Origin of the sequence: Pseudomonas sp. SK2, from assembly GCF_016772395.1 — a bacterium.
Taxonomy (GTDB): domain Bacteria; phylum Pseudomonadota; class Gammaproteobacteria; order Pseudomonadales; family Pseudomonadaceae; genus Aquipseudomonas; species Aquipseudomonas taiwanensis.
Genome location: NZ_CP061944.1, coordinates 2,699,185 through 2,814,527, shown reverse-complemented (window position 1 = coordinate 2,814,527; position 115,343 = coordinate 2,699,185). Strand labels below are relative to the sequence as shown.

Below are 115,343 nucleotides of genomic sequence, written 5' to 3'. Positions count from 1 at the left end.
GACTTCGAGGCTAAGGCGAAACTGCGCGAAATATTCGATTCATGCCTTAGCCGGAAAGCAAATAAAAGTCTTGCTTCCAGTCGCTTGGATCTTCTAAATACAGGGCGGCCGCCAGAATTTGCTCAGGTCATAATCCCTGATTCCTGTACGGAGTCAGGGGGGGGAATTGTTTATAGAAACAATTAACGCTAAGGCGCTAGCTCCGTTTCGGCGATACACAGTTATAGTCGAGGACGAAAATTTTAAAATAGATGCACTTCATGGGCGAGCTAATGAAGTGTCCAAGTGGAGCTCCCGAGAGTCAATCTAGAGGTTTTAGTTCTGGGCGGCATCAGCCTCGATTGATCTGGTGTCGCTCACTGAAATCGGATGATTTAATTCTGCGATATATAGAAAAACGAATCGTTGTGGTTATTAGTCCGGAGTGATGGATGTTTGAAGTAATATGCTATCGGGCAGAGTTTGAGCTGTTCAGTAAGGTCAGTAGCCATTGGATAAGGGGCTGCCGGTTGATTGCGATGATGACTTTGCTTTGATCTGTGCGATTAATCAGGGCGGAGCTCTGGGTTTTGATTGCGCGCGATCAGCAAAAAATGTAGTAAGTAATTTAGTTGCAAGTTGTTATTGCATTGATATCTCGGGTGCACTTGTTGCACCTGGGGGGTTAATGTTTTTAATATGCCAAGCAGCTAAACAACTGCTCAATTGCTTGGACAAACACGACCCCGCCGGCACCTGTTGGACCAGGAACGCGGCAACCTGGTGCACCGCTTACAAAACGGCGCGCACGCCCACTTCACCTGGGACCTGTTCGACCGGTTGGCCAGCTACAGCGACGACAAGCTCAAGGTCGACTTCGCCTACGACGCCCTGGGTCGACGTCTGTACAAGAACGCGGTCGCGCATTACTGGGATAGGCCGGAAGCGGGTACCGGCTGGAACCAGATGCAACGGGCCAAGCGCCAACGTGAACTGGGTTGCGGATTCACCCTGTTCGGCTGGGACGGCGACACCCTGGCCTGGGAAAGCTCACCGCCAAGGGACGATGGCGATACCGGGCGTACGGTGCATTACCTGTATGAACCGGGCAGCTTCGTGCCGGTGGCCCAGGCCCTGCGCAAGCGCCCGATCGTGCTGCACAGGCAGCCGGATTGGCGTCAGCGGGAGTACGACTTCGATCAGGATCCGTTGTGGCAAACGACGATGCCGCCGCAGGCGTTCGATGCGATTGCCTGGTACCACTGCGATCACCTCGGCACGCCGATGGAGCTGACCGATCCGCACGGCAACGTTGCGTGGGCGGGGCAGTACAAGGCGTGGGGCGAGGTGCGGGAGGAGCGTTCGGAGTGGGCCAAGCAGGTCGGGATGAGTAACCCGATTCGCTTTCAGGGGCAGTATCACGATCACGAGACTGGGCTGCATTACAATCGACATCGGTACTATGAACCTAGGATTGGGCGCTTCATCGGGCAGGATCCGATACGCTACGTAGGAGGGCTGAATCTTTTTGCGTATGTGGCTAACCCCGTTCAATGGATCGACCCGCTCGGACTGGCTAAAAAGCCTCCATCAGCATTTGCTAGGATAGATGGTCAAGGGGTTAGTCAAGATATAATGGCACAAAGTGTATTGAATGGCGGCAGCCGTAGAGGGCAGCAGAAAGTGCGCAATGAGCTTATCGATGATGCCAACAAAAATAATAATGGTGTTTATACATGCTGGAGGTGCGGTCAAAACTCTACAAATGCTGACGATATGCATCTCGGTCACACCAACGCCCCTACTTCTAAAGGGGGAATCTAGCTCCGTGCAATACCGCGTTGGAAGGGGCATCTTGCAACTTGAGTGCTGGGAATAGCGGTTATGTTAAGGAAGGAATGTCTTGTATTGAACGAGGAGGCTGTGGAGCGCCCTATGGACGATAAAGGAAATGTATGTTTGATCAAGGTTTTCGTGTCAGATAGAGGGCCCGTGTACGAGGAGCTTCCGGCGATACATAAAGGCGAATTCACTTATGAGCTTTTATCATCTCCTGGACTGGCGCTTAATTTGGCGAAAGGGGATTTGATTGACATTAAGGATACAAATTCGCCTGCTGTGGTTGTCAAAAGGGGGGGGATTTCTGTATAAATATATATGCAGGGGGGGTGGCTAGAGGAAAAATCGAAAAGCTTGAGGCTGAAGTCGGTGAGTTGTTGGGGGGGACGCTAGATGGTGTTTACAAGGGTAATTTGGCTTTTAGTGTACCCTCGAAAAACGACATAAATAAAATAGAGTCTGTATTCAATGGTTTCAAGGAGGAGACTGGGATTGACTGGTACTATTCCAATATCTATAAAAACTTTAACGACCTTGATGATGATACGCTGTTGGACTGGTGGATTGATGACTGAGTAGTTAATTTAATTGACCCATTTTTTCGATTTTTTTAGGTTGAGAGACTTTGGGGCGCCGTTTGGATTAGGCTAATAATGCAATAGTGGTGGAGCTTTTCGCGAGTTTTTTTTGCAGGGCGGTTTCAGAGGCTGAGTGCAACACCCGACTATTGAGTTAAGGATGGGCTCTCATGGTGCTTGGCTATCATTGCCGTCATCATTTCGATAGGGCATTTGTAATCAAAGCGCTGGCGTGGTCGGATGTTCAGTTCGTACGCAATAGCATCCAGTTGCTCTTGGCTATAGCCCGAAAGGTCAGTGCCTTTAGGCAGATACTGGCGAATCAGGCCGTTGATGTTCTCATTGCTACCGCGCTGCCACGGGCTATGAGGGTCGCAAAAATAGATCGCCACTCCAGTTCGCTGGGTGATTTCGGCATGGCGCGCCATCTCTTTACCTTGATCGTAGGTCAGCGTTTTGCGGGCCACTACTGGCATACGGTTCAAGGCAGCACTGAAGCCTTCGACTGCCGAGGTTGCCGTCGCGTCGCTCATTTTCACAAGCATCAAGTAACCTGTGCTGCGTTCGACCAGCGTACCCACCGCAGAAGCATTGGCTTTGCCTTTGATGAGGTCGCCCTCCCAATGGCCTGGCATTTGGCGATCTTCCACCTCGGGCGGGCGAACGTGAATGCTGACCAAGTCGGGTATTTGACCACGGCGATCCACCCCGCCAGAACGTGGGCGGCGGTTGGTTTTGCCCTGTCGCAGACAGATGATCAACTCCTTGCGAAGCTCGCCCACCGGCAGCGCATGAATGGCGTTGTAGATCGTCTCGCGACAGACGTATGCATCTTCAATATTCGGAAATTCCATGGCGTTAAGCTTGCCGGCAATTTGCTGGGGAGAAAAGCATTTACGCAGCAGATAAACCACCAGGTCAAACGGTTGGCTTCCGGGCAGCAGCTTACGCTTGGGGCGGCAAGCCAGGCGCCGGTGTCGCATATGCTGATGAGCCTGACTCGCCGAGTACCGGCCCGCCTCAGGGGCGTTGCGACGAAGCGCTCGGCTAATGGTCGAGGGGCTGCGATCAAGCAGCCTGGCAATAGCCCTCTGGCTCATGCCTTGGAGTTGGCCAAATTGAATCGTGATGCGCTCTTCGATGCTGAGTTCTTGATAGGACATAGGCACACTGTACCGGGTTGGTCAGGTGTTGCACTCAGTTTTTGCCGCCGCCCTTGATTTTAAATCTCTTGCGTGCAGTGGTTATTATGATTAACACAGCGGAAGATTTTATTGCGTTACGCGGCAGCGAAGAGAAGGCAGAGTGTGATGGGTCCGCTTTCGAAGAGGCATCAATAAATGTTTGGAATGACGTTCTTGATAGATACCCTGACTACGCAAAATGCCACATGAACGAATAGGAAAGGACACGAATCCAGCGCGGGCTGGAACGCCAGGCAACGCACCAAGCGCCACATTACATACCGCGGGGGTGATGTGAAGGAGTGTGGGTGCAAGTGGAAGAGTCAGTGGCAACTCGACACCCTGCACCCGAACGCATGGCTCGCCATGCAAACTGTCACGGGTATCTGCTGTATGATTTCCGCCCGATTACGGAGCAACCCATGGCCAAAGACATCGACAACCCTTGCGTCTCGCTCTGCCAGCTCAACAGCGAATTGTGCGTGAGTTGTGGCCGCACGCGCGAAGAGATCCGCAAGTGGCGCGGCATGAAACGACCGGAGAAGATGGCCACCGTGCAGCGGGCCGCCACCCGTATGAAGGCCATCAACAAGAAAAATGCCAAGTCCAAGTGAAAGACCACAGGCATGCGGAAAGTCGGGCTTTGCCCCTGTTCGCGGGTAAGCCCACTTCCATAGTGGCTTGCAGCATCAGCCAGTGATGTGTCGTTGCGCCGTCCATTGGCGATAACGGCCAGCGTGCACTAACGTTCTGTCATCGTCCTGCGGTTTTCACGCAAGGCACGTCCCGATCTCTCGGAGCAGACACCCACCATGCAGGACTCGCGTCCGGACCCGACACTGTTCCTGGAATACCGTGCCGAGCGGCCGATCTTCCTGGACTTCCTGCATCAGGCCAGGCAAACGCCCGATGCCACCGCGATCATCGCCCACGATACCCACTGTAGTTACCACGAACTTGAAGCGATCAGCCAAGCCATGGCGGTCTTGTTGCTGGCCAAAGGTGCCCAGGGCAGCGATCGGGTGGTGATCGTCGCCAGCCGTTGTGCCGGCATGGTCTACGCCATGCTCGGCGCCCTGCGGGCGGGGTTGACGTTCACCATTGCCGACGCCGCCTATCCGACGGCGCGAGTGAACCAGATCATCCGCACCCTTGAACCTGTGCAGGTCCTGCTGTGCGGTGATGCCCAGCTCGACCTCGACCCCTCAGGCCCGCAGCCAGGCCTGATCGAAGTGCCCGAGGCGCCCGGCGAGGCCCTGCGGCGATTCGCCGGCCACTACCTGCCGTTACCCGAGGTCGACCCTGGCCAGCCAGCGTACATCACCTTCACCTCCGGCAGCACCGGGGTACCCAAGGGAGTCGTGACCCACCATGCACCGCTGGTGCACTTCATCGACTGGCATGTCCGTCATCATGGTTTCAGCCGCGACGACTGCTTTTCGATGCTGTCGGGCCTGGGCCACGACCCGGTATATCGGGACGTCTTCACGCCCTTGTCGATCGGGGCGAAAGTCATTTGCCCAGCCCAGGCTACCTTGACCAACCCGGCGGCGCTGGCCGCCTGGATCGAGCAACAGGGTATCTCGGTCATGCACCTGACGCCGCCCTTGGGCAAGCTGATCGAAACCGGCGCCAGAATGAACGGACTGGTGTTCGAGCGGTTGCGCTACTTGTTCTGGGGCGGCGACGCCTTGAGTCCGGCGTTGTACCAGCAGATCCGGGCCATCGCTCCGCTCACGGTCAGTGTCAACTTCTACGGGACCACCGAAACACCACAGGCCATGGCGTTCCACCAGGTCGATCCTAGAGCCGAAAGCGGCAAGATCCCGCTTGGCAAGGGGATCGATGGCGCGCAGTTGCTGTTGGTGAACGAGGCCCGGCAACAGGTCAGCGAGGGTGAAACGGGGGAGATCTACATCCGCAGCCCGTACCTGTCGCTGGGCTACTGGCACGATGCCGAGTTGACCGCTGACAAGTTCGTGGTGAACCCCTTCACAGGGGCCGCGAACGACATCTGTTACCGCACCGGCGACCTGGGGACCTATCTGCCAGACGGCAGCGTCAGTTTCCTCGGGCGTGCTGACAGTCAAGTGAAGATTCGCGGGCATCGTATCGAGTTGGCAGAGATCGAAAACGCCATCGCCCGCCACCCGAAGGTCAAACAGTGCGTCGTACTGGCCAATCACGACGGTCCGATGGTCAGGCTGGTGGCCTATTGTGTCCCTGCGCAGCCCGTAACGGCCGCTGCACTGCGTGATGCTTTGGGCGGTGAATTGCCAGACTATATGGTGCCTGCGCTGTTCGTGTTTCTCGATGCCATCCCCCTGACGCCCAACGGCAAGATAGACAGGCGGGCCTTGCCCCCGGCCTTCGACAAGGCACCTACGGCAGCGCTCGGCAGCCATGAGCTATCCCCGCTGGCGGCCCAGCTCAGCGAGGCCTGGGCGCGGATCCTCCAGGTGCCGAACGTCGATGCCAACCTGACCTTCGTCGAGTTGGGCGGCGATTCGCTGTCCTTCGTCCAGGCCTCCATGGCGCTGGAGTCACTGCTTGGCCATCTACCGGATCGGTGGGAGACCACTGCGGTGCGCGAGCTCGCGGAAATGGCCGGGCAGGCCAAGGCATCCGGGCTGGCAACCCGGGCCATGGAAATACCGGTGTTGCTCCGGGTGCTGTGCATCCTGCTCATCGTCATCGGCCATTTCCATGTGTTCGAGAACTGGCGCGTGGTGGGAGAGACCTCGGTTCTGTTCCTCATCTCTGGCCTTAGCCTGGCCAGGTTTCAACTCCGGGCCATCGATGAACGTGGCGACGCCCGAACCCTGGTGAAGTCCGTTGCTACCATCGCGGTGCCGACTATCGGCTACAACGTACTGACTCAGCTGGTGTTCGATACCTTCCATTGGCAATCGCTGTTGTTGATCAACAACTGGTTCCCGACGTCCGAGGTCGGCGTGTTCAACTCCTGGTACATCGAGGTGCTGCTGCAGATGATCGTGATCATCGGACTGCTGCTGTCGGTCGACCGGATTCGTAGGCGAGTCATGGCCAACCCGTTCCGCAACCTGGTGCTGGCATCCTGTGCGCTGGTGGTGCTCGATGTGCTGCTGAGGTCCTTCGTCTTCGACGCCACGGTGCTATTGAACCGAGTACCACAGCATTTCCTCGCGATCATGGTGTTGGGCATGGCCGTGCACTTTGCCGATTCGACGGTACGCAAATGGGTCGTCAGCGCGGTGGCGGTCTTGGTGATCGGTGAGCTGGACTTGGTCGCACTGGCGGGCCATGGTGGGGAGGAGGTCGCGAAACTTGGGTTTATCGACATTGCACTGCCAGCGATTCTCGCGTTGATCTGGCTGCGGCCGGTCGCAGTGCCGGCGATCATCGCTCGAGCGGCGGCGGCGATTGCTTCGTCGACCCTGTACATCTACCTGACGCACTTCCAATTCCAGTCCGTGGCGCGGCGTCTTTTCGATCACCAGGCGTTTGCCGTGGTACTGGCCATTGTCGGCGGGGTGCTGGTGGGGTATTGCTGGAACTGGGCGGTACGTGTGGTCGTGATGCGTTGGAATGGCTCCGGGCAGAAACGCCGTGTGGACACCGCGGAACCGGTGGCCTGACTCAGCGATCAGGCCTGCGCCACCGGCCGAGCTGGCTCGACAGGTGGCGCGAAAGGGTTACTGCACGTTGTTGAGCTTGATCACATCACCGGAGATGGTGGTGGTGTAGCCACTGAGGACCCAAGCCCAGAACCAGTTTTCCTGCACTTGTGTATTGATCATGGCATCGCCACCCTTGGCCTTGATGGCCGCGTTCTGTGCGCGAACGAAGCGGTTGTTCTGGCGGATCGGAATGATGCCGAACAGCATGATACCCGTGGCGCTTGCCTGGCTGTGGCCGAGCACGGTGTATTCGTTGCTGTCATAGTGCCGAGATTGGATCGGTGCTCCGGTGCAACCGGCCAGAACCAAGCCAAGAACGGTTGCTGCTGCACATTTGCTGAGGTACTTCACTGACTTCTCCATGACACGAGGACCGGGATCCAATTCCCGGCGGCGACACTCTAGCGGCAGGGTTCAGGGATTGAAAGTCAGAGTAGTGGCATTTTGCCTAAAAAATTCAGCCCGTGGTGGAGCGTTGTCGTTTGACCCGGTACATATCGCCATCGGCACGGCTGAGCAGGGTATCGGCGTCTTCCCCATCTTCGGGGTAGTAGGCCACGCCAACGCTGCAGGACGGCATGTTCAGCCCATTGAATTCGGTCCCCAACGGCTCGGACATCACCGCCAGTATCTGCGCGACCTTCTCTGACACGGCGGTCTGCGATTGGACATCGGTCATCAGCACCGTGAATTCATCCCCACCGATGCGCGCCACCGTATCGGTCTCGCGCACGCAGCCTTCCAGACGCCTGGCGATCATGCACAGCACGCGGTCGCCCATCGCATGCCCATGGACATCGTTGATGTGCTTGAAATCATTTATGTCCAGGAACAGCAACGCCAGACTGCGGCCGTGACGTTGAGCAGCCCGCAGTGCCGATTCGAGCCGGTCGTTGAAAATCGACCGGTTGGTCAGCTTGGTCAATGGGTCGTGGTGGGCGAGAAAGCGCAGATCCTCCTCAGCCTTGGTCAGAGCCGACACGTTCCGCGCGACGCCGATGCGAGCACCGATCTCTTCGGACCAGAAGGCCGACCACAGGATGTGCACGACTTCGCCATCCTTGCGCAGGTAGCGGTTACGAAAATCGAAATGGGGTTGACCGTTCATCACCCTGATGATCGACGCACGGGTCGCCGACAGGTCATCTGGATGCATGTAGTCGGTGATCAGGGTGCCCATCAGCTCTTCAGCGCGGTAACCCAGCAGGGCCTCGCACGCATCGCTGACGAAAACGATCTGGTTGTCCCGGTCGACTACGAACACAGTGTCCAGCATCAGGTGGATCAGTCTTGGGTAGAGTGTTTGCAGGTCGACGGGCATCGGCAACGGTGTCCTGTGCGGCACTTGATCATTGCCCGTTCTTGAAGAAGGGCGGCGTGTAATCCTGCAGATTTCCGGGGGGCTTGCGCAAGGGCCGACGCAAGATTTGCCAGCGGCGATATGTACTGAATAGGAAGCGAAAGCACCTTGAGTCCAACTGGCGCTTGCCAGCGGTTCCCCCCAATTGGGGGAACAGGGGTGGGGAATCCTCCCCAATACCGTTCGGTAGATTGTTCAAGTAATTGAAAATACTGCCATTTTACCAAATGGCATACACCTTGCTCCGTCTCCTCGCAGTTTACCTGTGTCCCGGAGGTGCAGCATGTCGACCCCGATCAAAGGCTCTGTCCTGACCTCACTCGTGCTGGCCGTCTTCGGTTGGCAGGCTACCAGCGAAGCGGCGGTGCAGTGCCAGCGCACCTTGGTCGCCAACGTGGTGGCATTGGACCAGCCCCTGATGTTCAACCGCCTCGGCGCACAAAACGCCAACGGCATGATGTTCGCACTCCGCCAGGATGTGGTGGATGAAAACCTCGTACCGCTCAGCAATGGCGGTGCGGCCGTACCGGGTAAGGTCACCCTGCGCCCGGACAAGCGCCCGCGGCCGATCGTGCTGCGGGTGGCTGCCGGTGATTGCCTGACCGTCAACCTGACCAACCTGCTCGATTACAAGGCCAACCCCAACAAACATGGCTTCGATGTGGAAGCACCTGAAGGCGAGGGGGAGGCGGAAGTCGAGAACCAGGTCGAGAATGAAGGCGGCGAAGGTTTCGTTGCCGATGAGCAGGTCGCCGAGCGACTGGTCGGCTTCCAGGTCAATGGCATGCAGGCGGTCAACAGCATTGCCGACATCTCTGCCAACACCGGTCGTAACGGCAATTTCCTGGTTGCGCCCGGCAGTACTCGCAGTTACACCCTGTATGCCGAGCGTGAAGGCGCATTTGCAGCCACCAGCAAGGCCGCGACCTTTGGCGGCGAAGGTGCCGCTGGCAATGTTGCCAACGGCTTGTTCGGGCAGGTGGTGGTGGTACCCAAACTGGGTCGTACTTACCGAAACACGTTGACTGAAGAGGAAATGCGCCTGGCCACGACGGGGCGTACTGCCACCGGCCAGCCGGTAATCGACTACGAAGCGCGATACCCGCAGGTCGAACCCTGGATCGCCGAAGGCAAGGCCGGCAAGCCGATCATCGCCATGGTCGACGGCAACGAGATTCTCAGCAGCGACACCGATGCGATCGTCATGGGGCCCAACCCGGACGGCAGTTTCCCGCGCTCGACCTACCCGCTGGAAAGCATCAATAAACGCAACCCGGCATTGCCCAACCGGCTGGAAGCCTTCCGCGACTTCGCCTCGCAGTTTGCCGATGAAGTCGCAGGCACCCAGGCGTTTCCTGGCTATTGGGCCGACCCGGTGATGGGGCATGTGCTGGAGCCGGCCCGCGACTCGTTCATGATCAACTATGGCTCTGGCGGCATGGGCGCGGAGGTGGTGGCCAATCGCCTGGGCGTTGGGCCGATGCACGACTGCCTGTCGTGCGCGTATGAAGAGTTCTTCCTGAGCGCCCATACCGTAGGAGACATCGGTACCCTGGTGGATGTCCCGGCCAACGTTGGCCTGGAGCACATCCGCCCAGGCGAAGTACCACCGGCCAGTGCCATCGGCGTCAAGGCCAGCATGGCGCTGTACCCGGCGGAGCCGGCCAACGTGCACCACAGCTACATCGGTGATTTCACCAAATTCCGCAACACTCATAACGGTCATGAACAGCACATTTTCCACTTGCACGGGCACCAGTGGCTGTTCAACCCCAATGACGACAACTCCGACTACATCGATGCCCAAGGTATCGGGCCGGGTATCGGCTACACCTACGAAATCGCCAACGGTGGCTCGGGCAACCGTAACCGTGTGGCAGGCGATGCCATCTACCACTGCCATTTCTACCCACACTTCGCGCAAGGCATGTGGGCAATGTGGCGGGTGCACGATGTGTTCGAGGAAGGCACGCGCCTGGAGGTCAGCGGGCAGGGCGAGAGCGGCTACCACAGCACGCCATTCGCCTTGCGCAGCGGCAAACCCGCTGCGGGCGCCCGTGCTTTGCCTGACGGCGAGATTGTCGCCGGTACGCCAATTCCGGCCATCGTGCCGCTCCCGGGCAAGGCCATGGCGCCGATGCCAGGCAAGGTCGTGGTGGTGCCAAAGCTGTCCGAGTCCCTGGTGGCTGGGCAGGAAGAAAACGAGGGTCAAGAGGAGGGTGATGACGATCATGGTCATGAGCCTGCAGTAGCCAAGGCGGTGGGCTCACTGGCACTGGTGGACCGTACCGAGGCCAACCGCAACGCCGATGGCACACTGAAGAACCCCGGCTATCCGTTCTGGATCGGCGGCATGGAAAGCAGTGTGGGCCAACGGCCACCGACCCCACCGCTGGACATGCTCGACCCGGCGTTGGCCCGACAACTGAAGGACAGCGGCAAGGCCCTGTGGGCCAACCTCGACCCGAACCAGGTCGATGGCTGGGACGGGGGGCTGGGCCGCCATGCACTCGACGGCGTATCCGCAGGTGGCGAGGCTGTCACCACCATGACCAAGCTGGACTTCTCCAAGGTGGTTGAAAAGGCCAAGCCCATCTACTTGCCGGAAGAAGGTACCGACGTCGAGCAGGCGGCCATGCAGTTCCACGCCAAGGCCGAACACCCAAGCTATGCGCTCATCCCCGGTAGCCAGCCGGTTGCCAAGGCGTTTCGCACCAACGGTGCACTGCCAACCGCGGGTGCACCCTTCTATGAGCCGTGCATGGATGACCGAGGCAAACGCCTGACCCAAACCTCGGGCCCCGGTGATTTCTTCAGTGGTGAAAGCCTGATGGGCATGAGCTTCCGCGGCTCGTCCACCTTCACCGCCGACCGTCCACGTATCTACAAAGCTGCCAACATCCAGTTCGACGCGGTGTACAACAAGGTCGGCTACCACTTCCCGCAGGCGCGTATTCTCTCACTCTGGGAGGACGCCTGGCCGGTCATCACCAAGCAGCGTCCACCCGAGCCGCTGGTGATGCGCATGAACACCTTCGACTGCACGATGTACACGCACACCAACCTGATCCCGTCGTTCTATGAAATGGACGACTACCAGGTACGTACCCCGACCGATGTGATCGGGCAGCACATTCACTTACCGAAATGGGATCTCACGGCGGCCGATGGTTCGGCCAACGGCTGGAACTATGAAGACGGCATTCTCTCGCCTGGCAGCGTCGTCGAGCGCATAGCTGCCATCCGTTCCTTCAACAACTGCAGTGAAGGCGACGCGCGGGACGGCACCGCTGCCTGCCCGAAAGCCAAGCAACATCCGTATTTCGGTCGCTTCGGCAGGGCCGACTGGCTCGGCGCGCGCTCGGCAATGCAGCGTTGGTTCGCCGACCCACTGGTCAACGTGTACAACGTCGACCGTGGCTTGGGCACCATCTTCACCCACGACCACCTCGGCCCATCGACCCACCAGCAACTGGGCTTGTACGCCACCGTGCTGGCCGAACCCGCAGGGTCCACCTGGTACCACGCCGAAACCGGCGAGCAATTGTACAACCCGGCCCTGCGCCAGGACGGCGGCCCAACCTCGTGGCAGGCAGTAATCCAGACGGGGGATAACGATGGGGACGGCAAGAACGACAGCTATCGCGAGTTCTTCCTGGAGTACAGCGACTTCCAGCATGCCTATGAAGCCGGCGTGTATGTAGGTGCCGGTCCCGACGGCATCCCCAATGGTCAGGCCTATCCGGCTACCGGCGATAGTTTCCGCTACGCCATCAACCCGCCAGTGCGGGGTAAGGCGTCGAACCTGCTGGAAGCGATCGTCGAAGAACGCGGCGGCATCAACCCTGGCTGCCCGACCCGCCCATGCCCGCAGGCGATCTCCGTGGACGACCCCGGCATGTTCGTCGTCAACTATCGCAACGAGCCGCTTGCCCTGCGTGTGTTCGACCCGAACAAGGTCGGTCCGGACGGCAAGCGTGGCATGCAGGCCGACGGCCTCGGCGGCGACCTGAGCTATGCCCTGCAAAGCCGGACCGACCGCGCGATTCCGGCAATGAACCTGGCGCCTTCGGCGATCACCTCGGCAGTCGGGCCTACCGGTGGCACCACGCTGTTCCCGCCGCACATCAACAAGGCTGGCAGCGAGCCAGGCGACCCGTTCACCCCAATGCTGCGCACCTACTCGGGCGACAACGTCCGCCTGCGCATGCACGCTGGTGGGCATGAAGAGGAGCACAACGTCACTCTGCACGGTGTCAAGTGGCTGCAGAACGGCAGCGGCTTCGGCAACAGCTCCAACTCGGGTTGGAAGTCCTCGCAGATGATCGGTATTTCCGAGCAGCTGGGCTTCATGGCGCCGGTGTCGATGATCTCCAGTTCTGCCGCGACCAATGGCGATTATCTGTACTCCCTCGATGCGGCACTCGAGGGTTACTGGAACGGCATCTGGGGCATCATGCGCAACTATACCGCCCAACGCGCCGACCTCTACCCGCTGCCTAACAACCCACAGCCGGTGGCGATGCGTAACACGGTGAACTTTGACGGTATCTGCCCGAAAACCACCGCCAACCCCAATGGCATCGGCACCCGTACGACGGTCAAGCGCAACTACGAGATCGTTGCGGCGCTGGCCAACGACATTCTGGAAAACCGCAACGGGGTCAGCATCAACGACCCTGCCGGTATTGGCCAGCATGTCGGCGGACCGCTCAAGGCCAATGGCGGCACGCTGGTGTTCAACAGCCGCAGGACCAGCATCGCGCAAGTCTCGGGTGTCGATCCGGAGGACGGAGGGACCTTCACCATCGGTGGCCACAGCGCACCGCTGCATGACCCCACCGCCGTGCTGTACGTGCGCAAGGCCGACCTGGACGCCACCACCGGTAAGCTCAAGGCGGGGGTGCCGGTGGAGCCGCTGATTCTGCGCGCCAACGCAGGCGATTGCATCAGCATCACCCTGGAAAACCGTCTGCCCTTGGTGATGCCAGACCTGCCAAGTACCGCCGTGATGCACAACGTGGTCAAGCGCGACCGCTTCGACAGCGAAGGTTCCACAGCCTTCGCCAACAACCTGATGCGTCCGTCCAGCCATGTGGGCCTGCACGCGCAACTGCTGGCCTATGACATCACCAAGTCCGATGGCGTGAACGTGGGCCTGAACCCGGTGCAGACCGTTCCACCACGCACTGGTACCAGTGGTGCCTACCCGACCAAGGTGTACCAGTACTACGCCGGGCATCTGGAACGGGAGGGCAAGCCGGCGCTGCAACTGGGGCGCACGGTGGACAACATCAACACCACCCCCATCGAGTTCGGTGGCCTCAACCTGACCCCTTCGGACGTCATCAAACAGCCGCAGAAAGGACTGGTGGGCGCCATGAGCATCCTGCCGCAGACCGCGACCTGGACCGAGGACACTGCCAGCCGCGCCCAGGCCACGGTGAAGGTCTCTGGCCAGCCGGACTACCGCGACTTCGTCACGGTCTGGCAACGAGCGCTGAACATGCGTTGGGCTGATGGCCGTCCAGTGGAAGGCATCAACACCGAGGGCAATGGGGCGGCGGGCGATCCCCAGGACAACGGCAACATGGCCGTCAACTACAAGACCGAACCGCTGTGGCTGCGCTTCGGCATGGCCCCGGACTCACCGTTCGGCCGCGCCGATGGCCTGGGCTTTGGTGACGTGCCCAATGCCCACATGGCCTACAGCAACGCCCTGGTCGGTGGCGACCCGCTGACCCCGGTGCTGTATGCCAAGCCTGGCCAGGCGGTGCGCAACCACATCGTCATGCCCAGTGGGGGCAGCCGAGGCATGACCTACCAGCTGGACGGGCATCTGTGGCCACTGCACGCGTACCAGGCAGAGAAGAACGATGTCGATGGCTACCCGAGCAGCTTGCCGGGGATCGGATCGGTCCGCTTCGGCTACAACCCGATGTCGATGTACATAGGTGCCCAGGAGAGTGTGCTGCCAGCCGCGCACTTCAGCTTCATGCTGCCAAGTGCCGGGGGCGCCAATGCCATACCAGGCGACTACCTGTTCCGCGACTATGCCGCTTACGGCAACCTTTCCGGGCTGTGGGGCATCCTGCGGGTAACCAACGAAGCACCGCCGACGACGGCGCCAGCGCAGTGACGAGGGGAACGCGAGCATGAACAAGAAGACTCGCCCTGCTTTGATGGGGGTAATGCTGGGGGTTGCGCTGATCGGCCTGGGCGTTGCGTATGAGAAGCTCTGGTGCGACCCTCGCGAGTTGTTGCAAGAGGCTGCCGACGAGCAGGCCCTGCACCGGATGAGCCGGGACGGCGTGACCGTGGAGTTCGAGGCGCGGCCACTGGCCGGTGGCGAGTTGCGCGAGGGCGATTTCGCCAACATCCGCTTCAAGGTGAGCGACCAGACCAGCGGTCAGCCGCTGTCGGGCATGGCGCCGGGTGCCTGGATCGACCCGGCCCAGTCGGCACCCAGCGGCGAGCGTGACAACAGCTGCAAGGCGAGGGTGGCGCTGTTCCTCAAAAGCAGCATCGGTGCCAGGCCCTTGCTCGACCTCAACAGCTACTTCCTCCTCGTGCTGAACAAGGACGCCAGCCTGACCGTGATCGACCCTACCGTATCGGTCGGCGGCGTGACCAGTACCTTGGCGCGCATCGAACTGCCAGGGCGGCCGATGGACTGGACTGCCACGGGTGACGACAAACAGGTGTTCGTGTCGATCCCAGAGCGCGGCAAGGTGGCGGTGATCGACACTGAAACCTTCACCCGCGTGGCAACGCTCGACGCCGGCGATCAGCCTGTGCGCGTTGCGCTGCAGCCAGACCAGCATCGGCTATGGGTCGGCAACAACAGCGACGACCCGGCCAAAGGCGGGGTGACCGTGATCGACATACCCGCACGCACGACGCTGAAATCGTTCGCCACCGGTTCCGGCCACCACGAAATCGCGTTTAGCGGCGACTCGCGCTACGCCTTCATCACCAACCGCGATGGCGGCACGCTCAGCATCATCGATATCCCCGAAATGCGCCTGCTCAAGACCCTGCAGGTAGGCCCGCACCCGCTTTCGGTGGCCTATTCGCAGCTGTCCCAGGCGATCTATGTGGTCGATGGCAAGGAGGGCTCGGTGCGGGTGTTCGATGCCCGCAGTCATCAATTGCGCCACATCATCAAGGCAGAGCAGGGCCTGGGACCGATGCGCTTTAGCAGCGACGGTCGTTACGGCATCGTGCTGAACACGCTGGAGAGCCAGGCCCTGGTCATCGATGCCAGTACCGATGTTTTGGTCCACCGCATCCCAGTCGCAGCCGAACCGTACCAGATGACCTTCACCAAAGGTTATGCCTATGTGCGCGGCCTGGCCTCGCCCAAAGTCAGCATGATCAACCTCAGCAGCCTGGGCGAGGGACGTGAGCCAATCACCCAGGGGTTCGAAGCCGGCCCCGCCGCGCCGCGCCAGGCGGGTGACTTGCCGCTCGCACAAGGCCTGTCGGTGTCACGCGATGACAACTCGGTGTTCGTGGTCAACCCGGTAGACAACACCACCTACTTCTATGCCGAGGGCATGAATGCCCCTATGTCCGGCTACAACAACCGGGGCCACCAGGCCCGCGCCGCCATCGTCATCGACCGCAGCCTGCGCGAACTGGCGCCGGGTGTGTATGGTTCGACGGTCAAACTGCCGGCGGCCGGCAAGTTCGATGTCGCCTTCCTGCTCAACCAACCGCAGATCATCCACTGCTTCAGTACCGATGTGACGAGCGCTCCCAATGCGCTCAGACGCAAGGGTGCCCATGCCGAATTCATCGGCACCGACCAACCTCTGGCGCAACAGGGCGCGTTCACCGCTCGGGTACGCATTCTCGGCGATGACGGCAAGCCACGCGAAGGGTTGAGCGACCTGAGCCTGCGCTACTTCCTGGCACCTTCTTCAATGCCGCGCACCGAGGCGTTGAAGGAAGTGGGCGAGGGGGTCTACCAGGCTGCGCTGAACCTGCCCGAGGCGGGCGCCTGGTACCTGCATGTCCAGTCGCCTTCGCTGGGTCGCAAGTTCGCCGAGGAAAACTACACCAGCCTGCGTGTCCTGCCGGCCACCGTGTCAAAAGCCCCTGAAGCTGAAACTAGGAGTGTGCGATGAACAGCCTGCATGCTTGCAAAGTGCTTGCCCTGAGCCTGGTCCTGGCCAGCAACCTCGCGCAGGCCCACGCCGGCCACGACCACAGCGGTGCCGCCGAGCAACCTCCGGCTGCGCGTCAGGAGAAGGCCAGCGTTCGTTTTGCCGATGTGGCACTGCTGGACCAGAACGGCATGCCGGTGCGCCTGGAGACAGACCTGGTGGGCGAGCGTCTGGTGGTCATGGGCTTCATCTACACCCGTTGCACCACGGTGTGCCCCGTGGTGTCTTCGATCATGGGCAAGGTGCAGCAGCAACTGGGCGGCCGCGTAGGTGAGGAGATCCAACTGGTGTCGATCAGCGTCGACCCCCAGCGCGATGACGCCAAGCGCCTGCGCGACTATGCCAAGGCCTTCCAGCATGGGCCTGGCTGGAGCTGGCTGACCGGCTCGCCCTATGCCATCAGCGAAACCCTCAAGGGCCTGGGGAGCTTCAGCGCCGACCTGCGCCAGCATCCGCCCCTGATTCTGGTAGGCGACGGTCGCAGCGGCCACTGGACGCGCTATTACGGCTTTACCGACCCGGCCGTGCTGATCGAGGAAATCAACCGCCTCAGCGCCCGCCGGGTGCACGCCAAGAGCACGGCGATCGCCGCCAACCCTGAGCAGTCCGAGGTGCAACCATGAGCAGCCTGACCTCTCGCCGTTGCGGCATGCGTAGTTTCGACTGGCTGATGCTTGTCGGTTGCCTGTGGATCCTCACCTCGGTGGCGTTGGCTCACGACGGCCATGCGCCGGATGCCCCGGCGCCACAACCGGCACCGCACGCGTACAGCAGTGGCGGCGGCACCCGCGACGCCCACACCTGGTTCACCGACACCCTGCTGGTGGACCAGAACGGTCGCGCGCTGCGCTTCTACAGTGATGTGCTCAAGGACAAGGTGGTGATGCTGAACGTAATCTTCACCCACTGTAACGACGCCTGTCCGCTGATCACTCGCAAGTTGCAGGAGGTACGAACCGCCATGGGGCCGGAACTGGCCAACCAGGTGACTTTCATCTCCATCAGCAGCGACCCGCTAAACGACACGCCTGCTGCGCTAAAGGCCTATGCCCGTAAGCAAGGTGTCGATGGCCCCAACTGGCTGTTCCTGACCGGTGACAAGGCCAGTGTCGACCTGGTGCTGGGGCGTATCGGCCAGTTCCTGCCTAGCCCCGAACAGCATTCGACCCAGTTGATTGCCGGGGATGTGGCAGGCAAACGCTGGAGCAAGATCCGTCCGGACGCACCGCCAGTGGCCATCGCCCAGCGTATGCAGCTGTTGGCCCAACCCCTTGCAGGTCGGTGAACACCATGTGCGGCCCCGTGTTCTTGGCCATGCGCCGACTGTTCATGGTCGCCACGCCTGCGCATTCCCTATGGGAGCGGCGTTGTGCCGCGAAGGGGCCGCAGTGCGCGCTCTCGTTCCGACTGACTCCCACATCCGCGCTCAGCGCGATGCGAGGAGGCGTTCTGTGCCTGAGCCTGCTATCGAGTTTCTGCGCCCAGGCCCTGGATCTGACCGAGCACGAGCAGGCCGGCAAGCGCCTTTACCGCGAAGGCATTTCCAGCAGCGAAGCCCAGCTGTTGGCGCGGGTCGGTGCCAGTGGCCTGACCGTGCCGGCCCACGTGCTGCCCTGCGCCAGTTGCCACGGTGCCGATGGGCGTGGCCGCGCCGAAGGCGGAGTTCGTCCACCAAGCCTGGACTGGTCGCGTCTGGGGCTTGGCCAAGGCGAGCGCCAAACCAATGGCCGTAGCTACCCTGCCTACACCGACAGCACCCTGGCGCGCGCGATCCAGCAGGGTATCGACCCTGCTGGCAACCGCCTGGACGCGGCAATGCCACGCTTCGAACTGACCTTGGCCGACCAGCGCAACCTGACCGCCTACCTGAAGCGGCTGAGCGACGATCGCGACCCTGGTGTCGAGGAGGACGTGCTGCGTTTGGGCACGCTGTTGCCCGGCAGCGGGCCGTTGGCCGACGCTGGCCATGTGGTGCGCGCCGTCATTGAGGATGGCCTGGCACAGCTCAACCAGCAGGGTGGCATCCACGGCCGGCGTCTAGAGCTGGTGGTGCGGGACCCAGGCAATGATCCCTCCAGCGCCAGCCAGGCACTCGAACGCCTGCTGGACGAGCAGCAGGTGTTCGCGTTGATTTCACCCTTGGCACCGATGCTCGATGAACAGCTGGTGGCTGCGCTCGAGCAGCGTGGTGTGCCGTTGGTGGGCAGCACACCACGCAGCGGCGGCAGCGCGCAGATATTCGACCCTCTACCAGGGTTGCCCGCGCAGTTATTGAGCCTGGCCGAGCACGCACGGACGGCCCTGGGTGTGCCTGCCGATGGCTTGCAGGTGGTCTACGCCGGCGCCGAACAGGCATCCTTGGCCGAGCAGGTACGTGAACGCTTGCACAAGCAGGGCTGGGCTACCAGGCCTGCGCAGTTGTTCGCCGGCCAGGCGCTGGAGGCGCAGGGCATTGTGTTCGTCGGTCGTGCGCAGGCCTTCACCGAACTGGCCAGTGCACTGCAGGCAGCCGGTCGCGATCCTTATTTGCTGGCGGCCTCCAGTCAGGTGGCGGGCGCTGTGGCGCAGTTGCCAGCGCAATGGTCGCAGCGTGTATTCCTGGCCTATCCGTTCGTGCCCGATGACTGGACCGAGAACGGCCTGGCGACCTTGGCCGGCGTACAACGCCGCCAGGGACTGGACCCGCGCCAGGCTTCGCTGCAGGTCAACACCTTGTGCGCCTTGCGCCTGTTGACCGACGCCTTGAAGCAAATCGGTCGCGACGCTAGTCGCGAACGACTGGTGGTGGCGCTGGAAGGTTTGCATGACGTCAACACGGGCCTCACTCCGGCCCTCAACTTCGGCCCCGGTCGTCGCCAAGGCATGGCGGGCGCTCATGTGGTGGCCGTGTCATTGCCTGGGCCGCGCTTCACCGCCGTTGCCCCGTACCGGCCGTTGCCGGAAATGCCTTGAGTGGAGGTGGCCATGCGTATGCTGATGCTGGCGCTGTTATGGTTGCTTTCCAGCACCGGTTGGGCAGAGCAACCAGCGGCGCGGGTCAATGGTGTGGAAATCGGTGTAATGCGCTTGGAGCGCTACTTCAGCGAATACCTGGATGCCCAGGGCAGGGCTGTGACCAGTATCCGCAATCCGGGCCTGTACAAGCGCCTTCGCGACCAGGCGCTGGATGAATTGATCGACAAGGAACTGCTCTGGCAGGAAGCCCAACGACGCGGCATCGTCATCAGCGACGAGGAGGTATCGGCTCAGGTCAGCCAGCTGGAAGCGGCGTTCGGCAGCCCGGCGGTGTTCGAACGAAAGCTGGCAGAGGCGGGGTTCGATAGGGCAAATTACGCTGATTACGTGCGTCACGAACTGGCCGCGCAGCAGGTCTATGCCCAGCTAAGCGTCGTCGATGAGCCTGGCAAGCCCGAAGTAGAGGCGTTCTACCGAGCCAATCGACAAAGACTGCAAGGAACGCAGAACCAAAGTGATAACCCTTCTGTCATACCGGAACAAGGGCTGGAACTGGCCAGGGCCGCGCTCATCGAGCAATTGCAAGCTCAGGCGCGGCAAGCCGTGCGCCAACGTTTGCGAGATTCCGCTACAGTGGAGGTCGCCGACTGAGCCCGGCAGTAGCGTTTCCCCAATGCTGGGGAAACCCGGCTTGGCAATGTGCCATCACCTCCCCCGGAAGTGGGGAACCGAGCACATCCTTGGCGTGAAGCGTTCGAAACACGCCTGCCAAATCAATGACTTACAGTGGTGCAACATGACCCTTCACGCCTGGCACGAAGCCTGCTCAAGCCTTATCGAGGCCGCACTTCGCAGACTGGGTAACCGGGTAGTTCTTGGGAGTCGACCTTGGTGAACAGAGTATTGGTAGTCGATGACGAACAGACCCTTGCGCAGAACCTGCAGTCGTATTTGCAGGCGCAAGGCCTGGAAGTCCATGTTGCCCACGACGGTGCCAGCGGTATTGGCCTGGCTGAGAGCCTGGCGCCGGATGTGATCGTGCTGGATTACCGCTTGCCCGATATGGAGGGTTTTCAGGTTCTGCAGAGCGCGCGTGAGAAGAACAGGCAATGCCACTTCGTGCTGATCACCGCCCACCCGACCGTTGAGGTCCGTGAGCGAGCCGCCGAACTGGGAGTGACCCATGTCCTGTTCAAGCCGTTCCCATTGGCGGAACTGGCCCGCGTGATCTTCGACCTGATGGGCATGCAACGCCAGCGCAGGGCTACGGACCACCCAGCCGAAGGGTTCGTCGAACGACGCCAGAACAGGAACGAATCGTTCCCCTTGCAGTTGTACGATGGCAGCTGGGTACTGGCCGATCGCCGCCGTCATGGCGCCAAGCCTCCAGAACCTGACGACGATCAACTGCTCACCGGGGAATAGCGGCGCCCGCGGCCCTGACTGAAGCAGCCAGCGACGCGCCCCTGAGCGGAGTCGCAGGCCATGACCGATGTCGTCGATACAGCCAAGGAAGCCTCTGAGCCTGCACCGGCCCTTTCGCGGGTAAACCCCCTCCCACAGGACGGCTTTGCACGCCGAGACGGCGCCGAATCGGCGGACACCTCGGCATGGGTTGCATACCCCCGTGAGCTCCTGGCCCAGGCCCGCCAGCAAGCTTGCGGTGAACGCCTGCTTACCTGCCTCGAACGCCTGGCCAACGATGCCCCCGATACCTTCACCCGTCGCCTTGGCGCCACCCTGCATTACCCAGTGCTGGGCAGCCAGGCGCTGCTGGCCAGCACCGCCTGCTTCGACACGGTCAGCCTGGCCCAGTGCCTGAAACGCGAGTTCGTACTGATTGAGCAGGGCGGGGAGCGCCTGGGTGTGTTCGCCGACCCCTTCGAACCGGCCCGGCTGGCCTGGATCGACGACATTCTGCAAGGTGCGCCACTGTACCTGACCCACGCTGCCGACCTGGCCACTTTCCTGGCCCGCCATGAAGAAAGCTTCCACGCGGTCGATGCCCTGGGCCACGAAAACGAGGCCAGCAACGAGAGCGACCCGCTGCAACGCCTGTCGCTGGCCAGCATCAGCGAAGACCAGAGTCGCGTGGTCAAGCTGGTCAACTCGACGCTGTACGATGCCCTCAAGCAGCATGCCAGTGACATCCACCTGGGCATGACCGGTCAGGGCCTGACGATCAAGTACCGCATCGACGGCGTGCTAAACGGCGCCGGCAAAGCCAGCGGCAGTGCGTTCGCCGACCAGGTCATCTCACGGATCAAGGTCATGGCCGAGCTGGATATCGGCGAGAAGCGCGTCCCCCAGGACGGCCGCTTCAAGGTCGCCGTGGGCGAGCGGCAGATCGACTTCCGGGTCTCGATCATGCCCAGCATCTTTGGCGAAGACGCGGTGCTGCGGGTACTCGACAAGCAAGACTTGTCCGACCACGTCAGCGGCGTGCAGTTGCAGGCCCTGGGTTTTGCCGACGAAACCCTGCGCGCCCTGCGCCGGCTGGCCGCCGAACCCTACGGCATGATTCTGGTCACCGGCCCCACCGGCAGCGGCAAGACCACCACCCTGTACGCAATGATCAGCGAGATCAACCACGGGGTGGACAAGATCATCACCATCGAGGACCCGGTCGAGTACCAGCTGCCGGGTGTGCTGCAAATACCGGTCAACGAGAAAAAGGGCCTGACCTTCGCCCGCGGGCTGCGTTCGATCCTGCGTCATGACCCGGACAAGATCCTCGTCGGAGAGATTCGCGACCCGGATACCGCACAGATCGCCGTGCAATCGGCGCTTACCGGGCACCTGGTGTTCACCACCATCCACGCCAACAACGTCTTCGATGTGATCGGCCGCTTCAGCCAGATGCAGGTCGACCCGTACAGCTTCGTTTCGGCACTCAATGCCGTGCTCGCGCAGCGCCTGATCCGGCTGGCCTGTCCCCACTGCGCCACGGCCCATCAACCAGATGACGAAACACTGGCCGCCTCGGGGTTGACCAGGGAAGCGGTCGTCGGTTGGTCGTTCGTGCGCGCCCAGGGCTGCGGCCAGTGCCGTGGAAGTGGCTATCGCGGGCGTAGCGCCATCGCCGAGTTACTGCACCTGGACGACGACCTGCGGCAGATGATCGTCGAACGCCGCCCCGTGTCGCAGATCAAGTCGCTGGCCTGCCAGCGCGGCCTGCGCCTGCTGCGGGCGTCGGCCCTGGACCTGGTCCGCGAGGGCCGTACCACCCTTGAGGAGATCAACCGTGTCACATTCATCTGATCGTTTCTGCGCCGTGCTTGGCGCCGAAGGTGTCGGCCTGGGTCGCTGGCACGCCAACCACCACCAATGGCTCGGCAGCCGCGAGTTTAGCTGCGACGCCGCCCAACCGAACTGGGTGCCTGCCCTGGAGGCGCTGGCCGGGCTGGTGGCCGAGCATGCGGTGCGTGGAGCACCGTTACGGGTACTGCTGTCGGCCCGCTACAGCCGCTTCTGCTTGGTGCCCTGGAGCGATGCCATCCACCATCCGCGTGAGCTCGATGCCTACGCCCGGGCGTGCTTCGAGAACCTCTACGGGCAGTCGCTAGAGGATTGGCGCATTGTGCTGTCGCCAGAGCCAGCCGGCAGCGCCCGTATCGCCACCGCGCTGCCGGAGGCCTTGCTGCAAGGACTGCAGGCCCTCGGTCGGGAAAGCCGCCTGAACCTGCGCTCGGTACAACCTTACTTGATGGCCGCCTACAACCGCTGCTCGGCGCGGCTGGAACAGGGGGACTTTCTGTTCGTGCTGGCCGAACCGCGCCGCAGCGTGCTGCTGTTGGCCGCAGGTGGCGCCTGGCAGCAGGTGCTCGCGCAAGGCTGCGCCGACACTGACCAGGCCTTGCAAGCGCTGATCGAGCGCACTTGCGAGCTGTACGGCGAGCATCCGCCACGGGTCTACCTGCACGCGCCGGGGCGGGGCGACGTGCCGCAACTGGAGGCGGTCCAGCTGTGCCAGCCGGCCAGCGAGGCCGACCCGCTGTGCGCCATGTGGCGGGCGGTGGCCTGACATGCGCCGCCTCGACCTGGAGTTCCAGCCCCGGCGCAGCGGGCCCTTGGCGTGGTCGCTACTGGCCGTGGGCGGTGTGCTGCTGAGCGCACTGCTGCTGGTTTTGCAACAGCTTCAGGCCGAGCAGATCGCCCTGGAGGCCCAGGTGCACAACCTGGAGCTGCAGTTGGGCCGCCGTCCGGCCACCGCCGCCCCGCAGAACAGCGCCGCCAGCCGCGAGCAGGCTGAACGCCTGGCGCAGATGCGCAGCGTCTCACAGCAACTGCAACGCCCCTGGCAGCAGCTATTCAGCATGCTCGAAGCGCAGCCGCAGGAAGACGTGGCGCTGCTGACCCTGACCCCCGACGCCCGCAAAGGCCAGGTGCGCATCGCCGCCGAGGCACGCAACCTGGAGGCGATGCTGCAGTACCACCAGCGCCTGGAAGCCAGCGCCGAGCTCAGCGACGTGTCGCTGCTCAACCACGAAGTGGTATCCGGCCAGCCGGAGCACCCCGTGCGTTTCACCCTGACCGCCACCTGGGAGACCGGCCATGCGCGTCCCTAGTCTGATACTTCACGAACAGCTGCGCCGATTCGGTCCTGTGGGACTTGCTGCGATGACCCTTGGCACACTGGCCCTGGCGATGGCGATTGGCGCTCTGTTGCCGCAATGGCAAACCGTGCGCGAGCTGCGCGCCGACGAGGCCGATGCCAGTGCGCAGGTGGAACGGGTCAAGCGTGGCGAACTGAAAATCGCCGTGAAGCCTGAGCAACAGGCGCTCGACAGCCTGCGCCAGCAATTGCCAGGGCAGCCCCAGGCCAGCGCATTGATCGAGCGCATGTACCACCTGGCTAGCGCAGAGCACATCAGCTTGGCGCGAGGCGAATATGCGCTGGGCATCGACCCCAAGACCCAGTTGGCACGCTACCAGATCGTGCTGCCGGTACGTGGCAGCTACCTGCAGATCCGCGGCTTCCTCAAAGGCTTGCTCAACCAACTGCCGACCCTGGTGCTGGAAGACCTTGAATTGCAACGCAAACGCATTGGCGACCGCGAGCTCAATGGCCGCCTGCGCATGACCCTTTATCTGTCGAGGTCGTGATGAACACTCAGCGCGCAGTGATGTGGATCGGCTTTCTCGGGGTGTCGGCGGCCCTGGCCTGGGCGCCTGGGCACTGGTTCGGCGAAGACCAGGCGTCAGACTCCATCGCTGGCAAGCCGGCGCCAACGACGGGCACGAAACAGGTCGCAACCGAAAGGGTGGCGATCACACCAGAACACGCTTCCAAAGATCTGTTCCCCAGCCAGCAATGGACCCGACCCCAGGCCCTGGCCATTGTCACCGAACAGCCTGTCCAGGCAGCGCCTGTCGTGGCCGTTGCCCCGACCGCACCCGAGCTGCCGTTCCAGTTCGTTGGACGCCTTGGCGACCGCGACGACCTGCAGATCTTCCTGCAGCGCGGCGAAAAACTCTACGTCGTGCGCCAGGGCGACGTGATTGACGATACCTACCGCCTCGATCGGGTCTCGGCCAACGAGCTGGACCTGGTCTACCTGCCCTTGCATCAGTCGCAGACCTTGTCTGTCGGGAGCGCACCATGAAGCCATCGAAGTCGTGCAAGCCTGCTCCGTTCTTGCTGTTGGCCCTGTGCGTGGCCATCGCAGGGTGTGGCTCCAGTGCGGTACGCAAGGACAGCGCCGAGCTGATGAAGGAAGGCCAGTACGAGGCGGGTATCGCCCGCCTGGAAGAGGCGCTGCGCGAAGACCCGCGCGACACCGAGCTGAACATCGCCCTGGCCCATGGGCGCCAGGCCGCGGTCGAGGCGCTGCTGGGCCAGGCCGATTCCGACCGCATCCGCCACGATTTCGCTGGCGCCCGGTTGGGGTATGGCCGGGTGCTCACCATCGAGCCGAACAACCGCCGCGCCCAGGAAGGCATCCGCCAGCTGGAGTTGATGCGTACCCTCGATGACCGCGTGGCCCTGGGCCAGGCCGCGTTGCGCCAGGGCGATCTGTTCGGCGCCGAGCGCTACATGCGTGAAGTGCTGCGCCTCGACCCACAGAACCAGAAGGGCATCATGCTGCGTAGCGACATCGAGAACGTCCAGGCCCGCACCGCCCAGCCGTTCCCGCAGCTGCGCAGCAAGCTCGAACGCCCGGTGACCCTTGAGTTTCGCGATGCCAACCTCAAGACCATCTTCGAGGTGCTGTCGCAGGTAGCGGGCATCAACTTCATCTTCGACAAAGACCTGCGCCCGGACATCAAAGCCACCATTTTCGTTCGTGAGGTGCGCATCGAGGATGCCGTGGCCCTGCTGCTGGAGCAGAACCAGCTGCGCCAGAAGATCGTCAACGACAACACGCTGCTGGTCTATCCCGACTCGCCACAAAAGACCAAGGACTATCAGGAACTGGTCATGCGCACCTTCTACCTGACCAGCATCGACGCCAACACCGCGTTGAACATGGTCAAGACCATGCTCAAGACCCGCGACGTGTTCGTCGACGAGCGCCTGAACACCCTGACCATGCGTGACACCCCGGACGCCATCCGCATGGCCGAGAAGCTGCTGCAGTCCCAGGACCAGTCCAACCCAGAGGTGGTGCTGGAAGTGGAGGTGATGGAAGTGGCCCGGTCACGCATCCTCGATCTCGGCCTGCAATGGCCGAACACGTTCGGCGTGCTGACCGATGACGGCAAGTCGGTCAGCGTGCTGGACCAGTTGCGAGGCATCGACTCCAGCCGCATCAGTATCTCGCCGGCGCCCCAGGCCAAGATCAATGCCCAGGACAAGGACATCAACACCTTGGCCAGCCCGGTGATCCGCGTGAGCAACCGCGAGCAGGCGCGTATCCACATCGGCCAGCGGGTACCGATCATCAGCGCCACCTCGGTGCCGTCCACCCAAGGCCCGGTCATCACCGAAAGCGTTACCTACCTGGATGTGGGCCTGAAGCTCGAAGTCCAGCCGACAGTGCACCTGAACAACGAAGTGGCGATCAAGGTGGCGCTCGAGGTCAGCAACGCCACGCCGCTGGAGGCCACCCGTCAGGGCACCATTCCGGTCCAGGTCGATACCCGTAACGCCCAGACCAGCTTACGCCTGCACGACGGTGAAACCCAGGTGCTGGCCGGTCTGGTGCGCAACGACCACAACGCCAGCGGTAACAAGATCCCGGGCCTTGGCGACATTCCGGGGCTGGGCCGCTTGTTCGGCAGCAACAAAGATGACATGAGCAAGTCCGAGCTGGTGCTGGCGATCACCCCGCGCATCGTACGCAACCTGCCGTACCAGAGCCCCTCGGACATGGAATTCGGCACCGGCACCGAGTCGGCGATGCAGGTTCGCCAGATGCGCCAACCACTGCCGTCCAGCGAAGCGCCGAGCGAGACCCCGGCCGAGGATGACGATGCACCAGTGGTCGACAGCCAAATGGCAGGCATGCCAACCAAGGCGAGCCCACGGCCATGAAACGCCATCAGCAAGGTTTCAGCCTGATCGAAGTGGTGCTGACCCTGGCACTGCTCGGGCTGCTCGCCAGCATGGCGGCGCCCTTGACCGAAACCGTGGTGCGCCGTGGCAAGGAGCAGCAACTGCGCGAAGCGCTGTACCAGATCCGCGACGGCATCGACGCCTACAAGCGCGCCTTCGATGCCGGCTATATCGAGAAGCGATTGAATGCCAGCGGCTATCCGCCGAGCCTGCAGGTGCTGGTGGACGGCGTGCGCGATGTGCGCAGCGCCAAAGGGGCCAAGTTCTACTTCCTGCGTCGCATCCCCCACGACCCGATGCTCGCGGCAAAGGATCAGGACCAAGGTGGCTGGGGCCTGCGAGCCTACGACAGCGACCCGGACAACCCCCGCCCAGGCGAGGACGTGTTCGATGTGTACTCCAAGGCCCGTGGCAAAGGCCTCAACGACATCCCCTACGGGCAATGGTGAACGCCATGAAACGCAGCCGCGGCTTCACCCTGATCGAACTGCTGGTGGTGATGGCGATCATCGCCACGTTGATGACCATCGCCATGCCGCGTTACTTCAACAGCCTGGAGAGCTCCCGCGAGGCAACATTGCGCCAGAGCCTGGCGGTGCTCCGCGAGGCGCTGGATCACTACTACGGCGATACAGGGCACTACCCAGAATCCCTGGAGCAACTGGTGGAGCAACGCTACCTGCGCAACACCCCGGTCGACCCGATCACCGAACGCAGCGATGCCTGGCAGCTAGTGCCCCCTCCGGAGGGCGTCGCGGGCGGCGTGGCGGATATCAAGAGTGGTGCCACAGGGAGGGCGCGTGATGGCAGCCTCTATGCCGAATGGTAAAGCCTGCGCAGGCTTCACCTACCTGGGCGTACTGTTGCTGATTGCCGTTAGCAGCATGGCCCTGGCCGCTACCGGCACGGTGTGGTCCAGCGCCGCCCAGCGTGAGCGCGAACGGCAGTTGCTGTGGGTCGGTGGCCAATACGCCCAGGCCCTGCGCAGCTACTACCGGGCGTCTCCTGGCCTGGCCCAGTACCCACAGGAATTGGCCGACCTGCTGCAGGACAACCGCTTCCCCGAAGCCAAGCGGCACATCCGCAAGCTGTACCCCGACCCAGTGACCGGCACCGCCGACTGGGGCCTGCTGCGCTCGATCGATGGGCGCATCACCGGTGTGTTCAGTCGTTCGGATGCGACCCCCTTCAAGCGCTCGGGCTTCGACAGCCAATGGTCAGCCTTCGAAGGGCTGGAACATTACAGCGACTGGCAGTTCGTCGCCGAACAGTCCTTCGGTGAAAGCGCTGGCGGCAGCCGTACCCACGCCGGTGGGGGAGAAGCGCCATGACCCGCCTGGCAGCCGTGTACCTGAGTCTGCTGCTGGCAGGCCCGCTGGCTCAGGCCGGTGGTGAGGACGAGATGATGGGGTTCATCGTCGATAACACCATCTCGCACATCGGCCACAACTTCTACAACGACTTCACCGACCGGCTGCGCGCTACCAGCCGCCTGGATTTCAACCTGGTGGTGCGCGAACGCCCGGATGCCCGGTGGGGCAGCCTGGTCACGGTGGAGTACGAACGGGAGGTGCTGTACCGGCGTTTTCTGCCACCCAATACCACCCAACTCAAAGAAGAGGCCGTCGCGGCCGCCGACCTGGTCAAGCAGCAGATCATCCAACGCAAGTTGCAACGCCTGCTGCAGGACACCACTGATCTGGAGAGGGATGAGCTATGAACACCCATGTTCCCCGTTGCGTCGCCATGTGCCTGGCGGCCTGTGCCTTGGCCAGCCAGGCCACGGAGCTGGTGTACACCCCGGTCAACCCCGCGTTCGGCGGCAACCCGCTCAACGGCACCTGGCTGTTGAACAATGCCCAGGCCCAGAACGACTACGAAGACCCGGACCTCAAGGACCGTAGCAAAGCCTTCGGCGGTACCTCGGCCCTGGAACGCTTCAGCAACCAGTTGGAGTCGCGGATGTTGTCGCAACTGCTGGACAACATCAGCAACGGCAAGACCGGGAGCATGTCCACCGATTCCTTCCTGATCGACGTGATCGACGACTCGGGTGCCCTGAGCATCAAGGTCACCGACCGCGCCACGGGAGAGACGTCGATCATCGAGGTCAGCGGCCTGAACCCCTGAGAGGGACAGGTTTTCGATTTTGGGGAGAGCGCATCATGAAACGATTTCTGAGCACACTGCTGATTCTCGCCGCCCTGCAAGGCTTGCAAGGTTGCAGCCTGCGCGAGCCGATGCCGGCCGAACAGGACTCCGAGACCCCGACCCTGACGCCCAGGGCCTCGACCTACTACGATCTGATCAACATGCCGCGCCCCAAAGGACGGCTGATGGCTGTGGTATACGGCTTCCGTGACCAGACGGGCCAGTACAAGCCAACCCCGGCCAGTTCGTTCTCCACCAGCGTGACCCAGGGAGCCGCCAGCATGCTGATGGATGCCCTGAATGCCAGTGGTTGGTTCGTGGTGCTGGAGCGTGAAGGCCTGCAGAACTTGCTGACCGAGCGCAAGATCATTCGCGCCTCGCAGAAAAAGGCGGACGTGCCCGAGAACATCCAGGGTGAGCTGCCACCGCTGCAGGCTGCCAACCTGATGCTCGAAGGCGGCATCATCGCCTACGACACCAACGTGCGCAGCGGCGGCGAGGGCGCGCGCTACCTGGGCATCGACATCTCCCGCGAGTACCGGGTCGACCAGGTGACCGTCAACCTGCGGGCGGTGGATGTGCGTACCGGGCAAGTGTTGGCCAATGTGATGACCAGCAAGACGATCTATTCGGTCGGGCGCAATGCTGGAGTGTTCAAGTTCATCGAATTCAAGAAGCTGCTCGAGGCAGAGGTGGGGTACACCACCAACGAACCGGCGCAGTTGTGCGTGTTGTCGGCGATCGAAGCGGCGGTGGGGCACCTGCTGGCGCAAGGGATCGAGCGGCGCTTGTGGCAGGTGGCGGGGGAGGCCGGCAATGGCAAGGCTGAGGTGGACAAGTACCTGAGCCAGTATCAGCAGCAGTGAGCCGGCATGCAGGCGAGTGCCGTGCACTGCAGCTGTGGAGCGGCCCAAGGCCGCACCCACAGGGATGACGCTGACCCTGGCACCGAGCCGGGTGTGTGCCGCTTCAGCCAGCAGTGCCAATCCTTCCACAGGTCTGCCAAAGCGGGGTTCGACCAGCGGCGTCAACCCGCCTTGCGCAACGTCAAGTTGATCCGCCGCTCGCCCATTCGCGGATGAACCCCGGGCTTGACCGGCATCACCCCGTGAAACCGCAGCCGGTCCTCCCCACCCCAGACCATCACATCGCCATGGCTCAGTGGTACCCGTTGGGTCCGATCCGAGCGCAGCAAGCCGCCCAACAGAAACACCGCGGGCAATCCCAGTGAAATAGACACGATCGGTTGGCTGAAATCCCGTTCATTCTTGTCCTGGTGCAAGCTCAGCCGGGTGCCGGGCAAATAGTGGTTGACCAGGCACGCATCCGGTACGAAACCTTCGAACCCCGCGACCTCGGCTGCGCGCCGGGCGAGGCCTAGTAACACCTGGGGCAGGTCCGGCCAGGGTTCGCCACTTTGCGGATCGGTCGGGGTATAACGATACCCCTTCGCATCACTGACCCAACCCAGCGCCCCGCAATTGGTCAGGGCCACCGCCATGTGCTGGCCACCTGGGGTCTGCATGTGCCTGAAGGGTGCGGCACGCAGCACTGGGCGCAAGGCGTCGAGCAGAGGCTCCATCTCGGCCAAGGCGAAGCCGGGCAGCAGCACGGTGTGGGCGGCCAGGCGTTGCGGCTGGGGACCGAACAGGTCGAGATCGGACTGGATCATTACGCTGGTATCGGCGGTTGGGAGTGGTCATTCTAACGCTGCTGGTGCGGCTGGACCATTCGCGGGTAAACGCGCTCCCACATTTGGGGGGGCGCTGTGTGGGTGGCTTGCAAAAAAGGAACCGCGGCACCAGGGAGAGGAAGCACCGCGGTTCAAAGGGGGAAGGGGTCAGTGTTGGTTCACGGTAGCCGTGTTGCCGCTGCCCAACTGGCTGATGGTGGCGTTCTGGTTAGCGCCACTCTGGTCGACGAAGGCCTTGTTGTTCTGGCCACCCTGGGTCACGTAGGCCACGTTGTAGGTGTCGGTCTGTTTGATGGTGGCTTCGTTGCCGCTCCCATACAGTTGATAGGTGTAGCTCTGGTTGCCGGTACCCGACTGGTCGAGGGTGATGGTGTTGGTGTTGCCCTTGGTCTCGCCGTAGGCATAGTTGTCGGTGCCGCGTTGGGACGCGATCAATACGTTGTCAGTACCGTTTTGCTCGAAGTACAACTCGTTGTACGTGTCGGCCTGGTCGGTCGTCATCGAGTTGTTGGTGCCTTTCTGGTTCAGGCGGGCCAGGTTGTCCGAGTCGTTCTGGGTGAGATTGACGGTGTTGCCATTGCCGTTCTGGTTGATCTCGGCGCGTTGGCGGGCACCGAACTGGCCGCCGAGCTTGTCGCCTTTCCAGTTGCTCGCCTGGATCTTGTTGCCGTTACCGTTGGTGGTCACGCTCAGGCTGTGGCTGTCGCCTTCCTGGTAGGTGAAGTGCAGGTTGTTGTTACCTGTCTGGGAAATGGTGGCGACGGTGTTGGTGGTCTCGAACTGATCCGACCAACTGGCGTTGCCCTTGCCGTTCTGATACAGGTTGGCCACGTTGCCCTCGCCGAAACTCTGGTCGATATAGCCTTCGTTGAGCTGGCCGCTCTGACTGACGTTGGCCTGGCTGCCGATCTGGTTGTCTTGCCAGACTTCCACGGAGTTGCCAGTGCCATACTGGTTGATGCCAATGGCACCACCGGTGCCGTCGCGCTGGTCGCCGTAGGCCCAGTTCTCCTTGCCTTCCTGATAGATCTGGACGTTGCCGTCGAGGTAGTTCAGGTGCTCGGCGGCCGCATAGTTGTCGGCACCGTCCTGGGTTATCACGCTCTTGTTGTTGGTGCCACCGAACATTTGCTCGACGAACGCTTCGTTGCGCTGGCCGGTCTGTCCGGTGATGGCCTGGCTGCCCATCTGCATGTCCTGCCAGATGGTCGAGCGGTTCTCGCTGCCTTGTTGCACCTGCAGCGTCTGATTGCCTTCGCCGTAGGACTGGCTGGCAAAGGCATCGTTGTAGTTGCCGCCTGCCTGTTGCTGGATCTGGCTGCCGTTCTCGCCGTATTGCTCACCGTATCCGGCGTTGTACGAGCCGGTGGCGCTCTGTTGAATGTCACTGGTGCTGCCGTCCTGCAGGGCCATGTGATTGTGACCCTTGCCGCTCTGGTTCTGTGTCGCCGAGGCGAAGGGAGCCAGGGTTTGGCTCACCTCGGCGATGTTCTGGTTACCGTTCTGGGACTGGTTCGAGTTGCTGTCGTCGGCCATGGCCTGGCCGGCCAGGGCCAGGACGATAGCGGCACTTAAAGGGGCGAGCTTGTACATGGTGGTGCCTCCAGGTCTATCGATATTGAGTGATCTGAACATGCTGGCCATTGCCGGCCTGGGTCACGGCGCTGCTGAGTCCCGAGCCGGACTGCTCGATGCTGGCGCTGTTGTTGTTGCCGATCTGCTCGATGGTCGCGCTGTTGCTGCTGCCGCTCTGGCGGATCGAGGCGCTGTTGCCATATCCCTGTTGGCTAATGCTGGCCATCAGGTCACTGCCTTCCTGCAGGATGAACGCCTCCTGCGCACCCCCGCCCTGGACGATGCGGCCCAGCAGGGCCTGGCCGTTCTGGTCGAGGGCGGCGCGGTTGCCCGCGCCTTGCTGCTCGATCACCGCTACCTGGCCGGCGCCAGCCGGCAGCAGGCGGATGATCACCGGGTCACCCAGGTCGTTGCCGGCCGCCAGGTCAGCGTTGTCCATCAGGTCCTCGGCGCCGTTGGCCTGGCCGCCAAGGGCCAGGCACAGCAGCAGTAGGTACAGGCGTTTCATGGCGTTCTCCCTGCCTTACTGCACCACCACGTTGACGGTGCGCGTGGTGCCGGGGCTGGTGGTTATCGTCGCCGTCGGGCTGGCCGTCGGCACCGCCGTGGTGCTGTTGCTGACCGACAGACGCCAGCGACCGTTGGCCGGTACTGTGGCGGTGCCTAGGGTCTGCACGCCGGTGGTGGTGGTCGCCCGGACAGTAACGACATTGCCGGTGGTCACCGATGAGGTACCGCTGAAGTCCCAGTTGTAACGGTTGTTCGAGCGGGCCGTGACCGTTGCGGTGGTGACCGTGAAAGTCTCCGCAGCCGGCCGTGGCGACACGTTGACCGTGACCGTGCCAGGGGTGGATGTAGCGCCGATGGAGTCACGTACCACATAGGTGAAGGTGGCCGGGAAGGCTGTGGTGACGGTGGCGGGTGGGGTATAGGTGACCGTGGCGCCGTCGGTGGTCACTGTGCCTCTGCCAGCAGCGGGTTGGCTGACACTGGCGACAGTGAGCGGCAAGTTGCCTTCAGGGTCGGTGTCGTTGGCCAATACGTTGATGGTGATGGGTACGCCCAGGGTGTTGACGGTGTCGGCCACGGCGGTCGGGGCCTGATTGGGCGCAACGTTGATGGTGACAGTGGCAGGCTCGGACTTCAGGCCCTTGGCGTCCATGGCCCGGTAGGTGAAGGTGGCCACCACCGGCTGAGTGGCCCCGGCTGGCGGGGTGTAGGTCACCGAGGTCGTGCCGTTGAGGACTACGCCGCCCAGGCCCGTACCGGGTTGGGTAAGGTCGCTGAGGGTCAGCGGCACGTTGCCGTCTGGGTCACTGTCGTTGAGCAGCAGGTTGAGGGTGATCGGTACGCCGACGCTGGTGGCGCCGGTGTCGGCCTGGGCCAGCGGCGGCTGGTTGGCGGCTTCGACCGGGGCATTGCCGACCACCAGCACGGGCTCGACATCACTTCCGCCGTGGGCGGATTTCACCGTGACGGTGGCTGGTGGCTGCTTGAGGTCGTTGACCGTCAACGTCTGCAGGGTTCCGGACTTGGACATGCGCCCGTAGCCCTGGGCAACCAGATCGGGAATCACCACTTCGTCGCTGGAACGCGCCTCGATCACCAGGCGTTTGTTGGCCCAGTCATAGCGTGCAGTACTGACGTTGACCATATCGGACAGCTTGCTGGACAGGGCCGTGGGTTGGGTCGCCGCTGTGCTGCTGCTGGCGGTGACCACCACTACCGGAGGCGGTGCTGCTTGACTCAGTTGCTGGGCGAAGAAGAGTCCGTTGTTGTCCGCCAACAGGTTGAACTCGCAGGGCGAGGGTGGCGTACCGACCAGTGCCAGGCCATTTCGCATGCACAGGTTGGCATCGCCTGGCGCTTTGGCGAACACTGCGACGCGCGTGCCGGAGCCGTCGCGCGAGTAGGTGGCGCGTTCCAGGCTCACTGGGGTCTGTGCGCGTTGGTCCAGCACTTTACCGGAGACGGTGAACTGATTGGTCGTGATGCTGAGGCCGTTCGGTCCTTCGATGAGTATGAAGTTGGTATTGAACGGGCTGCCGAGCACAGTCTCGGTCCGGTTCGGATCACCGACGAAGGTTTCGCTGACTCCGGTGTCCGGGTTGACCTCGACGTACGGCCCGGCTGCCCCGCGCAGGAACGGCCCGATTGCGCCGTTCAGCGCACCGGTGAAGTTGCCTGGCGCGCCGATGCCGATATCGCGGGTGATGTTGATCGCCCGGCGTCCGGGTGCGGTCACGTTGACCGTCTCGACGCCATAGGGGTGGGTGATCTTGTAGGTGCCTGCAGTGGGAACCGATACGCGGATGCGGATGCGGGCGAAGCTCTGCTGATCGCCATCGACCGGGTTTTCGGCGGCGAAGGCCGCCTCGACGCCGGCGACGTAAGCCTCAAGCTCGAAGCCGCTGTTGCCGACTGCCGGGATGGTGGCCTCGGCCAGGAACCAGAACATCTCTGGCGGCCAGTTATCGGGGAACACCAACGGCAGTGCGTCATCGTAGACACCCGGTTCCGGGAGCAGGGTGCACATATACGAAGGCGCGCCCGGTGCGCTGGGTACCCGCGAACTGGTGGCCCGCGACTGGCACAACTCCAGGGACAGGCCGTCCGCGTCCTTGTACCACATGGGGTAACCGCCGGTGGCGAAGGTATAGGGGCCGGGGTCGACTTCGGACAGCGCGGCCCAGGCCGCGCTGCTGATGGTCAGGGTGAAACCAGCGGCGCACAGCGCCCGGCGAGACCAAGTGTTCATGGTGCCTCCTTGAAGGCGAAACCTTTGTCTGTTCATGGCACCAGCACCACGTCTTCGCTGTCGCTGCCGCCATGGGCGCTGGTGACCTGCACCTTGGCTGGCGGAATGGGCGAGAGGTTGGTGGTCAGCGACTTCAGCGATCCATCGCCACTGAGGTTGCCGATCAATGCACCGTTGCCGGTGTGGGCGGTGAGCACGGGTGGCGATGTTTCGTCGCTGCTGCTGGCGACCAGGGTCAAGAGACCATTGGACAGGCTGTACTCGGCGCGGGCGATGGTCACCAGGTCGATCAGCGGCAGGGTGGCGGTGGTTACGGTGCTGGTGGGGATGGCCACACTGTTGTCGGCGTGGATGAGCAGGTTGGTACCAGGCGCCGGGTTGACCACCGACTGGGCGTACCAGGTGCCGGTGCCATTGGCCTCGGTCAGCGGCAGGTTAGGGTCCTGGCTGGTGAGTGTGACGGTGGCCGGTGGCGGGGGAGCGAGCACGAACATGTCCTGCTGGGCATGCAGGTCGCCATTCTCGGTACGCCGCGAATATGTGCTGCGCTGGGGCATCAAGGGCGTGGGCAGGCTGACGTCGGAGAGCTTGCCCGACACGGCGAACAGTTCGGTGCGTAAGTCGATGCCGTTGGGGCCTTCGATGCGTACGAAGTTGGTGTTGAACGGGCTGCCGGTGACTCGTTCCTCGATATTGGGGTCGCCGATGAAACGCTCGCTGCCCTCGGTGTAGGGGCCGTTGACGCTGCGCAGGAACGGGCCGACATCGCCCTTGAGCGCACCGGTGAAGTCGCCTGGGCTGCCGATACCGATATCGCGGGTCATGTTGATTGCCCGGCGCCCGGCGGCAGGTACATCGAACACCTCGACGCCATAGGGATGGGTGATCACATAGGTACCTGCCGCGGGTACGTCGACGCGGATACGCACCCGGGCGAAGCTGACTTGGTCGCCATCGAGCGGATCTCCAGCACCGAAGGCCGCTTCGATCGCTGTGCCATAGCTCAGGTCGATGCCACGGGCAGCATCGACGATAGCCGCGTCGGCGGTGAACCAGAAGGCTTCATCCGGGAAGTTGGTCGGGAAGGCGATGGGTTGTGTGTCGTCGAACACACCGGGTGTCGGCAACAGCGTGCACATGTACGAAGGCGCGCCGGGTGCACCGGCAACCCGCGAACTCACTGCCTTGGTCAGGCACAGGTCGAGGGTGCGACCATGGCTGTCCTGGTACCAGGCGGGGAATTTGCCGTTGTTTTCGGTGTAGGTGCCGGTATCGACAGCGTTGAGCGCAGCCTGTGCGGGAAGCTGGAGCATGCCGGCGAAGATCGCCACAGCCAGCGGGTGGGGTATCGGTCGGAGCATGAGTCAATTCCTCCTGCGAACGAGCCCATGGACTTGGGGCGTCTGTGCAGGAGTCGGCAACAGCCGTGCCAAGTCTCCTAAATCGGGCTGGAGGGCCCGTGGGGCCTGGGTTCTGCTGAATCGCGGCAGGGTGGGGGGTGATGGCGTGGTGGGGTGGGTTCCCCAAGGTTGGGGTTAGGGGTGGGGTCGGGAGGTGGATGGCTATGGGGTGGGGTATGGATCGAGCGCCGCCCGCGCGGCGCATCGCGAGCAAGGCTCGCTCCTACATCGGTTTCGGGCCAGTAACGCCAGTGTACGACTAGATAGTGCGCCATGCGCAAATCCCGCAGAACTCATTGGACCGAAACAGACGTAGGAGCGAGCCTTGCTCGCGATGCGCCGCGCGGGCGGCGCTCGATCCATACCGCACCGCCCTCCTAAAGACAATCACCTCGACGCCCAGAAATTTCTCCCGCACACTGCGGAAAAAATACCAAGCATGCGACCCCCGGCAGGGGGAACAGCTGGAGCAAAAGATGGCGCGACACATACCCATAACAAACGCTCAGGACACGCTTCACGAATCCCGCCAGGCCCGTTTGAAGCTGGCCAGCGAAGGCGAGTTGCCACTGGGGATGCTGCGCGACGAAATCGACGCTTCCTGGCGGCGCAGCCTTGGCCATGGCCTCGATTGCCTACAGGGCGAACAAGTCGGCCTGGGCCTTGAACACGGCCACGACCTGCAGGCACTGCTCGAACGCAATCGCTTGTTGCTGGACGCGGTCACCCCTGAACTGGATTACCTGGTATCCCGCCAGGGCAAAGCTGGCATCATCATCCTCGGCGATGCCCAGGCCAATGTGCTGGCCATCGAAGGCCAGAAGCATGTGCTCCAGCGCGAAGGACTGCGCGACCTGCACCCAGGCAGCTGCTGGAGCGAGTCATTGCGCGGCACCAACGCCATCGGCACCGCCGTGGTGGAGGGCCGTCCGACCTTGATCAATTGCGGCGAACACTACCTGGACCGACTCAGCCCGTTTTCCTGCACCTCGGTGCCGCTGCGTGACCCGCGTGGCGAGGTGATCGGTGTGCTCGACATCACCCGCGAGGGGGTCATGGCCCAGCCACAGGACAGCTTGTCGACCCTGATGCTGGCGGCAGGCAACATCGAAAGCCGAATGTTCGGCCTGTGCTACCCCGAACACCTTGTCCTGGCCTTCCACAGCCGTCCGCAATACCTCAACAGCGCCTGGCATGGCTTGTTGGCGCTGAGTCTGGACGGCGAAGTACTGGCGGCCAACGACAACGCCTGCCAGCTGCTGCAGTTGCCGCGCCAGGGACTGATCGGCCGGCGCAGTAGCGACCTGCTGGGGGAGCGTTCGCCAGCCTTCATCGCGCGCCTGTGGCAGGGTGGGGTGAGCAGCGTACAGACCGCCAAGGGTGAGTTCTTTTTCCGTGCCTTGCAGTTGCCGCGACATGGGCACCTCAATGGCAGCGTGGCGACGAACAAACCTGCACCGGCCGCCCGCTCGCAGGCGCTGGAGTCATTGGCCGGTGGCGACCCGCGCCTGGCGCGCAACCTGCGCATGGCGCGCCAGGGTTTGGGCAATGGTCTGCCGGTGCTGCTGTTGGGCGAAACCGGCACCGGCAAGGAGGTGGTGGCCCGCGCACTGCACCAGGCGAGCCCCCGGGCCGACAAGCCATTCGTGGCGGTAAACTGCGCCGCCATTCCCGAGGGTTTGATCGAGTCGGAGCTGTTCGGCTACCGCGAGGGCGCTTTTACCGGCTCGCGCCGAGGCGGCATGGTCGGACGGTTGATGCAGGCCCACGGCGGCACGTTGTTCCTCGACGAAATCGGTGATATGCCGGTGGCCTTGCAGGCTCGTCTGCTGCGCGTCTTGCAAGAGCGCCGGGTGGCGCCGCTGGGTGCGGGCGATGAGCAAGAGATCGACGTCGCGCTGATCTGTGCGACCCACCGCGACCTCAAGCGCTTGGTGCAGGAGCAGCATTTTCGCGAAGACCTTTACTACCGGGTCAATGGCGTGTCACTGCGCTTGCCAGCGCTACGCGAGCGCGATGACCTGGCCAGGATCATCGAAGCCCTGCTGCACAAGGCCGGCGCCAAGGGCGTCAGCCTCGACCCGGCGCTGGCTGCGCTGCTTGAAGGTTTCGACTGGCCAGGCAACATCCGCCAATTGGAAATGGTCGTGCGCACCGCACTGGCCATGCGCGAGGAGGGTGAACAGGTGCTGACCCTCGATCACCTCACCGACTGCCTGCTCGATGAGCTCGCAACGGGCGGCGCACCGTCGGGCAGCCTGAAGGACAACGAGCTGGAATTGATCCGCGGCGCCTTGGCCCGGCACCACGGCAACGTTTCGGCTGCCGCTGAAGCGCTGGGCATCAGCCGGGCGACGTTGTACCGCAAGCTCAAGCAGTTGCGCGGCTGAATCATGGGGCGATTGTTCGCAAGGCTGGTGGAGTCCAGCGACCCGGTGCTCATGCGCCAGGCGTTAGCCTGGCTGTATGGTTTCGTGCGGCCACACGGACGTGCCATCGCGGTGTTGCTGGGGCTGTCCCTAGGGGCATCGCTGCTGGCCCTGGCGCAGCCCTGGCTGGTCAAGACCCTGATCGACGAAGGCCTGTTGGCCAAGGATTACCAGACCCTCTGGCACATGGCGGCGATCATGATCGCTGCGGGGCTGCTGGGCACCGTGCTGGCCGGGGTCAACCGCTACCTGCATACGCGCTTGTCGGGGCGCATCCTGTTTGCCCTGCGCGATGACCTTTACCGCCACCTGCAGCAGCTGTCGCCGACGTTCTACGGACGGCGGCGCATAGGTGACATCCTTTCGCGGCTGGATGGCGATGTGGCGGAAATCCAGCGCTTTGCCGTGGATTCGCTGTTTTCGGCGGTATCGGCGGTGATCGGCCTGGTAGGCGCGGTGGCGTTGATGCTGATGCTGTCGTGGCAACTGTCGCTGCTGCTGGCGTTGCTGGTGCCCATCGAAGTGCTCTGGCTGCGCTGGATGCGGCGCAAGGTGGAGCGCGAAGTACGCAACCTGCGCGAACGCTCGGCGGATGTGTCGTCGTTTCTGGTCGAGACCCTGCCGGCGATGAAGTTCATCCAGGCAGCCGGCCAGCAAGGCCGCGAGGCGGGGCGCCTGGACCAGCTGGGCCAGGGCTACATGCGCCAGCTACTCAAGGTGCAGGTGACCGAATTCTTCACCCAGGCCATTCCCGGCACGCTGACCTCCTGGTGCCGCGCTTGTGCGTTCCTGGTCGGCGGCTGGTGGGTGATCCAGGGTACCTGGCAGTTGGGTGCACTGATCGCCTTTTCCACCTACATGGGCATGGCGGTAGGGCCGGTGCAGAGCCTGCTGGGCCTGTACGTGGCGGTGCAGCGCATGGCGGTGAGCCTGGGGCGGGTCATGGAGTTGAAGCAGGAGTCCGTGGCCGTGCGACCGGTGGCCGACCCGCGGCCGATGCCTGACGGCCCGGGCGACTTGCGCCTCGAGGGGGTGAGTTTTGCCCATGAAGGGCGCCAGGGCGCGGTGCTGAACAACGTGCAGGTGTACCTGCCGGGTGGGCTGAAAGTGGCCATCAGCGGCGCCTCAGGGGTCGGCAAGTCGACCCTGATCGACCTGTTGCAGCGCTTCTACGATCCGGACACCGGGCGCATCCTGCTGGACGGCACCGACCTGCGCGATCTGGACTTGGCCGCGCTACGCCGACGCATTGCTGTGGTCAGCCAGGATATCGTGTTGTTCCGCGGCACCCTGGCACAGAACCTGGCCTACGGCGTGCCCGAGGCCAGCCGCGAGGAACTGGAGCGGGTGGTGCGCCTGGCGCGGCTGGACAGCCTGGTCGACAGCCTGCCGCTGGGCCTGGACGGCCTGCTGGGGGAGCGTGGCCAGCAGCTGTCCGGCGGGCAGAAACAACGCATTGCCATCGCCCGCGCGGTGCTGCAGGCGCCGGCGATCCTGGTGCTGGACGAGGCCACATCGGCGGTGGATGAAGCCACCGAGCGCGAAGTGATCGCGGCCATCGACCAGCTGTTCGCCGGCCGCACACGCATCCTGATCAGTCACCGTGCTTCGACCCTGGCCGATGCTGACCTGCACCTGTACCTGGATGACGGCCAGTTGCAGGTGCTGCCTCAGGAGGTGATCAAGCATGGCCACTGACGTGTGGGTTGGCGTGATTGACAGCGGTTGCTCGCCTCATCAGGCCAGCTACTTGCTGCAAGGGCGGCGGTTCTGGCTGGAGGACGGCCAGTTGCGTGAAGGTGAGATGTTGCCGGACCAGCTAGGGCACGGTAGTGAGGTGGTTGCCGCTTTGCAGGGCGAGGGCGGGCCGGTGCCCCTGTTGCTGGCCCAGGTATTCGCTAGCCAGGCCAGCACCAGTGCCTTGCAGGTGGCTGCTGCGTTGCTGTGGCTGGTGGAGGCAGGCGTGACGCTGGTCAACCTCAGCCTGGGCCTGCAACAAGACCGCCCGGTGCTACACCAGGCCTGCGCTGAAGCGTTGGCGGCGGGGGTGCTGTTATGCGCATCCAGCCCGGCGCAGGGCGGGGCGGTGTACCCGGCCAGCTACAGCGGGGTGATTCGGGTAACCGGCGATGCCCGCTGCGCTCCGGGTCAGTGGTCGTGGCTGGGTACGCGGCAGGCGGACTTTGGCGGTTACGTGGGCGCGGGCGGCAGGGCGGGCGCGAGCCTGGGCTGCGCGGCCTTGAGCGGTAGGATTGCAGCTTTGTTGCGCGACGAACCGAGCATGGATCGCCAGCAGATTTACGACTGGCTGCGCAGCAATGCAGCGTATGCCGGCCCCGAGCGACGAGGTCTGGGCCATGCCTGAACCGCGCATTGTGGTGCTGGGTGCCGGCCCTGCGGGTGCCGCCACGGCCATAGGCCTGCGGCGGCTGGGCTATGCCGTGATGGTGGTGTCAGATTGGCGCCGTTTCGCAGCAGTTGAAGGGGTTTCGCAGCGGGTGCTGGACGGCTTGCGACATGCAGGTTTGGGCGGGGCCTTGCGCCAGGCCGCCATGCCCGCAGCCCGACAGGTGCTCTGGAACGGCCAGCACCTGCAAACGAACCAGGAGTTCTTGCTGGATCGACAGCGTTTTGACCGGGCGCTGCGCGACGACCTTCAGCGTGCTGGCGTGCGTGTGGTCGAGGGGCGGGTGCGCGAAGTCGCGCATGAGGGCGGTCACCAGGTGCGTCTGGACGATGGGCAGGTACTGATGGCTGATTTCCTCGTCGAAGCGCGAGGCCGTCAGGCTCCACTGGCCCCGGACCGGCTGCGCGGACCGGAGACGGTCAGCCTGCTCAATGTCTGGCAAGGCAGCCCAGGGGCGCCTGCGTCGGCGGTGGAAAGCCTGGAGGATGGCTGGGCGTGGATGGCGCGGTTAGAGGATGGCCGCTGTTACTGGCAAGTCACCCTTGACGCGGCCGGCCTGCCAGGCAAGGCCGGATTGGCGGAATACTGCGTGGCGCGGCGGTCCCACAGCGCGCTGGTGGCCGAACTGTTCGATGTCCAGGCGCTGGTTCCGGCACCGGTGCATGCACGTAGCAGTACCGCGATTCTGGCTGGCGCATGTGTTGGTCAAGACTGGGTGCGGGTGGGCGATGCAGCGATGGCCGTTGACCCACTGTCGGGTAACGGGATTTTCCAGTCACTGTCCTCGGCGTTTCAGGCACCGGTGGTCATCAATACATTGTTGCGCAAGCCCGAGCGCGCAGGATTGGCGCGGCAGTTTCACCAGCAGCGGGTCGAGCAGCTGTTCTTGCGCTTTGCCCGGATCGGACGGGATTTCTACAGGCAAGAGCAGGGGCGCGCAGGGCAACCGTTCTGGCTTCAGCGGCAAGATTGGCCGGATGCGCAGCCTTTGCACATGGCGGCAGACTGGCATGCAGTGCGGGTCGAACGGCGGCCAGTGCTGCGTGATGGGCTGGTGGACGAAACCGAGGTGGTGGTAACGGCGGATCAGCCATTGGGGGTGTGGCATTTGCAGGGGATTGAGTTAGCGCCGGTGGTGAGTGCGTTGCAGGCTGGCCAACCACTTGAGAGCGTGTTGCAAGGCCTCCCTGATCAGCAGCAGACCAGGGTGAGGCGCTGGCTATGGGAGCAGGGGTTCATTTGACCTTTTTGGGGAATACCGCGGAAAACTATCAGAACTACCAGTTGTGGACAGCGGTCTCGCAATGCTCAGATATGACTCCGATCTTTCGAGAACCGTTATGAAAAAGCACTGTTTTTACCAAGGTGGCCGGCTCTCGGCTATCGGTTCCATTGGCCAGATTAGCGTAATCTTTCGAAGTGATTCTTCCCCCCTTGCTGAGCAGCGGGCGGGTGCGCTTGACAAGACCCTGTTACTTTCTACCAGCGCCACAAACTCGATCATGCATGCAGCACGCGCAGTCGTGTACGCCCCTTATGGCCATTTTGATGTGTTAAAGCATGGGGCCATACTGGCATTCAATGGCCAGGTCCGTGACTCAATGACGGCGTGTGATCTTTTAGGGAACGGAAAAAGATTATACAGCTCGACGCTTATGCGCTTCTTGTCTCCTGACACCTACAGCCCCTTCGGCTTGGGTGGCATAAATACATATGCGTACTGTGGTGATGATCCGATCAACTTTACGGATCCGAGCGGGAATATTAAGTCTAAAATTATGGTAGACAGGATACTTGCACGGGAGAGCAGGGAACGCCCGCAGAGGCAAAATTCACCGCCTCCCCGGCAAATCGCGTTTGTCAATCCTATGCGCAACGGCGAACCTGTACAGCGACAGGTGCAAGCTAGAGCCGTTCAGCAATCGGCCGCATCCACAATAGGCAATCTCAATCGCCTGGTGGAACGCTTTGCACCTGAAGAGCGGCAAATGACAGGTGATATTATGGCCTTTCTTCGAGAGAATGGTGCAGTGAGACCGGATTCCACAGAGCGAGCTCAGGCTATCGTTTCCATCTTCATTGCTCGCCAGTTGAGGCTGGAAAGTTTCGTAGTACCTGTCCGCAGAGCTGAATTGCTACAACTCGCCGCTGCAGCAACGCCTGAGGGGCGTGAGCGTAGTGTAAGAGTTTTTGAGCAGTGGGCCCGGGTATCAATTGCTGCTTATCGCGCAAGAGACAATCGATGAAGCGCGTTAATTGTTCCGCGCAGGTCATGGCCCTTTACGGCAGCCTCGCATTTCAAGTTAGAAGCAATAAGCGGTGAATAACTTCATGTAGGCGCCGCTATCTCCCCGCCCTGTTTTCGCGCAGCATCACCGGCTTTCAAGGCTTTTCGTACAGAGCCTAACCAAACGCCCGTCAGTTTTGCCCTGGGTCACGTATTCGACGGCCTGACGGCGTGCCGTTTTGGTTGTACAGCTCGTTGGCCTGGGTGGGTGCGGTGACCACCAGGGCGAGGACGCAGGCGAGAGTGTGCCCAAGGGTGTGCTCCCTGTTTTTGTCGTTATTTTTGGGGGTGGTTGTGCCGGCCCTTTCGAGGAGCACCGCGAAAGGGCCGGCACAGGAACGGTCAGAGCTTGATCAACACAGACTTCAGCTCTGTGTAATGCTCGATCGCTGCCGCGCCCATCTCTCGGCCGACGCCGGACATCTTGTAGCCGCCAAACGGCAGCGCCGGGTCCAGCGCGCTGTGGCAGTTGACCCACACCGAGCCAGACTTGATCCGCGGAATCATCCGGTGCACCGCGCCCAGGTCGTTGGACCAGATGCTCGCCCCCAGGCCGTAAGGGTTGTCGTTGGCCATGGCGATCACCTCATCCAGGTCATCGAACGGCATGGCGACCAGCACCGGGCCGAATATTTCTTCCTGCACCAGGCGGTGGCGCTGGTCCACATCGACGATCACGGTCGGCTTGACGAAGTAGCCCGGCCCGAAACCTTCACCGCCGCAGGCGATGGTCGCACCCAGTTCACGGCCCAGTTCGATATAGCCGGTGACCCGGTCCTGTTGCTTGGCGGAGATCAGCGGGCCCATCTGTACCGCCGGGTCCAGACCATTGCCAAGTTTCATGCCGTTGGCTATTCCGGCGATGTCGGCCACCACGTTGTCGAAGTGCTTGCGGTGCACGTACAGCCGCGAACCGGCGCAGCACACCTGGCCTTGGTTGAAGAAGATCGCGGTGGCAGCGCCAGCGGCGGCTTCCTGCAGGTCGGCATCGGGCATGACGATGGTGGGTGACTTGCCGCCGAGCTCTAGGGTGACGCGGGTCATGTTGTCCATGGCCGCCTTGCCGATCAGCTTGCCCACCTCGGTCGAGCCGGTGAAGGTCAGCTTGTCCACGCCAGGGTGTCGGCTAAGGGCGGCGCCGGCATTCAGGCCGGTGCCGGTTACGACGTTGAACACACCAGCAGGATAGCCAGCTTCATCCACCAACTCTGCGAGTTTCAGGGCAGTCAGCGGCGTTTCGTCGGCAGGCTTGAGCACCACGGTGCAGCCGGTAGCCAAGGCTGGGCCGAGCTTCCAGCAGGCCAGCAAAAGCGGGAAGTTCCAGGCAACGATGGCACCGACCACGCCCACTGCTTCGCGGCGGATGAAGCCATGAAACTGATCGTTGGGCATCAGCGGCATGGACGCCTCGACGGTACTACCCTCTATCTTGGTAGCCCAGCCAGCCATGTAGCGCAGGAAGTCGATGGCCAATTGCACGTCCATCACCTTGGCAACCACCGCGCTCTTGCCGTTGTTCAGGCATTCAAGCTCGGCCAGTTGCTGCGCGTCGCGCTCCATCAGGTCGGCCAGGCGCCACAGCAGGTTCTGACGCTCGCGCGGGCGCATGCGGCTCCATGGCGAATCATCGAAGGCCTGGCGGGCGGCCTGCACGGCACGGTCGACGTCGGTAGCATCGGCGGCTGGCACTTCGCCTAGGATTTCCCCGGTGGCCGGGTTGCGAAAGGAAAGCGTCTGGCCACTGGCGGCGTCCTGCCAGTCGGCGCCGATGCGCATCTTCAGCTTGCGTTCGAGGAAGGCGCGGGTAGCAGGCAGGATGGGCAGTTCGCAAAGCATGGGGCTGAGCCTCTTGTCATTGGATGTGACGGGCACTGGCGCAATGGCCGTGCCAAGCTCGCCCCGTGTGCGCAAGGGCCTGAAATGCCTAGGGTTTGTCGCGCTGCACGCGAGGGGGTGCGCCGTTGCGCTGTTGCACATTGAGACGCTGTGAGACGGTTGTGAAACAGTGACTGTCGAGCGCTTGCCCGAGCAAGTGCGCGCTCGCAGGTACCTGACTGGCCCTTGGACTCGTGGCCGCGGGCTGGGATCGCGCGCGCCCCGCCCGCCAGGCCCTGTCTCAGGATGAAACACCGTGTCGCGAAATGGCACGCTGCGCTTCAGGCGGCAATCCCTCGAGTTGGCCGTGCAAACTGTCCAACTGCCTGAAATTCAACGTTTTTGCGTGACCTGGCATAGTTTCTGTATCGCAACCGATACATGCACACCTGTTGTACCAAAGCGTGCGAAAACCATAAGAAAAACACCGTGGAGGTCTGACCTTGAAGACGACTCGACTCCGGCGGCATGCGGGTAAGCTGGCACTGGTTGCCGCCGCACTGCTGAGCACCCAGGCCATGGCGGCCGAGCAGGGCCCGAGCCTGTTACAGAACAAGTGCATGGGGTGCCATATCCCCGAAGGCAACGACACCTACAGTCGCATCAGCCACCAGCGCAAGACTCCGGAAGGCTGGCTGATGAGTATCGCCCGCATGCAAGTCATGCACGGCCTGCAGATCAGCGATGACGATCGCCGCACCCTGGTCAAGTACCTGGCCGACAAGCAGGGCCTCGCCCCGAGTGAAACCGACGGCGTGCGCTATGCCATGGAACGCCGGCTCAACACCGTCGAGCACTTCGACGAACAACTGAGCCAGACCTGCGGTCGCTGCCACTCCGGTGCCCGGGTGGCCTTGCAACGTCGTCCCGCCCAGGAATGGGAGCACTTGGTCAACTTCCACCTCGGACAATGGCCGTCCTTGGAATACCAGGCCCAGGCCCGTGACCGCGAGTGGCTGGAAATCGCCCTCAAGCAAGTGGTGCCAGACCTGGCCAAGCGCTTCCCGCTTGAGAGCCCCGCTTATGCGGCATGGGAAAAGGCCAAGCCCAAAGCCGATACGCTTCAGGGACAATGGGCGTTTAGCGGCCATATGTTGGCCAAAGGTGATGTACGCGGCGTGATGACGGTCACCCCCGACCAAGGTGACACCTTCAAGGTCGACGTCAAAGGCGCCTACGCCGATGGCACGCCGTTCAATGGCAGCGGCTCGGCGATCCTCTACAACGGCTACGAATGGCGCGGCAACGTAAAGGTCGGTGACAGCCACCTGCGTCAGGTGTTCGCGGCGCTGGATGGCGAAATGAAAGGCCGCATGTTCGAGGCCGAACACGACGAGCGCGGCCTGGACTTCAGTGCCGCCCAGGCGGGCAAGGCGCGTCTGCTGGCCGTGCAGCCGGCCTTCATCAAGGCCGGTACCGAACAGGAAGTCACCCTGGTAGGCAGTGACCTTGCTGGCAAGCCGGACCTTGGCGCAGGTGTACAGGTGACCGAGGTGCTGGAGTCGACTCCAACGTGGGTTCGAGTCAAGGCGCGAGCCGCGGCCGATGCCACGCCTGGCCAGCGCGAAGTGACCGTGGGTGCGCTCAAGGGCGCAAGCCTGGCGGTTTACGACAAGGTCGACGAAGTGAAGGTCGTGCCGGCGTTTTCCATTGCCCGTATCGGCGAGAACGGCGCTTCGGTGCCCAAGGTTCAGGGGCGCTTCGAGGCCGAGGCCTGGGGCAAGGACGCCAGTGGCCAGCCGCTGCGCATCGGCTACCTGCCGGCGAAGTGGAAGGTCGAGCCGTTCAACGAACGCGCGATCGAGGACGAAGACGTGAAGTTCGCCGGCACCATGCAGGCTGACGGTGTGTTCGTGCCGGGAGGCGCAGGCCCCAACCCTGCGCGCAAGATGATGACCAATAACGCCGGCAACCTGAAGGTCATCGCCCAACTCGAAGATGGCGGCCAGCAGGGCGAAGGCCACCTGATCGTCACCGTACAACGCTGGAACAACCCGCCGTTGCCTTAAGGGCTGTGGCGGACGCGTATTCCAACGGATCGATTATCGGGAGGTTGCCATGGGCGCACTACTGAACCTGGTCGAACGCAACCTGCACGAAGTGCAGGTCGATGCCGACCGTATGTTGTTTCACATTCCCAGCAGCTCTTTGTTCACCGCGGATGCGGTGACTGGCGGCATCATCGATGCCTTGCGCCAACGAGGCTGCTCGGCCGAAGAGCTGATGCAGCGGCTTGGCCAGCAGTTCGCCGGGCAGGATATCGAAGAGACCCTACGGGAGTTGATCGCCCTGGAATTGGTCAGCGACGGCTCGCCGCTGACCCCGGAGATCGCCCTCAAGCAGGTCGAGCGCACGGCGCTGAACACTGTGGTACTGAATGTCAACACCGGTTGCAATCTAAGTTGCACCTACTGCTACAAGGAAGACTTGGACAAACCCTCGGCTGGGAAGAAGATGAGCACGGCCACCGCCGAGGCCTCGGTGGAAATGCTGCTCACGGAATCGCCCAACGAAGAGCGCTACAGCGTGGTGTTCTTTGGCGGTGAGCCGCTGTCCAACAGGCCATTGATCGAGCACATGGTGGGCTACTGCGAGCGGCGCTTCGCCGAGGCCGGCAAGCAGGTGGAGTTCATCATGACCACCAACGCCACCTTGCTGACCGAAGAGATCGTCGACTGGCTCAACGCCCACCGCTTTGGTCTGTCGGTGAGCATCGACGGGCCAAAGACCGTGCACGACCGTAACCGCATCACCGTGGGCGGGCAGGGTACCTACGACGTGGTGCGACGCAAGGTCGACATGCTGCTGTCGCGTTACCACAGCCGCCCGGTGGGTGCGCGGGTGACCTTGACCCGTGGCATCACCGACGTCGAGACGATCTGGAACCACCTGTTCAACGAGCTGGGTTTCGCCGAAGTCGGTTTTGCGCCGGTCACCTCCGGAGACATGGCAAGCTTCAACCTGACCAGTGACGAACTGGTGGAGGTCTTCGCCAACATGAAGGCACTGGGTCGACGCTACCTGGAGGCGGCACTGGCGCATCGCAACATCGGCTTCTCCAACCTGCACCAGCTGATTACGGACATCCACGAAGGCCACAAGAAGGCACTGCCGTGCGGCGCCGGGTTGAAGATGCTGGCCGTCGACCACGAAGGCGAGCTGAACCTGTGCCATCGCTTCACCGGCTCCAGCCTGCCGACCTTTGGCAATGTGCACCAGGGGGTGAAGCAGGCGCAGCTCAACGACTTCCTCTCCCAACGTCTGGACCGCAGCAACACGGGCTGCGACAGCTGCCGTATCCGCAACCTGTGCTCCGGCGGTTGCTACCACGAAAGCTATGCCCGCTACGGCGACCCGCAGCACCCGACCTATCACTACTGCGAGCTGATGCGTGACTGGGTCGACTTCGGCATCGAGGTCTACAGCCGCATCATGGCCGTCAACCCGGCCTTCATCGACCGCTACATCACTCCGCGGAAGGCGCACTGACATGAAGCATTTGAAGCCCCTGAACAACAAGGCACGGATTCTCGAACAGGCTGCCGCCGAAGACCGCGTCGAAGAAGTCATGGCCATGAGCGCGGTGGCCGGCTGCACCGCCACCACCGACCCGGGCTGGGAAGTGGACGCCTTTGGCGGCGTGAGCTCGCTGTGCCAGCCCATGGAAGCCGACCTGTATGGCTGTTCCGACCCTTGCTGGTGGCCCGCCCAGGTGCCGGACATGATGAGCACCTACCAGGACTGGAACGCCCAGGCGAGCAACTCCCAGGAAGACTGGCGGAACCTCGGCACCGTGTTCCCGAAAGACAAGTGACGGTCCAACAAGAATGACAAGGGGAAACCGCATGAAAGCTGGACGCTGCGCGCAACTCGCGCTCACCATCGCCGCTATGACCTGCGCCTGGGCAGCCCAGGCCGAGGACACCGGCCCCGCCTTGAAGGCTGGCCATGAATACCTGATCGCCACCAACTACCCGAACAACCTGCATGTGGTGGATGTCGCCAGCGACGCACTCTACAAGAGCTGCCGCATGCCTGACGCCTTCGGCCCAGGCACCGCGATGATGGCACCGGACAACCGCACCGCCTACGTGCTGAACAACCATTTTGCCGACATCTACGGCATCGACCTGGACACCTGCAAGACCACCTTCCACGCCAACCTATCCAGCGTGCCGGGCGAAGTCGGCAAATCGATGTACTCGTTCGCCATCAGCCCTGACGGCAAAGAGGTGTATGCCACGGTCAACCCGACGCAGCGCCTGAACGACCACTACGTGGTCAAGCCGCCGCGCCTTGAGGTATTCCGTACAGCTGATGGCCTGGAGGCCAAGCCCGTGCGCACCTTCCCGATGCCACGCCAGGTCTACCTGATGCGCACCGCCGACGATGGCAGCCTGTTCGTGGCCGGGCCGGACCTCTACAAGATGGATGTCAACACGGGCAAGTACGAAGTGGCGTTGCCGCTGCGCAATTGGAACCGCAAGGGCTACAGCGCTCCGGACGTGCTGTATTTCTGGCCGCACCAAAGCGCCCGGCATGAGTTCTCGATGCTGTACACCATCGCCAAGTTCAAGGATGAGAAGCAGGACCCCAACACCGCGGAGTTGCTGTATGGCTACCTGAGCGTGGACTTGAAGACGGGCAAGCGTCATACCGCTGAGTTCGCCGACCTGACGGAGCTGTACTTCACCGGCTTACGCTCGCCGAAAGACCCGAACCAGATGTACGGCGTGCTCAACCGCCTGGCCAAGTACGACATCAAGCAGCGCAAGCTGATCAAGGCGGCGAATCTGGACCACACTTACTACTGCGTGACCTTCGACAAAAAGGGCGACAAGTTGTACCTGGGCGGCACCTTCAACGACCTGGCGGTGTTCAACCCGCAAACCCTGGAAAAGGTGAAGAACATCAAGTTGCCCGGTGGCGACATGTCCACCACCACGCCTCAGGTGTTCGTCCGTTAAACCGGCGTCGCCACGCCGGCTCCTGCATCGCTCTCCTGCACGAGCCGGCTTGCCTGCGAAAGCGCCGGTCCAGTCATTACAAGAACAACAAGAGAACTGCCCATGCCCCAGCCAAGCTACTCACAGGGCAACCCGGACAAGGCCCTGCTCGACCAATGCATCGGCGACGCCTTCGACGCCACCGTCGCCCGCTTCCCCGATCGCGAGGCACTCGTGGTCCGCCACCAGGCCCTGCGCTACACCTGGCAACAGCTGGCTGACGCGGTCGATCAGCATGCCCGCGCGCTCATGGCCCTTGGTGTGCAACCTGGCGATCGCTTGGGCATCTGGGCGCCCAATTGCGCCGAATGGTGCATCACTCAGTTCGCCAGCGCCAAGGTCGGTGCCATTCTGGTCAATATCAATCCGGCCTATCGCTCCAATGAACTGGACTACGCCCTGGGCCAGTCTGGCTGCCGTTGGGTAATCTGCGCGGACGCCTTCAAGACATCCGATTACCACGCCATGCTGCAGGGCCTGATCCCGGGCCTTTCCCATGGGCAGCCGGGTGCGCTGATCTGCGAGCGCTTTCCCGACCTGCGCGGTGTCGTGAGCCTGGCGCTGTCGCCGCCTCCAGGTTTCCTGGCCTGGCATGACCTGCAAGCCCGCGCCGAAGCCATCAGCCGCGAAGCCTTGGCCGAGCGGCAGGCGCAATTGCAGTGCAACGACCCGATCAATATCCAGTACACCTCTGGCACCACAGGCTTCCCCAAAGGCGCCACGCTCAGCCATCGCAACATTCTCAACAATGGCTACATGGTCGGTGAAAGCCTGGGCCTGACCGAACACGATCGCCTGGTGGTGCCGGTGCCTTTGTATCACTGTTTTGGCATGGTCATGGCCAACCTCGGCTGCATGACCCATGGCAGTGCCCTGATCTACCCCAACGACGCCTTCGACCCCCTGGCTACGCTGAGGGCAGTGGCGGAAGAAAAGGCCACCGCACTGTACGGTGTACCCACCATGTTCATCGCCGAACTCGACCACCCACAGCGCGGCGAATTCGATCTGTCGAGCCTGCGTACCGGCATCATGGCTGGGGCCACTTGCCCGATCGAGGTAATGCGTCGGGTAATCGACCAGATGCACATGGCCGAAGTGCAGATCGCCTACGGCATGACCGAGACCAGCCCGGTGTCGCTGCAGACTGGCGCCGATGACGATCTGGAACGGCGGGTGACCAGTGTCGGGCGCACCCAGCCGAGGCTGGAGAACAAGATCATCGATGCCGAGGGCAGCACCTTGCCCCGTGGTGAGATCGGCGAGCTATGCACCCGTGGCTACAGTGTGATGCTGGGTTACTGGAACAACCCCAAGGCCACTGCCGAGAGCATCGACGCCGAGGGCTGGATGCACACGGGTGACCTGGCGGTGATGGACGAGCAGGGCTACGTGCGGATCGTCGGGCGCAGCAAGGACATGATCATTCGCGGGGGAGAGAACATCTACCCGCGTGAGCTGGAGGAGTTTTTCTTCACCCACCCAGCGGTTGCCGATGTGCAGGTGATCGGGGTCCCGTGCAAGAAGTATGGTGAAGAGATCGTTGCCTGGGTGCGGTTGCATCCAGGGCATACGGCCACCGAAGACGAGTTACGCGAATGGGCGAGGGCGCGGATTGCCCACTTCAAGGTGCCCCGGTACTTCCGCTTCGTCGATGAGTTTCCGATGACGGTCACCGGTAAGGTGCAGAAGTTCAGGATGCGTGAGATCAGTGTCGAGGAATTGGCGCTGGAGTGAGTCCGTGCAGTTTGCGCTCTGGCGTGGGGCTTGTGGAAACCGGGGTTGCCGTGTGGCACCGGCTTGGCCGGTGATCGCTGGCGAGCCCGCTCCTACAAAGTCCGCTTCAGCAGATTCGGGCTGTTGAAGTTGCTCAACCTTGGATCCTCTTCCGCGCAGTCCAGCCCTTCAATCGACTGGCGCATCAGCGCTCTCTGCAAACTCCGCTCACCTGCTGCCCAGGCTTGTTCGAGCAAGGGTAATACCCGGCGCGGCAGGACGCTGAACATTGGCTGCCAGAACCCACCCTGGCGAACCATCGCGCAGCGGTCATGCTGCACGGCCAATTTGCGCAGGTCGTCGATCAGTGCCTGGTCGACCAGCGGCGCGTCGCAGGCCAGCACCACCACCCACTCATGACGTGCCTTTGCAAGCCCAGCGATCACCCCGGCCAGGGGGCCGGGGAAATCCGGGTCTGCATCGCCAACCAGTTGGTTGGCATAGGCCCGGTAGGTGTCCTGATTGCGATTGCAGGAAATCACCAGGTCATCGCTGAGAGGCCGTACCACGCGCTGCACATGCGCTACCAGCGGTTCACCCTGCCAGTCGACCAGGCCCTTGTCGCGGCCGCCCATGCGTTGGCCACGGCCGCCGGCGAGGATGAGGATGGAGCAGGGGGGCAGTGCGTCTGGCATGAAAAAGGGTTCCGGGCAGTCGATGCCGGGAACCCTCTCATTCAACGGGCTGCTTGTCCAGTCAGGTTTCGTCGGTCAACAGCTTGCCCTGGATGGCGCTGCCGCGCACGGCCAGACGCATCACCACCACGAAGAACACCGGCACGAACACCACCGCCAGGGTGGCACTGAGCATGCCGCCGATCACTCCGGTGCCGATCGCCTGCTGACTGGCCGAGCTGGCGCCGGTGGCGATGGCCAGGGGTACCACGCCGAGGATGAACGCCAGGGAGGTCATGACGATGGGGCGCAAGCGCAGACGGGCAGCCTGAACCGCAGCGTCGACGGCATCATGCCCCTGGTCGACCAGGCTCTTGGCGAACTCGATGATCAGGATGGCATTTTTGGCCGACAAACCGATCAGGGTGATCAAGCCGACCTTGAAGAACACGTCGTTGGGCATGCCGCGCAGGGTCACCGCCAGCACCGCCCCTAGCACACCCAGCGGCACCACCAGCAACACCGCGGTGGGGATCGACCAGCTTTCGTACAGTGCGGCCAGGCACAGGAACACCACCAGCAACGATAACCCCATCAGCAAGGGGGCCTGGCTGCCGGATAGACGCTCCTGCAGCGACAGGCCGGTCCATTCCAGACCCGTACCCACGGGCAACTGGGCTACCAGGCGCTCGATTTCAGCCATCGCTTCACCCGAGCTGTAACCGGCCGCCGGTTCGCCTGAGATCGACACCGCCGGGTAACCGTTGTAGCGGGTCAGTTGCACGGGTCCGCTGACCCACCTGGCCTGGACGAAGGCAGCCAGAGGTACCATCTTGCCGCTGCTGTTGCGCACATGGATGTTCAGCAGGTCTTGCACCTGACTGCGCCGGTCGCCTTCGGCCTGTACCACCACGCGTTGCATGCGCCCCTGGTTGGGGAAGTCGTTGACGTAGTTGGAACCCACCGCGGTATCCAATACCGAGCCAATGTCGGCAAACGACACACCCAGGGCATTGGCCTGGCGGCGGTCGATTTCCAGTTGCACTTGTGGGCTTTCAGCCAGCGATGACTCGCGGACATTGGTCAGCACCTTGCTCTTGGCTGCGCCGGCCAGCAACTGGTCACGGGCTGCCATCAGCTCGCCATGACCGATGCCACCTCGGTCCTGCAGGCGGAACTCGAAACCCGTCGACTCGCCCAGGCCATCGATGGGCGGTGGCAGCACCGAGAAAGCGATCGCGTCCTTGATCTGGCTGAAGGCCACGGTTGCACGGTCGGCAATCGACTGGGCGCTGTCGTCACTCCCTCGCTCGGACCAGTCCTTGAGCGTGGTGAAGGCTAGCGCGGCATTCTGCCCGCTACCTGAGAAGCTGAAGCCGAGGATCACCGTGGTGTTGCCCACCCCTGGCTCCTGAGCGTTGTGCGCTTCGATCTGCGCTGCCACCTGCTCGGTGCGCATGCGGCTGGCACCGGGTGGCAACTGAATGTCGGTAATGGTGTAGCCCTGGTCTTCGGTGGGCAGGAATGCGGTGGGCAACTGGCTGAAACCATAACCCAGAACCGCCAGCAGCGCGCCATAGACCAGCAGATAACGGCCGCTGCGTTTGAGCGCCGCCATTACCCAGCGTTGGTAGCCTTCGCTTGTCGCTTCGAAGCGACGATTGAACCATCCGAAGAACCCCTTGCGCTCATGATGCCCGCCCTTGGCCACCGGTTTGAGCAGTGTCGCGCACAGGGCCGGTGTGAGGCTCAGTGCCAGGAATGCCGAGAACAGGATCGACACCGCCATGGACACCGAGAACTGCTGGTAGATCACCCCGACCGAGCCTTTCATGAAGGCCATCGGCAGGAACACCGCCACCAGCACCAGGGTGATACCGATGATAGCGCCGCTGATCTGGCCCATGGCCTTGCGCGTCGCCGCCCTGGGCTCAAGACCTTCTTCAGCCATGATGCGCTCGACGTTCTCCACCACCACGATGGCATCGTCCACCAGGATACCGATGGCCAATACCATTCCGAACAAAGTCAGCACATTGACCGAGAAGCCCATCGCCAGCATCACGGCAAAGGTACCCATCAGCGCCACTGGCACCACCAAGGTTGGGATTAGGGTGTAGCGCAGGTTCTGCAGGAACAGGAACATGACTGCGAACACCAGCAGCATGGCCTCGAACAGGGTGTTGATCACTTGCTTGATCGACACTTTGACGAACGGCGAGGTGTCATAGGGGATGTCGTACCGGACCCCTTCGGGGAAGTAGCGTGACAGCTCCTGCATTTTTGCCCGCACCAGATCGGCAGTCTCCATGGCGTTGGCGCCGGGGGCGAGCTGTACGCTGAAGGCCGTAGCTGGCTTGCCGTTCAGGCGAGTGCCGTACTGGTATTCTTGAGCACCGATCTCAACCCGGGCGACGTCGCCGATGGTCACGCTGGAGCCGTCAGTATTGGCACGCAGCACGATGCCGGCGAATTCTTCCGGCGTGCTCAGCTGGCCCTTGACCACCACATTGGCGGTGATCTCCTGTGTGCCACGGGCGGGCAGGTCGCCGATGCTGCCAGGCGCGACCTGGGCGTTCTGCGCGGCGATGGCGGCGGCGACGTCATTGGGCGTGAGTTGGTAGCCGATCAGCTTGGCCGGGTCGATCCAGATGCGCATGGCCCGTTCGGAGCCATACAACTGCGCCTTGCCGACACCCTTGAGGCGACGGATCTCGTTCATCACGTTGCGCGCCAGGATGTCGGACAGAGCGGTCTCATCCAGGCTGCCGTCCTCGGAGGTGAGGGTCGCGAGCAACAGGAAGCCGGTGGAGACCTTCTCCACTTGCAGGCCCTGTTGGGTGACGGGGCGGGGCAGGCGCGACTCGACGACCTTGAGCCGATTCTGCACGTCGACCTGGGCCATGTCCGGATGGGTGCCGGGCTCGAAGGTGGCGGTGATGGTGGCACTGCCCAGGCTGCTTTGCGACTCGAAGTAAAGCAGGTTGTCGGCACCGTTGAGCTCTTGCTCGATCAGGCTGACCACGCTCTCGTCCATGGTCGCCGCGGAAGCGCCGGGATAGACGGCGTAGATCTCGACCTGCGGTGGCGCCACGTTGGGGTACTGGGCCACCGGCAACTGCACAATCGACAGCGCTCCGGCCAAAAGAATGAACAGCGCCACCACCCAGGCGAAGATGGGGCGGTCAATGAAGAACTGCGGCATGGATCAGGCCCTCACTGGCCGAGGTGTTGGGCAATGGGCTGGGCACCCTGGGGGGCGTCGACTTGCACCTGGTCGCCGGCCTTGATGTGTTGCAGCCCTTCGATGACCACGCGCTCACCAGGGGCCAGGCCTTCGCTGACCACCCAGCGGTCACCTTGGGCGTTGCCCAGCGCGACTTGGCGCTCGCTGACCTGGGACCGTTGGTCGACCACCAGCACCTTCGGTACCCCGGCACTGTCACGCAGGATGGCCCGTTGCGGGACACTGATACCCTTGGGTTGCAGCGCCTGTTCGAGGCGAACGCGCACGTAGCTGCCCGGCAGCAGGTCGAGATCCGGGTTGGGGAACTCGCTGCGTAGGGTGATCTGGTTGGTGCTCGGGTCGACACTGATATCGGAGAACAGCAACTTCCCCGGCAGCGGGTAGGCGCTGCCGTCGTCCTGGATCAACGTGGCACGGGCCTGGCCATCACCTGCCTGTTGCAGCTCGCCTGCCCGCAAGGCGCGGCGCAGGGCGTTGAGTTCGCGGGTCGACTGGGTGACGTCGGCATGGATCGGGTCCAATTGCTGGATGGTCGCCAGGGGCGTGGTCTCGTTCTGCCCGACCAGTGCGCCCTCGGTGACGAGCGCTCGGCCAATGCGCCCCGAGATAGGGGCGGTGACCGTGGCGTAACCCAGGTTCAGGCGTGCCCGCTCGAGCGCCGCCTTGGCTTCGGCGACCGCCGCATCGGCTTGCAGGAACGCCGCGCGCGCATTGTCGTACTCCTGGCGACTGACGGCCTTGTCGTCGACCAGCTCGCGGTAGCGTTGCTCCTGCAGCCGGGCCTGGTACAAGGTAGCCTGGGCCTTGGCCAGGGTAGCGCGGGCGCTGTCATGGTCAGCCTTGAACGGTGCCGGGTCGATCAGGAACAGCACATCGCCTTGCTTGACGTCGCTGCCTTCGCGGTACACACGCTTGAGCACCACGCCCGCCACCCGGGCGCGAACTTCGGCGGTGCGCGGGGCGAGCAGCCGGCCGCTCAGCTCGGTGCTGACTGCCAGAGGCTGCAGCTGCACGGTTTCCACGCGCACCTGGGGCTTGGGTGTTTGTTCATTGGGTTGCGAGCTGTCGTCGCATCCGGCCAGAGTCAGGGTGACAAGCGCCAGAAGCGCCATGGGGCGCAGGCGCGAAGGGAAAGAAATAGGCATACCGATCTTCCGATGATGAGCGTGCGTATCCTAAGGCAGCCGAGGGCTGGCTGCCTGTTACCAGCTGTAGGGCGAGTGTGAAAAAGTGTGAAGAATGGCCCTGACGAAGCGTAGGATTCTATATCCTGCCTGCCTCTTTTTATGTATCAAAGTGCGTATGCCAAACCTTCTTCTGGTCGAAGACGACAGCGCGTTGTCCGAGCTGATTGCCAGCTACCTCCAACGAAACGACTACCATGTGCAGGTGATTGCCCGTGGCGACCATGTCCTGGACGCATTCCATCAACAAAAGCCCGACCTGGTGATACTCGACCTGATGCTGCCGGGCCTCGATGGCCTGCAGGTGTGTCGCTTGCTGCGCCAGGCCTCGCAGAGCCTGCCCATTCTGATGCTCACCGCCCGTGATGACAGTCACGATCAGGTCTTGGGGTTGGAGATGGGCGCGGACGACTATGTCACCAAGCCCTGCGAGCCCAGGGTATTGCTGGCCCGCGTGCGCACCCTGTTGCGCCGTAGCAGCGTCAACGAGCCGCGCCTGGAAAGTGATCTGATCCAGGTGGGGAGTTTGCGCATCGACCTGGCCGAACGCGCGGTGACGTGGCGGGGCGAAGAAGTGGAACTGTCGAGCGGCGAGTACAACCTGCTGGTGGTGTTGGCGCGCAGTGCCGGCGAGGTGCTGAGCCGCGATCGCATTCTGCAGGAACTGCGGGGTATCGAATTCAACGGCACCGATCGCTCGGTGGACGTCGCCATTTCCAAGCTGCGTCGCAAGTTCGACGACAATGCCGGCGAAGCGCGCAAGATCAAGACCGTTTGGGGCAAGGGATACCTGTTCAGTCGTGTCGAGTGGGAGTGCTGAACCCGCATGCTGAAAATCCTGGTGCGCCTGTACCTAGTGATCATCGTCGCCTACGCCGGTGCCTTGCTGTTGATTCCGGATGCCATCGTCGGACTGTTCCAGGACCGCTTCATGGCCTATAACCTGGAGCAGGCCAAAGGTGTACAGACCTTGATCGTCCGCCAGTTCCAACAGACCCCGTCCGAGCAGTGGCCGACGGTGGAGCGGGACCTGGCCAAGGTGTTCGAGCCGCTCCAGGTCCAATTGCTGCGCAATGACCAGGCGGGCTTGAGCCGCGACGAACAGGCGCGTCTGGCGCAAGGGCTTTATGCGGTGCGTATCGGCGATTGGGGTTACTACGAGACCGTTTTGGCCCCGCTGAACAATGACTGGCTGGTACGCTTGCATGCGCCGCCCGATCCGCTGGACATCAACCTGTTGTCCTGGGGCGTTACCGTGTTGATTGGCGCGGCCATGCTGGGATGCCTGCTGCTGTGGGTGTGGCCGCACTGGCGTGACCTTGAGCGACTCAAGGAGACCGCAAGGCGTCTGGGCCAAGGGCAGATGGCCGAGCGCACGCACATTTCGCCGCATTCCAACATCGGAGAACTGGCGGGAGTGTTCGACACCATGGCCAGTGACCTGGAACGGCATGTGAATCAGCAACGTGAACTGCTGAACGCGGTTTCCCATGAGCTGCGCACGCCGCTGACCCGCCTGGATTTCGGCCTCGTGCTGCTGTTCGATGAAGTGCCGCCAGCCAGTCGCAAACGCCTGCTTGAACTCGTTGGGCATGTGCGCGAGCTGGATGAGCTGGTGCTTGAGTTGTTGTCCTATAGCCGCTTGTACAACGCCGACCAGGCCCGTGAGCGGGTCGAGGTGTCGCTGCTGGAGTTGGTCGACAGCGTGCTGGGCGGTTTTGCCGAGGAGCTGGACGGCCGTGGTATCCAATGGGAAGTGCGCGCAGAGGGCATGTTGCCGCGCTTCGTGCTCGACCCGAGGTTGACCGCGCGTGCAGTGCAGAACCTCGTGCGCAACGCCATGCGTTATTGCGACCAGAGCCTGTTGCTGCGCTTGCGGCAGGAGGAGGACGGGGCCTGCCTGCTGACCGTGGAGGATGATGGCATCGGTATTCCGCCCGAAGAACGCGAACGCATCTTCCAGCCGTTCTATCGCCTGGATCGCAGCCGTGACCGCAACACCGGTGGGTTTGGCTTGGGGCTGGCGATCAGCCGAAGGGCGATCGAGGGGCAGGGCGGGACATTGACCGTGGCGCAGTCGGCGTTAGGGGGGGCGCAGTTCAGGATTCGTCTGCCGGCGTCTTCCTAGGCGAGGAATCCGGGTGAGGTGGGCGGGTCCTGAGCATCCTGCTTGAGGGTGAAGTAGACGGCGGCGCCGCACAGGCCAACCAGTCCCACGCTGGCCACGATGATGTCGCCCAGGACCATGCCGAGGACTAAAACCAACAAACTGAGGCGTGAGAGGGTGGTCATGGCGAGCTCCGTGGCGATTGGTCCGTCCCTGTTCCCTACCTTAACGCGTTGGATCCGATTTTGCAGCGCCAATATCGAGGGGTACAAATGTTCTCTTTCCGTTTCGCTGCGTTCTATAGTCGGCCTATAATCGTCTGTAAAATCGCGCGCTTCTATAATTGGTCTATAATTGCTCTATAGTTTCCTATAACCGACGCTCAAAGGACCGGAATGACCGAAACCCTCTATCACCGACCCGCCCTGGCTGCGCGGCTTTCCAAACTGATCTTGCAGGTCGCGGTGGGCAGTGCTGCCAGCTCGGGCGTTTTCCTGGCGGCGCCACGGCGTACCGGTAAGTCCACCTTCGCCCGTGAAGACCTGCGGCCTGCCTTGGAGGCAACAGGGGCGATCGTGCTGTACGCCGACTTGTGGAAAGACCTGAAGAAAGACCCTGGCCAGGTCATCGTCGAGGCGGTACGCGAAGCGGTCGGGCGCAATGAGGGTTTCATCACACGGCTGGCACGGTCGTCGGGGATGGAGAAGGTCGTAGTCGGTGGCCTCAACTTCAGCCTGGACAAGATTGGCCTGGGCAAGGACATCGACCTGACGGCAGCGTTGGTGGCACTTTCCGATGAGTCGAAGAAGATCATCGTGCTGATCATCGACGAAGCGCAACATGCGATCACCACCGACGAAGGCGTGGCAGCACTGTTCGCGCTCAAGGCGGCGAGGGACGAGCTCAACAGCTCAAGGCACTACGGCCTGCGCATCGTTTGCACCGGTTCGAATCGGGACAAGCTGGCGATGTTGCGCAACAGCAAGGACCAGGCATTCTTTGGCGCTTCGATGGTGCAGTTTCCAACGCTGGACCAGGACTTCATCGACTGGTTCTGCGCCAACGTCGATCTTGCCGGAGCACTGGACCCTGCTCAGGTGTTCCAGCTGTTCAAGGAGAGTGGTTATCGTCCTGAACTGCTGGGCGCGGCAGCCGACGAGATCCGATTCGACTTCGTCATCGAGCCGGATGCGATTCCTGCACGCTTTGCCGAACGGGTGCGCGCCCAGGCCGATGAGCTGAACGCCAACCTCAGGAAGGTAATTCACAGCCTGACCCCGATCCAGTCGGCGGTGATTCGGGTGATGAGCGTCAAGGGCGATGACTACGCGCCCTTCGAAGCGCCGACCATGGTGCTTTACGGCAAGGCCATGACCCTGGCGGGCATCGAGGCGAGTGACGTCCATGTCGAGGTTCCCGGCGTGCAGCAGGCCCTGATCGCGCTACAGCAGAAGAAACTGGTGTGGAAAGCCTCGCGAGGCGTGTACGCGGTCGATGACTCGGTGATTGCCGAAGTGCTTCGCGCCGATGGCCTGCTCGAAGGTCTGGAATGAGCCCGCTCGAAGGCGGCGCGGGGTCTTGAGCTACGAACCTTCATAACGTCTATAGCGAACCTGCCTATGGCCAGCGGATGCCCAGGGCTAGACTGAGCAGGTTGAGCCTGTCGACCTGCTGACGCCACAATAAAAAAGGGCTGTATCCGCCGAACGTTGATTTTCCTATCGGGGCGCGTCGGAGAATTGCCACATGAAACGCACGTCCAGCATTCGCCCATCACTTTCCATTGCCCGTCATGCGCTGGTACCGCTGTTTGCGGCCCTACTGGTGACGGGGTGCGCCCATGACCCGGATATCCGGATGGGGCATGACAATGTGGCCGGGACCACGCTGAAAAGCCCGCCCGACTTCATAAAATGCGTACGGGATGAGCTTCCTGCGGGTGAGAAGGCATTCATGCGCGAAGACAACCATGCGCTGGCGCTGTTCCTCGAAAGCACGGACCCACGACAGTCCACCGGCCTGGTCGAGATTCGCCCGTCTGGAACGCAGCATCACTATTCCGCTTATCAACGCGATGCCTGGTACGACAAGGGCAGGTTGTTGGACGCAGCACTGATGTGCTCGTGAGTTGTCTGATCGCCGTGGGAAGGGTCAGGGAGCCTTGGAGCTCCCTGTCTTGCACGTTTACTTGCAATTGCCCGCTTTGCGATACCCGGCAGCCTGAGCCTGGGATTCCGACTCGAACATGACCTGGTTCTTTTGGGAGAGCTGGTAGTAGCCGGGGCAACCAGTGGCAAGGTGATACACATGGCTGTTGCGGTTGCCGAGCACGGCACCGGAAGTCGCGTTGCTGGCAACGGTACGCTCGGCGGGCTTGGCCGTGGCAGTTTTTGCCGCCACGGCGGCGACCACACCGTCACCCACTGGCTTGTAGCCGAGCGACCAGGTGCGCTCACCGGTCACGAATGGGTTGGAGTGCCCCATGATCCGAGCGATGCGGGCGTTGCGTTCTTTTTCCCAGGCGGACACCGGGTGCTGCTTGTTCCAGGCCATCAGCAACTGCTGTTGCTGACGCGACATGCTCAGCTTGTAGCGATCGAACATGTAGAAGGTGGTGCGGGCAACCAGGCCTTTGACTTCGTCGCGGGGTTCCGCGGCCTTCTGCTGGAAGTCGATCTTGGTCGTGCACTGACCGTATTGCGGGGCGACGCCCGAGGCCATGCCGTAGTTGAAGTTGCTGCGGTCGCCATTCACTTCCCCCACGGCAGGGTAGAGGTTGAACAGGTCTGCCTCCATCGCGCGGAAAATAGGGTCTTCGTCCACGCACTGCTCGCGCCCACCGTTCTGCCAGCATTGGCGCTGATGGCCGAAGGTCCAGGCCGGGACGATGTGTTCCCATTCGGTGCGCTCGGCCCGGTTTTTCTGCTTGCGGGTTTCGTAGCCGCAGGAGGCGGGATCGATCCGACCGCCGGATTTACCAACCCAGGTCCACTTGCAGCCGCAGTACAGGTCCCCCATGGCGCTGTTGGCCTGGTCAAGGTAGACCTGCTGTTTGGCGATGACTTTGGCTTCGGTGAACGTGGCGGGTGGAGTAGCGAAGGCGCAGGGAATGGCAGAGAAGGCTAAGGTTATGACATACAACAGTTTTTTCATGGCGCACGGTAATTTGACTCTGGGGCGCCGGAGTATACATAAAAGGCCGTGGGGGAGCCCCACGGCCGTACTGCTCACGGTTCAGTGCCCACCTTTCATGCGGCGCGCGCACAGGTAGAGCGCCAGGCCAACCAGGGCGGCAGCAGCGCCGATGTAACCCGTACTCGTCCACCCCAAGCCGGCAGTGATCGCCATTCCGCCAAACCAGGGACCGAGCGCATTGGCCAGGTTGAATGCTGCATGGTTCGACGCCGCTGCCAGGCTTGGGGCTTCATGGGCGATATCCATCAAACGAATCTGCAGGGGCGCTGCCAATGCGATCATGGTGCCGACCAGGCCAATCCCCAGCAGCAGCGACCACAGTGCGCTGGCGGCGAACGAGAAGAACAGCAGCACCGCCATCGACCATACCAGCACCAGCCCAACGGCGCGGAACTGCCAACGGTCGAACAGCTTGCCGCCTGCGATGTTACCGACGATGCCGCCGACCCCGAATGCTGCCAGGCCAAATGGAATCCACTGCGGTGACACCTGGGTGACTTCGAGCATGGTCGGGGCCAGGTAGCTGAACACGCAGAACATACCCGCAAAGCCAATGGAGGCGATGGCCAGTGCCATCCACACCTGTGGCAGCCGGAAGGCCTGCAGCTCCTTGCGTGGGTCGCTGCGCACCTCGTCATGGCGCTGGGGCACGAAGCGCCAGACCATGGCGATGGTGCACAGGGCGATCATCCCGACCAGCACGAAAGCGGAACGCCAGCCAAAGAATTGCCCGAGGAAAGTGGCGACCGGGTTGCCCAGCAACATCGCCAAGGTCAGCCCCATCATGACCCGCGCCACCGCGCTGGCACGCTGATCGGTCGGCACCATGCTCGAAACCACTACCGCCGCGATACCAAAGTATGCTCCATGGGGAAGCCCGCTGATGAACCGGAAGGCGACCAGGCTGGCGAACGAGGGTGCGAATGCTGTGGCCAGGTTACCGATGGCATAAAGCGCCATCAACCACAGCAACAGGTGCTTGCGCAGCAGCCTGGCGCCCAGAATAGCCAGTGTCGGTGCACCGACCATCACCCCCAGGGCGTAGGCACTGATCGCATGGCCCACCTGAGGCTCGCTCAATTGCAGGTTATTGGCGATATCGGGCATCAAGCCCATGATGGCGAACTCGCCGGTACCGATGGCGAAGCTGCCCAGCGCCAGGGCGGCCTCCATCTTGGCAACGGTGGACGTGCTGCGCACTGGCGGTGGCGCTTGAATAACAGACATCGAGATCCTTATTGAAACATGCTGAAACGGTAAAGGGGGGATCTTAGACAATCCACGACTGCAGCGTCGAGGACCGGGGTGGCCGTCGGTCATTGCGCCGAGGCATGGCGTTACTAGCTATGAGGCGTTCGCTAACAGGCCGAGAGGCCATCGATAACCCACTGATAATCGTGAAAATGAATCAGGAGGCTGTCGTGAAGCTGGAAAAGCGCAGTATCGAGTTTGTCCCCCATAGCGAGCGTTACGGCACCCCCCGACGTTTGTTCACTATCTGGTTCAGTTCCAATTTCCAGGTCACGGCCTTGATGGTCGGCACGCTGGGTATTGCGTCAGGCTTGAGTTTCGTCTGGACATTGCTGGGCTTGTTGATCGGTAACCTGGTCGGCACCGTGTTCATGGCCGCGCACTCGGCCCAGGGCCCGCACCTGGGCATTCCACAAATGATCCAGAGCCGCGCGCAATTCGGCGTCTATGGCGCAGCCATTCCGCTGTTGGTGATGGTTGTTGCGGCAGTGTTGTTTCTGGCCGCCAGTGGCGTGCTCATGCGCGATGCCTTGAAGGCGCTGATGCCGATGAGCGATGACCAGGCCATCGTACTGGTTGGTGTGCTGACCTTCGTTATCGGTTTCGTTGGCTATGAACTGATCCACCGCTTGGGCGCCTGGATGAGCGTTTTGTCGACGCTGGTGTTCGCCACCGCCATGGTGCTGATCCTGTTGTACCCGCTGGACCCGGCCGCGACCATGGCGCCGAGCACCGGTTTCTCGTTCGCAGCGTTCAATTTGGTCATCGCCCAGGCAGCTTCATGGACATTGGGCTATGGCCCTTATGTGGCTGATTATTCACGCTACCTGCCGGCCAATGTACGCACCCGCGACACATTCTGGACGACCTATTGCGGTTGTGCGTTGGGTTCATTCGCCATGATGGCGCTTGGTGCCTTGTTGGCCGTGGCCATACCCACCGCGCTCGGCCACGACCCGGCCACCGCGATTGCCTCGTTGTTCGGACCGTGGGCACCGCTGGCGCTGGCTGTGATCGCGTTGGGCGTCATCCAGTACAACGTGCTTTGCCTCTACAGCGCTTACATGTCCACGGTGACGATCTTCGGTGCATTCGGCGAGCTCAAGCAGGTCACAGCAGCAGCCAAAGCCGTGGTGATGGCGGTACTGAGCATTGCCGCAACCCTGATCGCGATCGCCACCCAGTACCACTTCGACACCTTCTTCGCCGACATTCTGATCGGTCAGCTGTACCTGTTGATCCCCTGGAGCGCGATCAACCTGGTGGACTACTACTGGGTCTGCCGAGGCCACTACTCGGTGGCTGACCTTTACGATATCAAGGGCCGCTACGGGCGCTTCAACCGGCGGACCCTGGCGGTCTATGCGGTCTCCATCATTGGCACGATACCGTTCATGAAGCTGTCGTTCTACACCGGGTTCATTGCCCAGTGGCTGGACGCTGATATCAGCTGGGCCATGGGTTTGGTGCTGGCTGGGGCGCTGTACTGCATGGTCAACAGCCGACCGGCTAGTGCGAGCGCCGGGTTGTATGGCCAGCACCCGGTAGAGTGAATCATCGCGTCAGTGGGCGTCGGCGGACGGTTGACGCGACGTTCGTCGAGGCTAGCCGGGACCGCCGTTAGCCAAGTGATGACTGTAGGTTGGCAAGGCCGGAGTTTCAGACTCTCCTTGCCAGCTCTTGTGCAAGGTAAGGTGCAGTACGGCTGCCCTTGACCTGAGCGACGTGGTCGACTGTCCCCGTCGCCACGACCCGGCCACCTGCATGTCCCGCACCCGGCCCGATGTCGATGACCCAGTCAGCCTGTGCAACCACGCGCATGTCGTGCTCGATCACCACTACACTGTTGCCGGCATCGACCAGGCGCTGCAGTTGCGCCATCAGGCGGTCGGCATCGGCTACGTGCAAGCCTGTGGTCGGCTCGTCGAGCACATACAGGGTGCGGCCGCGCTGACTGCGCTGCAGCTCAGTGGCCAACTTGATGCGTTGGGCCTCGCCACCGGACAGCTCGGTGGCCGGTTGACCCAGGCGCAGGTAGCCCAGGCCGATCTCACGCAGGACCTGCAGTGAGCGCAATACGGCCGGTTCATCGGCGAAGCTGTCGCAGGCTTGCTCCACAGTCATGCGCAGCACATCGGCGATGGTGTGGCCGTTCCAGCGGACAGCGAGGGTTTCTTCGTTGTAACGGGCACCGTGGCAGGTGGGGCAGGGGGCATAGACGCTAGGCATGAACAGCAGCTCGACGCTGACGAAGCCTTCACCTTCGCAGGTATCGCAGCGTCCCTTGGCCACGTTGAACGAAAAGCGTCCGGCGTCGTAGCGGCGCTTGCGTGCCTGCTCGGTGGCGGCGAACAATTTGCGAACCGGGTCGAACAATCCGGTGTAGGTGGCAAGGTTGGAGCGTGGGGTGCGGCCGATTGGCTTTTGGTCCACCTGCACGACACGTTGCACGGCATGCACGTCACCACCGAGGTGGCCGCTGGTGCGTTCGATGATGGTCGGCCCTTCAACGCTGCTGTCGTCGGTGTTCTCTTCCGGTTCGTGCCCCAGGTGAAGCAGCATCAACTCAGGCAAAGCCTGGGCGATCAGGCTCGATTTGCCGGAGCCGGAAATACCCGTGACCGCCGTGAGCACGCCAAGTGGCACGCGGGTATCGACGCCCTGCAGGTTGTGCCGGCGGATCCCCTGTAGCTCCAGCCAACCGGTGGGCGTGCGGGCATGACTGGCGGGGGTGGGCAACTGCTCGAACAGGTAATGGGCAGTGTGGGACTCGGCCACTTCACGCAAACCGGCCGGCGGACCGCTGTACAGCACCCGTCCACCGCGCTCGCCGGCATCGGGGCCGACGTCCACCAACCACTGAGCGCGGCGCATCAACTCAAGGTCGTGCTCGACCACGAATACCGAGTTTCCAGCAACGCGCAGCCGGTCGAGGGCATCGTACAGCGCCTGGCTGTCAGAAGGGTGCAACCCGGCGGAGGGCTCGTCGAGCACATACACCACGCCAAACAGCAAGGCACTCAGTTGCGTGGCCAGGCGCAGGCGCTGAAGCTCGCCGGTCGACAATGTCGGTGTGGCGCGCTCCAGGGTGAGGTAGCCAAGGCCCAGTTGCTGCAGGGTACGCAGGCGCGTCAGCACGCCTTCGGCCAGGCGCTGCGCGGCCAGTTGTTTTTCTGCCGAGCGCGTGAAATGCGCATTGGTCTCGCCCTGGGCGACCGGTTCGAGCAGTGCTGCCACCTGGTCCAGCGGCATCTGCGCCAGGGTGCCGATATCCACTCCACAGAAGGTCACCGACAACGCTTCGGGCTTGAGGCGCTTGCCGGCACAAGCCGGACAGGGGTGGCCTTGCATGAAGCGCGACACGCGCTTTCGCATCAGGGCACTCTGGCTATTGGCGAAGGTATGCAGCACATAGCGCCGGGCGCCGGTGAAGGTGCCCATGTAGCTGGGTTCGAGCTTGCGCTTGAGCGCAATACGGGTTTCGGCGGGTGTGAGTCCGGCGTAAACCGGCACCGTGGGCGACTCTTCAGTGAACAGGATCCAGTCGCGGTCCTTCTGCGGCAGATCCTTCCAGGGCTTGTCGACGTCGTAGCCCAAGGTCACCAGGATGTCGCGCAGGTTCTGCCCGTGCCACGCCGGAGGCCATGCGGCAATCGCCCGGTCACGGATGCTCAGGGATGGGTCGGGGACCAGGGTCGCTTCGGTGACCTGGAAGACATGCCCCAGCCCATGGCACGCCGGGCAGGCACCTTGCGGTGTGTTGGGCGAGAAATCTTCGGCATACAGCATGCTCTGCCCGGGCGGATAGTGGCCCGCGCGGGAGTACATCATCCGCAGCAGGCTGGACAGGTTGGTGACGCTGCCGACCGAGGAGCGGGCATTGCTTGCCCCGCGTTGCTGTTGCAGTGCCACCGCCGGCGGCAAACCATCGATGGCGTCGACATCCGGCACGCCCACCTGGTCGATCAGGCGCCTGGCATAAGGGGCCACGGATTCGAAATAGCGCCGCTGCGCTTCGGCGTACAGGGTGCCGAAGGCCAAGGAAGACTTGCCCGAGCCGGACACGCCGGAAAACACCACCAATGCATCGCGGGGGATGGCGACATCCACCTCCTTGAGGTTGTGTTCACGTGCGCCGCGCACCACCACACAGCCTTCGCTGTCGAGGTGGCTGGGCTTGGTCGATGAAGGAGGGCGGGTCATGGGCGGCTCGGTGTTGGGCAATAGAGGGTACGGTAGCCAATGTCTGGCTTGGCTGCCTACCGCGGAGCGTCATGCAAGGGGCCATAAACACTTCGGCTGGTGTCGTTCGGCGTTTCCAACGCCAGCCAGTCAAATTCGATATGGCCGGCATCGGAATCTGGTATTACATCTGTCCGGCCCGCGCTGTTTAGCATCGTCGACGTCTTCCTGTCGACGAGAACAACAACGTGAACCTTGGAAAGATCATTACCCGCAGTGCCCGCTACTGGCCTGACCACACCGCCGTGGCGGACCGTCAGACGCGCTTGACCTATGCCCAGCTGGAGCACCGTAGCAACCGACTGGCCTCGGGGCTGGGGGCACTGGGTGTGGCCGCCGGTGAACATGTGGCGATCCTGGCAGCCAACCGTGTGGAGTTGGTGGAGGCGGAGGTCGCCCTGTACAAGGCGGCGATGGTCAAGGTGCCGATCAACGCGCGGTTGTCGCTGGATGAAGTGGTGCGGGTGCTGGAAGACGCTTGCAGCGTTGCGCTGATCACCGATGCCACCTTCGCCCGCGCGCTGGCCGAGCGACGCGAGACGTTACCGATGTTGCGCAAGGTTATCGCGCTGGAAGGCGATGACGGTGACCTGCGATACGACGCGCTGCTCGAACTCGGTAGCGAAGCGCCGTTTTGCCGGGACCCTGACGACGATGCGCTGGCGGTGCTGCACTATACCTCGGGTAGCTCCGGTGTGCTGAAGGCGGCCATGCTGTCGTTCGGCAACCGTAAGGCCCTGGTGCGCAAGAGTATCGCCAGCCCCACGCGTCGCTCCGGACCTGATGACGTCATGGCCCACGTAGGGCCGATCACCCATGCCAGCGGTATGCAGATCATGCCGCTGCTGGCAGTCGGCGCATGCAACCTCCTGCTGGACCGTTTTGACGATTCGCTGTTGCTGGAGACCATCCAGCGTGAGCGGGTGACCCGGCTGTTCCTGGTGCCGGCGATGATCAACCGGCTGGTGAACTTCCCTGGTGTCGAGCGCTTCGACCTGTCCAGCCTGAAGCTGGTCATGTATGGCGCTGCCCCCATGGCGCCGGCCCTGGTGAAGAAGGCCATCGAACTGTTCGGGCCGATCCTCGCGCAAGGTTACGGTGCTGGCGAGACCTGTTCGCTGGTGACCGTGCTGACCGAGCAGGACCATCTGGTCGAGGATGGCAATTACCAGCGCCTGGCTTCATGCGGGCGGTGCTATTTCGAGACCGATTTGCGGGTGGTGAACGAGGCCTTCGAGGATGTGGCGCCGGGCGAGGTCGGCGAGATCGTCGTCAAGGGGCCAGACATCATGCAGGGCTACTGGCGTGCGCCGGCGCTCACCGCCGAAGTCATGCGTGACGGCTACTACCTCACCGGCGACCTGGCGACCGTCGATGCCCAGGGCTACGTGTTCATCGTCGACCGCAAGAAGGAGATGATCATCTCCGGTGGGTTCAACGTGTACCCCAGCGAAGTGGAGCAGGTGATCTATGGCTTCCCCGAAGTGTTCGAGGCGGCGGTAGTCGGCGTCCCCGACGAACAGTGGGGCGAAGCGGTGCGCGCGGTGGTGGTGCTCAAGCCTGGGGCACAGCTGGATGCGGCTGAGCTGATCGAGCGCTGCGGCCGCGCCCTGGCCGGATTCAAGAAGCCACGCGGTGTGGATTTCGTCGCCGAACTACCGAAGAACCCCAATGGCAAGGTCGTGCGCCGACTGGTCCGCGAAGCCTACTGGCAACACAGCGAACGTCGTATCTAATCAGGGAGCATCAGCATGTATCAACCAAGTGCAAAGGCTGCGCAGATCATCGAAGCCATCGAAGGTTTCGTCCGCGACCAGGTTCGTCCGCTGGAGCAAGAGGCACAGTTGGACTGGGCACGTCCGCACCCGCAGGCAGTGCTGCGCCAGGTGTGGAAACGCGCCAGTGAACAAGGTCTTTACAAGGTCATGTTGCCAGAAAGCATGGGCGGTGCCGGCCTGAACGTCGCGGACCTGTGCGCGGTGAAGGAGGCCACGGTGCTGACCGGGTCGATGCTCGCGCCGCATGTACTGGGCGAGTTGTCCGGGCCGCCGCGCGTCGGCCACCTGTTCAAAGTAGCCAGCCCTTATCAGGTCGAGACCTTCCTACAGCCAGTGTGCCGCGCCGAAAAAGCCGTGTGTTTCGCCCTGACCGAGGCCGAGGCAGGCTCGGATGCAACGGCCATTCGCACCCAGGCACGGCGTGAAGGCGATCATTATGTGCTCAGCGGCAGCAAGCGCTACATTTCCGGTGCGACCTATGCCGACCTGGCAGTGCTGCTGGCGGTGACCGGTCCGGGGCAGGGCGCCCAGGGGATTTCGGCGTTCTTCGTCGACCTGAAGGCTCGGGGCGTACGTGTCGAGAGCGACTATTCAGTGATGTCCGGCGGCGGAGCCCATGGCGATATCGTGCTGGACGAAGTGCGTGTGCCAGCGGCCAACCTGATCGGTGAGGAGGGGCAGGGCTTCAAGCTCGCCATGGGCCGCATCACCCTCAATCGCTTGCTACATTGCCCAACCCTGCTGGGTATGGCCGGCCTGGCCCTGAACCTGTCGATCGAGCATGCGCGTACGCGCAAGCAGTTCGGCCAGCCGATCGCCATGTTCCAGGCGGTGAACCATATGATCGCCGACATGGCCACCGAACTGCATGCCGCGCGCAGCATGGTGTATGCAACCGCCCAGGTGAACGACGCCGGAGGCGATATTCGCACCCAGGCGCCGATGTGCAAGCTGTTCGTCTCCGAAGCGGCGTTTCGTATCGCCGACAAAGCGGTGCAGGTGCATGGCGGGGCCGGGCTGATGCAGGGCCATCCCGTGGAGTGGATTTTCCGCGCCACGCGGATGATGCGTATCCTCACCGGTACCAGCGAGATCCAACGCAACACCATCGCCAAAGGCGTATTGATGCCTGCGTGACCGTCGGGCCGCCCTTGGGGCGGCCTTGCAACACCCCACAACAAGAACAAGAGTACTTGCCATGACTGCAGATTCTTCGCTGCCCAACCCTCGTACGGCCTGGCTGGTGGCCGTCCTGCTGGCCTTGCTGATGCTGGTGAACTTCCTCGACAAGGTGGTGATCGGCCTGGTGGCGGTGCCGATGAGCGCCGAATTGGGCCTGACGGCCACTGAGTTCGGTCTGATCGGTGGCGCTTTGCATTGGTGCTTTGCCGCATCGGCCGTGGTCGGTGGCTTCATGGCCAACCGGCGCCCGACACGGACCTTGCTGTTGGGCATGGGCCTTTTCTGGGCAGTGATACAACTGCCGATGCTGTTCGCCACCTCACTCTGGGCGATCGTTGCCTGCCGCGTGTTGCTGGGCATCGGTGAGGGACCGGCATCACCGGTGGCGACCCATGCGCTGTACAAGTGGTTCCCCAATGACCGACGCAACCTGCCGGTAGCGTTGCTGCATGCCGGTAGTGCCATGGGGCTGCTGGTGGCGGGCGCGATGATCCCCTGGGTCAGCCTGCACTATGGCTGGCGCACCAACTTCATTATCCTTGCGCTGATCGGCCTGGTCTGGTGCCTGCTCTGGTGGCGACTGGGTAAGGAGGGCACCCTCGAGCGCCTGCGTGCCAGCCAACTCAGGGCGGATGATACGGCGATACCGTATCGCAGGTTGTTGAGCGACCCCAGCGTCCTTGGCAACTACCTTTGCCACTTCGCAGCCAACTGGTCGCTGGCCCTGACCTTGACCTGGGTGCCCAGTTACCTGCAGGTCGGCCTGGGTATCGATCCGCTGCAGACGGGGCACATCTTCGTCATGTTCGTGGTGGTGACCACGCCGCTAAGCCTGTTGTTGGCCTGGCTATCGCAGCGTCTGATGCGCCGAGGCATGCCGTCGCGGGTGGCGCGCGGAGTCTTCGTCTCGCTGTGCCTGGTGCTGGGAGGGCTACTGTCGGCATCGTTGATCCTGCCTGGGCTGAGCACTGCGGTACGGGTTGCCGCGCTAACCTTCAGTGGGGGCCTGGCGTTGGTGATGTACTCGGTGGGGCCGGCGATGCTCGCCGAGTTCACCCCGGCGGCCCAGCGTGGCGGCATCCTCGCGATGGGCAATGGTATCGCTTCACTGGCCGGCCTGGCAGCACCGGTGGTGACTGGTCTGCTGGTGCAGGGCGCGGGGGCCGAACACCCGGCCGGTTACGCCCAGGGTTTCCTGGTATGTGGCGCGGTGCTGGTGCTGGCCGGATTGGTTGGCCTGGCGACCTTGAATCCGCAGCGCACGTTACAGCGCTTGCGCGAGCCAGCTGTGGTCAAGCGGGGTGTCCGGGTGCGCTCTCAGACCGCAAGCTGAACACCAAGCACGGACTCCAATGGCTCAGCCTCACACCCAATCAGCTCGCCCCGCCAACGGCCACTGTTGACCAGGTCGACCAACACGCCTCGCACCAGGTCGCGCAGGCAGCCAGCGGCGAACGACAGCGGCTTGTGGCGCGAATGGGCCAAGGCGATGGTGCGGCTGATGCGCGGTTCGACAATGCGTCGCGCCGCCGTGGGTTCAAGCAGTTCACTGAGCGGCGGCCAGTTGCTGATGGTCGCCGCCAGGCCTGCACGCACCAGGCTGGCGATGCCGGGAGCCGATTGCTGTTCATAGGCCGCTGCCAAGGGCACGCCCGCTTCCATGGCTGCCTGCTCGATGCGGCGGCGCAGGTGTAGCGCGCGGGGTGGCAGGACCAACCGGGTGGCCGCCGCTTCGGCCAGGGTGATGGTGTCGGCGGCACCCGGCGCGCTGGCGCCGACCCAGTAGAGGGCCTCGGTGAAGATTGCCTCGGCTTCCACATGCTCGAGCTCCTCGGCGTTGGGCACCACACCAAAATCCACTTTGCCCAGTTCGATGGCCTGGCCACCCTCTCGGCTCAGGCCATCCCACACCGTCAGGGTCACCCCGGGGAAGCGCTGTTCGGCGCGCCTGACGATTTCCGGTAGCAGCAAGTCGGCGGCCGTGGCCGGAATGGAGATGGCCACATGGCCTTTAGGGTCGCCGCGGCTGGATTTCAGCTCGTCCTTGACCGAGTCGAGTTTCTGCACAACCTGGCGGGCCACCTCGTACAACTGGCGCCCGGCGTCGGTCAGGGCAATGCCGTCGTGCTGGCGGTCGAGCAACTGCATCTCCAGTTCACTCTCCAGCAGGCCGATCTGCCTGCTCAACGCAGGTTGGGCGATATAGGACCGGCGTGAGGCGGAAGAGAAGCTGCCAGCTTCGACGATGGCGATCAGGTAACGGAGCTGTTTCAAGGTCATTGGAGCGGTTCCAAGGGTATGCCGAACTGATATGGCACGTATCCGAACACGTTATTTGTGGGGTTCGAAGCGCGGCTCCTAGTATCACCCCGAAAGGGCAGGCCAAGGCAAGCCCGGTCAGGTCCGGTAAATACAAGAGGCCACGCGATATGAAATCTTTAGCACTGCTGCGCTGCATCCTGCTCGTCCACGCCAGCCTGTTGGCCCCGCACCTGGGGGCGACACCGATGACCGAGGAACTGACACCCGTGGGCGCCGAACGAGGGCCTACCCGCGATGGCAGTGTCCCGGCATGGACTGGCGGTTTGCAAGCGGGTCAGGTATCGCTGTCGGTCAACGGTACGCCACTGGATCCCTACGCCGATGAGCAGCCGCTGTACGTCATCACCGCGCAGAACTACCAGCGCTATCGTCAGCAGCTCACGGATGGACAAGTGGCCTTGATCGAGCGTTATCCCCAGTCGTTTCGCCTACCTGTCTACCCGTCGCATCGCAGTGTCGCGGTGTCGACCCAAGTGGCCGAGTGGGCGCGGCACAACGCTAGCAGCGTTCATTTGACCAACGATGGCAATGGCTTGCAGGGCTTTGCCGGAGTGCTCGCATTTCCGCAGCCGAGCAACGGCCTGCAAGTGCTATGGAATCACCTCACGCGACCGCGAAATGGCAGCTACAGCCTGGCCTCGGACAGTGTCACCCCACGGGGAGACGGACGCTTCGTCACGATGAGCATGCAACAGACCTTCGCCCGACCCGATGTACTGGCCGAAGGTCGGACCGGCAACGTGTTGTACTACCTGAGCTACCGTCTGACCGCGCCGTCGCGCCTGGCCGGCGACGCCGTGGTGCTGCACGAAACCCTCGACCAGGTGGCGCAGCCGCGCTTGTCGTGGTTGTACAGCAGCAGCCAGCGGCGGGTTCGTCGCGCACCGGCGCTGGCCTATGACAGCATCACCCCGGGCACTGCCGGCCTGCGAACCGCCGACAGCCGGGATATGTTCAACGGCGCTCCAGACCTCTATGAATGGACTTTGGTCGGTAAGAAGACCCTGCACGTGCCCTATAACAGCTATCGCCTGGCATCGCCGCTGGTCGGTTATGCAGCACTGGTCGGCCCAGGCCATGTCACCCCGCAGTTGACCCGTTACGAGCTGCACCGGGTCTGGGAACTGGTGGGCACCCTGAAGCCGGGGGCGAAGCATATCTATGCGAGCCGTCGCTACTACCTGGACGAGGACAGCTGGGCCATCGTCGAGGCGGACTTCTACGATCGCCAGGGAAAGCTTTGGCGTACGGCCCAGGCCCACAGCTATTACCACGTGGCGGGGCAGTCACTGGTCAACGCCATGGAGGCGATCTACGACCTACGCAGTGGCCGCTACCAGCTCTCAGGCCTGACCAACGAGCAACCCAGGCCCTTCGCCTTCAATGTACGCACCAGTGCATCTTACTTCTCACCCGGCGCACTGCGTAGCCAGGGGCTGCGCTGAAAATGGACCCTAGATGAATCCTGATCATCGTCACCGTACGTGGGAACGCTGGTTGCTGGGGCAGGGCAAGCCTCCCGACCCGCGCTTTACCCTGGCCAATGAGCGCACCTTTCTTGCGTGGATCCGCACAGCCCTGGCGTTGCTCGGCGGGGCCATTGCCATCGAGACATTCGCCGCTCACGCCTGGCCCCAGCCGGGTCGGGTGGCGATGGAAATGGCACTGCTGGCAGCCAGCTTGCTGGTAAGCCTGGGCGCTGGCTGGCGCTGGTTAACGGTGGAACGCGCACTGCGTTGCGAAGCGCCATTGCCGTTACCTCGGCTGGTACCGCTGCTGAGCATCGCATGCGCGCTGGCCAGCATTGCGCTGGTAGAGGCGTTGTGGGGGCGTTGGCATGGTTGATTGCAGTGTCGACCAGGGACTGCAGGCAGAACGCACGGTGCTGGCCTGGCGGCGTACCCAAGTCTCATTGCTGCTAGTGGCATGCCTGGCCTGGCGCGGCGAAATGCTCGCCATTGCGGGCATGGGCGTGCTGCTGGCGTTGCTGGGGCGGGTGCGGGAGCAGGGGATCTACCGCCGAGGACTGGGCATGTTGTGCAGCGAACAAGGGCGCGCAGGCGCCTGCATCGTGCCGCTCTGTGCCATAGGGGTGGCGCTGCTGGTGCTGTGTGTGTGGTTGCGCCGCTCAATCTAGAGCGGCGCTGTCGAGTCAATCAGGGCGTGACGATGTTGAAGCGCCCATCTGGTTCGTCCAACTGCGCCATGAAGCGCATGAATTTCTCCCGCTCGCCGCTGATGACGATGCCACCTGACTTGGTTTCCTTGAGGAAACCGGTCTGCTTGAGTGCGATGAGGTCCAAGGTGGCCTTGCTCATCGACACTTGCACATCCGCCTTGGCGTGTTGCGTATGGTCGCGGTGGGTAAGCACGCCATTGCGCAGGGTCAGGGCATAGGACTCGTTCAGGTCGGTGAAGCGCCAGTTGATGGTCAGGTCCTGCGCGGCAGCTTTGGCTGCATCGACACGCACGCCCAGGTAGTCGAAGAACAGCGATGGGGTCAGGGCTCGCACCAGGTCATCGGCGCTACCGCCCCTGCTGGCGGTGGTTGCCACACCGTTACGCAGTTCCTGCGCGCCGGTCAGGTAGGCGTTGCGCCAGGTGGCGTTTTCGCTTTGATAGCCCAGTTGCTCCAGTGCGTCGGCTTGCAGCTCGCGCGCGGCGCGATGGTCCGGCTGGGCAAAAATCAGGTGGCGGGTAAGCTCTGCTACCCAGCGGTAGTCGCCGTTGTCATACGCTTGCTTGGCCAAGGTCAGCACTCGCTCGGCACCGCCGAGGGCCTTGACGTAATGTTCGCCAGTCTCGCGTGGCGGCAGCGGGTTCAGCGTCGCCGGGTTGCCATCGTAGAAGCCCATGTAGCGCTGGTAAACCGCACGCACGTTATGGCTGAGCGAGCCGTAATAGTCGCGGCTGTACCATTTGCTGGCCAGCCGAGGCGGCAGCGAGGTCAGTTCGGCGGCGATCTCGGTGGGGCCAAGGCCCCGGTTGATCAGGCGCAGGGTCTGGCTGTCGATGAAGGCATACATGTCGCGCTGGTCGGCCAGGTACTCGCGGATCGCCTCACCACCCCAGGTCGGCCAGTGGTGCTGGGCGAAGACCACTTCGGCCTGGTTGCCGTAGCGCAACAGCGATTGATCCAGGTAGTACGCCCAGACCTTGGCATCGCGCACCTGGGCGCCGCGCAAGGTCAGCACGTTGTGCTGCACGTGGGAGGCGTTCTCGGCCATGCACAGGGCTTTGAACGTGGGGAACCACAGGTTCATTTCGGCAGGTGCCTCGGTGCCGGGCGTGAGCTGGAACTCAATATCGACACCATCGATGCGCAGCGTCTCGATGGGTTTTTCGATCAGCCGCGTGGGGGCGATCAGGCTGACCGTGGCATTGGCCGGTACACCCTTGCCAAGGCCAGCGTCCACTTGGCCGCGCGGCCCGCGTGGCAGCGGTGCGCCATACATGTACTGCGCTCGTCGCTTCATTGCAGGCCCCGCCAACACGTTTTCGCTGATGGCATGCTCGAAGAAGCCCTGCGGGGCGATGACCTGAACCTTCCCGGCCTTGACGTCGGCCTCGTCGATCACGCCGCGCACTCCGCCGAAGTGATCGACGTGGGGATGGGTGTAGATCACCGCCACCACCGGACGCTGCGGGCGATGCCGGAAGTACATCGCCAGCCCGGCCTTGGCAGTCTCGACCGACAGCAGCGGGTCCATGACGATCAGGCCGTGCTCGCCTTCGATCAGGGTCATGTTGGCCAGGTCAAGGCCACGTACCTGGTAGATGCCCTCGGTGACCTTGAACAAGCCTGCGATGGTATTGAGCTGGGCGATACGCCACAGGCTCGGGTTGACCGTGGCCGGTGCCTCGCCGTTGAGAAATGCATAGCGCTGCAGGTCCCAGACGGTTTTGCCATCGGCAGTGACTACGGCTTGGTCCACGGCTTCGAGCAAGCCGCGGCGAGCATCGGCGAAGTCGTTACGGTCGGCGAACGGCAGGCGTTGAAGCCATTGCTGATTACTCTGGCGGGTGAGGTCGGTAGCGTCCTTGCCGGGCGAATCGGCGTGCGCGGTAAAGGGCAGAGCGATGGCCAGCAGGTAGGGCAGAGATCGTAGGCGCATGGGGCATTCCTTGTTGTTTTGAGGGCGACCACTCTAAGGACAGAGCTTGGCGCCTAACCAATACCTCTGCTGTATGCCCTGCCATGCCCGGATGCGATGGCTCAGCCGGCGCGTATGTCCATGATACGGGCCACCAGCCAGGCCAACGCCGGATCGTGCTGGCGGTGGGCAAGGTACACCAGCTCCAGCTGGAACGGTTCCAGGGCGAAGGGCAGGTCGAATACCTGCAGCGGCAGCAACTGGGCGAAATGGCGCGCCAGCGCGGTGGGCAATACCACACACAAGTCAGAACTGGCGGCAAGGTGTGCGGCTTGCAGATAGTTGGGTGTGGTGTAGACGATACGCCGGGCTAGACCCTGCTCGCCCAGCCACTGATCGACCATGCCACGGGTCTGGCCGCCGTGCACCCAAAGATGACGCAAGCCCAGGAAAGTCTGCAGGTCGAGTGCGCCATCGACGTCGGGGTGTCCCTGGCGTACTGCCACATGCAGGGTCTCGCTGCGCCAGTGGCGTCGCTCATAGCGTGCCGGCACTTCGTCGAAGCGCCCCAGTACCAGGTCCAGTTCACCCCGGTCGAGGGCTTCGGCCGGCAGGTTGGGCGCCAGATGCACGACATCCACGCGCAGGTGGGGGGCCTGGTTGTGCAAGGTGGTCAATAACCCGGGCATGCATAGCTGTTCGGCGAAGTCGGTGAGGGCGATGCGCAGCTGCCGGTGGCTCACCGATGGCGTGAAGCTGTCTCCGCCGCCAAGGGTCTGCTCTATCTGTTGTAAGGCCGCACGGATCGGGCCCTCCAAGGCCAGCGCGCGCGGGGTAGGCCGCATTCGTCGGCCAACCCGTACCAGCAATGGGTCATCGAGCAGGTCGCGCAAGCGGGCCAGTGCGTTGCTCACCGTGGGCTGGGTCAGGGCCAGGCGCTCGGCGGCGCGAGACACATTTTGCTCGCGCAACAGCATGTCTAGCACGCGCAACAAGTTGAGATCGAAGTTGCCAATATTCATGCGAAAAATACATGGGATGGAAAATGAAAATTTCAAAAATAGTAGGCGCCTGACTAGGGTGGGGGCAATGCCTTCACACTGAGAATCAGGAGCGTCATGCGTGAATACTCCCTATAACGTTGAGCAGACGGCGGTGATTGGTGCCGGGACGATGGGTCGCGGCATTGTCATCAGCCTGGCCCGTGCAGGGCTGCCCGTGTTGTGGCTGGATAACGACCCGCGCGCCACGGAGACGGGCCTGGCGATGCTCAAGCAGACTTGGGCGCAGCAGGTTGCCAAGGGTCGCATCGACCAGGCAGAGGCCGATGCCTGCCTGGCGCGCGTGAGCCAGGTAACCACCTATGCAGACCTCGCCCAGGTCGACCTGGTGATCGAAGCGGTGTACGAGAACCTTGCCCTCAAGCAGGAGATTTTTCGCACGCTGGACGATACCCTCAAAGCTGAAGCAATCCTGGCCAGCAATACCTCGGCGCTGGACATAGACGCGATCGCTGCCGTGACCCAGCGACCTGAGCAGGTACTGGGGCTGCATTTCTTCAGCCCGGCGCACGTGATGAAGCTGTTGGAAGTGGTACGTGGTCAGCGCACATCGCCTGCCGTGCTCGATGCGGCCCAGGCCCTGGGGCAGCGGATGGGCAAGGAAGTCGTGGTGGCTGGCAACTGTCCGGGTTTCATCGGCAACCGCATGCTTGCCACCTATGTCGCCGAGGCCCGCAAACTACTGCTGGAAGGTGCGACGCCAAGGCAGGTGGACGAGGCGCTGCAAGCCTTCGGCATGGCCATGGGGCCGTTCCGCATGTACGACGTGGTTGGCATCGACCTGGAGTGGCGTGCCCGCCAGCTGGCCGGCGTAGGAATGGAGGCCCGCCTGGCCCAGGTCGACAATGCCCTGTGTGCGCTGGGTCGCTTCGGACAGAAGACGGGTAAGGGTTACTATCGTTACGCCCCTGGAAGCCGAGAAGCCGTGCACGACCCCGAGGTCGATGCGCTGGTGCTCAAGGTTGCCCACGACCTGGGCGTGCGCCCGCGTGAGATCGGCGAAGCAGAGATCCGCGAGCGATGCCTGCTGGCACTGGTCAATGAAGGTGCGAAGATCCTCGAGGAGTCGGTTGCCAGTTGCAGCGATGACATCGACCGCGTCTACCTGCATGGCTATGGATTCCCGGCGGATATCGGTGGGCCCATGCGCTGGGCCGACCAACAGGGACTGGGGTCGCTGCTGGGGCGCCTGGAGCGTCTGCAAGGCCTGTTCGGCGATCACTGGCGCCCGTCTGGGTTGCTGATGCGTCTGGCGGCCGAGGGTAAGCCATTGGCCAATGTCCGCGAGGGCCGCGCATGAACTACCTGGCCCCCCTGCGTGACATGCAGTTCGTCCTGCACGAAGTCTTCGACGTGACGGCCCATTGCGCCCGCTTGGGCAATGAGCTGGACCGTGAAACCATCGACGGCATTCTCGATCAAGGTGCGCGCTTTGCCAGCGAGGTGGTGGCACCGCTCAATCGCCAAGGCGACGAGCAGGGCTGTCGCCTCGAACAGGGCCGTGTAATCACGCCCGATGGCTTCCGCGATGCCTACCAACAGTACGTGGAACAGGGCTGGGGCGGTATGACCGGCTCGCTGGAATACGGCGGGCAAGGCTTGCCGCAGATGGTCTCGGCATGCTTTCACGAAATGCTGATGAGCGCCTCGTTGTCTTTTCGGATCTATTCCGGTCTGACCGAGGGGGCAGCCTTGGCCGTGCACCGGCATGGCAGCGACGCTCTCAAGCGTGATTACCTGGGCAAGCTGGTCAGCGGTGAATGGACCGGCACCATGTGCCTGACCGAGCCCCAAGCAGGCACCGACCTGGCGTTGCTGCGCACTCGGGCCGAGCCGCACGGCGATGGCAGCTATCGCATCAGCGGCAGCAAGATTTTCATCAGCGGCGGCGATCAGGACCTGACCGACAACATCGTCCACCTGGTGTTGGCACGCCTTCCGGATGCGCCCGTCGGGGTTCGCGGCATCAGCTTGTTCCTGGTGCCGAAGTTCGTGTGCTCAGCCGAGGGTGGACTGGGCACGCGCAACGCGCTCGAATGCGGCGCGCTGGAACACAAAATGGGTATCAAGGGCGCGTCCACCTGCGTGATGAACTTCGACGGCGCCCGTGGCTGGCTGGTGGGCGAAGCCAACCAGGGCCTGGCCTGTATGTTCACCATGATGAACGACGCGCGCTTCCAGGTCGGCCTACAAGGTCTGGGCATTGCCGAGGCGGCCTTCCAGGGCGGCCTGGCGTATGCCCGTGAGCGTCTTCAGTCGCGCAGCCTCGTAGGGCCGCAGGCGCCCGAACTCAGTGCCGACCCCATCATCTGCCACCCTGACGTGCGGCGCATGCTGCTGACCCAGAAAACCCTCAGCGAAGGATGCCGCATGTTGGCGGCTTTCGCGGCGCAGGCGCTCGACCTGGAGCATGGTGGCGAGCAGCCAGAGGACCGGGCCGCCGCCGGCCGGCAGGCGGCACTGTTGATCCCCATCGTGAAGGCATTTCTCACCGACGTCGGCCAGGAGGTCGCCAGTCTTGGCGTGCAGCTCTATGGTGGGCATGGCTACATCCGCGAATGGGGCATGGAGCAACTGATGCGCGACAGCCGAATCACCCAGCTGTACGAGGGCACCAATGGCATCCAAGCCCTGGATCTGGTTCGGCGCAAGGTATTGGCCGACGGCGGCGAGCAGCTGTGGCTGTTGATCGATCAGCTACTTGCGGCGGCGCGCCAATGCCACGCAAAAGAACTGGTGGGCATGTCCGAGGCGGTGATCCAGCGTCTACAAGAGTGGCGCAACCTGAGCGCTGAAGTGCTCGATGCCTGCCGCTGCGACCCTCAGGAGATCGGTGCAGTGTCGGTGGACTTCCTCGCCTATTCAGGCTACGTGCTGCTGGCAGCGCTGTGGCTCCGGGCAGCCGAGCGCGCAAGCGCTGCCTTGGCTGCAGGCAGCGGCGACGGCGCGTTCTACCAGGCGAAATTGCATGCGGCGGCCTTCTACTGGCGGCGGATATTGCCGCGCGCCAGTGCCCACTGCGAGGCGTTGCGTGGCGGTGCTCAGTGCCTGATGAGCCTGGATGAAGCGCATTTCGCCTTCTGACCGGTTTGCCGTTCCCCTACAAGAACAAAAGGAATTCGGACATGCAGCCATTCAGTTTTGCCACCACCCCCCACCTGTTGTGCGAAGTCGGCGCCGCGGGGCGCCTTGCCCAGTTGTGTCAGCAACGCGGCGCGCGTCGCGTGTTGATCGTGACCGACCCGGGCATCACAAGCCTGGGCATGCTCGATGACCTGTTGCCCGGCTTCACCCAGGCGAACCTGAGCGCGGCGATTTTCAGTGAAGTCAGTGCCGACCCCAGTCATGCCTGCGTACTGGCAGCGGTCGGTCGTGCCCGCCACATCGGGGCCGAGCTGATCGTCGGCTTTGGCGGCGGCAGCTCCATGGATGTCGCCAAGCTGGTTGCGCTGCTGGCGCACCCTGACTGCGAGCAAAGCCTGGAAGCGGTCTACGGCATCAACCAAGCCAAGGGCCAGCGTCTGCCCCTGATCCAGGTCCCTACCACCGCCGGTACCGGTTCGGAGGTAACGCCCATCGCCGTGATCACCACTGGCGAGTCGGCGAAGATGGCGGTGATTTCGCCGCTGTTGCTGCCTGACCTGGCATTGCTGGACGCTGAGCGCACGTTGGGCCTGCCACCGGCGATCACCGCCGCCACGGGTATCGACGCGATGGTCCACGCCATCGAAGCCTCTACCAGCCAGTTCAAGCGCAATCCAATGTCGAGCCTGTTGGCCCGCGAGGCCCTGGCGCTGCTGGCGCGCAACCTCGACCAGGCGGTGCACAACGGCGGCAATCTACAGGCGCGCCAGGCCATGCTGCTGGGCGCCTGCCTGGCCGGCCAGGCGTTCGCCAATGCCCCGGTGGCGGCGGTGCATGCGCTCGCTTACCCGCTAGGGGCGCGTTATCACGTACCACACGGGCTGGCCAATGCCTTGGTACTGCCTCACGTCATGCGCTACAACCGGCGCGAGGCGTTCGCCGACTACGCGGCGTTGGCTCCAGCACTGTTGGGCGAGCGATTGCTGCCGGGTGATCCGCACGAACTGTGCTGCCAGTTCATCGATGAACTGGAGAAACTTGCGCCGCGCTGCGGCCTGCCCAGCCGGCTGCGTGACGTTGGCGTACCGCGGCACAGTCTGCAGCTGCTTGCCGAGGACGCCATGCAGCAACAACGGTTGCTGGTCAACAACCCGCGCAAGGTGACCCTTGCCGACGCCCTTGCCCTTTACCAGGCGGCGTTCTGAACATGGCCAGGGAGCGCCCGCTGCGCGGCGCCTACCGTCACTTCCAGCCGATCAGCACGCGCTGGCATGACAATGACCTGTATGGGCATGTGAACAACGTCATCTACTACAGCTATTTCGACAGCGCCGTGAACACTTGGCTGATCGAGCATGCCGGCCTGGACGTTCACAGCGACCCAGTTGTGGCCTATGTGGCCGGTTCGGCGTGCGACTACTACGCCTCCGTTGCGTTTCCGCAGCGCATCGAGGTGGGTATCGCTATCGACAAGCTGGGTAACAGTTCGGTGCAGTACGCGCTGGCCGTGTTCGTCGCGGGCCAACCCCAAGCCTGTGCTGCCGGTCGTTTTACCCATGTTTTCGTCGACCGCCGCGACCACCGGCCGGTCCCCATTCCCGCCAAACTGCGCAGCGCGTTCGAACGCTTGCTGCCGGCGTAATTGCACAAGGAGAGCTGTTTCATGCAAGACGCAGTCATCGTATCCACGGCGCGTACGCCTATCGCCAAAGCCTGGCGGGGCGCCTTCAACGACCTCACTACACCAAGCATGAGTGCCATCGCCATCCGTGCGGCGGTCGAGCGCGCCGGCATAGAACCGCAAGAGGTGGAGGACCTGGTGCTCGGCACCGCCATGCAAAGCGGCACTGCCGCGATCAACCCGGCGCGCCTGTCGGCGTTGGCGGCCGGCTTGCCGCTGTCGGTGGCCGGGCAGACCATCGATCGCCAATGCGCCTCGGGGTTGATGGCCATCGCCATCGGCGCCCAGCAGATTCGCAGCGAGGGTATGCAGGTGGTGGTCGGGGCAGGGCAAGAGCAGATCAGCCTGGTGCAGCAGGCGCACATGCAGGCTGCCAACGCTGCGCAAGATGCCACGGTGCGGCGCATGTGCGAGCACGCCTATATGCCCATGTTGCAAACGGCTGAGCGTGTGGCACAGAAGTACGGCATCGACCGTGAGGCGCAGGACCGCTACGCCTTGCTGTCGCAGCAGCGCACGGCTGCCGCGCAACACGCTGGACTCTTCGCCGACGAGATCGTTGCGGTGACCGCTCAGCGCAAGCTGGTGGATCCGGATACCGGCATCCAGACTCATCAACTCGTGCATCTGACCCAGGACGAAGGCAACCGGCCCCACACGCAATTGGCGGACTTGCAGGCGCTGCGTCCGGTGATCGAGGGCGGCTGTGTGACTGCCGGTAACGCCAGCCAGTTGTCCGACGGCGCCAGTGCATGCGTGCTCATGAGCGGTGACCGCGCGGCCCGACTGGGGCAACGGCCGCTGGGGCTGTACCGAGGGATGGCGGTGGTCGGCCTGGCACCGGAGGAAATGGGCATTGGGCCTGTACTGGCGATACCGCGCCTGTTGGCTCGGCACGGCTTGCGGGTGCAAGACATCGGCCTGTGGGAGCTCAACGAGGCATTCGCCTGCCAGGTGCTGTATTGCGCCGAGCAGTTGGACATCGACCCGGCACGCCTGAACGTCAACGGCGGCGCCATCGCCATCGGGCACCCGTATGGCATGAGCGGTGCACGCATGGTCGGCCATGCCTTGCTCGAAGGCCGCCGGCGCAACGTGCGCTACGTAGTGGTCAGCATGTGTGTTGGCGGAGGCATGGGCGCGGCCGGATTGTTCGAGGTGCTTTGAACGCGCCCACCAGCCATAACGAACCGGCATGGCACTGATCCGAAGACGCTATTTGTGACCGCCGCGCCACCTCACTAATAATCTTCCCACCACTACCGCCGGCCAGTGCGGCCGGCGTTTTCCCCGTTGAACTTGTCTTGTCACTCTCGAATACAACAACAAGAGGTTAAGAGTGAGCGTATACAACCTTTCCTGCCGGCGCCGAGCGCCGCTGGCGGTATTCTGCTGCCTGCTCGCCGCACCGGCCACTGCCTTGCAATTCGATGTCGGCCCACTCGAAGGGCGGCTTGACTCGGCCCTTTCGTTCGCTACAGCCATCAGCACTGCCAACCCGGACAAGCAGCAACTTCAGTACGCCAATGGCAACGATGGGCGGCGAAACTACCGTTCGGGGGATGTCTTCTCGGCGATCTTCAAAGGGACGCACGACCTGGAGCTACGACACGATAACGTCGGTCTGTTCGTGCGTGGCAGCTACTGGTACGACACAATGCAGCGTGATCACCAACAGCGCGCGGTCGCTATCGACGACAACAACCGTCTGGTTTCGACGAAGACCGCGGGCGCCGAGTTGCTGGACACGTTTGCCTATGCTCTCTACGACATCGACGGTGAGCCCGGTTCGCTTCGCCTGGGCAAACAGGTCGTGAACTGGGGCGAAAGCCTGTTCATTCAAGGTGGTCTGAACGTAATCAGTCCGTTCAACCAGGCCGCGCTACGCCGACCTGGCACCGAAGTGAAGGATGCGTTGGTGCCGGTCAACCTGCTGTATATCACTCAGAACCTCAACCAGGCCGTGTCATTCGACGCTTTCTACCAGCTCGATTGGGAGCAGACCCGGCTGGATAACTGTGCAACTTTCTTCGCCGCGAACGATTTCATGCCAGAAGGTTGTCAGGGCCTGGACGTCGGTGGGCAGATGGTCACCAACCCAGTGGTTACCCAAGCACTGGCCCCCTTTGGCGTGACGCTGACCGAGGAGGGCGTGCGTGTGCCGCGTGGCGCCGACCAGACTGCGCGCAATGGTGGCCAGTGGGGCTTTTCGCTGCACTGGTATGTCGAGCCGATGGATACCGAGTTTGGTTTGTACGCGGCCAACTATCACAGTCGCTCTCCGTACCTGGGCACGGTCAGCAGCCGTTATTACGCCAATACCGACTTTGCCAGGCGCTTGTGCGGCAGCATCGGCGTGCCATTGTCCAACTGCGGGGCCTTCCTGACGTCGAGCAACGGGCAGACTCTGGCCGGTGCGCTGCGTATGGGTACCTCGCAGTACGTTGCGCAGTACCCCGAGGACATTCGCCTCTATGGCATCACCTTTGCCACCACGCTGCGCAACGGCACCGCCGTGCAAGGCGAGGTGAGCTATCGCCCGAACATGCCGGTACAGCTGAACGGAAACGATCTGCTGCAGTCGTTGCTCAATGCGCCGGGGCGCAGCCCGCTCAACGCCGATGGACTGCGACCGCCGACCGGCAATACCTTGTTCAACGGCTACCGGCGCAAGGAAGTGACCCAAGCCCAGGTGTCGGCGCTGCAGACGTTCAGCCAGGTGATGGGCGCTAACCAACTGTTGCTGATCGGGGAGGTGGGGGCCACCTATGTAGGTGGGCTAGAGGGGCGTTTCGGCCCGCGCTATGGCCGCTCTGGCGCCTACGGTAATGGCGAGCTTGCGGACAACGACGTGTGCCTGGAAATTTCAAGAAGTCCAGGTGACTGCAACGGGGAGGGGTTCGTCACGCCATTCTCCTGGGGTTATCGGCTGCGGGCAACCTTGAGCTACCCGAGTTTGCTCCAGGGCGTGGACATCCGCCCAAACCTGGCCTGGGCTCATGACGTCAAGGGCTATTCCCCCACCGATGGCTCCGCGTTCAATGAAGGGTCGCGCTCGATCAGCGTGGGTGTGGATGCCACATTGGCAAACAAGTACTGGGCAAGCGTTGCCTACACCGACTTCATCGACGGTGACTATGGCACCCGCGGCGATCGCGATTATCTGGCGTTCAGTGTTGGCGCCAGTTTCTAGAACGGCCCAATGTCGGGAATGGAAAACCCGTTGATGCCAAGAGCGTCCGCGAATCGGCAACTTGTGCGACTCGCGGGCCGGCGGCTTGGTGCTAAAGCGTTGCTTGCCGCTGCCAAGCCAGCGGTGAAATGCCTTCGGTCTTGGCAAATGTCCGACAAAAGTGGGACTGGTCACAAAAGCCGCACTCCAGTGCAATTTCGGCCAGCAACATTCCCGAGCCTCCGAGCAGCTCCTTGCTTTTCTTCAACCGTTGCGCACGCATCCACTGCTGCGGGGGCATCTGCAGGGTATCCCTGAACATGCGGGTAAAATGGCTGCGCGATAGGGCGCAGGCTTGAGCTAGCTCAGTAACGGATATGCCGGTGTCCAGATTGTCCAGCATCAACTTCTTCGCGGTCGTCACCTGCCAGGGTTTAAGTCGCCCGGTGGTTTTCAGTGCGACACTGGCCAGCACAGTGCAGTTGTCACTGTTCATACAAGTCCATTTATTCAATGAAGAGGGGTACGACCGATTGGCGTACCCCTCACAGGGGCGATGAGCAGCCCCTTGACGCAAGGGGCTGGTGACGGTCAGACAGGCGCAGCGACTGGGGCTAGGGTAGGCCCATGCTGAACGCGCTCAGGCGCTTTGTGCACCATGGTGTACGCGTAGTCGACACCCATCCCGTAGGCGCCGGAGTGTTCCTTGACCAGCGCCATGACGGCGTCGTAGGTGTCGCGGTTTTTCCAATCGCGCTGCCATTCCAACAGCACTTGCTGCCAGGTGACAGGAATCACACCCGCCTGAATCATGCGTTGCATTGCGTAGTCGTGCGCTTCCTTGGTCGTGCCACCAGAGGCATCTGCGACCATGTAGATTTCGTAGCCGGCATCGTTCATTGCCGACAGGGCGAAGGTGGTGTTGCAGACTTCTGTCCATAGGCCGGAAACGATGATCTTGTTGCGACCGTTTTTCTTCAGCGCATCTCTCACCTTCTGGTCGTCCCAGGAGTTCATGGAGGTCCGCTCCAGCAGCGGAGCGTCGGGGAAGACAGCAAGCAGCTCGGGGTAGGTATGCCCAGAGAAGCTTTCAGTCTCCACCGTCGTGATGATGGTGGGAACATTGAAAATCTTGGCGGCCTTGGCCAGGCCCACCGTGTTGTTCTTGAGCGTTTGACGATCGATGCTCTGTACGCCAAAAGCCATCTGCGGTTGCTGATCGATGAAGATCAGCTGGCTGTTGAGCGGGGTCAGGACTTCAGTTTTTGGATTGTTCATTGTTGCTCCCTGTCTGCTAGATGAAGGTCATCGCACAAGCCTCGGCGCCCGCGTTCGGCAGGCTTCGCTGAGCCATCGGGTGATGTCCTCGGCGACGCCCGTTGCTTGAGTCCGAGTACAAGATAGCCAAACCCAACGCGAAGCGGTGGCGCATTTTTGCGCCAGTAGGAACGCACTAATGCGCCACAGACTTGTTCATCTGCCTGCTAGGATTCGTACGCAAAGGCGGATCCACCTGATCCGGTTCGCCTCAGGAGAATGCGATGACAGCTTCACAACCGCTCAACAAACAAACCGCCTATTGGGGCGTGCCATGGGAGAAGAGTTACGGCTACCCGCAGGCACGGCGGGTAGGAAACGACATTTATGTCTCTGGCCAGTTCAACCATGACGAGGAGGGCAGCCTGATCGCGCCTGCCCCCCTGGATCGTGACGGGAAGCCCAGCGATTTCTCTTCGATGGGCGACCAGATGCGCGCTGCGTACGACAATATCGCCAAGTTACTCGCCCTGTACGGTGCGACGCTCGAGGATGTCGTGGAGGAAACGCTCTACGTGTTGGACATGGACGCTGCATTCGCAGTGGTCGGAAAGGTACGAAAGGCTGCCTACGGCACCGAGCGGCCGCAATGCGCGAGCAACATCATCGGCGTATCGAGGCTGGCCCAACGCCCTCAGTTGATCGAAATTGCTTGCAAAGCAGTGATCGGGTCACGGGCTGAGTGAGCGGCACTCCCGGTCTCGGGCTAAAGGACCGGGAGTTCCCGTTGACCCTCGATCAAAGGCTTCTGGTTGGCAACGGCGGCTGCACAGAACGTCATGAATGCTTTGACCCGCCAGGATTTGCGGATGTCTTGGTGAGTCAGCAACCACAGTTCATCCTGAAGTTCGGGCACCACCGGGCCGATGCGCTCCAACCCTGGCGTGATATCGCCGAGCATGCAGGGCAGAAAACCCACGCCCAGTCCTGCGGCTATGGCAGCGCTTGCGGCTGCGACTGAGTCGGTGCGGAAGGCGATGCACTCGGCAGCGACCCTGTTTTCGACGTAGCTCGTCGCTTTCAAGCCTCTTAGCGCGGCGGAATAGGAAACCCAAGCCTGGCCTTCAGCGAAGAGCGCAGCAGGCGTCATGTGATTGCTGCTGCCATAGGGAGCCCAGGCGATCGAGGCCAGTTTGCGACCAACCAGGCTCTCGGCGGGTTTTTTGGTCGCCCGAACGGCGATATCCGATTCATCCCGGGCAAGGCTCAGTGATTCGTTGCCCACCAGCACTTCGATCGTGATGCCTTCGTTGAGGGCTTTGAAGTCCGCGATGATTGGGGTGAGAAAGTACAGAAGCAGTGAGTCGCTGGTGGTAATGCGCAGTTTACCGAGCGGCCCCTGGCCGGCACGTGATACTCGCCGTGTCACGCTGACGATGTCCAGTTCCACACGCTCGGCGAGCGCTCGCAATTCCGCGCCTTCGAGGGTGAGCAGATAGCCTGACTTGCGGTGATCGAACAAAGCCACGCCCAGTGTTTTTTCCACCTGGGAAACCCGACGCGAGACGGTTGATACGTTGATGCCGAGTTTCTTGGCCGTGGCAGCGCGATTACCGCATTCACTCAGCGTTTTGATGATCCGCAGATCATCCCAGGAAAGCTGATTGGCAGCCTCGCCCACGTTCCATTTCGCATCCTTGGCGGCTTGTGGGCCAGTTGGCAAGTTTTCAGGTAACGACTTCACGTGTCTGGTTCCAGAACAGAATGGGCAGATCATACGAGAAGGGCCGGGGGGAACCCAAGCCGCGAAGGAGCCTCAATGGCACAAGCTTCCAACGTGAGATGGGGCATATTGGGGAGCTTCTGGTGTCTGTGGGGTATCAACCCCCGTTTGCTCGACTACCTCGCATCACAGGTGCCGCGGGGGCAGGGTGCTGAGCCATCGAGATCGCCAACGCGGTGGTGTTCTTGCCCTGCAATGATTCAAGCTTTGTGAATGGTGCAGAGTTGTTTGTCGACGGGAGGCAAGCTCAGATCCAACAGCATGGATGGGGATGTGCCAAGCGCTGCATCGCTCTGGCGAATGGCACGTCCTACCCACTTGAAAAAGACTTCGGCGATTAGCGTGACGAAACGCTCACCGGAACAGACTGTTGTCCCTGAGCTCAGGTTCAGCCATGCCTGAATCCAGGCGCGGATTCGGTGAGTTGGGTTCAGGCTACGGGGATCGGGTTGTCAACCAGCGACTGGTTGAATTGGTGAATCAGTTCGTGCTCGTTCGCGCCCTGATTAGCGCGCAGTGGGACGACACGATCCACCAGGACCTCTGTAGTGGCGGATTCGAGCTTGGCCAGGGTCTCCTGGATGAAGTCGCCCAATGGCATGGCACGCTCATCACCGCTCTTGTGAATCAGGTCGGTGTCGACCCAAGGCGGCGCGATTTCCAACACTTTGACGCTGGTGTCACGCAGGCTGAATCGCTGTGACAGCGAGTAGGAGTGTATGGCCGCCTTGGTCGCCGAATACAGCGCGGTGGCCGCTAGCGGCAGGTAGGCCAGTACCGAGCTGTTGTTGATGATGTAGGCATCCGGTTGTCGCTTGAGGTGCTCGACGAAGGCAGCGCTGACGCGTACCGGGCCCAACAGGTTGGTCTGTAGCAGGCTCACTGCTTGTTCGTCGTCATGGTCTCCTGAGGCCGGGTTGTCGAATGGCATCACGCCGGCATTGTTGATGATCACGTTCAGTGAAGGATGGCGGCGGATCACTTCTTGGGCCACCGCCTTGATCTGCTGCGGATCGTTGATGTCCAGGCGCACGGTATCGATGCCTGGGTTGGCCTGGGCGATTTCATCCAGCAGTGCCTGGCGGCGCCCCGCAACGATCACTTTGTTGCCGCGCTGATGGAAGGCCTCTGCCAAGGCTCGGCCGATGCCTGAAGTTCCACCGGTGATGAAAATGGTGTTAGCACTGAGTTTCATGATCCGTTTCCTTTTTTCCGATCAGTTGGTGGTGTAACGCGGGGCAAGCCGATTGCTCGACAGCTGGCTGAACAGGTGTTGCCGGCTGGCTTCGTAGCGTTCGAATGCCTGAAGGTCGTGCATTGAGGGGATGGAGATGAGTACCTGGTCGTCGAAGTCTTGCAGGGCCCCGTCCACCAGATCCTGGGCCGACATCACGATCCCCGGGTCGAGGTGCTCGACCGGCAAACCGCCGATTTGCCAGAAGTCGGTGGCAGTCGCCCCTGGCAGCACCGCCTGAATTTGGATGCCCTTGTCCGCGAGCTCCTTGCTCAAAGACCGCGTGAAGGCAGTGACATACGCCTTGCTGCCGCCGTAAACGCCATTGAGCAGCTCTGGCGCCAGGCTAACGATGGACGAGATGTTGATCACGGCGCCTTGATTGCGGGCTACAAATCCCGGGATAGCGGCATAGGTAAGGCGGGTGAGGGCGGTGACGTTGAGGGTGATCATTTCGGCCATCCGTTCCACGTCACTTTCCAGCAGGCTGGTGTGGGTGCCGATCCCAGCGTTGTTCACCAGCAAGGTGACGGTGGCGTCCTCGCGCAATTTGTGTTCCACCTTGGCCAGTTCTTCCGGGTTGGCCAGATCTGCCGGGAAGACTTCCACGCTCTGGCGGGTTTCGGTGGTGAGCCGATTTGCCAAGGTGTTGAGGCGCTCCCGATTACGGGCGACCAGTACCAGGTCGTATCCCCGGCGGGCCAGGCGTTCTGCGTAGATGGAGCCGATGCCGGTGGAGGCGCCGGTGATGAGGGCAGTGCCTTTTGATTGCTGCGTCATGGTCGTGCTCCGCTGTTTGATATGGACGCATGATGCAGTCGATCGCTTTCGTCTCAAACGACGTATAGGATACGTTTTTAGGTCATCACCTATTGGAGCTTCCACTGTGCACCGGGTCGGTTATCTGATCACCGAAGGCTTCCAGATCATGTCGTTGGCGACGCAGGCCGTATTCGAGTTTGCGAACATCGTCGCGGGCGAAGCCGTTTACAAGATCCAGAATTTTTCCATCGAAGGCGGCACCGTCCGCTCTTCACTGGGGATGTACATGGATACGCTCCCACTAGGAACACCTGGCCTGGCTGACACCTGGATGGTTACGGGAACATTGACCCCGTTGACGCCGCCGAGTGAGGAAGTGCTGGCCAGCGTGCGAGGATTTGTCGACGGTGCCCGGCGCACGGCCGGGCTGTGTACCGGCTGTTTCGTTTTGGCCCAGGCGGGGGTACTGGATAACCGGCGCGCCACCACGCACTGGGCCTATGCGAAAAAAATGCGTGAGCTTCACCCGAAGATCGAGGTCGAAGAAGATCGGATATTCATTGTGGACGGACAGATCTGGACGTCTGCGGGCATGACCGCCGCCCTGGATATGGCGCTGGGTATGGTGGAAAAGGATCTGGGCACTGAGATGGCCAGATCAGTGGCACGAAAGCTCGTGATGCATCAACGCCGCTCCGGTGGGCAGTCCCAACATTCCGAACTGCTGACGCTTTCGCCGAAGTCAGATCGAATTCAAAGCGCCCTGGATTTCGCGCGCAAGAATCTGAATCGCCCGTTGAGTGTCGAGGAACTGGCCGAAACCGTGCATTTGAGCCCCCGCCAGTTTACCCGCGTATTCACTGCCGAGACGGGACAATCTCCGGCCAAGGCCGTGGAACGTTTGCGCCTGGAGGCAGCCCGCTTGATGATAGAGCAGAGCCGACACAGCCTGGACGTGGTGGCGAAGGAAACCGGATTCAGGGATCGCCGGCATATGCGCGAGGTGTTCATTCGCGGTCTCGGCGTACCGCCTCAAACGATACGAAGGGATGCCCGGCGAGTGGTTGTTGCTTGATGACGACAGCTAACCAGGCTTGAGTGAACCGGGCCTCTAGCGCTTGGCCGTTCGCGGCCGGACAGGCAGATGCAGCGGCTGTCCGGCCTGGGGTTCAAGGCTTGGATTGGGCAAAGGGATTGCCCTTGGCCTGTAAATACAGCTTGCCCATTGCCGTGGAGGCGAAATCGGTGATGTGCCCGATGTCCCGGTAGATCGGCAGGCCGTCGATCGACAGCTTGCACTGGCCATCGACGCACTGCACGTCCTTGGGGTCGATGATCAACAAGTCCGGATGTGCTTGCTTAACTTCCCGGAACAACTGCGCAAGCCAGGGGTTTTCTTCCGGTTGCGCGATACTCGTCGCGCAATGATGCTCCTCGATCGTGCCCCTGAGCTTGATGCTGCGGTACAGGCAGTCATTGGCGCCTTCGGGCATGACGATGTTGCTCTTGATCAGTACGGGCCTGGCACCGGAGCGCGCTATGATATCGAGGCTCTTGAGCAGGGCGGCTTTCATGCGATCGCGCGACAGGGCCTGGGAGCGTTGGTCATCGATCGACAACACCACTGCACTGCTGTCGGCGTAGGTCTCCCAGGTCAGGCCGATGATCACGTAGTCGTAGTGGCTGCGAGCAATCAGCTTGTGGTACTCGGCGGCGGCATCATGGCACTTCTTGTAGAGTGTGTTCTTGTACTTCCACCAGTCGTAGAGATAGACATCCGGCAGAGCCAGGCACCCTGGGCTGCCTTGGGCCATGACGGAGACGTTGGCGTCTTTGGCCAGCGTGTCAATAAAGCCCCAGAAGTGGTTGGAATAGGAATCGCCCATCAACAGCGCGGTGGTGCTAGCGTTGACGTGCCCGAGCAGACAGCTGCTATCAGAGCCATCGCTGGCACCGCCCAGGCACGGCTCGCGCTTGGGTATTTCGCTTGCCTTCAGGCGCGGCAGGATGTTTGCCGGGTCACTGCCGAAACGCTCCAGCCAGCCATCGGCGGACTTGCCCGCCGAGTACAGCGCCGAAAACGCGATGGCCGGTACGACGAGCAGCAGGAGCAGCGTCTTGCCCAAACCCAGCCGGGTACGGCGCAGGGGCTTTTCGATCAGGTAGTACGAGGTGGTGCCCAGGGCAAACGAGGCGATGAAGTAGCCAGCAAGGATGGCCGGCGTCTTTACAACTCCCAGGTACTCCACGATGGCGATGACAGGCCAGTGCCAGAGGTATAGCGAGTAGGAAATCGTTCCGACGAATACCAGCGGTGACCATGACAGCAGCCTTGACGTGATGCCCACTTGCCCAACCTGGCTCGAGACCAGTACCGCCGTCGCCAAACAGATCACGATGGCGGGGAAGCCAGGATAGGCGGTGGTCGGTATGGATAGTGTGGCGCTGTACAAGACCGCGCCAAAGGCGCCTAGCCCCAGTGCGGACGCGCTGACACGGCCGAGGCGGAGGCGGTCGTTAGCGAACACGGCCGTGCACGAGCCGACCAGCAGCTCGAAGATCCGCGCCAGGAACGCGTAGTAGCTTTTATCCGGGGATGTTCTTGCGATGAACAGTGTAATGCCGATGGAGACGATGGTCAGCACCACAACAGCGGTTTTCAATCGATGGGGCTTCAGGTGGCGCGTCAGTACCAGCAACCCAAGCGGCAAGAAGATGTACCACTGCCATTCTATGGCCAGCGACCAGGTGTGCAGCAAGGGCAGGGTCGCCGCCTCGGCGGTGGCATAGCCGTCGGTGGACTTGGAGAAATACTGATTGGACAGCAGCAGGCTGGTGTACTTCTCGCTTTTGAGAAAGTCGATGAAGTCCTTGGGCAGATACAGCGCACTGGCCGCGCCGAGCGTAACGATCAACAGCGCCAATATCGCTGGCTGCAGGCGCCACAAACGCTTGACATAGAACTGCCCAAGGCTGAAGTCACCCCGGCCGACCGCGCTCAGGATGATCGAGGTGGTGAGGTAGCCGGAGATCACGAAGAAGATATCGACGCCGATGAACCCGGAAGGGAACACCGCCAGTCCAGCATGGAAAATCAGCACCAGCAGGACGGCAACGGCACGCAGCCCATCGATATCGGCGCGGTACAAGGCAGGTTGCACGCCGGTAGGGGCCACTTGTGCCTTGCCACGGTCGGCGACAGCCTGTGCGCGGGTGGTTGCAGGAGCTTTGAATATCAGGTTCTGATCGGTCGACAAGGCACTACATCCTATCGCGTGAGACATTCTTTGACGCGACAGGGCTCGCGAACAATTGAGGCGAGTTTATCAAGAGCGCTCGAACGTGACACTGTATTTAACATAATATGCATTATGCGCAGATCCATATGCAGGCACCTGAGCTAGGTGATGCAAGAATCACTCTTCATACTACAAGCCCGATCCCAACCTTCGACTATCCGTCTCGACCCCAATCCGCTCTAATGCCTATCACGCCCGCTCTACGCCACGAGGCTCTATTTGCATGAAGCAATCCGTCACTCTGATTATCTGCCTGTCGTTACTCTCAGCATGCGATGTTTCAATCAATACCAACGCTCCAGTCATTCCGGTCGTTGTGCCGGCACTCCAGCCAGATGCCGCTATCACGCCGCAACAGCGCGTTATCGTTAGCAGAGCCTTAGAGTTCCTGATGTTGCTCGATGAAGGACGGGCCGATTTGACTTGGCTCCCAGCCGGTTCGGCGCTGAAGGCGTCGACCTCCGAGTCCAACTGGGTCAAAGGCATCAGTGGTTTGCGCACGGGTGTTGGCGAGTTCAAACATCGTAACCATGCACAGATCAGCTTCACTCGAGAAATGCCTGATGCACCGCCAGGGCTCTACGCCGCGGTCCAGATACAGTCGTCCTTTTCTAATCTCGAAGTGATTGAAGTTGTGTTGCTCGTCGAAGAGGATGATCAATGGCGCGTGGTAGGCTACAACATCAGCAAAAACATCCAGTTGAAGGCAGCAATACCGCTGCTCTGACGCTGCCCCCGGCAAACTCACTTGCCGGCGTTTTTCCTTTAACTCGACTAAATAATCATTTAGTGTAATTAAGATATAGTAAATCCCCGTCCGTTGAATAACCCGACTCCACCCTTAATAAAGTTTGGGTTATTCAATCTCGCTTCCATTACAGACGTGTGCACTTCGCGAAACTCCCGTAGCGCGCCAGCTGTCGACAATCAGAAGGTACGAAAACGTCTTATCGCCCGTTCGCGACAGTCTAGAACGTCAGTCGAGCAGCACACGCTTGAACGCTTCGGCAGCCAGGTGCACCTGCACCGACCAGTCATTGGCCGCGTCGTCGCCCGCATCGTCGGAAATGTACTTCAGGCAAACAAAAGGAATGCCCTCCCCGCGCGCGATCAATGCCAGGACATATGCCTCCATATCGACCACATCGTAAGGGGCTTGGCCGTGGTTGACCTCGAAACTGTCGCCACTGCCGCAGATGCCTTGGGCGATCCCTGGCAGCGCAACGCCATATTCCAGCACCACGGGTATCTCCGACAGTGGCGTCTGGTAACGGGCGAAGCCCAGCGGCGTCACATCCATGTCACGCTGCACGAAACGGGTACAGCAAACCAAGCTACCCTTGCCGTGCCCCTGGCTGCCGGCCGACCCGAGGTTGACGATGAGCTTGGGTTTGCGCTGCTGAATGGCCTTGGTCAGGCCGATGGCGGCGTTGACCTTGCCGATACCGGTGAACACGGTGTTCATGCCAGTGAACAGGTTGCCAGCTTCTGCCTCTAGGGCGAACACGAATAGCGTGTCGGCCAGGGCGATATCAGAAAATTGCTGGGTAAGCATCATGGTACGGGGCATTCCAGTTGGCTTGCAGAGGGCGAGGCTATTGTCGGTGAACCTTGGTCAATTGCAAGTCCCGGAGCACCCCGACGCATCCGTCTAGGCGCGGTTGCTCGCAATTGGTCGCTGGTGACCTTGGCCAACCTATCATGTGCCCAACGGCATCAAGACCGCCCCTGCTTCATAGGCTCTGTTCGAAAAGCCTTGATACTCGGTGATGCTGCGTTGAAAACAGCCTCGGAACGCTCATTTACAACCCGTAAACTCCGCTTCCGCGGCTGTTTTCGCCTTGACTAAGGCCTGGTAACGAAAGCGCATCATCTACACCAAGCCACCAAAACGCTTGTAGAAACTCTCCCCCACCTCTGGCAACGGCCCGTCTGCGGTCTCCAGTGCGCTGTTTAGCCATTCTTCAGCCTTGGCAAATACCAAACGATACAGGTTGCGGCACAACTGGCGTGCGGCCCTGCCCTCCCAGTCCCCTGGCAACAGCTCGTCTGGTAATTGCGGGTCGCGCAGCAGCAAACGACGGTACTCGTGGATCAACAGGGTGCGCGCCAGGAAGCAGTCCTGGGCGTCCAGTTGTTCCTGCTCCTTCAGTCCCTGCCACAACGGCCTGAACAAGCGGATGAATTCACTGTAGTGCTGACCCAGTTCATCGATGCGCCAGCTCTCGCGAACTTGCGCGCGCATGGCCTTGGAGGCCAGCACTTCCTGGGCATGGGTTTCGAAGACGATGCTGTCCTCGTCGGCATCGAGCTCGCGCAAGGTCGCGGCGAGGTCGGTACGGTCGGCACGGGGGCAGCCCAACACGTTGGGGGCGATGGCGCCAAAGCCTTGCCACTCCAACTCTTCGCGCACGTTTTTGCGCTTGACCGCTTCCAGCTGCGACAGGAGCACCAGTGTCCAGGCACCGTCCCACGCTGGCTGGCTTGGACTATAGACCCGCTTGAAAGCTTTCTCGAAGCGTCGGCGGCCGGTGCCGGTCAAACTGTAATAGCTGCGTCGGCCAACCTTTTCGGCCGTGAGCCATCCCTCTTTGGTCAGGCGAAAGATCGACGTGCGAATCAACCTCTCGTTGATGCCGATCGGCTCCAGCAGGTTGATCAAGCTGCCCAGCCACACGGTGCCGCCGTGGGGCTCGATGGCATCGCCGTACAGGGTAATGATCAGCGAACTGGCGCGAATCGGCGTCTGTTCCTGAAAGCGAGTGATCAGAGTATTGAGTGGGGCAAGGTTGCTCATGGAGGAACTGTGTGCAGATAAAGTACCGACTATACCTGTGCGGCGGGCTGCCTGGCCATTGCCGAGCGCGCCCACACTCATGCGCCCGCCTCGCTCTTGGGCCTGAAGCCCGAATCACCCATGCGCGGGCGCTGCGCTTCCACTTCGCTCAAGGGTGGGCACTCAACCAGTGCCGCCATGCAGCGCCGGGTCAGTTGCTGATACGCCTCGGTACCCCGCTGTTTCCACGCCACTTCCTGCTCGCTCAACGAACGTTTGACTAGCGCTGGTGAGCCGACCACCAGGCTCTGCTCGGGACATTCGAAGCCGGCCTTGACGAAGGCCGCGGCGGCGACGATGCAGCGGGGTGCGATGCGCGCACCATCCATGACCACGGCATTCATGCCCACCAGAGCGTCTTCCCCCACCTGGCAACCATGCAGCACTGCGCCATGGCCAACATGGCCGTTTCGCTCGATGACGGTGTCGCCCCCTGGGAAACCATGCATCACGCAGGTGTCCTGAAGGTTGGCGCCTTCCTTGAGCACGATTCGACCGAAATCCCCACGCAAGGACGCCAGTGGGCCTACATAACAATCAGGGCCAACGATCACATCGCCAATCAGTACCGCACTGGGGTGCACGTAGGCGGTTGGATGGATGACGGGGGTCAGCCCGTCCAAACGATAGCAAGGCATCTCGCACCTCCAGAAATGATTTGAAGCGTTGCTTGATCTTGTATCACTTCTATATTTTTCGTCAATTGCCATTATCCATGTATCGCTTTTTTTCAGCGTGGATGCGCGTGTTTCGCGCCCGCCAGAAATTGCCTTTCAACCATTTTCTGCGGGATTTCGTCAGGTCAAACCGCGGTTCCATCAATGCATCACGCGCACTATTGGATACATAATCACGTATTCATGCTTGATATTGTGTATCGCATAAGGCATATACTGAAATACCTGAGCGTGGTTCGTGCCGCGCCCCTGCAAACAATTCCAATAAAAGCCGGCCGTCCACTGCGCCGCGCGAGCAGCCTGAGGAATACGACATGCCTCGTTACCTTGATGTGCAGGCCCCTGAAAGCGGCGTGCGTCTGATCACCTTGCAACGGCCAGAAGCCCTCAATGCCCTGTGCACCGAGTTGTTGGAGCAGCTTGCCGCCGAGCTTGAAGACGCCGAACGCGACGAGCACACCCAGGTGGTCGTGCTGACCGGCAGCCGCAAGGCTTTCGCCGCCGGTGCCGATATTCGCGAGATGGCCGAGCGTGATCTGGTGGGCATCCTCAACGATCCCCGCGTTGCGCACTGGCAGCGGATCGCAACCTTTGCCAAGCCATTGATCGCCGCCGTGAATGGCTATGCCCTGGGCGGTGGCTGCGAGCTGGTGATGTGCTCAGACATTGTCATCGCTGGCGAGGATGCCCGCTTCGGCCAGCCCGAAATCAACCTCGGCATCATTCCAGGCGCCGGCGGCACCCAGCGCTTGCTGCGTGCCGTCGGCAAACCGCTGGCCATGCAGATGGTGCTGACAGGCGAGGCCATTGGCGCCCGCCATGCCTTGCAGGCCGGGCTGGTCAGTGAAATCACTCAGCCGGAACTGACTGTAGAGCGTGCTTTACAGGTCGCCCGAAGCATCGCCGCCAAAGCTCCCCTGGCCGTGCGACTGGCTAAGGAGGCCCTGCTCAAGGCCGGCGATATCGACCTTGCCAGCGGTCTGCGCTTCGAGCGCCATGCGTTCACGTTGCTCGCCGGAACCGCAGACCGCGACGAAGGCGTACGCGCCTTCATGGAAAAACGCCCGGCCCGGTTCACAGGCCGTTGATCCCCCTTCTTTATCGTTCGACACAGCGAGTCCGCCATGACCTTCGAGCACATCCTGTTTTCCATCGAGGACGGTGTCGCCCTCCTCTCACTGAACCGTCCGCAACAGCTGAACAGCTTCAATACGCAAATGCACATGGAGGTACGTGAAGCCATCAAGCAGGTACGCCAGAGCGCCGAGGCGCGGGTCCTGTTGCTGACCGCCGAGGGCCGCGGGTTCTGCGCTGGCCAGGATCTTTCAGACCGCAATGTCGCGCCGGGAGCGGCGATGCCTGACCTGGGTGAATCCATCGACCAGTTCTACAACCCGCTGGTGCGCGCCTTGCGTGACCTGCCGATGCCTGTGGTGTGTGCCGTCAACGGCGTCGCTGCCGGCGCCGGGGCAAATATTCCGTTAGCCTGCGACCTGGTGCTGGCAGCCCGCTCGGCCAGTTTCATCCAGGCTTTCTGCAAGATCGGTCTGGTTCCGGATTCTGGCGGTACCTGGCTGTTGCCGCGCCTTGTCGGTATGGCTCGCGCCAAGGCCCTGGCCCTGTTGGGCGAGCGACTGAGCGCCGAGCAAGCCGAGCGCTGGGGAATGATCCATCGCGTCGTCGATGACGCAGACCTGCGTGACGAAGCCCTTACCCTGGCCCGTCACCTGGCCACCCAGCCTACCTACGGCCTTGCCCTGATCAAGCGCAGCCTCAACGCCAGCTTCGACAACAGTTTCGATCAGCAACTGGAACTCGAACGCGACCTGCAGCGCCTGGCTGGGCGTAGCGATGACTACCGCGAAGGTGTAAGCGCGTTCATGAACAAGCGCACACCCGCGTTCGAGGGGCATTGAACATGAGCGCACTCGCCATCACTGCCCAGGTTGCCGTGATCGGTGCCGGCGCCATGGGCGCAGGTATCGCCCAGGTGGCCGCCCAGGCTGGCCACCCGGTCAAGCTGTACGACAACCGCCCAGGCGCGGCCGCCCAGGCCATTGCAGGAATCGACCGCCAGCTTGGACGCCTGGTCGACAAAGGCAAGCTGCAGGGTCAGGCCCGTGAGACCATCATCGGCCGCCTGAAACCGGTCGAGACCCTCGCCGAACTGGCAGACGCACGTCTCGTTGTCGAGGCCATCGTGGAGAACCTCCAGGTCAAGCAAAGCCTGCTGCGTCAGCTCGAAACCCTGTGCGCCGACGACTGCATTCTGGCCAGCAACACCTCTTCCTTGTCCATCACCAGCCTGGCGGCTGGCCTTGAGCGCCCGCACAATGTGATCGGCATGCATTTCTTCAACCCGGCGCCATTGATGGCACTGGTAGAGATCGTCTCCGGCCTGGCGACCGACCCGGCGTTGGCGCACGCCCTGTACAAGACCGCCAAAGCCTGGGGCAAGACGCCGGTGCATACCCGCTCGACGCCGGGGTTCATCGTCAACCGTGTGGCACGTCCTTTCTACGCCGAGAGCCTGCGACTGCTGCAAGAAGGCGCCGCCGATTGTGCGAGCCTTGATGCGTTGTTGCGCGATGCAGGCGGTTTTCGCATGGGCGCCTTCGAGCTGACCGACCTGATCGGCCATGACGTCAATTATGCCGTGACCTGCTCGGTGTTCGACGCCTTCTATGGTGACTTCCGCTTCCAGCCTTCGCTGGTGCAGAAAGAGTTGGTGGATGCAGGCCGCCTGGGCCGCAAATCCGGGCAAGGCTTTTATAGCTACGCCGAAGGAGCCGAGCGCCCCCCGGCATCGGTACTGCAGAGTGCGGCAAAGGTCGAACACTGTGTGGTCGAAGGTCATCTGGGGGTGATGCAGCCGCTGCTTGACCGCCTGCGCGCGGCAGGTGTCAGCGTGACCGAGCGTGCAGGCAAGGGACTGCTGCGCGTCGGCGACGCCACCTTGGCCTTGAGCGATGGCCGCCTGGCCAGCCAGCGCGCACGCGAGGATGGCCTGAGCAACTTGGTGCTGCTCGACCTGGCCCTGGACTATGCCACTGCAACCCGTCTTGCCATCGGTTGCGCTGCCGGCACCTGCCCTGCCGCTCGGGATCAGGCAGTGGCCCTGCTGCAACGTGCAGGCTTGCAGGTCACCGCTGTGGCCGACCTGCCCGGCCTGGTGGTGCTTAGGACAGTCGCCATGCTCGCCAACGAAGCCGCCGATGCCGTGCTGCAAGGCGTCGGCACGGCAGCCGACATCGACCTGGCCATGTGCGCCGGGGTCAATTACCCCTGCGGCCCGTTGGCCTGGGCCGAACACATCGGTGTCGACTACACCCTGCGCGTGCTCGACAACCTGCAACGCAGTTATGGCGAAAGCCGCTATCGCCCTTCCCTGCTGCTGCGACGCAGCAATGCCAATGGAGGCCGCCTGCATGACTGAACCTCAACGCACGCCCGACGAACTCGCCCAGGCCTGCGCCGATGCCATGTTCTCCCGCGACCAGGCCAGCCAGAGCCTGGGCATCGGTCTGCAAGACATCGCTGCCGGCAAGGCGCGCCTTGGCATGACGGTACGCGCCGACATGATCCAGGGCCATGGCACCTGCCACGGCGGCTTTCTATTCGCATTGGCCGATTCGGCGTTCGCCTTCGCCTGCAACAGCTACGACGAGGCAACGGTCGCGTCGGGCTGCAGCATCGACTACGTCGCCCCCGCACGGCTCGGCGACCAACTCACGGCAACGGCCATCGAGCTCACCCGTAAAGGCCGCACAGGCCTGTACGACGTGCGCATTGAAAACCAACACGGCGAGCTGATCGCCCTGTTCCACGGCAAATCCTACAAAGTGCGCGGCACGGTGCTGACGCAGGAGACGCAAGATGACTGAACCCATGCGCTTCGATGCATTGATCATCGATGCCGTTCGTACCCCGATTGGCCGCTATGCGGGCGCCTTGAGCGCAGTGCGTGCAGACGATCTGGCAGCGGTGCCGATCAAGGCGCTCATGCAGCGTCACCCCGAGCTGGACTGGCAGGCTATCGACGATGTGATCCTCGGATGTGCCAACCAGGCCGGCGAAGACAACCGCAACGTCGCGCGCATGGCCACATTGCTGGCTGGCCTACCCATTGCGGTGCCCGGGACCACCATCAACCGCCTGTGCGGCTCAGGCCTGGATGCCATCGGTAACGCTGCTCGTGCCCTGCGCTGCGGCGAGGCGGGGCTGATGCTGGCCGGTGGTGTCGAGTCGATGTCGCGAGCGCCCTTCGTCATGGGCAAGTCCGAGCAAGCCTTCGGCCGCAGCGCAGAGCTGTTTGATACGACCATCGGCTGGCGTTTCGTCAACCAGCTGATGCAGGCCACATATGGCATCGACTCGATGCCCGAAACAGCAGAAAACGTTGCCGCCCAGTTCGGTATCTCTCGCGCCGACCAGGACGCTTTCGCCTTGCGCAGCCAGCAAAAGGCCGCAGCAGCGCTGGCCAGCGGTCGTCTGGCACAAGAGATCGTGCCCGTGGAGATCGCCCAGCGCAAAGGCCCGGCCAAGCGCGTCGAACAGGACGAACACCCTCGCGGCGACACCACACTGGAACAATTGGCCAAGCTTGGCACGCCGTTTCGCGAAGGCGGCAGCGTCACCGCGGGCAATGCCTCGGGGGTGAACGACGGAGCCTGCGCGCTGCTGCTGGCCACCACTGCCGCCGCTCAGCGCTACGGACTCAAGGCTCGCGGCAGGGTCGTCGGCATGGCGGTGGCGGGCGTGGAGCCGCGCATCATGGGTATTGGCCCGGTACCGGCGACGCGCAAGGTGCTTGAGTTGACCGGTCTGTCCCTGGCCGACATGGACGTCATCGAACTCAACGAAGCCTTCGCTGCGCAAGGTCTGGCGGTGCTGCGCGAACTGGGCCTGGCCGATGACGACAAGCGGGTCAACCCAAACGGCGGCGCCATCGCCCTGGGGCATCCGTTGGGCATGAGTGGCGCGCGACTGGTCACCACCGCCCTGCACGAGCTTGAAAACACCCACGGCCGTTACGCCCTCTGCACCATGTGCATCGGTGTCGGCCAAGGCATTGCCATGGTCATCGAGCGCCTCTGACCAACGGCTTGTTACCCAGGACGGCGCAGCCGGTTATGCTGCGCCCATGACACTCACGGCCCAGGCGCTTTCAGAGAAACCGCCGGCGTACAAGAACAATTCGAGTGAAGCCATGAACATGTACCATGATGCCGATCGTGCCCTGCTGGACCCGATGGAAACCGCCAGTATCGACGCCCTGCGCCAGCATCAGCTAGAGCGACTGCGCTGGAGCCTGAAGCACGCTTACGACAACGTGCCACTGTACCGCCAGCGCTTCGACGAATGCGGCGCCCACCCCGATGACCTCAAGTGCCTGGAAGACCTGGCGAAGTTCCCCTTCACCGGCAAGAACGACCTGCGCGACAACTACCCCTACGGCATGTTCGCCGTGCCCCAGCAAGAGGTCGTGCGCCTGCATGCATCCAGCGGCACCACCGGCAAACCCACGGTGGTGGGTTACACCCAGAACGACATCGACACCTGGGCCAATGTGGTTGCCCGTTCGATTCGTGCCGCTGGCGGGCGCAAGGGCGACAAGGTACACGTCTCGTATGGCTACGGCCTGTTCACCGGCGGCCTGGGCGCCCATTACGGCGCCGAGCGTCTAGGGTGCACGGTCATCCCGATGTCCGGCGGCCAGACCGAGAAGCAGGTGCAGCTGATCCGCGATTTCCAGCCCGATATCATCATGGTCACGCCGTCCTACATGCTGAACCTGGCCGATGAAATCGAGCGCCAAGGCATCGACCCACAGGACCTCAAGCTGCGTCTGGGCATCTTCGGCGCCGAGCCTTGGACCGACGAGTTGCGTCGTTCCATCGAACAGCGCCTGGGCATCGACGCCCTGGACATCTATGGCCTGTCGGAAATCATGGGGCCAGGCGTGGCCATGGAATGCATCGAGACCAAGGACGGCCCGACCATCTGGGAGGACCACTTCTACCCCGAGATCATCGATCCGGTAACCGGCCAGGTGCTCCCAGACGGGCAATTGGGCGAGTTGGTGTTCACCTCGCTAAGCAAGGAGGCGCTACCGATGGTGCGTTATCGCACCCGCGACCTCACCCGCTTGTTGCCCGGCACGGCCAGGCCGATGCGACGGATTGGCAAGATCACTGGGCGCAGTGACGACATGCTGATCATCCGTGGGGTGAACGTGTTCCCGACGCAGATCGAAGAGCAGGTACTCAAAATAAAACAGCTTTCAGAGCTATACGAGATTCATCTGTATCGCAATGGAAGCTTGGACAGTGTCGAAGTGCATGTCGAGCTGCGTGCCGAGTGCCAGCACCTGGACGAGGCGCAGCGCAAACTGCTGACCGGCGAGCTGACCAAGCAGATCAAGACCTACATCGGTATCAGCACCCAAGTGCGGCTACAGCCCTGCGGGACGCTCAAGCGTTCCGAGGGCAAGGCCTGTCATGTGTATGACAAACGGTTGGCCAGCTGATTTTTTGGTGTGCCTCAGATAGAGCGCCGCCCGCGCGGCGCATTGCGAGCAAAGCTCGCTCCTACACCTGTTTCGGGCCAATGAACTCTTTGGTGAACGACGCAATATCGAGTCGTACAAACCAGGCGGTCGCGCGCGTTTGTGACTGACGTTACTGGCCCGAAACAGACGTAGGAGCGAGCTTTGCTCGCAATGCGCCGCGCGGGCGGCGCTCGATTCATTGGCCACCTCAAGACTCCAGACAGGCAAAGCGATACACAAACGTTACGTGATACACATAAAACAGTTTGACGTTATGTTTTGTATCGCTTACAAATGACTCATGCCTTAGCAGGAGTCGGAACATGTACGCACAGCTAGTGGAAACCGGAGTCAAGCGCGTCAAGTCACTGGAGGAGATGTCGCCCGAGGAGCGCAACTTTCAGGAGAAGATCGACGCCGAAGTCAAGATCGAAGCCAAGAACTGGATGCCCGAGGCCTACCGCCAGACGCTGATCAGGCAGATCTCCCAGCACGCCCATTCGGAAATCGTCGGCATGCTGCCGGAAGGCAACTGGGTGACCCGCGCGCCGAGCCTCAAGCGCAAGCTGCAACTGATGGCCAAGATCCAGGACGAAGCCGGCCACGGTCTGTACCTTTACAGCGCCATGGAAACCCTCGGCGCGGACCGCGACGAAGAGATCGCCAAGCTGCACAGCGGCAAGGCCAAGTATTCGAGCATCTTCAACTACCCGACCCTGAGCTGGGCCGACATGGGTGCCGTGGGCTGGCTGGTCGATGGCGCCGCCATCGTCAACCAGGTGGTGCTACAGCGCACCTCCTACGGTCCCTACTCCCGCGCCATGATCCGCATCTGCAAGGAAGAGAGCTTCCACCAGCGCCAGGGCTACGAACTGCTGTTGACCATGATGCGCCACGGCACCCAGGCCCAGAAGGACATGGTCCAGGACGCCATCCACCGCCTGTGGTGGCCAGCGCTGATGATGTTCGGCCCCAGCGACGAGCACTCGCCCAACAGCGCCCAGTCGATGGCCTGGAAAATCAAGCGCCAGACCAACGATGAACTGCGCCAGCGCTTCATCGACCAGACCGTACCGCAACTCGAGCTACTGGGCTGCACCGCACCCGACCCGGCGCTGAAGTGGAACGAAGCCCGTGGCCACTACGACTTCGGCGAAATCCAGTGGGACGAGTTCTACGAAGTCATCAAGGGCAACGGCCCCTGCAACCAGGAGCGCGTCGCCACCCGGCGCAAGGCCATCGAGGATGGCGCCTGGGTCCGCGAAGCGGCCGTGGCCTATGCACGCAAGCAACAGAACAAGAACGCCGCCTGAGCGGCGATTGATGCGGAGATCGAAAATGTCTGTCTGGACCCTTTATGAAGTGTTCGTGCGCAGCAAGCACGGCCTGAACCACAAGCATGTCGGCAGCGTGCATGCCGCCGACGCCGCCATGGCGATCGAAAACGCCCGTGAGCTGTACACCCGCCGCAGCGAAGGCGTGAGCCTCTGGGTGGTTCCCTCGGCCTTGATCACCGCGTCCTCGCCCGATGAGAAAGACCCCTTGTTCGCCCCGTCCGACGACAAGGTGTACCGCCATGCCAGCTTCTATGAGCTGCCCGACGAAGTCGGACACATGTGAGGCCCGCCATGCACGAACAAAACCTCATTGCGTATCTGCTTCTGCTGGGTGACAGCGCCCTGGTCCAGGGCCAGCGTTTGTGCGAGTGGTGCGGCCGCGCCCCTGCCCTCGAAGAAGAACTGGCCCTGATGAACGTCGGCCTCGACCTGGTCGGCCAGGCGCGCAACTGGCTGGAATATGCTGCAGAACTGCTCGATGACGGCCGCGATGCCGATGCCCTGGCGTTTCGCCGGGACGAGCGGGCGTTCCGTAACTTGCTGCTGGTCGAACAGCCCAATGGCGACTTCGCCGTCACCATGACCAAGCAGTTCCTCTACGACGCCTGGCACCTTGCCGTGCTGCAGCAGCTTCAGGCATCCAGCGACGAGCGGATCGCCGGTATCGCTGCCAAGGCGGTCAAGGAAGTCACCTACCACCTGCGCCGCTCTGGCGAGTGGGTACAGCGCCTCGGGGGCGGCACCGACGAGAGCCGCCGACGCATGCTCGATGCGATTGCAGCGCTGTGGCGTTTCACGGTCGAGCTGAACACCGGCAGCGACGGCGAAGTGCAGCTGGCCGAGGCGGGTATCGCTGCCGATCCAACTCAGGTAGGCGCTGCCTGGCTCAAGCAGGTGAGCACGGTATTCGACTCGGTCGACCTGCCGTTGCCCAAAGCCGCCAGTCACTTCTACCTCGACGGTCGCAAAGGCCTGCACACCGAACATCTGGGCTTGCTGTTGGCCGAGATGCAGTTCCTGCCAAGGGCATATCCCGATGCAACCTGGTGAGCTGATTACCAGCGACCGTCGCGCCCGTGCGCTGCGCGGTGATGACCTGTCCCTCGCCTGGAAGACGCTGGAGCAGGTCATGGACCCCGAAGTGCCAGTGGTCAGCGTCGTCGACCTTGGCATCGTCCGGGACCTCGACTGGCGCGCCGGTCACCTGCACCTGGTGGTCACGCCCACCTACTCTGGGTGCCCGGCCACCGAGGTGATCGAGGACGATATTCGTCATGCCCTGGAACAAGCCGGTTTTGCCGCGCCGCAGCTGGAGCGTCGACTGACCCCGGCCTGGACCACCGATTGGATCACCCCCCAAGGCAGAGAACGCCTGTTGGCCTACGGCATCGCTCCCCCTGAGGGCAACCCCAGCAAGCGCAGCCTGCTGGGCGAACCGCCGCAGGTGTGCTGCCCGCAGTGCGGCAGTCGCCACACCGAGTTGCTCAGCCAGTTTGGCTCCACCGCATGCAAGGCGTTGTACCGCTGCCGCGAGTGCCTGGAGCCGTTCGACTATTTCAAATGCATTTGAGCCGTGGAGACCACCATGAGCCAGTTTCACAGCCTGACCGTCAAGCAAGTGCGCCCCGAAACCCGTGATGCGGTGTCCATTGCCTTCGATGTGCCCGAGCACCTGCGGGAAACGTTCCGCTTCACCCAAGGCCAGTACCTGGTGATGCGCACCCAACTGAATGACGAAGAAGTCCGCCGGTCCTACTCCATCTGCAGCGCAGTGCAGGACGGCGAACTGCGTGTGGCCGTCAAGCGCGTGCCAGGCGGTCGCTTCTCGGCGTTCGCCAACGAGGCGCTCAAGGCCGGCCAGCAGCTGGAGGTCATGCCGCCGTCCGGCAGCTTCTTCGTGCCGCTGGACCCCACGCGCCAGGGCAATTACCTGGGTGTAGCTGCCGGCAGTGGCATCACCCCCATTCTGTCGATCATCGCCACCACCCTGGCCAGCGAACCGAACAGCCGCTTCACCCTGCTCTACGGCAACCGTTCCAGTTCCGGCGCGCTGTTTCGCGACAAGCTCGAAGACCTCAAGAACCGCTACCTCGACCGCCTGAACCTGATTTTCGTGTTCAGCCGCGAGCAGCAGGACGTCGACCTCTACAACGGTCGCATCGATGCCGACAAGTGCGGCCAGCTGTTCTCCCGTTGGATGGATGTTTCGAGCCTGGATGCCGCGTTCGTTTGCGGCCCACAGGCGATGACCGAAACCGTGCGTGAAAGTCTGCAGGCCAATGGCATGGCCAATGAGCGCATCCATTTCGAGTTGTTCGCCGCCGCTGGCAGCCAAGCACGTCGCGAAGCCCGCGAGGCGGCGCGCCAGGTCGACTCCGCGCTCAGCCACATCACCGTGATCAGCGATGGCCGCGCCCTTACCTTCGACCTGCCGCGCAATACCCAGAACGTGCTGGACGCCGGCAACGCCATCGGCGCCGAACTGCCCTACTCGTGCAAGGCCGGTGTGTGCTCCACCTGCAAGTGTCGGGTGATCGAGGGCGAAGTCGAGATGGACAGTAACCACGCGCTGGAGGACTACGAAGTGGCGGCCGGTTATGTGCTGTCGTGCCAGACCTACCCGGTGAGCGACAAGGTGGTCCTTGATTTCGACCAGCTCTGACACCTGGCCTACCGCAGCCTCTCCCGGAGCGGCTGTGGGATATCCATGGCGCTGAACTGCCTAGCAACACCCGCGTGACCTCAACACAACAATTACAACACCCAGAGATCGCTTCCCATGACACCCGAACACATCGACAGCATCGCCAACCACCCCGACTTCCAGCACCTGGTCCGGTCCAAGCGCCGCCTCAATGGCAGCCTGACCTTGGCCATGCTGGTGATTTACTACGGCTTCGTGCTGCTGGTGGCATTTTCCCCCAGCACCCTGGGCCAGTCCCTGAGCGGCGGCGTCACCACCGTCGGCATGCTGGTGGGCGTCCTGATGGTGTTGCTGTCCTTCGCGCTGACCGGCCTCTACGTGCACCGTGCCAACAACGTCCTCGACCCCCTGAACGACAAGGTCAAGCAGGAGTGCGCACGATGAACTGGACTGCCATCTCGATGTTCATGGTGTTCGTCTGCTTTACCCTGCTGGTCACTCGCTGGGCAGCGATGCGCACGCGCTCGGCCAGCGACTTCTACACCGCCGGCGGAGGCCTGACCGGCATGCAGAACGGCCTGGCGATTGCGGGCGACATGATCAGCGCCGCCTCGTTCCTGGGCATCTCGGCGATGATGTTCATGAACGGCTATGACGGCTTGCTCTATGCCCTGGGTGTACTGGCCGGGTGGCCGATCATTCTGTTCCTGATCGCCGAACGCCTGCGCAACCTGGGCAAGTACACTTTCGCCGATGTGGTCTCCTACCGCCTGGCGCAGACGCCGGTGCGTCTGAGCTCGGCGTTCGGCACCCTGGCCGTGGCGCTGATGTACCTGGTGGCGCAAATGGTCGGTGCCGGGAAGCTGATCGAGCTGCTGTTCGGCATCAGCTACCTGTATGCGGTGATCCTGGTCGGAGTACTGATGGTCGCCTACGTGACTTTCGGCGGCATGCTCGCCACCACCTGGGTGCAGATCATCAAGGCGGTGATGCTGCTGTCGGGTACCAGTTTCATGGCCTTCATGGTGCTCAAGCACTTCGGTTTCAGCACCGAGGCCATGTTCGCCAATGCCGTGGCGGTGCACGCCAAAGGGCAGGCGATCATGGCACCTGGCGGCTTGCTGTCGAACCCTATCGACGCTATCTCACTCGGCCTGGGCATGATGTTCGGCACTGCCGGCCTGCCCCATATCCTGATGCGTTTCTTCACCGTCAGCGATGCCAAGGAGGCCCGAAAGAGTGTGTTCTATGCCACTGGTTTCATTGGCTATTTCTACCTGCTACTGATCGTCATCGGCTTTGGTGCCATCGTCATGGTCGGCACCGAGCCAGCCTACCGCGACGCCAGTGGTGCGATCATCGGTGGTGGCAACATGGTCGCCGTACACCTCGCTCAGGCCGTGGGGGGCAACCTGTTCCTGGGCTTCATCTCGGCCGTGGCCTTCGCCACCATCCTAGCGGTGGTCGCCGGCCTTGCGCTGTCCGGCGCCTCCGCCGTGTCCCACGATCTCTACGCGTGCGTGGTGCGCAAGGGCCAGGCCAGCGAACAGCAGGAAATGCGCGTCTCGCGTATCGCCACGCTGGTGATTGGTTTGCTGGCGGTCGTGCTGGGACTGGTGTTCGAGTCGCAGAACATCGCCTTCCTGTCTGGACTGGTGCTGGCCGTGGCCGCTTCGGTCAACTTCCCAGTGCTGCTGCTTTCGATGTTCTGGAAAGGCCTGACCACCCGAGGCGCAGTGTGCGGCAGCATGGCCGGGCTGGTTTCGGCCATCGTGTTGGTCGTGCTGGGCCCGGCAGTGTGGGTCAACGTGCTGCACAACGAACAAGCGCTGTTCCCTTACAGCAACCCCGCGTTGTTCTCCATGAGCCTGGCCTTCCTCTGCGCCTGGGTGTTCTCGGTAACAGACACCTCCGCGCGTGCCAGCGAGGAGCGTGGGCGCTACCTGGCGCAGTTCATCCGCTCCATGACCGGTATCGGCGCCGCTGGCGCCAGCAAGCACTGACCCCAGAACAGCATCATGTCGGATAAAAAAACAATGAACCGCACGCATCTGACCTCAGCCGCCTGGCTCGCCACACTCGCCCTGCCCTTGCCGGCCATGGCGGACTTCATCGACGACAGCCATGCACGGCTGGAATTGCGCAACCACTACATCAACCGCGACTTCCGTCAGGCTAACGCTCCCCAGGCCAAGGCCGAGGAATGGGGCCAAGGTTTCACCGCACGACTGGAATCGGGATTCACCGAAGGTTACGTGGGCTTTGGTGTGGATGCCATGGGCCAGCTTGGCATCAAGCTCGACTCCAGCCGCGACCGGCGCAACACCGGCCTGCTGCCGTTCGGACCGAACAGCCATGAGCCGGTGGATGACTACAGCGAGTTGGGCCTGACCGGCAAGGTGCGGGTCTCCAAGAGCACGCTGCGCCTGGGCACCTTGCAACCGATCCTGCCAGTGGTGGTGTACAACGACACCCGCCTGCTGTCGTCGACCTTCCAGGGCGGACTGCTGACCAGCCAGGACATCGATGGGCTGACCGTCAACGCCGGGCGCCTGAGCAAAGTCAACCTGCGCGACTCGTCCGGCCGCGACGATATGGGCTACGGCGCCGCCAGCAGCGATCACCTGGACCTGGCCGGTGGCAGCTACGCCATCACCCCGCAGGCCACTGTCAGCTACTACTACGCCAAGCTCGACGAGATCTACCGCCAGCAGTTCGTCGGCCTGGTGCACACCCAGCCCCTGGGCGAAGGCGTGAGCTTGCGTAGCGACCTGCGCTACTTCGACAGCCGCGGCGACGGTGCCGAGCGCGCGGGCAACATCGACAACCGCAACTTCAACGCTCTGTTCACACTGGGCGTGAAGGCCCACAAGTTCACCGCCGCCTGGCAGCAGATGTCCGGCGACAGCGCCTTTCCATTCGTCAACGGCGGTGACCCGTTCACCGTCAACCTGGTGACCTACAACACCTTCACCCGTGCCGGGCTGGACTCCTGGCAAGTGCGCTACGACTACGACTTCGTGGCGATGGGCATCCCCGGCCTGAGTTTCATGACCCGCTACACCGACGGCCGCCATGCCGAGACCGCCACGCTCAGCAATGGTCGTGAGCGTGAGCGCGACACCGACCTTACCTACGTCATCCAGAGCGGCCCATTCAAGGACGTCAGCCTGCGTTGGCGCAACGTCACCTTCCGTTCCGGCAACGGCCTGACCAATGCCGTGGACGAAAACCGCCTGATCATCGGCTACACCCTGGCGCTGTGGTAACAGCGCCTTCTTGAGGAGAACAGCATGTCCGACGCCCCAACCCTGCAGAGTTTCATCGCCGGCCGCTGGATCGGCCAGCACGGCGCCCAGGCCCTGCGCAGTGCCCTGGACGGTCACGTCCTGGCCTATAGCCACGAAGAGCGCCCGGACTTCGCCGAAGCCGTGGACTTCGCCCGGGCACGTGGCCTTGCAGAACTGATGGCCATGGATTTCCAGCAGCGCGCTGCCCGCCTGAAGGCTCTGGCCCTTTACCTGGCCGAGCGCAAAGAACAGCTCTACGCCCTGTCCCACCACAGCGGCGCTACCCGCGCCGACAGCTGGATCGACATCGAAGGCGGCAACGCCACGCTGTTTTCCTATGCAGGCATTGGCAGCCGCGAACTGCCGTCCGGCAACCTGGTGCATGAAGGTCCGGCGATTCCATTGGGCAAAAAAGGCCATTTCGCCGGTAGCCACATCCTGGTGCCGCGCGCCGGCGTGGCTGTGCACATCAATGCCTTCAACTTCCCAATCTGGGGCATGCTCGAGAAATTTGCCCCGACCTTCCTGGCTGGCATGCCGTGCATCGTCAAGCCGGCGACCTCCACCAGCTACCTTACCGAAGCCGTGGTGCGCCTGATGAACGAGTCCGGCTTGTTGCCGGCCGGCAGCCTGCAACTGGTGATCGGCAGCACAGGCGACTTGCTCGACCGCCTGCAAGGCCAGGATGTGGTGACCTTCACCGGTTCCGCCGATACCGCCGCCAAATTGCGGGTAACACCGAACCTGGTGCGCAACTCTGTGCCCTTCACCGCCGAAGCCGACTCACTCAACTGCGCCATACTTGGGCCGGACGTCACCCCGGACAGCGAAGAGTTCGAACTGTACATCAAGGAAGTGGTGCGCGAGATGACCACCAAGGCCGGACAAAAGTGCACGGCGATCCGCCGCGCCATCGTTCCAGCCAAGCACCTTGACGCTGTCGCTACCCGCTTGCGTGAACGCTTGAGCAAGGTGGTGGTGGGTGATCCTTCGGTCGAAGGTGTGCGCATGGGGGCCCTGGCGTCCCACGACCAGCAGCGCGATGTCGGCGAGCGCGTACGCAGCCTGCTGGAAAGTTGCGACCAGCTGTTCGGTGCGGGTGATGGCTTTGCCCCAGTGGGCGAAGGTGTTGCCGAGGGTGCATTCTTCGCCCCGACCCTGCTTCAGGCCCGGGATCCTCACGCCGAGGGCGGAGCCCACGATATCGAAGCCTTCGGCCCGGTCAGCACGCTGATGGCGTATGACGACCTGGACGAGGCCCTGGCTCTCGCCGCCCGTGGTAAAGGTAGCCTGGTGGCGACGCTGGTCACCGCCGACCGTGCAGTGGCAGCCAAGGCCATTCCGGCTGCAGCCGCCTGGCATGGTCGTCTGTTGGTGCTGGACCGCGAGGCCGCGCAAGAGTCCACCGGCCACGGCTCGCCGCTGCCGCAATTGAAACATGGCGGCCCCGGCCGAGCGGGCGGCGGTGAAGAGCTGGGCGGCTTGCGTGCGGTCAAGCACTACCTGCAGCGCGCCGCCGTGCAAGGCTCGCCAAGCATGCTCACCGCCGTCACCGGCGAGTATGTCCGCGGCGCTGAAGTGATCGAAACCGAAGTTCACCCGTTCCGCCGCCATTTCGACGACCTGCGCATCGGCGAGTCGCTGCTGACGCACCGTCGCACCGTCACCGAAGCCGACCTGGTCAACTTCGGCTGCCTGTCGGGCGATCATTTCTACATGCACTTCGACGAGATCGCCGCCAAGCAATCGCAGTTTGCCAAGCGCATCGCCCATGGCTACTTCGTGCTGTCTGCCGCTGCCGGGCTGTTCGTCTCCCCCGGCGCCGGACCCGTGCTGGCCAACTACGGCCTAGACACCCTGCGCTTCATCAACCCGGTTGGCATTGGCGACACCATTCAGGCGCGCTTGACCTGCAAGCGCAAGATCGACCAAGGCAAGACCAGTCCTCTTGGCCAACCCCAAGGCGTGGTGGCCTGGGACGTGGAGGTCACCAACCAGTTGGGCGAGCTGGTCGCCAGCTACGACATCCTGACCCTGGTGCTCAAACGCTCCTGAGTGTGCGAACGCGCCCCCTGCAGGCCTCACTGCGGGGGCCGCTGACGGTCACCGGAAGCTCGCCAGCTGACCTCGGTGATGCCATAGCGCTCAGCCATCGGACGGCTGACTTTCCTGAGCTTTTCCCGCCCGAACTTCGGAATCACCCCGATCCCCGCGTCACAGCTGGCCCAATGCCAGGCGTCGGCGTTGTCCAGCCGGTCCAGGCGGATGATGAAGCTGCGCGGCTGGCCGTGCAGTTGATAGTCGATGATATACAGCTGTGGGCTAGGCATCGCAGGGGGCCTCCTGTTCTCCGTGGATGAGCCTTTGATGGATCAGGGTTTTTCCAGAAAATTCAAAACGCTGTTCAGCGACTGAGAGGGGTTTCACGCATGCACACTCCATTGGGTGGCCCCGGAACCGATCGCGAGCTCGTCGATGGCGTGGATCAGCCCGCTTTGCAGCGCTTCGTGGGGGCCCAGAATGCGCGGGTAGGCCATCAGGTAGCGAGGTACATCCAGGGCTTCGGCACTGCCTTCGGTTCTTTCGGCAACGATCTGCGCATAGAGGCGCAAGTCATAGTCCAGGCTCATGGCGTACTCAGCCATCCGCGCATGGTCCACCGAGCCATGCAGTGTCCAGTGAAACGGATGGAACAGGAATTTGCTGTAGCTGCAGGCCGTGCGGTGCTCGCCCGCGAGGAACAGAATGTTGCCCATCGACTCCACGGTACCCAGGTTGTGGGTATGCAACGCGATGGGCAGGCTACGTAGGAAGTTGTACAAGGTGAAACCGTAACTGCATTCACCGCCCATGGTGGCGATGTTCAACTGCAACACA

Annotated in this window: 96 protein-coding genes and 3 pseudogenes (1 of these 99 running past the window's edge); 69 read left to right on the top strand and 30 right to left on the bottom strand. The window is 62.4% G+C overall.

Going from position 1 to position 115,343, the window contains the following annotated elements:
- Nucleotides 1-732: 732 nt before the first annotated feature.
- Both IF103_RS24895 and IF103_RS25195 read left to right on the top strand, forming a co-directional pair.
- Nucleotides 733-1,563, top strand: a pseudogene (locus IF103_RS24895) (RHS repeat-associated core domain-containing protein); the annotation flags it as partial.
- Nucleotides 1,564-2,147: 584 nt separating this feature from the next.
- Nucleotides 2,148-2,393, top strand: coding sequence for a hypothetical protein (locus IF103_RS25195; RefSeq protein WP_353843712.1), 246 nt, complete (start codon nt 2,148-2,150; stop codon nt 2,391-2,393).
- A 149-nt stretch (nt 2,394-2,542) separates the two neighbouring features.
- On the opposite strand, the gene IF103_RS12475 is transcribed toward IF103_RS25195, so the two are convergent.
- On the bottom strand, nt 2,543-3,559 hold the full coding sequence (locus tag IF103_RS12475; RefSeq protein WP_202675356.1) for an IS30 family transposase: 1,017 nt from the start codon (nt 3,557-3,559) through the stop codon (nt 2,543-2,545).
- A gap of 443 nt (nt 3,560-4,002) precedes the next feature.
- Here IF103_RS12475 and IF103_RS12470 point away from each other — a divergent pair, with 443 nt between their 5' ends.
- The gene (locus IF103_RS12470) at nt 4,003-4,194 is read left to right on the top strand and encodes a DUF1289 domain-containing protein (RefSeq protein WP_023380667.1); all 192 of its coding nucleotides are present in this window, start codon (nt 4,003-4,005) and stop codon (nt 4,192-4,194) included.
- A gap of 198 nt (nt 4,195-4,392) precedes the next feature.
- The gene (locus IF103_RS12465) at nt 4,393-7,200 is read left to right on the top strand and encodes an amino acid adenylation domain-containing protein (RefSeq protein ID WP_202675355.1); all 2,808 of its coding nucleotides are present in this window, start codon (nt 4,393-4,395) and stop codon (nt 7,198-7,200) included.
- A 57-nt stretch (nt 7,201-7,257) separates the two neighbouring features.
- Here the strand turns inward: IF103_RS12465 and IF103_RS12460 are convergent, their stop codons facing one another.
- The gene (locus tag IF103_RS12460) at nt 7,258-7,593 is read right to left on the bottom strand and encodes a hypothetical protein (protein WP_023380665.1); all 336 of its coding nucleotides are present in this window, start codon (nt 7,591-7,593) and stop codon (nt 7,258-7,260) included.
- Between the two features lie 106 nt (nt 7,594-7,699).
- On the bottom strand, nt 7,700-8,563 hold the full coding sequence (locus IF103_RS12455) for a GGDEF domain-containing protein (protein WP_104881739.1): 864 nt from the start codon (nt 8,561-8,563) through the stop codon (nt 7,700-7,702).
- A 322-nt stretch (nt 8,564-8,885) separates the two neighbouring features.
- Here IF103_RS12455 and mnxG point away from each other — a divergent pair, with 322 nt between their 5' ends.
- From mnxG to IF103_RS12360, 19 genes are all read left to right on the top strand, one after another.
- Nucleotides 8,886-14,741, top strand: coding sequence for a manganese-oxidizing multicopper oxidase MnxG (gene mnxG, locus IF103_RS12450; protein WP_202675354.1), 5,856 nt, complete (start codon nt 8,886-8,888; stop codon nt 14,739-14,741).
- Nucleotides 14,742-14,757: 16 nt separating this feature from the next.
- On the top strand, nt 14,758-16,734 hold the full coding sequence (locus tag IF103_RS12445; RefSeq protein WP_202675353.1) for a cytochrome D1 domain-containing protein: 1,977 nt from the start codon (nt 14,758-14,760) through the stop codon (nt 16,732-16,734).
- A complete protein-coding gene (locus tag IF103_RS12440; protein WP_023380661.1) occupies nt 16,731-17,396 on the top strand; it encodes an SCO family protein in 666 nt (221 codons plus the stop codon). Before IF103_RS12445 ends, IF103_RS12440 begins: the two co-directional genes overlap by 4 nt.
- Entirely contained in the window at nt 17,393-18,058 is a 666-nt protein-coding gene (locus IF103_RS12435) for an SCO family protein (protein ID WP_104883879.1), read from the top strand. The genes IF103_RS12440 and IF103_RS12435 overlap by 4 nt, the downstream gene beginning before the upstream one ends.
- 29 nt (nt 18,059-18,087) lie before the next feature.
- A complete protein-coding gene (locus IF103_RS12430) occupies nt 18,088-19,725 on the top strand; it encodes a cytochrome c/ABC transporter substrate-binding protein (protein WP_484586384.1) in 1,638 nt (545 codons plus the stop codon).
- Nucleotides 19,726-19,737: 12 nt separating this feature from the next.
- Nucleotides 19,738-20,379, top strand: a complete 642-nt coding sequence (locus tag IF103_RS12425) for a SurA N-terminal domain-containing protein (protein ID WP_023380658.1) — start codon at nt 19,738-19,740, stop codon at nt 20,377-20,379.
- A gap of 237 nt (nt 20,380-20,616) precedes the next feature.
- A complete protein-coding gene (locus IF103_RS12420) occupies nt 20,617-21,153 on the top strand; it encodes a response regulator (protein ID WP_027906920.1) in 537 nt (178 codons plus the stop codon).
- 60 nt (nt 21,154-21,213) lie between these two features.
- On the top strand, nt 21,214-22,989 hold the full coding sequence (locus IF103_RS12415) for a GspE/PulE family protein (RefSeq protein WP_027906921.1): 1,776 nt from the start codon (nt 21,214-21,216) through the stop codon (nt 22,987-22,989).
- Complete coding sequence (locus IF103_RS12410) at nt 22,973-23,752, top strand: hypothetical protein (RefSeq protein WP_023380655.1); 780 nt, start codon at nt 22,973-22,975, stop codon at nt 23,750-23,752. The genes IF103_RS12415 and IF103_RS12410 overlap by 17 nt, the downstream gene beginning before the upstream one ends.
- A gap of 1 nt (nt 23,753) precedes the next feature.
- Nucleotides 23,754-24,296, top strand: coding sequence for a PilN domain-containing protein (locus tag IF103_RS12405; protein WP_023380654.1), 543 nt, complete (start codon nt 23,754-23,756; stop codon nt 24,294-24,296).
- Nucleotides 24,283-24,834: a GspMb/PilO family protein gene (locus IF103_RS12400; protein ID WP_027906922.1), complete on the top strand. Its 552-nt coding sequence runs from the start codon at nt 24,283-24,285 to the stop codon at nt 24,832-24,834. Before IF103_RS12405 ends, IF103_RS12400 begins: the two co-directional genes overlap by 14 nt.
- Entirely contained in the window at nt 24,834-25,334 is a 501-nt protein-coding gene (locus IF103_RS12395; protein WP_023380652.1) for a hypothetical protein, read from the top strand. Before IF103_RS12400 ends, IF103_RS12395 begins: the two co-directional genes overlap by 1 nt.
- The gene (locus IF103_RS12390; RefSeq protein WP_023380651.1) at nt 25,331-27,205 is read left to right on the top strand and encodes a secretin GspD/PilQ domain-containing protein; all 1,875 of its coding nucleotides are present in this window, start codon (nt 25,331-25,333) and stop codon (nt 27,203-27,205) included. Before IF103_RS12395 ends, IF103_RS12390 begins: the two co-directional genes overlap by 4 nt.
- Nucleotides 27,202-27,675 (top strand): type II secretion system protein, encoded by a 474-nt coding sequence (locus IF103_RS12385; RefSeq protein ID WP_023380650.1) that lies wholly within the window; start codon nt 27,202-27,204, stop codon nt 27,673-27,675. The genes IF103_RS12390 and IF103_RS12385 overlap by 4 nt, the downstream gene beginning before the upstream one ends.
- Nucleotides 27,676-27,680: 5 nt before the next feature.
- Complete coding sequence (locus IF103_RS12380; protein ID WP_023380649.1) at nt 27,681-28,055, top strand: type II secretion system protein; 375 nt, start codon at nt 27,681-27,683, stop codon at nt 28,053-28,055.
- Complete coding sequence (locus IF103_RS12375; RefSeq protein WP_027906923.1) at nt 28,030-28,557, top strand: type II secretion system protein; 528 nt, start codon at nt 28,030-28,032, stop codon at nt 28,555-28,557. The genes IF103_RS12380 and IF103_RS12375 overlap by 26 nt, the downstream gene beginning before the upstream one ends.
- Nucleotides 28,554-28,946 (top strand): curli production assembly/transport protein CsgE, encoded by a 393-nt coding sequence (gene csgE, locus IF103_RS12370; protein ID WP_023380647.1) that lies wholly within the window; start codon nt 28,554-28,556, stop codon nt 28,944-28,946. Before IF103_RS12375 ends, csgE begins: the two co-directional genes overlap by 4 nt.
- A complete protein-coding gene (locus IF103_RS12365; RefSeq protein ID WP_023380646.1) occupies nt 28,943-29,356 on the top strand; it encodes a curli assembly protein CsgF in 414 nt (137 codons plus the stop codon). Before csgE ends, IF103_RS12365 begins: the two co-directional genes overlap by 4 nt.
- A gap of 35 nt (nt 29,357-29,391) precedes the next feature.
- On the top strand, nt 29,392-30,243 hold the full coding sequence (locus tag IF103_RS12360; protein ID WP_023380645.1) for a CsgG/HfaB family protein: 852 nt from the start codon (nt 29,392-29,394) through the stop codon (nt 30,241-30,243).
- Between the two features lie 161 nt (nt 30,244-30,404).
- On the opposite strand, the gene alkB is transcribed toward IF103_RS12360, so the two are convergent.
- The 5 genes from alkB to IF103_RS12335 all read right to left on the bottom strand — a co-directional run bounded on the left by alkB (nt 30,405) and on the right by IF103_RS12335 (nt 36,764).
- Nucleotides 30,405-31,049: a DNA oxidative demethylase AlkB gene (gene alkB / locus IF103_RS12355; protein ID WP_104881743.1), complete on the bottom strand. Its 645-nt coding sequence runs from the start codon at nt 31,047-31,049 to the stop codon at nt 30,405-30,407.
- 168 nt (nt 31,050-31,217) lie between these two features.
- Nucleotides 31,218-32,663 (bottom strand): curlin-associated protein, encoded by a 1,446-nt coding sequence (locus tag IF103_RS12350; RefSeq protein WP_023380643.1) that lies wholly within the window; start codon nt 32,661-32,663, stop codon nt 31,218-31,220.
- 16 nt (nt 32,664-32,679) lie between these two features.
- Entirely contained in the window at nt 32,680-33,153 is a 474-nt protein-coding gene (locus IF103_RS12345; protein WP_023380642.1) for a curlin-associated protein, read from the bottom strand.
- 15 nt (nt 33,154-33,168) lie between these two features.
- Nucleotides 33,169-35,403: an Ig-like domain-containing protein gene (locus IF103_RS12340; RefSeq protein ID WP_023380641.1), complete on the bottom strand. Its 2,235-nt coding sequence runs from the start codon at nt 35,401-35,403 to the stop codon at nt 33,169-33,171.
- A gap of 32 nt (nt 35,404-35,435) precedes the next feature.
- Nucleotides 35,436-36,764 carry a hypothetical protein gene (locus IF103_RS12335; RefSeq protein ID WP_023380640.1) on the bottom strand — a complete coding sequence of 443 codons (1,329 nt, stop codon included), beginning with the start codon at nt 36,762-36,764 and terminating at the stop codon, nt 35,436-35,438.
- A gap of 515 nt (nt 36,765-37,279) precedes the next feature.
- Here IF103_RS12335 and IF103_RS12330 point away from each other — a divergent pair.
- The 5 genes from IF103_RS12330 to IF103_RS12310 all read left to right on the top strand — a co-directional run bounded on the left by IF103_RS12330 (nt 37,280) and on the right by IF103_RS12310 (nt 43,885).
- Nucleotides 37,280-39,193 carry a sigma-54-dependent Fis family transcriptional regulator gene (locus IF103_RS12330; protein WP_202675351.1) on the top strand — a complete coding sequence of 638 codons (1,914 nt, stop codon included), beginning with the start codon at nt 37,280-37,282 and terminating at the stop codon, nt 39,191-39,193.
- Between the two features lie 3 nt (nt 39,194-39,196).
- Complete coding sequence (locus tag IF103_RS12325) at nt 39,197-40,930, top strand: ABC transporter ATP-binding protein (protein WP_023380638.1); 1,734 nt, start codon at nt 39,197-39,199, stop codon at nt 40,928-40,930.
- Entirely contained in the window at nt 40,920-41,597 is a 678-nt protein-coding gene (qhpE, locus tag IF103_RS12320) for a subtilisin-like serine protease QhpE (protein ID WP_202675350.1), read from the top strand. Before IF103_RS12325 ends, qhpE begins: the two co-directional genes overlap by 11 nt.
- Nucleotides 41,590-42,882, top strand: a complete 1,293-nt coding sequence (gene qhpG, locus IF103_RS12315; protein WP_202675349.1) for a flavin-dependent monooxygenase QhpG — start codon at nt 41,590-41,592, stop codon at nt 42,880-42,882. Before qhpE ends, qhpG begins: the two co-directional genes overlap by 8 nt.
- 97 nt (nt 42,883-42,979) lie before the next feature.
- Nucleotides 42,980-43,885: an RHS repeat-associated core domain-containing protein gene (locus tag IF103_RS12310; protein WP_202675348.1), complete on the top strand. Its 906-nt coding sequence runs from the start codon at nt 42,980-42,982 to the stop codon at nt 43,883-43,885.
- A gap of 383 nt (nt 43,886-44,268) precedes the next feature.
- Here the strand turns inward: IF103_RS12310 and IF103_RS12305 are convergent, their stop codons facing one another.
- A complete protein-coding gene (locus IF103_RS12305) occupies nt 44,269-45,762 on the bottom strand; it encodes an aldehyde dehydrogenase family protein (RefSeq protein WP_023380634.1) in 1,494 nt (497 codons plus the stop codon).
- A gap of 482 nt (nt 45,763-46,244) precedes the next feature.
- Between IF103_RS12305 and peaA the strand changes: the two genes are divergently transcribed.
- From peaA to IF103_RS12280, 5 genes are all read left to right on the top strand, one after another.
- Nucleotides 46,245-47,810: a quinohemoprotein amine dehydrogenase subunit alpha gene (gene peaA / locus IF103_RS12300; RefSeq protein WP_023380633.1), complete on the top strand. Its 1,566-nt coding sequence runs from the start codon at nt 46,245-46,247 to the stop codon at nt 47,808-47,810.
- 49 nt (nt 47,811-47,859) lie between these two features.
- Entirely contained in the window at nt 47,860-49,290 is a 1,431-nt protein-coding gene (peaB, locus tag IF103_RS12295; RefSeq protein ID WP_023380632.1) for a quinohemoprotein amine dehydrogenase maturation protein, read from the top strand.
- 1 nt (nt 49,291) lies between these two features.
- Nucleotides 49,292-49,615, top strand: a complete 324-nt coding sequence (gene qhpC, locus IF103_RS12290; RefSeq protein ID WP_023380631.1) for a quinohemoprotein amine dehydrogenase subunit gamma — start codon at nt 49,292-49,294, stop codon at nt 49,613-49,615.
- 31 nt (nt 49,616-49,646) lie between these two features.
- Entirely contained in the window at nt 49,647-50,768 is a 1,122-nt protein-coding gene (gene peaD, locus IF103_RS12285; protein ID WP_202675347.1) for a quinohemoprotein amine dehydrogenase subunit beta, read from the top strand.
- A gap of 102 nt (nt 50,769-50,870) precedes the next feature.
- Complete coding sequence (locus IF103_RS12280) at nt 50,871-52,544, top strand: fatty acid CoA ligase family protein (protein WP_202675346.1); 1,674 nt, start codon at nt 50,871-50,873, stop codon at nt 52,542-52,544.
- A gap of 92 nt (nt 52,545-52,636) precedes the next feature.
- On the opposite strand, the gene mobA is transcribed toward IF103_RS12280, so the two are convergent.
- The 3 genes from mobA to IF103_RS12265 all read right to left on the bottom strand — a co-directional run bounded on the left by mobA (nt 52,637) and on the right by IF103_RS12265 (nt 57,589).
- On the bottom strand, nt 52,637-53,218 hold the full coding sequence (gene mobA, locus IF103_RS12275) for a molybdenum cofactor guanylyltransferase MobA (RefSeq protein ID WP_023380629.1): 582 nt from the start codon (nt 53,216-53,218) through the stop codon (nt 52,637-52,639).
- 61 nt (nt 53,219-53,279) lie between these two features.
- A complete protein-coding gene (locus tag IF103_RS12270; protein WP_202675345.1) occupies nt 53,280-56,402 on the bottom strand; it encodes a multidrug efflux RND transporter permease subunit in 3,123 nt (1,040 codons plus the stop codon).
- An 11-nt stretch (nt 56,403-56,413) separates the two neighbouring features.
- Nucleotides 56,414-57,589 carry an efflux RND transporter periplasmic adaptor subunit gene (locus tag IF103_RS12265; RefSeq protein ID WP_104881750.1) on the bottom strand — a complete coding sequence of 392 codons (1,176 nt, stop codon included), beginning with the start codon at nt 57,587-57,589 and terminating at the stop codon, nt 56,414-56,416.
- Between the two features lie 157 nt (nt 57,590-57,746).
- Between IF103_RS12265 and IF103_RS12260 the strand changes: the two genes are divergently transcribed.
- Nucleotides 57,747-58,448, top strand: coding sequence for a response regulator (locus IF103_RS12260; protein WP_023380626.1), 702 nt, complete (start codon nt 57,747-57,749; stop codon nt 58,446-58,448).
- Between the two features lie 6 nt (nt 58,449-58,454).
- Nucleotides 58,455-59,756: an ATP-binding protein gene (locus IF103_RS12255; RefSeq protein WP_023380625.1), complete on the top strand. Its 1,302-nt coding sequence runs from the start codon at nt 58,455-58,457 to the stop codon at nt 59,754-59,756.
- On the opposite strand, the gene IF103_RS12250 is transcribed toward IF103_RS12255, so the two are convergent.
- Nucleotides 59,753-59,920 carry a hypothetical protein gene (locus IF103_RS12250; protein WP_167332793.1) on the bottom strand — a complete coding sequence of 56 codons (168 nt, stop codon included), beginning with the start codon at nt 59,918-59,920 and terminating at the stop codon, nt 59,753-59,755. The two genes, IF103_RS12255 and IF103_RS12250, sit on opposite strands and share 4 nt — an antisense overlap.
- A gap of 210 nt (nt 59,921-60,130) precedes the next feature.
- Here IF103_RS12250 and IF103_RS12245 point away from each other — a divergent pair, with 210 nt between their 5' ends.
- The gene (locus IF103_RS12245) at nt 60,131-61,288 is read left to right on the top strand and encodes an ATP-binding protein (protein WP_023380623.1); all 1,158 of its coding nucleotides are present in this window, start codon (nt 60,131-60,133) and stop codon (nt 61,286-61,288) included.
- A gap of 193 nt (nt 61,289-61,481) precedes the next feature.
- Nucleotides 61,482-61,862, top strand: coding sequence for a hypothetical protein (locus tag IF103_RS12240; RefSeq protein WP_252189399.1), 381 nt, complete (start codon nt 61,482-61,484; stop codon nt 61,860-61,862).
- Between the two features lie 57 nt (nt 61,863-61,919).
- Here the strand turns inward: IF103_RS12240 and IF103_RS12235 are convergent, their stop codons facing one another.
- Entirely contained in the window at nt 61,920-62,888 is a 969-nt protein-coding gene (locus IF103_RS12235) for an endonuclease (protein WP_202675344.1), read from the bottom strand.
- Between the two features lie 81 nt (nt 62,889-62,969).
- Nucleotides 62,970-64,103, bottom strand: a complete 1,134-nt coding sequence (locus IF103_RS12230) for an MFS transporter (protein ID WP_051376122.1) — start codon at nt 64,101-64,103, stop codon at nt 62,970-62,972.
- Nucleotides 64,104-64,351: 248 nt separating this feature from the next.
- Between IF103_RS12230 and IF103_RS12225 the strand changes: the two genes are divergently transcribed.
- Nucleotides 64,352-65,734, top strand: coding sequence for a purine-cytosine permease family protein (locus tag IF103_RS12225; protein WP_104881751.1), 1,383 nt, complete (start codon nt 64,352-64,354; stop codon nt 65,732-65,734).
- Between the two features lie 106 nt (nt 65,735-65,840).
- Here the strand turns inward: IF103_RS12225 and IF103_RS12220 are convergent, their stop codons facing one another.
- Nucleotides 65,841-68,384 carry an excinuclease ABC subunit UvrA gene (locus tag IF103_RS12220; RefSeq protein WP_023380617.1) on the bottom strand — a complete coding sequence of 848 codons (2,544 nt, stop codon included), beginning with the start codon at nt 68,382-68,384 and terminating at the stop codon, nt 65,841-65,843.
- 227 nt (nt 68,385-68,611) lie between these two features.
- On the opposite strand from IF103_RS12220, the gene IF103_RS12215 reads away from it, so the two are divergent.
- The 3 genes from IF103_RS12215 (at nt 68,612) to IF103_RS12205 (ending at nt 72,716) form a co-directional block, all read left to right on the top strand.
- Nucleotides 68,612-70,159 carry an AMP-binding protein gene (locus IF103_RS12215; RefSeq protein ID WP_027906936.1) on the top strand — a complete coding sequence of 516 codons (1,548 nt, stop codon included), beginning with the start codon at nt 68,612-68,614 and terminating at the stop codon, nt 70,157-70,159.
- A 15-nt stretch (nt 70,160-70,174) separates the two neighbouring features.
- Entirely contained in the window at nt 70,175-71,338 is a 1,164-nt protein-coding gene (locus tag IF103_RS12210; protein WP_023380615.1) for an acyl-CoA dehydrogenase family protein, read from the top strand.
- Nucleotides 71,339-71,399: 61 nt separating this feature from the next.
- Entirely contained in the window at nt 71,400-72,716 is a 1,317-nt protein-coding gene (locus IF103_RS12205; protein ID WP_023380614.1) for an MFS transporter, read from the top strand.
- Here the strand turns inward: IF103_RS12205 and IF103_RS12200 are convergent.
- On the bottom strand, nt 72,701-73,663 hold the full coding sequence (locus IF103_RS12200; RefSeq protein WP_104881756.1) for a LysR family transcriptional regulator: 963 nt from the start codon (nt 73,661-73,663) through the stop codon (nt 72,701-72,703). The two genes, IF103_RS12205 and IF103_RS12200, sit on opposite strands and share 16 nt — an antisense overlap.
- Nucleotides 73,664-73,812: 149 nt before the next feature.
- On the opposite strand from IF103_RS12200, the gene IF103_RS12195 reads away from it, so the two are divergent.
- The 3 genes from IF103_RS12195 to IF103_RS12185 are packed head-to-tail and all read left to right on the top strand — an operon-like array spanning nt 73,813 to nt 75,842.
- Nucleotides 73,813-75,150 (top strand): DUF1329 domain-containing protein, encoded by a 1,338-nt coding sequence (locus IF103_RS12195; protein ID WP_023380612.1) that lies wholly within the window; start codon nt 73,813-73,815, stop codon nt 75,148-75,150.
- A 13-nt stretch (nt 75,151-75,163) separates the two neighbouring features.
- Complete coding sequence (locus IF103_RS12190) at nt 75,164-75,550, top strand: YidH family protein (RefSeq protein WP_023380611.1); 387 nt, start codon at nt 75,164-75,166, stop codon at nt 75,548-75,550.
- A complete protein-coding gene (locus IF103_RS12185; protein ID WP_104881758.1) occupies nt 75,543-75,842 on the top strand; it encodes a DUF202 domain-containing protein in 300 nt (99 codons plus the stop codon). Before IF103_RS12190 ends, IF103_RS12185 begins: the two co-directional genes overlap by 8 nt.
- Before the next feature lie 19 nt (nt 75,843-75,861).
- Here the strand turns inward: IF103_RS12185 and IF103_RS12180 are convergent, their stop codons facing one another.
- Both IF103_RS12180 and IF103_RS12175 read right to left on the bottom strand, forming a co-directional pair.
- Nucleotides 75,862-77,820 (bottom strand): alkyl/aryl-sulfatase, encoded by a 1,959-nt coding sequence (locus IF103_RS12180; RefSeq protein ID WP_027906940.1) that lies wholly within the window; start codon nt 77,818-77,820, stop codon nt 75,862-75,864.
- 101 nt (nt 77,821-77,921) lie between these two features.
- Nucleotides 77,922-78,821 carry a LysR family transcriptional regulator gene (locus tag IF103_RS12175; protein ID WP_023380608.1) on the bottom strand — a complete coding sequence of 300 codons (900 nt, stop codon included), beginning with the start codon at nt 78,819-78,821 and terminating at the stop codon, nt 77,922-77,924.
- A 100-nt stretch (nt 78,822-78,921) separates the two neighbouring features.
- Between IF103_RS12175 and IF103_RS12170 the strand changes: the two genes are divergently transcribed.
- The 6 genes from IF103_RS12170 to IF103_RS12145 all read left to right on the top strand — a co-directional run bounded on the left by IF103_RS12170 (nt 78,922) and on the right by IF103_RS12145 (nt 86,818).
- On the top strand, nt 78,922-80,160 hold the full coding sequence (locus IF103_RS12170; RefSeq protein WP_202675343.1) for a 3-hydroxyacyl-CoA dehydrogenase: 1,239 nt from the start codon (nt 78,922-78,924) through the stop codon (nt 80,158-80,160).
- Complete coding sequence (locus tag IF103_RS12165) at nt 80,157-81,944, top strand: acyl-CoA dehydrogenase C-terminal domain-containing protein (protein WP_023380606.1); 1,788 nt, start codon at nt 80,157-80,159, stop codon at nt 81,942-81,944. Before IF103_RS12170 ends, IF103_RS12165 begins: the two co-directional genes overlap by 4 nt.
- A 41-nt stretch (nt 81,945-81,985) precedes the next feature.
- Complete coding sequence (locus tag IF103_RS12160; protein WP_023380605.1) at nt 81,986-83,149, top strand: iron-containing alcohol dehydrogenase; 1,164 nt, start codon at nt 81,986-81,988, stop codon at nt 83,147-83,149.
- 2 nt (nt 83,150-83,151) lie between these two features.
- The gene (locus tag IF103_RS12155; RefSeq protein WP_023380604.1) at nt 83,152-83,586 is read left to right on the top strand and encodes an acyl-CoA thioesterase; all 435 of its coding nucleotides are present in this window, start codon (nt 83,152-83,154) and stop codon (nt 83,584-83,586) included.
- A 21-nt stretch (nt 83,587-83,607) separates the two neighbouring features.
- Entirely contained in the window at nt 83,608-84,792 is a 1,185-nt protein-coding gene (locus tag IF103_RS12150) for an acetyl-CoA C-acyltransferase (protein ID WP_023380603.1), read from the top strand.
- Nucleotides 84,793-84,964: 172 nt separating this feature from the next.
- Nucleotides 84,965-86,818, top strand: coding sequence for a DUF1302 domain-containing protein (locus IF103_RS12145; RefSeq protein ID WP_023380602.1), 1,854 nt, complete (start codon nt 84,965-84,967; stop codon nt 86,816-86,818).
- Between the two features lie 91 nt (nt 86,819-86,909).
- On the opposite strand, the gene IF103_RS12140 is transcribed toward IF103_RS12145, so the two are convergent.
- Together IF103_RS12140 and IF103_RS12135 are read right to left on the bottom strand one after the other, a co-directional pair.
- Complete coding sequence (locus tag IF103_RS12140; RefSeq protein ID WP_202675342.1) at nt 86,910-87,293, bottom strand: helix-turn-helix domain-containing protein; 384 nt, start codon at nt 87,291-87,293, stop codon at nt 86,910-86,912.
- 95 nt (nt 87,294-87,388) lie between these two features.
- On the bottom strand, nt 87,389-88,075 hold the full coding sequence (locus tag IF103_RS12135; protein ID WP_023380600.1) for a hydrolase: 687 nt from the start codon (nt 88,073-88,075) through the stop codon (nt 87,389-87,391).
- 263 nt (nt 88,076-88,338) lie between these two features.
- Here IF103_RS12135 and IF103_RS12130 point away from each other — a divergent pair, with 263 nt between their 5' ends.
- Complete coding sequence (locus IF103_RS12130; RefSeq protein ID WP_023380599.1) at nt 88,339-88,800, top strand: RidA family protein; 462 nt, start codon at nt 88,339-88,341, stop codon at nt 88,798-88,800.
- Nucleotides 88,801-88,820: 20 nt separating this feature from the next.
- Here the strand turns inward: IF103_RS12130 and IF103_RS12125 are convergent, their stop codons facing one another.
- The gene (locus IF103_RS12125) at nt 88,821-89,777 is read right to left on the bottom strand and encodes a LysR family transcriptional regulator (protein ID WP_027906945.1); all 957 of its coding nucleotides are present in this window, start codon (nt 89,775-89,777) and stop codon (nt 88,821-88,823) included.
- 168 nt (nt 89,778-89,945) lie between these two features.
- Between IF103_RS12125 and IF103_RS24890 the strand changes: the two are divergent.
- A pseudogene (locus IF103_RS24890) lies at nt 89,946-90,091 on the top strand (SDR family oxidoreductase); the annotation flags it as partial.
- Nucleotides 90,092-90,267: 176 nt separating this feature from the next.
- On the opposite strand, the gene IF103_RS12120 reads toward IF103_RS24890, so the two are convergent.
- Together IF103_RS12120 and IF103_RS12115 are read right to left on the bottom strand one after the other, a co-directional pair.
- The gene (locus tag IF103_RS12120) at nt 90,268-91,032 is read right to left on the bottom strand and encodes an SDR family oxidoreductase (protein WP_023380597.1); all 765 of its coding nucleotides are present in this window, start codon (nt 91,030-91,032) and stop codon (nt 90,268-90,270) included.
- A 21-nt stretch (nt 91,033-91,053) separates the two neighbouring features.
- Complete coding sequence (locus IF103_RS12115) at nt 91,054-91,851, bottom strand: SDR family NAD(P)-dependent oxidoreductase (RefSeq protein WP_023380595.1); 798 nt, start codon at nt 91,849-91,851, stop codon at nt 91,054-91,056.
- Nucleotides 91,852-91,957: 106 nt separating this feature from the next.
- On the opposite strand from IF103_RS12115, the gene IF103_RS12110 reads away from it, so the two are divergent.
- Nucleotides 91,958-92,908, top strand: coding sequence for a GlxA family transcriptional regulator (locus IF103_RS12110; RefSeq protein WP_023380594.1), 951 nt, complete (start codon nt 91,958-91,960; stop codon nt 92,906-92,908).
- A 94-nt stretch (nt 92,909-93,002) separates the two neighbouring features.
- Here the strand turns inward: IF103_RS12110 and IF103_RS12105 are convergent, their stop codons facing one another.
- A complete protein-coding gene (locus tag IF103_RS12105; protein ID WP_186617466.1) occupies nt 93,003-95,090 on the bottom strand; it encodes an acyltransferase family protein in 2,088 nt (695 codons plus the stop codon).
- A 265-nt stretch (nt 95,091-95,355) separates the two neighbouring features.
- Here IF103_RS12105 and IF103_RS12100 point away from each other — a divergent pair, with 265 nt between their 5' ends.
- Entirely contained in the window at nt 95,356-95,859 is a 504-nt protein-coding gene (locus IF103_RS12100; protein WP_027906947.1) for a DUF4019 domain-containing protein, read from the top strand.
- Nucleotides 95,860-96,108: 249 nt separating this feature from the next.
- Here IF103_RS12100 and IF103_RS12095 read toward each other — a convergent pair whose 3' ends face one another.
- The 3 genes from IF103_RS12095 to paaY form a co-directional block, all read right to left on the bottom strand.
- Nucleotides 96,109-96,690: a phosphorylase family protein gene (locus IF103_RS12095; protein ID WP_027906948.1), complete on the bottom strand. Its 582-nt coding sequence runs from the start codon at nt 96,688-96,690 to the stop codon at nt 96,109-96,111.
- A gap of 315 nt (nt 96,691-97,005) precedes the next feature.
- Complete coding sequence (gene paaX / locus IF103_RS12090) at nt 97,006-97,929, bottom strand: phenylacetic acid degradation operon negative regulatory protein PaaX (protein WP_023380589.1); 924 nt, start codon at nt 97,927-97,929, stop codon at nt 97,006-97,008.
- Between the two features lie 77 nt (nt 97,930-98,006).
- Nucleotides 98,007-98,606, bottom strand: a complete 600-nt coding sequence (gene paaY / locus IF103_RS12085; RefSeq protein ID WP_023380588.1) for a phenylacetic acid degradation protein PaaY — start codon at nt 98,604-98,606, stop codon at nt 98,007-98,009.
- Between the two features lie 353 nt (nt 98,607-98,959).
- Between paaY and paaF the strand changes: the two genes are divergently transcribed.
- The 15 genes and pseudogenes from paaF to paaZ all read left to right on the top strand — a co-directional run bounded on the left by paaF (nt 98,960) and on the right by paaZ (nt 114,521).
- Nucleotides 98,960-99,733, top strand: a complete 774-nt coding sequence (gene paaF / locus IF103_RS12080) for a 2,3-dehydroadipyl-CoA hydratase PaaF (protein WP_023380587.1) — start codon at nt 98,960-98,962, stop codon at nt 99,731-99,733.
- A 36-nt stretch (nt 99,734-99,769) separates the two neighbouring features.
- Complete coding sequence (gene paaG, locus IF103_RS12075) at nt 99,770-100,561, top strand: 2-(1,2-epoxy-1,2-dihydrophenyl)acetyl-CoA isomerase PaaG (protein ID WP_023380586.1); 792 nt, start codon at nt 99,770-99,772, stop codon at nt 100,559-100,561.
- Between the two features lie 2 nt (nt 100,562-100,563).
- Nucleotides 100,564-102,081: a 3-hydroxyacyl-CoA dehydrogenase PaaH gene (gene paaH / locus IF103_RS12070; RefSeq protein WP_023380585.1), complete on the top strand. Its 1,518-nt coding sequence runs from the start codon at nt 100,564-100,566 to the stop codon at nt 102,079-102,081.
- Entirely contained in the window at nt 102,074-102,529 is a 456-nt protein-coding gene (gene paaI / locus IF103_RS12065) for a hydroxyphenylacetyl-CoA thioesterase PaaI (RefSeq protein WP_023380584.1), read from the top strand. Before paaH ends, paaI begins: the two co-directional genes overlap by 8 nt.
- Nucleotides 102,522-103,742 (top strand): 3-oxoadipyl-CoA thiolase, encoded by a 1,221-nt coding sequence (pcaF, locus tag IF103_RS12060; RefSeq protein ID WP_027906950.1) that lies wholly within the window; start codon nt 102,522-102,524, stop codon nt 103,740-103,742. Before paaI ends, pcaF begins: the two co-directional genes overlap by 8 nt.
- Nucleotides 103,743-103,854: 112 nt before the next feature.
- Complete coding sequence (gene paaK / locus IF103_RS12055) at nt 103,855-105,174, top strand: phenylacetate--CoA ligase PaaK (protein WP_186598859.1); 1,320 nt, start codon at nt 103,855-103,857, stop codon at nt 105,172-105,174.
- A 344-nt stretch (nt 105,175-105,518) separates the two neighbouring features.
- Nucleotides 105,519-106,508, top strand: coding sequence for a 1,2-phenylacetyl-CoA epoxidase subunit PaaA (gene paaA, locus IF103_RS12050; RefSeq protein ID WP_202676149.1), 990 nt, complete (start codon nt 105,519-105,521; stop codon nt 106,506-106,508).
- Nucleotides 106,509-106,533: 25 nt separating this feature from the next.
- Nucleotides 106,534-106,815 carry a 1,2-phenylacetyl-CoA epoxidase subunit PaaB gene (gene paaB, locus IF103_RS12045; protein WP_004374528.1) on the top strand — a complete coding sequence of 94 codons (282 nt, stop codon included), beginning with the start codon at nt 106,534-106,536 and terminating at the stop codon, nt 106,813-106,815.
- An 8-nt stretch (nt 106,816-106,823) separates the two neighbouring features.
- Nucleotides 106,824-107,582 (top strand): 1,2-phenylacetyl-CoA epoxidase subunit PaaC, encoded by a 759-nt coding sequence (gene paaC, locus IF103_RS12040; RefSeq protein ID WP_023380580.1) that lies wholly within the window; start codon nt 106,824-106,826, stop codon nt 107,580-107,582.
- The gene (gene paaD / locus IF103_RS12035) at nt 107,569-108,102 is read left to right on the top strand and encodes a 1,2-phenylacetyl-CoA epoxidase subunit PaaD (protein WP_027906951.1); all 534 of its coding nucleotides are present in this window, start codon (nt 107,569-107,571) and stop codon (nt 108,100-108,102) included. The genes paaC and paaD overlap by 14 nt, the downstream gene beginning before the upstream one ends.
- 15 nt (nt 108,103-108,117) lie before the next feature.
- Nucleotides 108,118-109,194, top strand: coding sequence for a 1,2-phenylacetyl-CoA epoxidase subunit PaaE (gene paaE, locus IF103_RS12030; RefSeq protein WP_023380578.1), 1,077 nt, complete (start codon nt 108,118-108,120; stop codon nt 109,192-109,194).
- A 117-nt stretch (nt 109,195-109,311) separates the two neighbouring features.
- Nucleotides 109,312-109,620 (top strand): DUF485 domain-containing protein, encoded by a 309-nt coding sequence (locus tag IF103_RS12025; RefSeq protein ID WP_023380577.1) that lies wholly within the window; start codon nt 109,312-109,314, stop codon nt 109,618-109,620.
- Nucleotides 109,611-111,179 (top strand): annotated as a pseudogene (locus IF103_RS12020) (cation acetate symporter); the annotation flags it as partial. The gene IF103_RS12025 and the pseudogene IF103_RS12020, both read left to right, overlap by 10 nt.
- 33 nt (nt 111,180-111,212) lie before the next feature.
- A complete protein-coding gene (locus IF103_RS12015) occupies nt 111,213-112,445 on the top strand; it encodes an OprD family porin (protein ID WP_202676148.1) in 1,233 nt (410 codons plus the stop codon).
- Nucleotides 112,446-112,469: 24 nt separating this feature from the next.
- Nucleotides 112,470-114,521, top strand: a complete 2,052-nt coding sequence (gene paaZ, locus IF103_RS12010) for a phenylacetic acid degradation bifunctional protein PaaZ (RefSeq protein ID WP_202676147.1) — start codon at nt 112,470-112,472, stop codon at nt 114,519-114,521.
- Nucleotides 114,522-114,547: 26 nt separating this feature from the next.
- On the opposite strand, the gene IF103_RS12005 is transcribed toward paaZ, so the two are convergent.
- Entirely contained in the window at nt 114,548-114,796 is a 249-nt protein-coding gene (locus IF103_RS12005; RefSeq protein WP_023380573.1) for a DUF6555 family protein, read from the bottom strand.
- A gap of 93 nt (nt 114,797-114,889) precedes the next feature.
- On the bottom strand, nt 114,890-115,343 hold the 3' portion of the coding sequence (locus IF103_RS12000; RefSeq protein WP_202676146.1) for an ATP-dependent Clp protease proteolytic subunit. 98 nt of this gene lie beyond the right edge of the window; 454 of the gene's 552 nt are visible here — the last part of the coding sequence; its start codon lies beyond the right edge, outside the window; its stop codon occupies nt 114,890-114,892.

What these genes read in the sequence shown, in the direction of transcription:
- IF103_RS12475 (WP_202675356.1), bottom strand. Translation starts at nt 3,559, where the DNA reads ATGTCCTATCAAGAACTCAGCATCGAAGAGCGCATCACGATTCAATTT.
- IF103_RS12470 (WP_023380667.1), top strand. Translation starts at nt 4,003, where the DNA reads ATGGCCAAAGACATCGACAACCCTTGCGTCTCGCTCTGCCAGCTCAAC.
- IF103_RS12465 (WP_202675355.1), top strand. Translation starts at nt 4,393, where the DNA reads ATGCAGGACTCGCGTCCGGACCCGACACTGTTCCTGGAATACCGTGCC.
- IF103_RS12455 (WP_104881739.1), bottom strand. Translation starts at nt 8,563, where the DNA reads ATGCCCGTCGACCTGCAAACACTCTACCCAAGACTGATCCACCTGATG.
- mnxG (WP_202675354.1), top strand. Translation starts at nt 8,886, where the DNA reads ATGTCGACCCCGATCAAAGGCTCTGTCCTGACCTCACTCGTGCTGGCC.
- IF103_RS12445 (WP_202675353.1), top strand. Translation starts at nt 14,758, where the DNA reads ATGAACAAGAAGACTCGCCCTGCTTTGATGGGGGTAATGCTGGGGGTT.
- IF103_RS12440 (WP_023380661.1), top strand. Translation starts at nt 16,731, where the DNA reads ATGAACAGCCTGCATGCTTGCAAAGTGCTTGCCCTGAGCCTGGTCCTG.
- IF103_RS12435 (WP_104883879.1), top strand. Translation starts at nt 17,393, where the DNA reads ATGAGCAGCCTGACCTCTCGCCGTTGCGGCATGCGTAGTTTCGACTGG.
- IF103_RS12430 (WP_484586384.1), top strand. Translation starts at nt 18,088, where the DNA reads ATGCGCCGACTGTTCATGGTCGCCACGCCTGCGCATTCCCTATGGGAG.
- IF103_RS12425 (WP_023380658.1), top strand. Translation starts at nt 19,738, where the DNA reads ATGCGTATGCTGATGCTGGCGCTGTTATGGTTGCTTTCCAGCACCGGT.
- IF103_RS12415 (WP_027906921.1), top strand. Translation starts at nt 21,214, where the DNA reads ATGACCGATGTCGTCGATACAGCCAAGGAAGCCTCTGAGCCTGCACCG.
- IF103_RS12405 (WP_023380654.1), top strand. Translation starts at nt 23,754, where the DNA reads ATGCGCCGCCTCGACCTGGAGTTCCAGCCCCGGCGCAGCGGGCCCTTG.
- IF103_RS12400 (WP_027906922.1), top strand. Translation starts at nt 24,283, where the DNA reads ATGCGCGTCCCTAGTCTGATACTTCACGAACAGCTGCGCCGATTCGGT.
- IF103_RS12395 (WP_023380652.1), top strand. Translation starts at nt 24,834, where the DNA reads ATGAACACTCAGCGCGCAGTGATGTGGATCGGCTTTCTCGGGGTGTCG.
- IF103_RS12390 (WP_023380651.1), top strand. Translation starts at nt 25,331, where the DNA reads ATGAAGCCATCGAAGTCGTGCAAGCCTGCTCCGTTCTTGCTGTTGGCC.
- IF103_RS12385 (WP_023380650.1), top strand. Translation starts at nt 27,202, where the DNA reads ATGAAACGCCATCAGCAAGGTTTCAGCCTGATCGAAGTGGTGCTGACC.
- IF103_RS12380 (WP_023380649.1), top strand. Translation starts at nt 27,681, where the DNA reads ATGAAACGCAGCCGCGGCTTCACCCTGATCGAACTGCTGGTGGTGATG.
- IF103_RS12375 (WP_027906923.1), top strand. Translation starts at nt 28,030, where the DNA reads ATGGCAGCCTCTATGCCGAATGGTAAAGCCTGCGCAGGCTTCACCTAC.
- csgE (WP_023380647.1), top strand. Translation starts at nt 28,554, where the DNA reads ATGACCCGCCTGGCAGCCGTGTACCTGAGTCTGCTGCTGGCAGGCCCG.
- IF103_RS12365 (WP_023380646.1), top strand. Translation starts at nt 28,943, where the DNA reads ATGAACACCCATGTTCCCCGTTGCGTCGCCATGTGCCTGGCGGCCTGT.
- IF103_RS12360 (WP_023380645.1), top strand. Translation starts at nt 29,392, where the DNA reads ATGAAACGATTTCTGAGCACACTGCTGATTCTCGCCGCCCTGCAAGGC.
- alkB (WP_104881743.1), bottom strand. Translation starts at nt 31,049, where the DNA reads ATGATCCAGTCCGATCTCGACCTGTTCGGTCCCCAGCCGCAACGCCTG.
- IF103_RS12350 (WP_023380643.1), bottom strand. Translation starts at nt 32,663, where the DNA reads ATGTACAAGCTCGCCCCTTTAAGTGCCGCTATCGTCCTGGCCCTGGCC.
- IF103_RS12345 (WP_023380642.1), bottom strand. Translation starts at nt 33,153, where the DNA reads ATGAAACGCCTGTACCTACTGCTGCTGTGCCTGGCCCTTGGCGGCCAG.
- IF103_RS12340 (WP_023380641.1), bottom strand. Translation starts at nt 35,403, where the DNA reads ATGAACACTTGGTCTCGCCGGGCGCTGTGCGCCGCTGGTTTCACCCTG.
- IF103_RS12335 (WP_023380640.1), bottom strand. Translation starts at nt 36,764, where the DNA reads ATGCTCCGACCGATACCCCACCCGCTGGCTGTGGCGATCTTCGCCGGC.
- IF103_RS12330 (WP_202675351.1), top strand. Translation starts at nt 37,280, where the DNA reads ATGGCGCGACACATACCCATAACAAACGCTCAGGACACGCTTCACGAA.
- IF103_RS12325 (WP_023380638.1), top strand. Translation starts at nt 39,197, where the DNA reads ATGGGGCGATTGTTCGCAAGGCTGGTGGAGTCCAGCGACCCGGTGCTC.
- qhpE (WP_202675350.1), top strand. Translation starts at nt 40,920, where the DNA reads ATGGCCACTGACGTGTGGGTTGGCGTGATTGACAGCGGTTGCTCGCCT.
- qhpG (WP_202675349.1), top strand. Translation starts at nt 41,590, where the DNA reads ATGCCTGAACCGCGCATTGTGGTGCTGGGTGCCGGCCCTGCGGGTGCC.
- IF103_RS12310 (WP_202675348.1), top strand. Translation starts at nt 42,980, where the DNA reads ATGAAAAAGCACTGTTTTTACCAAGGTGGCCGGCTCTCGGCTATCGGT.
- IF103_RS12305 (WP_023380634.1), bottom strand. Translation starts at nt 45,762, where the DNA reads ATGCTTTGCGAACTGCCCATCCTGCCTGCTACCCGCGCCTTCCTCGAA.
- peaB (WP_023380632.1), top strand. Translation starts at nt 47,860, where the DNA reads ATGGGCGCACTACTGAACCTGGTCGAACGCAACCTGCACGAAGTGCAG.
- qhpC (WP_023380631.1), top strand. Translation starts at nt 49,292, where the DNA reads ATGAAGCATTTGAAGCCCCTGAACAACAAGGCACGGATTCTCGAACAG.
- peaD (WP_202675347.1), top strand. Translation starts at nt 49,647, where the DNA reads ATGAAAGCTGGACGCTGCGCGCAACTCGCGCTCACCATCGCCGCTATG.
- IF103_RS12280 (WP_202675346.1), top strand. Translation starts at nt 50,871, where the DNA reads ATGCCCCAGCCAAGCTACTCACAGGGCAACCCGGACAAGGCCCTGCTC.
- mobA (WP_023380629.1), bottom strand. Translation starts at nt 53,218, where the DNA reads ATGCCAGACGCACTGCCCCCCTGCTCCATCCTCATCCTCGCCGGCGGC.
- IF103_RS12270 (WP_202675345.1), bottom strand. Translation starts at nt 56,402, where the DNA reads ATGCCGCAGTTCTTCATTGACCGCCCCATCTTCGCCTGGGTGGTGGCG.
- IF103_RS12265 (WP_104881750.1), bottom strand. Translation starts at nt 57,589, where the DNA reads ATGCCTATTTCTTTCCCTTCGCGCCTGCGCCCCATGGCGCTTCTGGCG.
- IF103_RS12260 (WP_023380626.1), top strand. Translation starts at nt 57,747, where the DNA reads ATGCCAAACCTTCTTCTGGTCGAAGACGACAGCGCGTTGTCCGAGCTG.
- IF103_RS12255 (WP_023380625.1), top strand. Translation starts at nt 58,455, where the DNA reads ATGCTGAAAATCCTGGTGCGCCTGTACCTAGTGATCATCGTCGCCTAC.
- IF103_RS12250 (WP_167332793.1), bottom strand. Translation starts at nt 59,920, where the DNA reads ATGACCACCCTCTCACGCCTCAGTTTGTTGGTTTTAGTCCTCGGCATG.
- IF103_RS12245 (WP_023380623.1), top strand. Translation starts at nt 60,131, where the DNA reads ATGACCGAAACCCTCTATCACCGACCCGCCCTGGCTGCGCGGCTTTCC.
- IF103_RS12240 (WP_252189399.1), top strand. Translation starts at nt 61,482, where the DNA reads ATGAAACGCACGTCCAGCATTCGCCCATCACTTTCCATTGCCCGTCAT.
- IF103_RS12235 (WP_202675344.1), bottom strand. Translation starts at nt 62,888, where the DNA reads ATGAAAAAACTGTTGTATGTCATAACCTTAGCCTTCTCTGCCATTCCC.
- IF103_RS12230 (WP_051376122.1), bottom strand. Translation starts at nt 64,103, where the DNA reads ATGGAGGCCGCCCTGGCGCTGGGCAGCTTCGCCATCGGTACCGGCGAG.
- IF103_RS12220 (WP_023380617.1), bottom strand. Translation starts at nt 68,384, where the DNA reads ATGACCCGCCCTCCTTCATCGACCAAGCCCAGCCACCTCGACAGCGAA.
- IF103_RS12210 (WP_023380615.1), top strand. Translation starts at nt 70,175, where the DNA reads ATGTATCAACCAAGTGCAAAGGCTGCGCAGATCATCGAAGCCATCGAA.
- IF103_RS12205 (WP_023380614.1), top strand. Translation starts at nt 71,400, where the DNA reads ATGACTGCAGATTCTTCGCTGCCCAACCCTCGTACGGCCTGGCTGGTG.
- IF103_RS12200 (WP_104881756.1), bottom strand. Translation starts at nt 73,663, where the DNA reads ATGACCTTGAAACAGCTCCGTTACCTGATCGCCATCGTCGAAGCTGGC.
- IF103_RS12195 (WP_023380612.1), top strand. Translation starts at nt 73,813, where the DNA reads ATGAAATCTTTAGCACTGCTGCGCTGCATCCTGCTCGTCCACGCCAGC.
- IF103_RS12190 (WP_023380611.1), top strand. Translation starts at nt 75,164, where the DNA reads ATGAATCCTGATCATCGTCACCGTACGTGGGAACGCTGGTTGCTGGGG.
- IF103_RS12185 (WP_104881758.1), top strand. Translation starts at nt 75,543, where the DNA reads ATGGTTGATTGCAGTGTCGACCAGGGACTGCAGGCAGAACGCACGGTG.
- IF103_RS12180 (WP_027906940.1), bottom strand. Translation starts at nt 77,820, where the DNA reads ATGCGCCTACGATCTCTGCCCTACCTGCTGGCCATCGCTCTGCCCTTT.
- IF103_RS12175 (WP_023380608.1), bottom strand. Translation starts at nt 78,821, where the DNA reads ATGAATATTGGCAACTTCGATCTCAACTTGTTGCGCGTGCTAGACATG.
- IF103_RS12165 (WP_023380606.1), top strand. Translation starts at nt 80,157, where the DNA reads ATGAACTACCTGGCCCCCCTGCGTGACATGCAGTTCGTCCTGCACGAA.
- IF103_RS12160 (WP_023380605.1), top strand. Translation starts at nt 81,986, where the DNA reads ATGCAGCCATTCAGTTTTGCCACCACCCCCCACCTGTTGTGCGAAGTC.
- IF103_RS12155 (WP_023380604.1), top strand. Translation starts at nt 83,152, where the DNA reads ATGGCCAGGGAGCGCCCGCTGCGCGGCGCCTACCGTCACTTCCAGCCG.
- IF103_RS12150 (WP_023380603.1), top strand. Translation starts at nt 83,608, where the DNA reads ATGCAAGACGCAGTCATCGTATCCACGGCGCGTACGCCTATCGCCAAA.
- IF103_RS12140 (WP_202675342.1), bottom strand. Translation starts at nt 87,293, where the DNA reads ATGAACAGTGACAACTGCACTGTGCTGGCCAGTGTCGCACTGAAAACC.
- IF103_RS12135 (WP_023380600.1), bottom strand. Translation starts at nt 88,075, where the DNA reads ATGAACAATCCAAAAACTGAAGTCCTGACCCCGCTCAACAGCCAGCTG.
- IF103_RS12130 (WP_023380599.1), top strand. Translation starts at nt 88,339, where the DNA reads ATGACAGCTTCACAACCGCTCAACAAACAAACCGCCTATTGGGGCGTG.
- IF103_RS12120 (WP_023380597.1), bottom strand. Translation starts at nt 91,032, where the DNA reads ATGAAACTCAGTGCTAACACCATTTTCATCACCGGTGGAACTTCAGGC.
- IF103_RS12115 (WP_023380595.1), bottom strand. Translation starts at nt 91,851, where the DNA reads ATGACGCAGCAATCAAAAGGCACTGCCCTCATCACCGGCGCCTCCACC.
- IF103_RS12100 (WP_027906947.1), top strand. Translation starts at nt 95,356, where the DNA reads ATGAAGCAATCCGTCACTCTGATTATCTGCCTGTCGTTACTCTCAGCA.
- IF103_RS12095 (WP_027906948.1), bottom strand. Translation starts at nt 96,690, where the DNA reads ATGATGCTTACCCAGCAATTTTCTGATATCGCCCTGGCCGACACGCTA.
- paaX (WP_023380589.1), bottom strand. Translation starts at nt 97,929, where the DNA reads ATGAGCAACCTTGCCCCACTCAATACTCTGATCACTCGCTTTCAGGAA.
- paaY (WP_023380588.1), bottom strand. Translation starts at nt 98,606, where the DNA reads ATGCCTTGCTATCGTTTGGACGGGCTGACCCCCGTCATCCATCCAACC.
- paaF (WP_023380587.1), top strand. Translation starts at nt 98,960, where the DNA reads ATGCCTCGTTACCTTGATGTGCAGGCCCCTGAAAGCGGCGTGCGTCTG.
- paaG (WP_023380586.1), top strand. Translation starts at nt 99,770, where the DNA reads ATGACCTTCGAGCACATCCTGTTTTCCATCGAGGACGGTGTCGCCCTC.
- paaH (WP_023380585.1), top strand. Translation starts at nt 100,564, where the DNA reads ATGAGCGCACTCGCCATCACTGCCCAGGTTGCCGTGATCGGTGCCGGC.
- paaI (WP_023380584.1), top strand. Translation starts at nt 102,074, where the DNA reads ATGACTGAACCTCAACGCACGCCCGACGAACTCGCCCAGGCCTGCGCC.
- pcaF (WP_027906950.1), top strand. Translation starts at nt 102,522, where the DNA reads ATGACTGAACCCATGCGCTTCGATGCATTGATCATCGATGCCGTTCGT.
- paaK (WP_186598859.1), top strand. Translation starts at nt 103,855, where the DNA reads ATGAACATGTACCATGATGCCGATCGTGCCCTGCTGGACCCGATGGAA.
- paaA (WP_202676149.1), top strand. Translation starts at nt 105,519, where the DNA reads ATGTACGCACAGCTAGTGGAAACCGGAGTCAAGCGCGTCAAGTCACTG.
- paaB (WP_004374528.1), top strand. Translation starts at nt 106,534, where the DNA reads ATGTCTGTCTGGACCCTTTATGAAGTGTTCGTGCGCAGCAAGCACGGC.
- paaC (WP_023380580.1), top strand. Translation starts at nt 106,824, where the DNA reads ATGCACGAACAAAACCTCATTGCGTATCTGCTTCTGCTGGGTGACAGC.
- paaD (WP_027906951.1), top strand. Translation starts at nt 107,569, where the DNA reads ATGCAACCTGGTGAGCTGATTACCAGCGACCGTCGCGCCCGTGCGCTG.
- paaE (WP_023380578.1), top strand. Translation starts at nt 108,118, where the DNA reads ATGAGCCAGTTTCACAGCCTGACCGTCAAGCAAGTGCGCCCCGAAACC.
- IF103_RS12025 (WP_023380577.1), top strand. Translation starts at nt 109,312, where the DNA reads ATGACACCCGAACACATCGACAGCATCGCCAACCACCCCGACTTCCAG.
- IF103_RS12015 (WP_202676148.1), top strand. Translation starts at nt 111,213, where the DNA reads ATGAACCGCACGCATCTGACCTCAGCCGCCTGGCTCGCCACACTCGCC.
- paaZ (WP_202676147.1), top strand. Translation starts at nt 112,470, where the DNA reads ATGTCCGACGCCCCAACCCTGCAGAGTTTCATCGCCGGCCGCTGGATC.
- IF103_RS12005 (WP_023380573.1), bottom strand. Translation starts at nt 114,796, where the DNA reads ATGCCTAGCCCACAGCTGTATATCATCGACTATCAACTGCACGGCCAG.